This is a genomic window from Halohasta salina, from assembly GCF_024178165.1.
GTDB classification, from domain to species: domain Archaea; phylum Halobacteriota; class Halobacteria; order Halobacteriales; family Haloferacaceae; genus Halohasta; species Halohasta salina.
In genome coordinates this window covers 1-108,243 of record NZ_JAMZIE010000007.1, presented here as the reverse complement: position 1 = coordinate 108,243, position 108,243 = coordinate 1, and the positions used below count along the sequence as shown (strand labels likewise).

Sequence of the window (108,243 nt, the reverse complement as noted above, 5' to 3'; positions counted from 1 at the left end):
ACTCACACCGTACCTCAGAGCGTTTCAGCTCCGACGTGAGGTCTTCAGAAAACCAGGTGAAGAAGCTCTAAAAAGCATCCTCGAAGCTGCACTATGACTCACCAACAATCTCCGCCACAAGAGCGTAAGACGACAGACTGCGCTGCCGTTTTCAGTTCGTTGCCGAGTCGACGACGAGCGTGTCGTCTTCGAGGTAGTGTTCGATGTGATGGGTGTGTTCTTCCAGTGTTTCGAGCTGTTCGCGGAGCATGTGCCCGGTCGCGTAGTCGCCGAGGTTCTCGGCGAGTTCGATATGCTGGCGGGTGTGCTCGATCATGTCGCCCATCATCTCCAGATCGTTCGACAGCGAGGTTCGGATGTCGTAGACGTCCTCGTCTTCGGCCTCGACAGTCGCGTTCTCGGCGAGTGTGGTCATGCTCGCGTGTGGGACGCCACCCAGCGCCTGCAGGCGTTCGGCGATCTCGTCGGCGGCGGCCTCGACGTCCTCGTAGACCTTCTGCAGGAAGACGTGGATGTCGCGGAACTCCGCACCCTCGACGTTCCAGTGGTGTTTGTGGAGCTGGTGGTACAGCACGTAGGCGTCCGCAAGGTCCGTGTTCAGCGCGTCGACGATCTGTTCGGCCTTCTTCTGGTCGAGTCTGAGCGCGTTTGCTTCGACAGTGCCTGCTTCCTGATTGATCCGCTTCTGAGTGTTCATTACATCCATTGCTTCAGTCTACTCTATCTTATAACTTATCAATATTTATATAATTTTTCGTATGACCTAAACCATGAGACCGTCGTCGCTCGTAGGTCCCAGACTCTCGGCTGCCACGGTGTGGTAGCGTGATAATCTGTACCGTTGTCGTCACAGAACCCAGAGGCTGCGGCCAGTCTGTAGCCGACAGGGATACTCGGCGGATGTATTCGAAAAGCGTTATCCCAGCCAAATGTGTCGACTGTATCTGCCGGTTTAGGCCTACCAAAATATCGAAACTGTTTAGATGATTTAGGCTAGCCTAAAAATATGGGTCAGAAACGACGCACGATGCTGAAGGGGAGTGGCGCTGTGCTCGCCGCTCTCGGACTCGCAGGGTGTACAGGCGGTAGCGGAACCGAGACCAGTGGCGACGGAAGCAGCGACGGTGGGACGGAACCGACCGCCCTCGCAGTCGCCTCGGAGTGGAACGCGATCCGGGCTCGACTCTGGGATGCCGCTGCACTCGGCGAGGCTGGGCAGGCCGAAGCCGGCAGCGCGGTCGCACAGCACGTCTTCGAGCGCTTCGAGAGCGCCTCTGGCGAGTACAACGCCCACGAGCTGCTCGAGGAGACCAGCGAATCGAACTACGAGGGCTTCGAGGGCGCACTCGGCGAGCTTCGGTCGGAGGGACTCCAGGAAGGCAACATCGAGCGTGCAAACGAGGAGGCCGGTATCGCCAGCACACAGCTCTACGAGGCCCAACAGGCCCACGCTGGCGACGCTGTCGCCCAGACGCTCGATCTCCAGTTGCTCGGTGCGGCACTCGCCGATGCGTACATGCTCGCGGCCGCCGGTGCCTTCGAGGCCGCCGGCACCGTCGCCGACAACACCTACGAACGGTTCGAGAACGCCGCAGTGTACGAGACCATCGAGAGCACCGACAGCGAACTGTACGAATCCTTCGAGAGTGCCATCGACGCGGTCGACACGGCGGCCGACGAGGAGGACCTCGAAGGGGTCTCGACGGCTGTCGCCGACGGCCTGACTGCTGCCGTCGACGGCGGCTACGCGGTCGCCCCCTCCGAGACGGTTGCCGGTGTCGGCCACCTCGCCACCTATCAGGCCCGCGGCTGGGACGCCGCCGCCCTCGCCGGCCTCGGCGGCCCGTCGACCGAGTTCGCCCACGCGGCCGCACTCACCGTCTACCGGGCCCGGGCCCACGACGCCGCGTGGCTCTACGAGACCGGCCAGCCCGACGCCGCGATATCAGTCGTCGAAAAAACTTTCGCTCACTTCGAGGGCGCTCGCGCCCACGAAGCCCTTGAAGAAGCCAGCGAGGACGCCTACCACACCTTCGAGGACGAGGGCCTGAGCGCCCTCTTGTCGGCCATCGAGAACGACGACGCCGAGGCCGTCTCGGCCGCGGTCGACGTGATCAACAGCGGCCTCGTCACCGGGATCGAGGCACTCGGCTCCGGCAACGAGGCGTCGCTCCTCCAAGCGGGCTACTTCAAGGCGAGAATCGAAGACGCCTACGAGCGCTACCAGCTCGGCGAGTCGGCGGTCGCTGCCGAGACCGCTCGCGGGCTGTTCCAGCTGTTCGAGGCCAACGAGGCCGACTTCCACGAAACGCTGGAGGATACCGACGAGGATCTCTACCACACCTTCGAGGAAGAACACCTCAACGGCCTGATTTCGGCCTTCGAGAACGGCGAGGACGCGGCCGTCGACGAACACGTCACGGGCATCCGCGAGACGCTGCTGGAGTTCGAGACCGCGGCCGGGTCGACCGCACAGGTGAGTGCCGTCGAAGCCGGCTATATGGCTGCCCGCGTGTTCGATGCGGGCGTCCTCGGTTCCCTCGGCGAGTCCAGCCGCGCGAACGCGGTGGTCCAGTCGGCCTTCGAGCAGTTCGAGGCCGGAGCCGGCGGCTTCCACGAGGCCCTCGAAGAAGCCGACCACGACCGCTACGAATCCTTCGAGGCCGCACTGGGCGAAGCCGGTTCGGCCGCGGAGGGCGATGCCTCGGTCAGCGAGGCCGCCCGGACGTTCAATGGCGAGGCCGTCGACGCCATCTACACTGTCGTCGCGTCGGCTGGCGGCTCGTTCGGATCGGCGGCCACGTCGATCATGCAGGATACCTTCGCGAGCTTCGAAGAGGCTCGCGTCCACGAGGCCCTCGAAGAGGCCGATCACGACGCCTACGAAGGGTTCGAGGCCGCACTCGACGACTACATCGCGGCGCTCGAAAGCGGGTCGGGCGTCGACGCGGCCGCCGAGGCGTTCGCCGCCGCGACGCTCAACGCACAGTTCGCGGTCGCCGGCGCTGTCGCCGAGTCCCCAGTCGATGCCAGCGGCAGCGGAGGCGAGGAGAGCGAGGAGACCAGCCTCGAAGGCGGTCCGAACGTCGTTGAGGGCGTCCCCGAGGACGCCGACCACGTGGTCGACATGCAGGCAGTCGCCTTTGAGCCGAAGGAACTCACCGTCAGTCAGGGTGACACCGTCGCGTGGAACCACGCTGGCGGCGAGGCCCACAACGTCGTCGCGTACGACGGAGAGATTCCGGACGGGGCCGCCTACTGGGCATCGGGCGGCTTCGAGAGCGAGGACGCCGCCGTCGAGGGGTGGGAAAACGGTCAGGGCGCAGTCCAATCCGGCCAGTCGTACGTTCACACCTTCGAGACGACCGGCGAGCACAACTACTACTGTGTCCCCCACGAGATGGCCGGCATGGTCGGTACGGTCATCGTTGAGTAGGGCTACGAACTGCGGCTCCGCCCGGTCGGCCTGACGGATCGCCGATCCGTCCCCGAATCGTCAGTCGTCCTTGTACTCTTTCTCGAAGCCGCGGAACTCGGTGCGGTGGGCCTCCTCGTCGGTCAGAATCTCGACCGCGATGCCTTCAGTCACCGGATCGTTGGCCTCGCCGGCGGCCTCGATGAGCGACCGGTAGGTCTCGATGGCAGTGGTTTCGGCGTCGAGGACGCCCCTGATCACCGAGTAGACGTCCGTGGTGTCCTCGGGCGGCTGCAGGGAGTCCTGCCGGGCGTCGAACGCCGCCGAGCCCGGTGGTCGTGACTCCAACTGTTTCAGTCGCCGGCCGAGCTGCTGGGCGTGATCGAGTTCCTCTTGGATGTCCGCCTGAAGGCTCGCTTTGACCTCCTCGGCGTGGACGCCGTCGAGGACGATGGCGTTGGTCTGGTAGTTCATCACGGTCTCGAACTCGTCCTGATAGGCTCGCTGGAGGATCTCGACTACCTCTGTCGATGTCATACGCTACTGTGCCACGGCGGCGCGAAAATGGGTAGTGGCCAGTTGGTGTACGGACAGTTGGGCTCGGTTCGGGGACGGTTCGGATCAGCGGTCCGCAACGAGCCCCTGTGAGTTACGACTCGTCGACCCGGACGACCTGTTTGCCGATGTTGTCGCCCGCAAACAGCCCGAGGAAGGCGTCGGGGGCGTTCTCCAGCCCGTCGACGATCGTCTCCCGATGCTGCAACTCGCCGGCGGCGACCCACTGCCCGAGCTGCTGGCTGGCCTCGCGGAACCGCGTGACGAAGTCGCCGACCAGTAGTCCCTGAACTTTCGCTCGCGGCGCGATGATCTGGGGGAGTTTTCGTGGTCCAGTCGGCATCGTCTCGTCGTTGTAGTGGGCGATCTGCCCGCAGACCGCGACGCGGGCATCGAGGTTCAACTGCGGGAAGACGGCATCCGTAATGGGCCCGCCGACGTTGTCGAAGTAGACGTCGACGCCCTCGGGTGCGGCCTCTGCCAGCGCTGCGCTGTAGTCGTCGGTCGACTTGTAGTTGATCGCGGCGTCGAAGCCGAGGTCGTCGGTGAGCCAGTCGACCTTCTCGTCGGAGCCGGCGAAGCCGACCACGTGACAGCCGTTCAGTTTGGCGATCTGGCCGACGACCGAGCCGACCGCGCCTGCAGCGCCGGAGACGACCACGGTGTCGCCGGGTTTCGGCTCGCCGACCTCCAAGAGGCCGAAGTAGGCCGTCCGGCCCGGCATTCCCAAGGTGCCGAGATAGGCTGGCTGGTCGGCGACCGAGGGGTCGACCGGGGCGACCTCGTCGGCATCCAGCAGGCTGTACTCACCCCAGCGTCCCTCGCCGGTGACCAGATCGCCCTCGCTGTAGGCCTCGCTGGCGCTGTCGATGACCTCGCCGACGACGCCGCCCTTGAGGACATCGCCAACGGCCCACGGTTCGGCGTAGGATTCGCCGGCCGACATGCGGCCCCGCATGTAGGGGTCGACCGAGAGGTAGGTGACGCGAACGAGAAGCTCGCCGGGGTTCGGCTCCGGAACGTCCGTTTCTCGCAGTTCGAAACAGTCGGTGTCCGGTTCGCCCTGCGGCCGCTCGGCGAGATGCCACTCGCGGGTTGTGTCGTGCACAGGTCGGCTACGTGCGTCCGACCCAAGACGCTTGGGACAGAGCAACCGACAGCCGTGAGACACGTCGACGGCGGCTGGCCACAGCGTACTTTTCGCTCGCCGCCGAACTGAGAACCGATGTCCTACACCAAAGTCGACACCGACGAGGTCGAACCGGTCGCCGACGGACTCCACATGCTGCGCGAGCCGCTGGAGAGTGAGCAGCTCGGCGTCTCGCTGCTCTCCTGTGAGCCGGGGTGGGAAGGCAAGCCGCACGACCACGCCGACGAAGGCCAAGAGGAGGTGTACGTCCTCGTCGAGGGGGCGGCCGTCGTCACCGTCGACGACGAGAAAGTCCCGCTAACCGCGGGCGACGCCCTGCGGGTCGACCCCGAGAGCACGCGACAGATCCACAACGGCGACGAGGAGAGCCTGTTCGTCCTCGCCGGCGCGTCTTAACTATCGGTAAAGAATCGCCCGTGGAAGCCGAACGGCTCCGGATGGGGAAGCCACGCCCGCGCCTCGACGGTCAGCGTTTCGGCATCGAACACCACCAGCGCGGTCTGCTCGCGGTCGACGTCCAGCGCCGTCGCCAACACCACCCCGTCGTCTTCTGCCTCGCCACCGGGCCGCTGGACCGGGATCGGCTCTTCGACGTACACTGACGGCTCCCACCACTCTTGAGCCGTCCCGGCTTCGCAGTCGACTTTTACGAGGCCGTTTTGCCCCTTCCGATGGGTCGCCTGCCCGTAGGCGTACCGGTGGCGTCGACCAGTCGACGCCCGCGGTACCCGCGGCAACTCCATGCCGCCGTCGTAGCGCCGCGAGCGGTCGACGCTCCCGCTCGCCGGATCGATCCGGTACCGCATCAGTCGCCCGTCGGGCACCTCGGGGAACCCATCACCGTCGAGTTCGCCCATCGACATCGCGCCGACGATCTCGCTGTTCGGGAACTCGATGAGGTCGAAGACGATCTCGCCGTCACCTCCCCCGTCGACAGCGCCGCTGTCGTCGACGTAGGCGTTGACGTGGTGGAAACAGAACGTCGCCGGGAGCGTCGGCTCGGCGACGAGATCGCCCGTCTCCCGGTCGACGACCAGGATTCGGGTTCCGCGGTCGGGCTGCCAGTCGAGCATGTCGACCGCCCCCTGCGAGAGCGGGTTGAGCGCCCGCAACACCGACAACACCAGCGGCGACTCGACCAACAGCACGTGGTCGGCGGTCACGCTACAGTCGTGGATGTAGGCCGGGCCGCGGGCATCCAGTGAGGCGATCCGCCGGCGGCGTCGACTCCCCGTCGGCAGCCGGTAGATGTGGTACTGCGGCCGCAGGCCGAACTCGGTGGTAAAGCCGACCCACTCCTCGCGGTGGGGATCGTCGACGAGATGGGCTGCGGTGATGTGTTCGGGGATGTCGTCGGTAAACGTGAACTCCTCGCGGGTGGCAAGCGTGTCGGGATCGAAAGCGATCCGGCGCGGGGCCTCGGTGAGCGCGACGAACGCGCCGTCGAGGCGAGCGACGTGGACGTTCGCGTTGTCCGTGGGGTCCGGGAGCCCCAGCGAGGTGAGGGTGTCGACGATGCGCCGCCAGCCGCGGGTGTCGGTGCCGAACTGGCCCGTGAGTTGCCCCGCCTGCGCATCGGCGTACGCCTCGCTCCGGAGAAACCGATTCGAGTAGCGAACTTCGCCGTCGTCGAAGGCGTAGCGGCGGAGCATCGCCAGCCCGTCGAACCAGTGGTTGACGCGCGTCGACCCGGCCTCGAACAGCGCGGGCCCGTTGCGGATCAGGGTTCCAGCGAGCCAGTCGGGGATCGAGCCCTCGATCTGCGGCTGGTGGTCGTCGTACTCCGTCGACAGCGAGCGGAAGCCGGGGCCAACCGAGTCTGTCACAGCCTACCGTTCGGGCGGCGCGGGCATCAATCCTGCGTGGCTCTCTGCGAACCTCACCGCTCCGTGTCCGGTCGCCCCGAACGACGTCCCGCTCTCGTCGCGATCTATCGGGTGTCGAGTCACTCAGGGTCGGCGGACACAGACGACTTTTGCGTGCTCGACGAAGGCTAGCTTATGGCTAGCACAGAACGAGAATCGACACCCTACGGCAACGATCACGCCGGCAGCGAGTTCGGCCTCGAGCCGATCATCCCCCACCTCTACCGCGCCGAGGTCGACCGCGCGGTGTCGTGGCGGCAACGGCTCGATAGCACGACCAACTTCGCGATGACGATTATGGGCGCGATACTGGCCTACGCCTTCGCCGGGCAGGGGGCCGGACACACGACGATCCTCATCGCCATGCTGGTCGGGCTGACCTTCCTCCTCATCGAGGCCAACCGCTACCAGCAGTACGATATCTGGCGCTCGCGGGTGCGGTCGATGCAGGAGAACGTCTTTGCCGACGCGCTCGATCCGAGCGGCGGCACCGAACAGACCGACTGGCGCGAACAGTTGAGCCGGGACTACCGAAACCCGACCCAGAAGATGCCGTTTCGGGACGCGGTCTCTCACCGACTCCGGCGGGTGTATCTGCCAGTGTTGGTCGGCTTGCTCGTCATCTGGGTGTTTCACCTCCTGGTGTACGGCGCTACCGGCTCGCCGGTCGACAACGCCGCCGTCGAGGCCGTTCCGGGAGCCGTCGTCCTCGCGGTCGTTGGGCTGTCGTATCTCGGGATCGTCGCGGCCGCGTTGCTCCCGGATTTGAAAACGGAGTCCGAGGGCGACCAGCTGGCCGAGTTGGATGCCCGACGCTGACCGGCTGGATCCGGAGCCACACACGGGGCGGGGTGACCGCGTGTCGACGGCCTATCGTGCCGTCGACGGCGATGGTTCTCACGACCGATTCAAAGACGCACTACTGGCGCAGCAAGCAATACCGACGCGTTCAGAACGGGGCCTGTGGGCCTTCGTTGCTGCCGTCGTCGTCGCTGGACTCGCCGGGGAAGGAGGGACTCATCCCTTCGGTTTCGCCCATCTCCGGCGCGCCGGTCTGGCCGGTGTTGGCCTGAACCTGTTCGATCTCGGGGATCTCCTTGACCATCCGGGTTTTGATCGCCTGGATCGTCATCGGGGAGATACCGCAGCCCGAACAGGCACCGCCGAGCTGGATGTGGACCTCGCCGCTCTCCTCGTCGAGGTACTCGATGGCGGCGTTGCCGCCGTGCATCTGGATCTGGGGGAAGTTGCGGCGCAGGAAGTTCACCACGCGGTCTTTGAGGTCGCTGTCCGACGCTGCTGAATCCGTACTCATAACTTTTTGTTGGGAAGCGACGGGCTTAGGCCTTTGGTTCAGCCCGCTTTTACTCCGTCAGCCGGAACAGCTGCCGGAGTTCGGTCTCGATCTCGTCGGTGTACTCCTCGAGGATCGCCTCGAAGCGCTCGCGGTCGACGACGACCCCCTCCAGTCGCTCGTATGGGTTGTCCGGAAGCTCGATGTCGAATCCCTCCCGCTCCGGTGCATAGAATGGCTCGCTCTCGTTGAGCACCTGCTGGTCGATGGCGTGGATCAGCGTCGAGTCGTAGGCGTCGTTCATCGTGTTGAACGCGTTCTTGTAGGCCCGCTGGAGCTGCGGGAAGTAGTTCGCGTACTTGTCCTCGAACTGCTCGGGGTCGAAGTCGGCCATGTCGGCCCATCGGTCAGCACGGTAAAAAACTGGGCGATCCGGCCCCCGGTAGACGAGTCGGCGCTCGGCCTCAGAACTGCTGCCACGCCGTCGGCGAGGAACTCCAGTCGCGAGCGCGCATCTCCCAGCCCTCGTCGGTCGTTCGGGTGTCGACGACCGTATCGAAGGGATCCAACAGGGTATGGAGGGTGCGCTCGTCGTGCATCGTGGAGTTGATGACCGCGACGGTCAGCCAGTCCTGATTGCGGGTCCGGCCCAGCAGGACGCGAACGAACTGGTAGATCCGATCGGCATCCCAGTACATCAGCAGTTGGGACAGCGAGTGGACGCCGACGGTCGTCTCGGGGTGGGTCTCCCAGTTCTCGGCGAGTTCGGTGAACTTCACGCCGAGTTCGGTGAGATTCTTCGGCGAGGAGGCGTACTTGATGCGCTCGGTGTCGTCGGCTTCGCCGCCCTGCTCGCGGGAGACGCAGTCGACGACGGCGACGGTGTCGGGGTCCGCACCGGTGGTGTCGGTGTAGTCGGTGCGAACCCGTTCGGCGTCGTGGCCGGTCGAGAGGATGATCGACCGGTGGCCGGCTTCGCCGAGGAGGCGGTGCATGAGGTCGTACTTCCCGCTCATCGGGGGACCGGCGATGACGACGCTCTCGGCGTCGGTGAGCGTCGGTGCCAGCGGGAGTTCCTCTACGGACATGGGTTCTGTGTGGTCACGTCGAATCGATTGGGTCACGGGTTGTCAACGGTACTACCGCTCGTGGCGGCAGCGGTCGGCAGTGGTGGAGGGTGGCTCTACACATTGTCTCGGTCGTCTCTGGATAAAAACGATGGCTTTCGCAGGGTCGACGGCGGTCCTTCGAGGTGGTCGATCCGATCGAGGAGCGCGGTCGGGCCCAGCACGTCGGGCAGCCCGCCCTCGGGTTCGGGCAGGTCGACCGGTGCCGACTCGACGAGCCGGCCCCAGACCTCTTCGGGGGCCGTGTCGGTCGAGGCAGCCTCGAGCTGGAGGGCTTGGCTCCGCCCCTGATCGTGGGCGAGCTCGATGAGGCTGCGGTCGTAACTCGAGCCGGCGGCGGCTTTGATGGCTTCGTACTCCTCGCGGTGGGGGTCGCCGAACGCCGAGGCCACACCCAGCGCGTAGGCGCGCTCGACGGCCTCGTCGCGGTCGAGTTCGCTCCAGTCGGTCGAGAACGTCGATTCGTACATCTATCCCCCCGGCGGTCCGGTGGTTACTTCCAGTCCACCCTCTCCGAACGCGAGGGTGTGGATGTCGGTGTCGACGTCGGTACCACGCATCTTGATCACCTGAATGCCCCGACGCATGCCGTCGTCCTCCAGATAGTTGTGGAAGAAGACGACGCCGTGGGCCAGGAAGTGCTCGTCGGCGTACGCCGAGGGGTCGGTCATCTCCGAGATCAACAGGGTCGTCGCCGAGGTACGCTTGACCGCGGTCAGAAACCGCATCAGCGTCGTGTCGCTCTCGTCGAACAGGTAGCGCAACAGCATCGTCGAGTCGATGACCACTCGGTCGATATCCCGGGAGTTGATGAAGCCGGCCAGCCGGTTGGTGACGTTGGTCCGGTCCATCTTCTCGCCCGGCCCCCCGAAGAAGCGACGCCCCTCCGAGGACAGCGCATCGAGGAACGTGATCGACTCGGAGTCGATTGCCTCCTCGAAGCCGAACTCGTAGCCCGACATGTCGGATACGATACCATCACGCGTCTCGTGCATACTGACGTAGAGGCTGGTCTCGCCGGCGGCCGCGCCGTCGGCCATGAACTGTGCGGAGAACGTCGTCTTCCCGCTCCCCGGTGGGCCACTGAGTACGTAGAGCCGCCCGGTGGGAAAGCCGCCGTCGACGAGCCGGTCGAAGCCATCGACGCCGCTTGAGACGCGCATGGAGAACAGTGGTGTCGTATCGCTAAATAAGGGTTCGTACCCAGTTCTCACGATTGAGAACCGGTTTGAAAGCCGCGGCGAGTCGGGCTACTGGTCGCCGACGATGTCGGGGTCGACCCAGACGACGAACTTGTCGTCGCCCTTGACGATCCCGTGGACGTTTTCGTCGTTGGCGGTCGTCGTCTCGTCTACGTCGTCCGGGGTAATGTTAGAGACTTGATACACTTCGTCGACGATCCAGCCGATGGTGCCCTGATCGCCGATCGCGTCGGGATCGAAGACGATGATCCGGTTGCGTTCGCCGTCCTCCTCGATATCGAACACCGTCTTGGGATTGATGATCGAGGTGGTGCGGCCGCGGAGATCCATCACGCCCTCGACCTGTGGCGGCGAGTTGGGGATCCGCGTCAGCTGGCCGGCGTCGACGATCTCGTCGATCACATCGATGTCCAGACAGTACGTTTCGTCGCCGAGTCCGAACTCGAGGACCTGTGTCGGCCCGCCGCCCGAGCCGCCTTCCTCGTCCTCTGTGGACGTCTCGCTCTGCGCCATACCGATACTGCTTGGTGTCGATAGTTAACTCTGTCCGATAAATTATCAGCCATGATTTTCGGGTCGGTGGCTTTATTCTCGGCGTTTTAGTAGTCGGTCGTAATGTGGACCAAACCAACGCACCCAGCGTGTGCGTCGCCGAGCCCGCGTGGGGTTCGCGTTGCCGACTTCAGTGGTGGTGGTGATGCGTAACCCACGGACGGTCGTCGTGGACGACTCGCGGTTCATGCGTGGGTTGATCACGGACCTCCTCGACGACGGCGGGATTCCGGTCGTCGGCGAGGCAAAAGACGGCCAAGAGGCCCTCGAGGTGATCGCCGACGAGCAGCCCGACGTGGTGACGATGGACCTCGAGATGCCGCGGATGAACGGCATCGAGGCCGTCGAGCGGATCATGGCGGAGAACCCGACGCCCGTGCTCATGTTGAGCGCCTACACCGACGACGACGCCGAGGTGACCTTCGAGGCCTTAGAGAAGGGGGCGGTCGACTTCTTCGCCAAACCCGGCGGCGAGGTGTCGATGGAGGTCTCCCGGCTGGGCGATCAGCTGATCGAGACGATCCGGACGGTCGCCGACGCCGATCTCGAACAGGCCAACCGAGCCGAGCGGTCGGCGACCGCCGCCGGCGCGGCGGCCGCGACCACCGCGACCCCATCCGCGGCGTCGACGCCGAGCGGCGAGGCCTTCGACGACACCCGGACGGTCGTCATCGGGTCGTCGACCGGTGGGCCGAACGCTGTCGAGACGGTGCTGAGCGAGCTACCCGGCGGCGACTGCCGGGTGTTGATCGTCCAGCATATGCCGGAGGCCTTCACCTCGCGGTTCGCCACCCGGCTCGACGAGGCCACTCGGGCCTACGACGTCCAGGAGGCGACCGACGGCGCCCGGATTGGGGCCGGCGAGGCGCTGGTCGCGAAAGGTGGCAAACACATGGAGATCACGGGCTACCGCAGCGGTCGCATCCGGGTGGGCCTCATCGACGACGATCTGGGTCACTCGGTGATGCCCGCGGTCAACGTCACGATGGAATCGGCAGCCGAAACGATCACGGATCCACTGACTGGGGTGATCCTCACCGGTATGGGTGCCGACGGTGCCGACGGCATCTGTGCGATTCAGGACGCCGGTGGGCCGACGATCGCCCAAGACGAAGACAGCTGTGTTATCTATGGAATGCCGAAACGAGCAGTCGAAGCCGGATGTATCGACACCGTCTGTCCGCTCGACGACGTCGCAGCAACGATACGGGAGTTGGTGTAGATGAGTGACGAACACCGTAAGGCCTTCGTGGCCGAAAGCGAGGAGGGAATCACCGACCTCAACAACGCCCTACTGGATCTGGAGGCCGACCCCGAGGACGACGAGGCAATGGACCAGATCTTCCGGACGGCCCACACCCTCAAGGGCAACGGGGCGGCGATGGGGTACGACTCGGTCAGCGATCTCGCCCACGAGATGGAGGATCTCCTCGACGAGATCCGCGCCGGCGAGATCGATATCACCCCCGAGCTGATGGACCTGCTGTTCGACGCCGTCGACTACCTCAGCGCGATGGTCGACGATATCGCCGAACAGGGCGACACCGACCTCGACGCCTCGGGGGTCGAGGCCGACCTCCGGGAACTGATCGAGACCGGCGAGGCCCCCGGTCAGGCCGACAGTGGTAGCAGTGACAGCGGCGGCAGCAGCGACGACGACGCCGACGAATCGACCGAGGATGCCGACGAGCCATCCGACGACGACGGGGGCTCCGATGACGGCGACGCTCCCGACATCGACCTTCCCGATGAGCTGGCCGACCACGAACTCGACACCGGCCACGCCGTCTTCCGGGCGACCGTCGGCCTCGGCGACTCGGCGATGCAGGGCGTCGACGCCATCTTCGTTCTCCAAGCACTGGACGACGCCTACGAGACGTTCACGACCGACCCCGACCGCGAAACCATCGAGAACGGCGAGTTCGAGGAGACGTTCGACCTCTATCTGATCGACTCCTCCGACGAGGCCATCGAGAGCGGCCTCTCGTCGCTGAGCAAGGTCGAGTCCGTCTCGGTCGAACCCGTGACGGCGATCGTCGACGATCCGATGACCGCCAGCGAGGCCGCCGACCTCGATATCACTCACGCGACCGGTGACGACGAGTCGACCGCCGACGACGGCGATTCGAGCGACGACAGCGACTCGACCGACGACGGCGGCGACTCGGGGAGCGACTCCTCGGGTGGCCGGTCGGGGCCGAGCCGCTCGAAGAAGGACGGCACCAACATCGCCTCCGTCCGCGTCGACGTCGACCAACTCGACGAGCTGTACAACCTCGTCGAACAGCTGGTGACGAGCCGGATCAAACTCCGCCGGGAGATGGAGTCGGCGGGGATGGACTCGGACAACCTCGACGAACTCGACAAGATCACCGCCAACCTCCAGAACACGGCGATGGACATGCGGCTGATCCCGCTGTCGAAGATCGTCGACACCTTCCCGCGTCTGGTCCGGGATGTCGCCCGTGAAACGGGCAAGAAGGTCAACTTCAACGTCTCGGGGTCGGATATCGAACTCGACCGCACCATCCTCACCGAGATCCGCGATCCCCTGATCCACATCCTGCGGAACTCGGTCGACCACGGGATCGAGCCGCCGGAGGAACGCGAGGAGAAGGGCAAATCACCGACCGGCTCGGTGTCGTTGACGGCGACCCGCGAGCGGGACCACGTCACCATCGAGGTCGCCGACGACGGCCAGGGCCTCGACAAGGAGATGCTCAAGGAGAAGGCCATCAACGAGGGGGTCAAAACCGAGGACGAACTGGAGCTGATGGACGACTCCGAGATCTACGAGCTGATCTTCCATCCCGGCTTCTCGACCGCCGAGGAGGTCACCGACGTCTCCGGCCGCGGTGTCGGGATGGACGTCGTCCGCAACACCGTCAAACAGCTCGACGGCACCGTCAGCGTCGACAGCGAACTCGGCGAGGGGACGGTCGTCCGGCTCCGACTGCCGGTGACCGTCGCCATCGTCAAGGTGATGTTCGTCGAGGTCGGCGGCACGGAGTACGGCATTCCGGTCAAGAACATCGCCGAGGTCACCCGCGCCACCGAGATCGAGGAGACCAACAACAAGGAGATCATCGAACACGACGACGACATCTACCCGGTGCTCCGACTCGGCGAGGCCCTCGACGAGCCCACCGCGGTCAACGGCAACGGGATGTTGCTGCGAATCAGGGACGAAAAGCGCAAGGTCGCACTCCACTGCGATCAGGTGATCGATCAGGAGGAGGTGGTCGTCAAACCGCTCGAAGGGGTCCTCAGCGGGATCCCCGGCCTCAGCGGGACCGCCGTCCTCGGCGACGGTGACGTCGTCGCAGTGCTCGACGTGGTGACGCTATGAGCAACACCGACACCGAGGGGTTCATGCGGGTCGTCCGACACATCCAAGACGAGGTCGACTTCGAGCCCGAATACTACAACGAGGCGTACCTCAACCGCCGGATCACCGCCCGGATGCGCCGGCAGGACGTCGAGGAGTACGACGCCTATCTCTCGATTCTGAAGGACGATCCCAGCGAGAAGGAGTCGCTGATGGACTCGCTGACAATCAACGTCACCAACTTCTTCCGCAACGGGAAGATGTGGGAGGCGCTCCGGCCGGTGCTCCGGGAACTGACCTCGGAGCACCGCTCGGTGAAAGCCTGGAGCGCCCCCTGTGCGGACGGTCGGGAGCCCTACTCCCTGTACATGCTGGCGCTTGACGACCGACAGATCGACGAGTCGCGGCTCTCGGTGCTGGGCACCGACATCAGCGACGAGGCACTGGAGAACGCCCGCGCGGGCACGTACGAGACCACTCGCACGACCGACATCGGCGAGGAACTGAGCCTGCTGGACGATCCCGAGCAGTACGTCGACGTCGAGGGCAACGAGTTCACGGTCAAACCTGAGGTCCGCCGGCAGGTCGACTTCGAGCGCCACGATCTGGTGCAGGACGGCCCCAAACGGAACTACGACCTGATCTTCTGTCGGAACCTGTTGATCTACATCGACAGCGAGTACAAGATCCCGGTGTTCGACACGCTGACTTCCTCGCTGAAGCCGGGCGGCTACCTCGTCGTCGGGATGACCGAGACGGTCCCCCAAGAGCTTCGGGACGACTTCGAGGCGGTCAGCAAGCGGTGCCGGATCTACAAGTACACGCCGGAGGATCGCTAACCCATGTCCCTGTATCACCTCGCGCGCGATGGCGACGCCGAGGGATTGCGTGATCTTCTCCTCGAAAGTGACAGTCCGGCCGTCCGGGCCCGGGCAGCCAAACTGCTGGGCGATCTCGCTGGCGACTCCGACTCGGAGTCCGTCGAGACCCTCGTTTCGGTCGCAGTCACCGACGACAACGAGGAGGTGCGGTCGGCCGCCGTCGAGGGGCTCGACGCCATCGGCTCGGGGGCGGTCGAGCAGCTGCTGATCAAGATCACCGGCTCGAAGATCGACTCGGGGGCCGACTGGGCGACCGCTCAGAAGTTCGCCAAGGCGCTGTCCTCGGAGGTCCCAGAGCTTCGGATGGCCGCCGCCAGCGCGCTCGGCCAGCTCGGCGATGCCTCGGCGCTCCCGAAGCTGGTCGACCGACTGGAAGACGACAACCCCCACGTCCGGGTCCGGTGTGCGGCGGCGCTGGCCCAACTCGACCACCCGCAGGCGGTGCCCGCACTCATCAACCGGCTTTCGGATCCTCACGGCGAGGTCCGCCGGGAGGCCGCAGTCGCCTTGGCCTCGATCGGCACTGATCAGGCGTTGGCGGCGCTGCTGGAGATGCTCGACGACGACAACACCTCGATCCGGCGGATCGCCGCCTCCTCGCTCGGCGAGGCCGGTGCGGTCCAAGCAGTCCAGCCGTTGGCCGACGCGCTGACCGACCCCAGTTCGGCCGTCCGGAGCGCCGCCGTCTTCTCGATCATCGAGTTGCTGTCGAACGCGCCGACCCAGCAGAGCCACCAGATCCGCGATACCGTCGTCTCCGAACTGGAGAACTCCGATCGGGCGACCGTCGAGCCGCTGGTCGAGATCCTCGGGGAGAGCACCCAGACCCGCCAACAGCGCAACGCCGCGTGGTTCCTCGGCCGGGTCGTCGACGAACCCGACGACCGAACGGTCGAGGTGCTGGTCGACGCCCTCGAAAGCAGCGACAACTCCACCGCCCAGTTCGCCGCCACCAGCCTCGCCGAGATCGGCGGCGAGGGGGTCGAAGACGAACTGCTGGAGTTCGTCGACGACGAGTCGAACGACGAGGAAGCCCGCGCGAAAGCCGTCTACGTCCTCGGCCAGATCGGCGGCGAGCGGTCGGCCGACATGATACAGAAGCTGACCGAAGACGACAGCAAACAGGTCCGCAAGCGTGCCTTCGCGGCGGTCTCGAAGTTCCGGGGTCGACAGTGAATACTAAGACACCCCCACCCCAATGGATTGTCACGATTAACTCTCAGGGGGGCTGACCAATCATGAGTGAAGGCGAGTACAAGATACTTGATACGAAAGGTCGGTTCGCACGCGCCGTCAAGGATGGTCGGACCATCAACGACGTCTCGTGGACACAGGGCCGGATCCTACTGTCGAACCGCCGGATCATCATCGCGACCGGTGATGGCAAACGTACCATCCCCCTGTCGGATATCGAGGGGCTCGGCGGTCGACACGACCCGAACCAGAACATCGCCGCCGTCTCGAGCTACCTGAGCCTCAAGATCGACAACGACGTGATGTTGATCTCGGCGTCGGACCACGAGGAGTTCCAGCACTCGGTGTACAAGGCCGTCCTCGACCAGAAGGTGATTCAGGCCAAACACCCCGCCGTCGCCGGCGGTGTCGTTCAGGACACGAGTTGGGAGAAAGCCCGCCTGAAGGTCGAAAAGGAGGCGATCGCGGCAGCGCTCAAAAGCGGCGCGTTCGTCCGGATGGATCTCAACGACATCAGCGAGGTCGAGACCGACCAGCGGACGGTCGACGGCGAGAAGAAGGTCGTCATCCAAGTCTCCCACGTCGAAGGCGACAATGACACCAGCGTCCAGACCCACCTCACCGGCCCCAAGCGCATCTCGATGTTCCTCCAGGCGTTCCTCTCGGAGGGCGAACGCCGCAGCCAGACCAACGTCGACCTCTCGGAGGCCGACAAGGAGGTGTTGATGGCGCTGTACTCGGGGGTTTCGCCGTTCGAGATCCCCGCGTTCATCGGCAAGGACGTAGACGAAGTCGAGGAGATCTTCGAGCGACTCGTCGACCTCGACATCGTCGAGGAGGTCCGGGTCCGCCGGGAGGTCACCCTCAACTCCCGGGGCCGCAACATCGCCAGCGAGGCGATGAACGACCAATAGTTCTCGGCACTCGCCGTCCCCCGACACCCCCGTTTTCGAGTCGCCTCTTGTTCCCGTCTACGTCACTGACCTGTCGCCGTGAGCCGCCGGCGAAGCGCTCTCAGGCGGTGGCGAACCGCCGCCACTCCCGGATAGCCGTCGCGTCGCCAGACCCCGACTGCGAGGGCCGCAAGCCCGAACTCCACGAGCAGGTAGGGGTTCCCGAGGGAGTCGACCAGCAAGCCGCCGACCGTGGGCGGACCGCTCTCGTAGGGCTCGACCACCAGCAGCGGCCACAGCAGGAACGCCACCCCCTCGTCGGTCCACAGCGACGGCAGGCTGTCGGCGAAGATGTGGAGCACCGCCCCGACGCCGGCCGCAACGCCGTACTCGGTGCGGTTCCACCGGACGGCCAGCAGGACGCCGGCCGCCACCAGCGGCAGCAACACGACCAGCGAATGCGCGAAGCTTCGGCCCGTCGGGAGCACCCCCAGCCCCCACGACAGCGGTTTGTCGACCAGATCCGGTAGCTGGCTGCCGACCAGCAGGGCGACGACGACCCCGAACTCCGGGGCGGCGGTGCCGCGGGCGTGTCGTAGGCCGGCGTAGCCGAGATAGGCGACGGCGGCGTGTCCGAGCGGCCACATTAGATGTTTCCTACGCGCGGGCGCGGATAACCCCACCGGCCAGCCCGCCGCGGTCCGACCGCCGCCACAGCACTGCGATCAGTGTGCCTACGGCGACCGCATACCAGACGCCGAGGTGGGCCGCAACCGGGTCGACGGCGGCCAGTGTCCGGACCAGCGGGACGGCGACCAGCGCGGCGGCCGCGTAGCCGGCGAGGGTCGGCATCGCCGCCCCGGCAACGACACACAGCCCGCCGAGGGCGACCAGCCCACCCACCGACCCGCCGCCGAGCCACAACACCCCCGACAGCAGTCGCGTCGACAGCCCGACGCTTTCTGCGGCCGCCACGGCCGCGCCGACGACCGCCAGCGCCACCACCACCCGGGCCAGCAGTCCCACGCCCTCGACCGCCCCGTCGACGACAGTCCGGCCGCCGATCGGCGGGCGGCCCGGTCGACTGCCTACCGAATCCTTGCGCTCGCCCGCGAGTGTCCGGGCCACCCCCGCGAGGAGACACAGCCCGACGGCGAGCAGACAGCCGGCGACCAACACCGTCCCGACCGGGGGCCGGGGGCCGGCCACCAGCCATCGCATCAGTGCCACCGGCCCGGCCGCGATGACTAATCGCCACCCGCCGTCGACCTCGCTCTCACCGTCGGTGTCGCTCGATACGGCCGGTCGACCGCGGACCACAACCAGTCGCTCGCGGAGACCCATCGCCGCCGGCAGCAGCGCCGCCGGCAGCAGCGCCGCCCCCCAGACGAGGCCGGCCGCCGACCGCCCGGTCGCGGTCCGCCACGCGATCAGCACGCCGACGAGCGCCGTCACACCGAGCAGTCGCCGGCTCTCCGCAGGGAGTTCGGACGCTCCGTCGTCGACCGGCCACAGCGCCCGGAGTTGGCGGCCGAGGCCGGCGGCTCGCCAGACGCCGGCCAGGAGACAGACTGGTCCCAGCCACGTGATCGCCCGCGTCGGCGTGCCGTAGACCCCCACCGGACCGGCCACGACCGCCGTGACGAGTGCGGGGCCCGGATCGGCTGCCGCGGCCGCCGCGAATGCGAGCGCCGCGACCCCGGCCAGCCGGCCGTCGACCAGTCGCCACGCGAGGCCGATCAGTGCAGCCACCAGCACGACACCCCAAACCGCGTCGGGTCGACCGTCTCCGGCCACTACCGCCCGCCCGACGCCGACGGTCCCGGCGGCGACACCGACGAGACAGCCGACCAGCAGCCACCGGTCGACTCCCGAGCGGGCCGCCGGGAGCCACCGGCGGTCGAAGACCTGCCCTGCGGCCAGCGCCACCCCGACCACGCCGCCGACTGCCGCCACCGTGTAGGGGGCCGGCAGCGCCCCCCGGAGCCACGCGTAGCCACAGATCCCGGCCCATACGAGCAGCGCCGCCACCCGGCAGACCTGCCGGCCGGTCCATCGCAGCCATCGCCCGACCCCGCTCGGCTCCGGTTCGGTCGACGCCATCACGCACCCTCCACGGCGTCGGCCACACCCTCGTGGACCGGCAGCGACGGCATGACCGCCCCGGCTACGGCGGCCTCGGCGGCGGCCGGCGCGTCGACGAGGTCGGCATGTTCGCGGGCCAGCGCGCGGAGTTCGGCGACGGCCGCCCCGTCGACGGCCGGATCAAACAGCCACTGGCTCGCTACCCGCCAGCCGTCGACCTGCTCGGGGAGGGACGCCCCGCTCCAGCCGGTCGGTGCGACGGCGGTTGCCATCGCGTTTGACGCGGCGTCGATCACCCCGGCGAACGCCTCACCGATCGGGACGGCCGCGAGTCGGTCGCCGGCGGTCTCGTCGAGCCGTCGACACCAATCGGCCAGCCGCCCGTCGGTTTCGACCACGGCTACCGCCCCGATCTCCCCGCGGTCGACCGCCGCGGCCACCACCTCGCGCGGGCGGTTGTCGACCGGAAGGGTCTCCCAGCGCCCCGCCGCCCGGAGGAGTTGTTCGGTTACCAGTCGGCCGGGGCGCCCCGGCTGGCCCGGATACACCGCGCTGGCGTCGCCTGCGCTCGTCTCATTCACGCTCGCATTGCTCACGCCCGCGTCGCCCGCGCCGGCGTCGTCTACGTTGACGAGGGCGGCCGTCGACTCGATATCGCTCGTGGCCAGCCAGTAGTGGTCGCGCCAGCCGTAGCCGAACCCTTGGTGGGGGAGAGACTCGACCGGTTCGGCCGCAAAGGCCCCGACGCCCTCGGCGGCACGGTAGAGGGTCGTGTTGTCGAGGCCGGCGGCGTCGACGGTCCCTCGGTCGAGCGCGTAGAGCCGTTCGGTCCGGCCGTCGATCTCGGTCGTGGTCAGCCGCAGCGTCTCGCTGTGGCGGTCGGCGGCGACCGCCAGCGCCCGACCGGCCCGGTGGCTCCGGCTGTCGACCGGCCCGACGCCGAGCGTCAGCCGCTGTCCGGCGTCGCCCAGACACCCCCCGACCGACAGCCCGGCGACCGCCGACAGCCCGGCGATCATCGCCCGCCGCGAGGTCGTGTCGACAGCTGTCATTACACCCTCGGTTCACCGCGTCGTACAAGGGTATAGACACCATACTCCGAGTTACATGCCGGCTGGTTGCGGTAAGCCGACCATAGGTTTCCGAAACTGCCAGTGTGGGCCGACAGTGTCGCCCGACAGTCGACCGGGCCGACAGTCGACCGGCCAGCCACTCGTCTACCACAACAGCCAACCGAGAGGCGGCTCACAGGCGGCGGGGCTTTTAGGCCTCGTCCACAACGACCCGCTATGGGATTGATGGATACGGTGCGGTCGATCCTCGGTGTCAGCGCCGAGGCCGACGCCACCCGCGATGCCGACCCCGAGGACCTCTTCGGAATGTCGACCGCCTACGTGACGATGGAGGCTGATCTCGGCTACGACAACGCCGGCAAGGCGGCGCTCTGTTTCTCGTCGGTCGACAGCACCGACTTCAGCGAGATGGTCGCGGAGGTCGAGGCGATCCTCGAAGCCGGAGCCGAGGACACGGGAACGACGTTCAGCCAGCACGCCGACGACCACGGCTACAACTGGGTGGTCCTCGACGACAGCGATCCCGAGGACCTGCTGACGACGATCCACTTCGCTGCCGATACGTTCATCGAACAGGGGTACGGCTCGCGGCTGCTGGCTGCCGTGTTCGCTTTCGACAAAAGTGACACCGACCACGCCTACTGGATCTACTCGTTCCGCCGGGGGGGCTACTACCCGTTCGTCCCCGCAGGCGACCACGAACGCGACAACAAAACCGAATTCAAACTCCAGTCGGTCCTCGACGGCGAGTTGGGGATTGAAGACGACGAGAGCTACTGGTATCCCTTGTGGCCCGACCGTCCCGGCGGCCATCCGTGGGAGTAGCCCGCTTTCGATTCTGTTGCTGATTGCATCGATCCCGACGACCGCCGTCGACGCTCGCCTTTTTCACTTTCACTCCGCAGTTAACGAGGGTTTATGTACGGAACCGAGTAAGGTCGGTGTACAATGGCAGACGACGATCTCGAAACCCTTCCCGGAGTCGGACCGGCCACGGCGGACAAACTGATCGAGGCCGGCTACGAGACGTATCAGTCGATCGCGGTCGCCTCCCCCGGCGAGCTCTCGAACACGGCCGACATCGGCTCTAGCACGGCTGCTGACATCATCAACGCCGCCCGCGAGGCCGCCGACGTCGGCGGCTTCGAGACCGGCGCGACCGTCCTCGAACGGCGCAACGAGATCGGCAAGCTCTCCTGGCAGATCGACGAGGTCGACGACCTGCTGGGCGGCGGGCTCGAAACCCAGTCCATCACGGAAGTCTACGGCGAGTTCGGCGCTGGCAAGTCCCAGGTCACCCACCAGATGGCGGTCAACGTCCAACTGCCGCCCGAACACGGCGGACTCCGGGGCTCCTGTATCTTCGTCGACACCGAAGACACGTTCCGCCCCGAGCGGATCGACGACATGGTCCGGGGCCTCGACGACGAACTCCTCGAAGCCACCCTCGAAGACCGCGGCATGGAGGGATCGATCGACGACGAGGAGACGATGGAGGCACTCGTCGGGGACTTCCTCGACCGGATCCACGTCGCCAAGGCGTTCAACTCCAACCACCAGATCCTCCTGGCGGAGAAAGCCAAGGAACTCGCCGGCGAACACGAGGACACCGAGTGGCCCGTCCGGATGGTCTGTGTCGACTCCCTGACCGCCCACTTCCGCGCCGAGTACGTCGGCCGCGGCGAACTCGCCGAGCGCCAGCAGAAACTGAACAAACACCTGCACGATCTGATGCGAATCGGCGATCTGTACAATACCTCGATCCTCGTCACCAATCAGGTCGCGGCCAACCCCGATTCGTACTTCGGCGACCCGACCCAGCCGATCGGTGGCAACATTCTGGGCCACACCTCGACGTTCCGGATCTACCTCCGGAAGTCGAAAGGCGACAAACGAATCGTTCGACTGGTCGACGCCCCCAACCTCGCGGACGGCGAGAGCGTGATGCGCGTGCAAAACGAGGGGCTGAAGCCCGAATAACTAGTTCTCGCTGTATAGAGCTTCTTCTCTCCGATTTCAGCCGATTCAGCCGATTTGGTAACGCGCGTGCCGATCAGGCCGCCAGCATCGCTCTCCATCAAATATATTTAATCTGACAAAACAGACGTCAACTTGTTCGGCAAGAATTGTCGTTCAGGTGGCTGCTATACAACCTTATACACATATTATTAGATCGTATTTTTAACAGCCGTCTATTAATATAGCCGAAATACGGTATTTGTCAACGATTAACCTTATACCCGTCTGTTCCATGAGTCTCAATCGTGATTCCGAAAACAACCATGCCCGTGGAGCACAACACGGTGTCCGATTGTAAACGTACAGCGTTGGTAATCCAACTGGAGGACAGCCTATGACTGATGTCGCCACAGCGGTCGAAGCGATCAACCAGACGTGGATCCTGACTGTATCGTTCCTGATCTTCTTCATGCACGCCGGCTTCGCCATGCTGGAGGCGGGGCAGGTACGCTCGAAGAACGTCGCCAACCAGCTCACGAAGAACATGCTGACGTGGGGAATCGGCGTCACCGTGTTCTTCCTGATCGGAACCGGCTTCGAGAGCCTGATGACCGGTGCTGGGTTCGCACCCGCCGCCGGTGCCGGCGGCTACGTCGGCTGGTTCTACGGTGCTGTCTTCGCAATGACCGCCGCGACGATCGTTTCGGGTGCCGTCGCCGGCCGCGCGAAACTCCGCGCCTACGTCACCTACACGTTCCTGCTGGCCGCAGTGATCTACCCGATGGTCACGGCGATGACGTGGGCCGCTCCCGGTCCGGACCTCGTCGAGCAGATTACCGGCACCGCCTTCGCCGACTTCGCCGGTGGGATGATCGTCCACGGAATGGGCGGCATCGCCGGTCTCACGGCCGCAGCGATTCTCGGCCCACGGATGGACCGCTACAACGAGGACGGCTCGGTAAACGTCATCCCTGGCCACTCGATGACCTTCGCCGTGCTCGGCACGCTCATGCTGTGTTTCGGCTGGTACGGCTTCAACGTCGGCACCGCCGGTGCCTTCGACCTCGGTGACGGCGCGAACACGCTGAGTCTCGTCGTCATGACGACGACGATGGCGATGGCGACCGGCGCGATCGGTTCGGCCGCCGTTGCCTACCTCAAAACCGGCAAGGTCGACACGCTGTACACGGCCAACGGGATGCTTGCCGGACTGGCCGGTATCACCGCCATTACGAACACGACCAGCTGGTGGGGTGCCATCATCGTCGGCCTGCTGGCTGGCGCGCAGCTCCCCATCGTCTTCGAATTCGTCTCGGAGCGGCTCAAGATCGACGATGTCTGTGCCGTGTTCCCCGTCCACGGTAGTGCGGGTGTCCTCGGCGCGCTGCTGATGCCGTTCGTCGCCGTGCCGGGTGCCGTCGAGTCGGTCGCCGACCAGTTCATCGCCCAAGTCGTCGGTGTTGTCATCATCGGCGGCTGGACGCTCACTGCAACTGCAATCATCTGGTACGTGTTCAAGATGACCGGCGAAGCACGCGTCACGCCCGAACACGAACAGGACGGCCTCGACATCTCCGAACACGGCGTCGACACCTACCCCGAGTTCGGCAGCGACCGGATCGCCACCGACGGCGGCGACGGCATGAGCGCCGACGAGTTCGAGATCAAAACCGACGGCGGCAGCAGTGCTGACGACCACGAGTTCCGCACCGACGGCGGCGAGGCCGGCGGTGAGATTAAGATGATCACCTCGGTGATCCGTCCCGAAAAGCTCGGTGCGGTCAAGCAGGCCCTCGCAGAGGTCGGCGCGCCGTCGCTGACGGTTACTAACGTCTCCGGTCGTGGCAGCCAGCCCGCCAAAAAGGGCAGCTGGCGCGGCGAGGAGTACACGGTCGACCTCCACCAGAAGGCAAAAATCGAGTGTGTCGTCGCCGACGTGCCCGCCAGCGAGGTTGTCGCGGCGATCCGCGAGGCGGCCAACACCGGCGAGCCGGGCGACGGCAAGATCTTCGTGATGGACGTCGAGAACGCGGTGCAGGTCCGCACTGGCAAAGAGGGTACGGAGGCGGTCTAACAGGATCGGCACCCCACGACCGACCCCTCTGACACTCCGTCCCACTCCGGGACACCACACTCCTTTTCCGTTCGTCCGTTGCGGCCGCGACTCCCGACATGCACAAGTTCCGGGAGTCGAAACGCGTGGTATGAACCACGAACGCTCCCGTGAGCTCTACGATCGGGCGCTGTCAGTGCTGCCCGGCGGGGTCAACTCCTCGGTGCGAGCGACCCAACCGTACCCCTTCTTCATCGAACGCGGCGACGGTGCCCACGTCATCGATGCCGATGGCAACCGATACGTCGACTACGTGATGGGGTACGGCCCACTGCTGTTCGGCCACGACCTCCCCGAGTCGGTCCAGTCGGCGATCCAATCCCACGCCTCGGCGGGGCCGATGTACGGCGCGCCGACCGAGATCGAAGTCGAACTCGCGGAGTTCGTCGCCCGTCACGTCCCCAGTGTCGAGATGATCCGCTTTGTCAACTCCGGCACCGAGGCGACGGTCTCGGCGGTCCGCCTCGCTCGGGCCTACACCGGCCGCGACAAGATCGTCGTCATGCAGGGCGGCTACCACGGCGCACAGGAGTCGACGCTCGTCGAGGGCGACCCCCACAACCCCTCGCCGTCGACGGCCGGCATCCCCCAGTCGTTCGCCGACCATACCATTCCGGTCCCGTTCAATGACCCCGAGGCGATCCGGTCGGTGTTCGAGGCCCACGGCGAGGAAATCGCCGCGGTCCTCACCGAGCCGATCCTCGGCAACAACGGGATCGTCTGCCCGGTCGAGGGCTACCACGAGACCCTGCGGGAACTCTGTGACGACTACGGCTCGCTGTTGATTTTCGACGAAGTGATCACCGGCTTCCGGGTTGGCGGCCTCCAGTGCGCACAGGGTAAGTTCGGCGTGACGCCGGATCTCACGACGTTCGGGAAAATCGTCGGCGGGGGGTTCCCTGTCGGCGCGATCGGCGGCAAATCGAACATCATCGAGCACTTCACCCCCTCGGGCGACGTGTTCCAGTCGGGGACCTTCTCGGGGCATCCCGTCACGATGGCCGCCGGACTCGCCACGCTGGAGTACGCGGCCGAACACGACGTCTACGACCACATCAACGGGCTGGCCGACCAGCTCCGCAGCGGGCTGACCGACCTGCTCGAAGAACGGGCTCCCCAGTACACCGTCGTCGGCACCGACAGCATGTTCAAAGTGATTTTCACCCGCGACGGCGCGACCGAGCGGGGCGATGCCTGTGGCGCGGGGTGTCGACAGGACCCCAACTGTCCGAACTTCGATTCCTGTCCGAAGACGGGCGCGGACGTCGCCAACGCCGAGACTGACCGCTGGGAGCGGTTGTTCTGGCAGGAGATGAAAGATCGCGGTGTCTTCCTGACGGCCAACCAGTTCGAATCGCAGTTCGTCTCGTATGCCCACTCCGAGGAAGACATCGAGTCGACGCTGGAGGCCTACGCCGAAGCGCTCTGAGTTCGGAATCGGGAACTGATGGGCTTTTGGGGCCCCGCCCTGAGGTGTAGGTATGACCACAGACGCCGACATCCGGCTTGCCACCCGCGGTTCGGACCTCGCGCTCCGGCAGGCCACCGCCGTCAAATCCCAGCTCGATTCGCGCCGCCGCGAGGTGACGCTCACCGAAGTCGACACCACCGGCGACCAGCTTCGGGACGAACTCATCCACCGCCTCGGCAAAACCGGGGCGTTCGTCCGCTCGCTCGACGAGAAGGTCCTCGCCGGAGAACTCGACGCGGCGGTCCACTCGATGAAGGACATGCCGACCGAGATGCCAGATGACCTCGTGGTCGCCGGAGTCCCCGAACGCGCCCCCTCCGGCGACGTGCTCGTGACGCCCGACGGTACCGAACTCGACCAACTTTCTCCCGAGGCAGTCGTCGGCACGAGTTCGCTCCGCCGAAGCGCCCAACTGCTCGCGGCCCGTCCCGACCTCGAAATCGTCCCGCTACGGGGCAACGTCGACACCCGCCTCGAAAAGCTGCTTGCGCCCTCGCTGCAGCGCGAACACCAGCGCCTCGTCGACGCCGAAGAGGACGGAGAAGACGCCCAAGACCCCGACGAGTGGTTCACCGAACGCACCCAGATCGAACGCGACGCGATGGAACGCCGCGTCGAGACCGAGATGGACGCCATCGTCCTCGCGGAGGCCGGACTTCGCCGGAGCGGCCTCTACGACGACGTCCCGACCACCCAACTCCCGACGAACTCCTTCGTCCCGTCGCCGGGACAGGGCGCGATCGCAGTCACGGCCAGCGACAGCGAGACGGTCGAGACGATCCGTGAGGCCGTCGACCACCCCCGGAGCCGGATCGAGACCACCGTCGAGCGCACCGTCCTCGCCGAAGTCGGCGGCGGCTGTATCGCCCCCATCGGCGTAAGCGCGATCCTGCAAGGCGAGTACGTCCAGACCCGTGCCCAGATCCTCAGCCACGACGGCAGCGAGGTCATCGAGGCGACGCGGGACCTGCCGGTGGCCAACCACGCCAGCGCGGCCGCCGACTTCGCCGCGGACCTCCGGGAGCGCGGGGCCGCCGAACTGATCGAGGAGGCCCGCCGGATCGCCGACGAGGACGCCGACGCGGCCGACGGCGGCGCGGACACCGTGATGGGTGGTGAGGATGCCTGACGACGTGGGCACCGTCTATCTGGTCGGCAGCGGGCCCGGCGATCCGGAACTGATGACGGTCAAGGCCCGCCGCCTGCTTGAGGAGGCCGATGTCGTGCTCCACGACAAGCTCCCCGGGCCGGAAATCCTCGGCGAAATCCCCGACGACAAACGCGAGGACGTCGGCAAACGCGCCGACGGCGAGTGGACGCCACAGGAGTACACCAACCGACGGCTGGTCGACCTCGCCGAGGCGGGTAACACCGTCGTCCGGCTGAAGGGCGGCGACCCGTTCGTCTTCGGCCGCGGCGGCGAGGAGATGGAACACCTCGCGGCCAACGGCATCCCCTTCGAGGTCGTCCCCGGAATCACCTCGCCGATCGCGGGTGCGGGCGTCGCCGGGATTCCGGTCACACATCGGGATCACGTCTCAAGTGTTTCCTTCGTCACCGGCCACGAGGATCCGACCAAAGACGAGTCGGCCGTCGACTGGGCGGCGCTGGCGGCGACCGGCGGGACGCTGATCGTCCTGATGGGCGTCGGCAAGCTGCCGCTCTATATCGAGGCGCTGCTCGATGCGGGAATGGATCCCGATACCCCAGTGGCGCTGGTCGAGCGGGCGACGTGGCCGAACATGCGTGTGGCCACCGGGACGATGGAAACCATCGTCGACGTCCGCGACCAGCGGGGGATCGAACCCCCTGCCATCACGATCATCGGCGGGGTCGCCGCGACCCGCGAGGCCGTCGTCGACTTCCTCCGGAACCGGTCGGACACGCCCGACATCGCCCCGACGGAGGTCGACGAATGAGCCAGCAGGTCCGCGTGGCGGTGTTCCGACCGGACGACGAGCGGATCACGGCGGCCGTCGAACTGCTCGACTCGCTGGGGGCGACACCGGTCGCCGACCCGATGCTCGCCGTCGAGCCGACCGACGCGACCCCCGCAACCGACGCCGACTACACGATCTTCACGAGCAAGACGGGCGTCGAACTCGCCGCCGAAGCCGGCTGGGAGCCGGGCGAGACGACGCTCGTCAGCATCGGCCCCGGCACCACCGCGACCGCCGAGGCTGTCGGCTGGACGGTCGACCGCGAGCCCGAAACCTACAGCTCGACCGGACTGGTCGAGTTGCTCGCCGACGAGGTCGCCGGCAAACGGGTCGAAGTCGCCCGGAGCGACCACGGCAGCCAAGAACTGCTCGACGGGCTCGAGGCCGCCGACGCCGACTGGGCCGAGACCGTCCTGTACAGACTGATCCGGCCGCCGGAGTCGGGTCGCTCGGCGGAACTGGCCGCCGCCGGCGAACTCGAAGCTGTCGCGTTCACCTCGTCGCTGACAGTCGACCACTTCCTCGCGGCGGCCGACGAACGGGGGGTCCGCGAGGCCGCCATCGAGGGCCTCGCCGAGGCGGTCGTCGGCACCATCGGCGAGCCGACACGCGAGACGGCCGAAGATCGGGGGATCGACGTCGACATCGTCCCAAGCGAGGCGACTTTCGAGGCGCTGGCGACCGAGGTCGTCGAAGCCGCCGCCCCCAGTTACACCGAGTAGCGACCGAAGCGGAGCCTTATATCGGAAGCCGCCCAACGCCCGGCAAATGGCTTCGGTTCACCCTGTTACTGCGCTCGCCGACTCCGCGACGGCCTGCGCCGAGCGGCTTCGGGCGGCTGACTCGGTGCTGTTGGCCTCCCACATCGACGCCGACGGACTGACCAGCGCCGCCATCGCCGCGACTGCGCTCGAACGCGCTTCGATCCCGTTCGAGACCGTCTTTTCCAAGCAGCTCGACGCGGCCGAACTCGAATCGATCGCCGCCAGCGACCACGACACGGTTCTGTTCACCGACTTCGGCAGCGGCCAACTCGATCTCATCGCCGGCCACGAGGCGGCGGGCGACTTTACGCCCGTCATCGCCGACCACCACCAGCCCGCCGACGCGTCGACCGAGTACCACCTCAACCCGCTTTTGGTCGGCATCGACGGCGCATCGGAACTCTCCGGAGCCGGAGCTAGTTACGTCCTCGCGCGTGCGCTCGCGTCATCGACCCAACAGGACTCCGACAACCGCGATCTGGCGGCGCTGGCGATCGTCGGCGCGGTTGGCGACATGCAGGCCGGCGTCGACGGCCTCTCGGGAGCCAACACACAGATCGTTTCCGAGGGGGTCGAGGCGGGCGTCATCGAGGAGTCGACCGACCTCACGCTGTACGGCAAACAGACCCGCCCGCTGCCGAAACTGTTGGAGTACGCCAGCGACGCCCGCATTCCCGGCATCTCCAACGACGCGGCGGGGGCGATCGAGTTTCTCTCCGATCTCGACCTCGACCTCAAATCAGACGGCGAGTGGCGCTGTTGGGTCGACCTCGCGGACGACGAACGACAAGTGCTGGTCAGCGCGCTGGTCCAGCGCGCGGTCAAAAGCGGCGTCCCGGCGAGTCGGGTCGACGATCTCGTGGGGACGAGCTACCAGCTCACCCGCGAGGAGCCCGGCACCGAACTCCGGGACGTCAGCGAGTTTTCGACCCTGCTCAACGCGACTGCCCGCTACGAGCGGGCCGACGTCGGACTGGCGGTCTGTCTCGGCGACCGCGAGGCGGCGTTGGATCGCGCTCGCCAACTCCTCCGCAATCATCGTCGGAACCTCTCGGAGGGGTTGGAGTGGGTCAAAACCGAGGGCGTTACCGTCGAAGACAACCTCCAGTGGTTCGACGCCGGCAACCGGATCCGGGAGACCATCGTCGGTATCGTTGCCGGGATGGCCGTCGGCGCGCCCGGTGTCCGCCGGGATCTGCCGATCATCGCCTTCGCCGAGAAATCCGACAGCGAGATCAAGGTCTCCGCGCGCGGGAGCCACCAGTTGATCCGCGAGGGGCTGGATCTCTCGGCCGTCATGCGCGAGGCCTCGCGCGCGGTCGACGGCGACGGCGGCGGCCACGACGTCGCGGCGGGGGCGACGATCCCTGCGGGTCGACAGGCGGCGTTCGTCGACCACGCGAACGAACTGGTCGGGGAACAGTTGGATGAGAAGTCGAACTAGCTGCCGTGTCGACGCTCGATCAGGCGTTGCCGAGATCGCGGAACATCACGCGGTAGTCGTCGGAAGATAGCGAGCCCGCCAGATCCAGCAGTTCGTCGTCGAGTTCGCTCATCCGATCCAACAGGGTGGTGTACTCGTCGCTGGCTTCGAGTTCGGCGTCGGACTTCTCCGATTCAAGCAAGGCGCGCTTCGAGGCCAGCGAGGCGGCCTCTCGGAGCAGCCCGCCGTACTCCGAGCGGACGAACAGCGTCTCGACGGCTTCGAGGAGTTCCGAGCGGGTGACCGGCTTGACGATGTAGAGATCGAACCCCATGTCGACGATATCGAAGTCGGGTTCGACGCCGGTGACCATCGCCACGCGACAGTCGAAGCCCTGCTCTTCGATGAAATCGAGGACCTCCTCGCCGGGCGCATCGGGCAGCCGTCGATCCAGCAGGACGGCGTCGACGGCGGTCGTCGACGGGTCGTCGTCGCTGTCGTGCTCGCCGAGGAGCGTATCGATCCCCGCTTGGGCTGTTTCGGCAGTCAGCACCGTGTACTCCGGTTCGAGAAACTGGACGTAGAGCTTCGTTACCGACGTGTCGTCTTCGACGACGAGGATCGTCCCTGCTGTCATGGTGGTGTCACTCGGCGGGGTTGAGGCCCCGAATGTCGCGGTCGGTCAGCGCTGTGCCACACACCCATCCGTACAGAGACATCCACAACCCCGAGGGTATAAATGTATCTACTAATCGTTTGTCAAAGATACGGTAACAACCCGATCGAGCCGGTGGGCTCTTTTAGTGGGCGGTCATATTACGTTGCAAACAGGTATGACAGACGTAGTTCCAACCGGGGTCGACGGACTCGATGCGATCCTCAACGGCGGCATCGTCGAAAACGCGACCGTCCTCGTCAGCGGGAATCCGGGGACCGGCAAGAGCATCTTCGGCATGCAGTTCCTCTATACGGGGGTCACCGAGTTCGACGAGCCCGGCATCTACATCTCCTTCGAGGAGAACGCCGACGACATCCTCGCGTCGGCCGAGTCGGTCGGTTTCGACCGGTTCGCCGAACTGGTTGAGGCCGGCGAGATCAAGATCTACGACAAACGCGACATGCTGAGCGACGGCGACTTCACCGCGACGATGGACAAACTGCTGGAGGACTTCTCGGCGGCGGCCTACGACCGACTCGTCCTCGACTCGCTGACGATGTTCCAGCTGTTTTTCGACGACGAACGCGAGAAACGCACCTATCTCCTCAAATTCTCGGATATCCTCAAGGAGTACGGCCTGACCTCGCTGTTGGTCAACGAGCAGGCGGCGGTGTTCCCCGACACCGAGATCGGCCTCGAAAACTTCCTCACCGACGGCAACATCTACGTCATCCAGACGCCGACCGACTCCGGGGTCAACCGCTACGTCTGGGTCGCCAAAATGCGGAAACAGGACATCAACACCGACATCTTCCCGATGGAGATCGGCGACGGCGGCATCACCGTCCACGACAAGGCCAGCGGCTTTTCAATGATGGGCGGCGACGGCGGCACCGGTGCGGGCGGCGGCCCCTCGTTTTAGCTGTTCGACATCGTCCGCCAGACATCGTCGAGTTTGTTTTTGACCACCGACCGCTCGGAGAGTTCGACGTCGACCCCGTCGTCGAAGCTGATCTCGATCTCGTCGACGTTACGGCGGTAGACCTTGATCCGGCGGTGTTCGTCCGACAGCGGCCGGTCGTGGAGCTCTAGGAGGTTGGTCTCGGTGAGTTCGTTGATCCGCCGGTAGCAGGTGGCGATGGGGACGTCTAGCTCGTCGCTCAGATCCTGGGCGGATTTGGGATCGGTTGTCGCCGAGAGGATCTCGGTATTGTATTTGTTACCGAGTACCTCGATGAGATCCTCCGATGTCATTGATTGATAACTGGGAGAGTCAGGATAAAAAGGGTATCGGTGGGCCTGTCGGCCCGAATCGCCACCCGAGTATCACGTTCGGTATTCGCATCTCGCTCGGAGGCCGGTAGCGAGTCGGCCCGTCTCGGCTCGGATGGGCGGTACCACGCTGCCAGATTCACGCTACTAGTTACCATTCCAAACTTCATGTTTTGTCGACGTGTTCCGGTTTTCGGCCGTTTCAGGCCGTTTACACGCCATCTACGCAATTATCAAAGACAATACTTTCGGACATACCTTTATTATTCGGATCCTGTTTGTTGAGCGTAACGTCGGGTGCCACAGCGAACGGTACACCGACGCGGAAACGACCCACTATGTTAAACGACACAGACCGCGGCCAGGTCGGCATTGGGACACTCATCGTGTTCATTGCCATGGTCTTGGTCGCCGCGATCGCAGCAGGGGTACTGATCAACACGGCCGGGTTGCTCCAGACGCAGGCCGAAGCAACCGGTCAAGAGACACAACAGCAAGTCAGCGACCGACTACAGATCCAGAGTACGACCGGCGTGGTCGACGAGACTACGGGGAACGTCACCAGAGTGAACCTCACGGTCACGAAGGCACCGGGGGCTGACAATATCCAACTGGAGAACGTGACCTACGAGTTCGTCACGGAAGACGCAGTTAGCACGGACGTAATTGATCCGAGCTCCAACATCAAATACATCGAGAACGAGACGAACGATAACGTGATCACCGACCGGTCTGACCGATACAGACTCACATTCCCTACCAGTGATATCGGTGAAAGTAATACGGAACTCGAAGGCGGCGACACTGTGACAGTGACACTAACGACCGCACAGGGTGCGTCGACGGTCGAAGAACTTCGCGTGCCGGACTCACTCGTTGATCGGAAGGCGGTGAAGCTGTAACAATGTTTGAAACTTTGTTTAACACTGATGACCGCGGTCAGGTTGGTATCGGGACGCTTATCGTGTTCATCGCGATGGTGCTGGTTGCGGCGATCGCCGCCGGTGTGCTGATCAACACGGCTGGGTTACTCCAGACGCAAGCCGAAGCCACCGGCCAGGAGACACAACAGCAGGTCTCCGACCGAATCCAGATTCAGAGCGCGTCGGGACAGGTCAGCGAAGCCCGTGGGAACGTCACCGCAGTGAACCTCACGGTTTCCAAAGCACCCGGTGCGGGTAACATCCAACTGAACAACGTGACCTACGAGTTCGTCACGAGCGAGGAGGTGAGCACGGACGTAGTCAACAAGTCCGGAAGTGGTAGTAGTATCGGTGTCATCGATGCCGATACGAACGACGACGTCATCACGGACCGATCCGATCGCTACCTGCTCAACTTCAGTGCCAATACTTCAATCGGCCGTGAGCTCGAAGGCGGCGACAGTGTCACGCTGACGCTAACGACCGCACAGGGTGCCTCGACGGTCGAGGAACTCCGCGTCCCCGATTCGCTCGTGGATCGTAGCGCAGTCGCACTGTAATTCGACCACAAACACATCCAATAGAACCATGTTCAAAGAACTCTACAACACGGACTCCCGTGGTCAGGTCGGGATCGGCACGCTCATCGTGTTCATCGCGATGGTGCTGGTGGCAGCGATCGCCGCCGGCGTGCTGATCAACACGGCCGGCCTCCTCCAGACGCAGGCCGAGGCGACCGGTCAGGAGACTCGACAGCAGGTCGCCGACCGGCTGCAGGTCCAGAGCGCGACTGGTCAGATCAAAGGGGAACAGGGCAACGCCACGCTTGAGAATATAACTCTCATCGTGACGAAATCCCCTGGTGCCGGTGATATCCAACTGGAGAACGTAACCTTCCAACTCGTCACTGACGACAAAGTCACCACCGACGTAATCAACAAAGATAACGTTGAAAATATAACGTCGGATACCAACGACAACGTTATTACCGACCGAGCTGACCGGTACGAAATAATCCTGGAAAACGGCACCGACTACAACGAAACGATCGAAGGCGGCGACAGTGCCACGATCACGTTAACGACCTCCTCCGGCGCGTCGACGATCGAGGAGCTCCGTGTGCCCGACTCACTGGTCGGACGCACTGCCGTGCGGCTCTGATCACGGCCGAACCGACTTTCAACCACCACGTCCGGACCGCAGCGGTCCCGTTCGTGATTTCGATTTTTCGACCCGCTCGCCGAACAGCGACGGCGTCGACGCGGAACCGGTCCGGCGAGCCAAACGCTTATACGTGTGACAACTAACCACACAGTCATGGGCTCGGACGATTCGGAGATGGAGAACCGCGACCGCGTGCTCGCGCCCGACGACCTCGATATCACCGATCAACCCGAGGTCGCGGAGATCGACGACGGGCGGTACGTGGTTTCGGCCGACGGGCCGGCGACGGAACCCGACAAGGAGATCCTCGAAAACCCCGACTGGCTCTCCGACGAGGACGAAGATGAGGGGTCCGGCGCGCCGACCGGACAGGAGCCGTCTCCCCGGTCCGAGCAGTCGACCCCGGCCGACCAACCGAATCGAACCACGCAGCCGACCGCTCGAGGCGGCCAGCCGTCGACCGATCGGCAACCGGATCCAACCCAGCCGAATCAAGGCCAGCCTACCGGACAGCAGCCGAATCAGGGTCAGCCTACCCAACAGCACCCAAATCAGGGCCAGCCTACCCAACAACAGCCGAACCAGCAACAACCCGCACAACAGCCGCCCGCCGCCGAGCAAGAGGGTCGACGACACCAGCAGTCGACCGGCGGCCAGCCGGCCGGCAGTCAGCCGGCGGCTGGGGGTCGACAGCAGTCTGCCGAGGGGCAGACGGGGTCATCGCCCCATCCCAACTCCTCGGAGCTCGCGGCCCACGACCAGCCGCCGGCCGAGCCGCCGGTGGCCGAGATCTCCAACGAGACTGTCAGCAAGTTCCTCGCCAAGGAACTCGCCCAAGGTGATGGTGACTACGGGTTCGACGCCACGCTCAACGTCGAGGGACAGGTCAACCGCGGGCGGATGACCTCCGACGACATCGGCGAGACGCTCGAAACCCTCTTGCGATGGTACGCTCGCCAGACGACCGAGGAAGTCGACCCCGAGGTGGTACTCGGGATCATTCTCGCCGGAACCGATCTGGCCGTCGAGTACCCCGTCCAGAGCGCCTATGCGACGATCAAACAGTACGACCTCAAGCCCGACGACTCGATCGGCGACCTGCTGACGGCGATCCGGAAGGAAGGCTCGTTTACCGTGCCGCCATCGAAAGACTGAGTTGCATCCCGCGGTTCTGTTCTCATCGCTGATAACTGTAGGGGAGTGTTTATGATAATGCGGGCGCGCCAACAGCATATATGGCAAAGCGTGTGCTGATCGCCGACGACTCGGAGTTCATGCGGAACCTGCTCCGCGAGATCCTGGAGGCAGATTTCGAGATCGTCGGAGAGGCCGAAAACGGCGTCGAAGCCGTCGATTTGTATAAGGAACACGATCCGGACATCGTCATGATGGATATCGTCATGCCGATCAGAAGCGGCATCGAGGCCACCGACGAGATCACCGACGAGAACCCCGACGCGAAGATCATCATGTGTACCAGTGTCGGTCAGGAAGAGAAGATGAAGGAAGCGATCAAAGCGGGTGCCTCAGGATACATCACCAAACCGTTCCAGAAACCCAACGTGCTCGAGGCGATCAACGACGTCATCCCGGCCTAGTATGAAAGTCGACATCCGCGAGCTCGGGCAGTTCAACCACCTCGCTTCTCAGGGTGCCGAACGCGCCGCCCGGTCGCTGTCACAGCTGACGGGCGTCGCGATGGACGTCGAAGTCACCGACGTGAGCCTCGTCACCGAGAACGTGCTCGCGGAGACGTTCACCGGCAAGTCGTTCGTCGGCGTCGAACTCGGGCTCGAAGGGGGATTGGAGGGCGAGACGGTCCTCGCCTTCGAGCGGGAACGGGCGCTGATGCTGCAGGACCTCCTGTTGAAGGCGACAGGATCGAGCGACGAACTCGCCCAGAGCAGCGTCACCGAGCTGGGCAACATCATGATCGGCGGCTTCATCGACGGCTGGGCCAACCACCTCGGGGAGGCGATCAACATGACTCCGCCGAAGTACACCGAGGCCGTCGGCCCGCGGATCCTGCCCGATCAGGCCATCGAGGCCGCCAAAAACCACGGGGTGTTCCTCTTCGAGAGCAAGCTCAAGGCGATGGATGTCGACCTCGATTTCTCGATCTACATGCTGCCGGAGTACCGACAGTTCGTCGAGTTGCTCTCGGGCAACGAGGGCAACCAGATCCCGGTCAACCGGCTGAGTGCCTTCGAGGACCTCGCCAAGGAGGGCGCGGGCAACGCCGCCGGCCAGATCGGGATGATGACCGGCCTCGACACCGACGTCGACGTGAGCCGGCTCCGCTTTGTCCCGTTGAAGGGGGTGCCGCGGCAGGTCGGCGACGACCGGTATGTCGGCGTCGTCTTCGAGCTGAAGGGGTTGCCAAGCGGCTATCTCGTCGTGTTGTTCGATGAGGAATCCGCCAAGACGGTCGCCAGCTCGATGATGCCCGGCGACACATCCGAGGAGGAGATCGGGACGATGACCGAAGGCGCGATCAAGGAGCTGGGCAACATCATGACCAGCGGTTTCATCGACGGCTGGGCCAACGTTCTGGGAACGAGCATCGAACACACGCCGCCGAACTTCGTCCACGACATGGGGTCGGCGATCATGAGTCCGGTCGTCGGCAAGCTCGGCACACAACAGGAGTACGCCTTCGTGATCGACTCGACGATCGAAATCGACGGCCGGCAGGGCCGGTGTGATATCTATGCGCTACCAAACGAACGCGAACTCGCCCGGGCACTGTCGGCACTGCCGGCGCGAGGCTGAGCCGCCGACCGGGGACCACAACCAGTCGTGAAACGCTTTGATACGGACGACCAGCCCGTCGACCGACGCAAGATCGGCATCGCCGAATACGCCGTCGTGACTGACGAGACCGTACTGATCACAAGCGGGCTGGGGTCGTGTCTCGGGATCGTGCTGTACGACCCGCGAAACACGGTCTCGGGGCTGATTCACGTCATGCTACCGACCGTCGATCAGGCGCGGGACTCGACGCCCGCGAAGTTCGTCGACACCGGGATCCCGCTGTTGGTCGACGAGATGGAGGCCGCGGGGGCCGACCGCGACGCGATGGAGGCACGGATCGTCGGTGGCAGCGAGATGATCCAGTTTACTTCCGGCGGCGACAGCATCGGCAGCCGGAACATCGCGCTGGCCGAACAGCTGCTCGACGAGTACGGGATCGAGATCGTCGGCTCCGACATCGGCGGCGGCCACGGCCGATCGATCCGGTTCGACCCGGCCGCCGGCGCGCTTACGATTCGGACGGCCGACGAGGAAACGCGGACCATCTGACAGCTCCCGTTTCAAAATCTCATCCCTGAAATTCAGAGGGGTGGTTTGAAGTATACTGGTTGATTCGATTTCACGTAATGGGTCTCGGTATATCGCTCCTCATCACACTCCCCGCACTCGATGGGGTCACGGTGTTCGGCACCGACCTGTCGGTGCTTGGCCCCGCAGCCGCAGGAACAGCCGGACTGGTCGGTGCCAGTATCATCGACCGCATCCTCGATTCCGACGACGACGAGGCCGACGACGATGACGCCCTGATGGGTGACGACGATCTCGGCGGGATGGGTGACGATCTCGGCGGGATGGACGGCGGGATGGACGACGACTTCGGCGGGATGGACGACGACTTCGGCGGGATGGACGACGACTTCGGTGGGATGGACGACGGCGGGATGGACGGCGACTTCGGCGGGGGTGGCGGTGGCGGCAACATCGACGAGCTCGAACACCAGCTCGACGAACTCGAAAACGAGGTCGCCAGCCTCTCCTCGACGGTCAACACCGTCCAAAACGAAAACACCGAGATCAGCAACCGCGTCGAGGACGTCGAGGAGGACATCAGGAACCTGCTGGACATCTACGAGATGGTGACCCGCGGGATCAATCCCTTCGTCGACGAGCAGGACGCCAGTGACTTCGATGTCGGCGGCGACGACGGACTGGGGCTGTTCGACACCGAGGACGACAGCGGCGGCGATGAGGACGTCGACGACTCGGTGATGAGCGAGGACGCCGACGGCTTCTTCGACGATGACTTCGACGAGGACGACGACGAAGACGAGTTCGACGACGACTTCGAGGAACTGGGTGACGAAGACGACGAAGACGAGTTCGGCGACGACTTCGAGGAACTGGACGACGGCGCCGACGAGTTCGGCGACGAAACCGAATCCGAAGATATGGTGAGCGATCAAGATTCAACCGGCGGTAAATCGTTTAGTGAACTGAAAGACGAGTACGACTCCGGCGAGGCCTCCTGGGCCGACGAGGACGAGGACGACGACGAGTTCGGCGGGATGGACGACGAGTTCGACGACGCCGACGACGGCCTCGGGATGGACGATGGCGACGACGAGTTCGGCGGGATGGACGACGAGTTCGACGACGCTGACGACGGCCTCGACATGGACGACGACGACGGGTTCGGGATGGACGACGAGCCCGACGACGCCCTCGGCAACGGCTCGGACGACGAGATGGCGGTCACCGACGACTCGCCGACCGTCGACGCCGAACCCGAACCGGAGCCCGAACCCACGGCCGAGCCGCAGGCGCAGGGTGACTTCGAGTACGTCACCTCCGACCAGCTCTCCTCGAGCGGCGACAAGCCCTATCTCACCGCGATCCCCGGCGACTACGTCGGCGATCTCGTCGTGATGGAGTGGTTGGAGTTCCTCGTCGAGGAATCATCCGTCACCGACGCGGCGCGGGCGGTCAACTACTACGAGCGGATCGACTGGATCGACGAGGCGGCGGCCGACCACCTCCGGTCGTTCCTCTCGGGATTCGGCAACATCGACCGCAACAAGGTCGACCAGCCCGGCACCGACCAGCTGAATCGGGCTCACCACGTCCACAGCCTGAAATACATCATGAAGCTCAACAACGGCACGACTGCGACGTCGGTGATCCTCGATCGGTGGGATTCCTTCGCGCAGGGCGACAATGGGCTTTAGCGTCAGCGCGTCGACGGCAATCATCTTCGCGGGGCTGTTCCTCGCGGCCGGGACGCTGTATCCCGCCGTGTCGAACGCCCACGAACGCGTGACGGATGCGGAAATCGACCGAACCGACGCCAGACTCGATATGCGAAACACCGAGATCAACATCACCGCGGTCGATACGGGTACTCCTTCCATCGGCGTCAGAAACGAGGGGTCGACGTCGCTGGACGCCGACGAGATCGATCTCGTCGTCGACGGGGAGTACCAACCTCGGAGTGACTACGACGTAAGCGACGGCGGGGTCTGGTTCCCCGGCGAAACGATCACCATCGACAACTTCCCGACGCCGACCGACAGCGTGAAGATCGTCACCGACCACGGCATCAGCGAGTCGGAGGTCGTCTAACGATGGCCAGCGTCTCGGCGTCTCACCTGATCATCTTTATTGCGAGTCTCGTCATCGCCGCCGGCGTCGTCGGCACGCTCACCACCGGCGTCGACCGAGTTAGTAGTGCGATCGACGATCGGAGTCTCGATGTCACCCAGCAGGTGCGGATGGATATGGCGATCATCAGCGACCCCAGCGACACCCCCTACGACACCGGCACGAACAACCTGACCATCCACGTCCGCAACACCGGCTCACAGGGGGTACCGATAGAGGCTTCAGCGTTCGATGTCGTTCTCAACGGCCAGTTCGTCGGCAACGACAATATCGCCGTCGACGACGCCAATGGCGACTCGAACGTCTGGCGTCCCGGCGATGTCGTGGCGATCACGATCACCGACGACTCGGTCGACACGACCGGCGACAACCGGCTGATACTGACCGTCAACGAGGATCAAGAGACCTTCGAGTTCACCACATAACCATGAGTACACGACGCACACACCGAAACCTGATTTCGCTCGGCATGGAGGACCACGACCGCCTGAACAAGGAGCTGGGTGGCGGCATCCCACGCGGCAGTATCGTCCTGTTGGAGGGCGACTACGGGGCCGGCAAAAGCGCCATCAGCCAGCGGTTCACCTACGGGTTTACCGAGGAAGACACCTCGGTCACCTTCCTGTCGACCGAGCTGACGGTCTCGGGCTTTATCGACCAGATGCACTCGCTGTCCTACGACATCGTCAGCCCGCTGTTGAACGAACAGCTCCTGTTCCTGCAGGGCGATTTCGACAGCGCGGGTGCACTCAGCGGCAAGGAGGACAAAGAGCGCAAGGAGCTACTCCGGCGGCTGATGGAAGCCGAGACAATGTGGGAACCCGAGGTCATCATCATCGACACCTTCGATTCGATCCTCCGGAACGACCCCACCTTCGAGTCGCTGGTCCGTCAAAACGAGGAGCGACAGGCCGCCCTCGAGATCATCTCATACTTCCGTGATATGATCTCCGACGGCAAGGTGATCATCCTCACCGTCGACCCCTCGACGGTCGACGAGGAGGCCATCGGTCCGTTCCGGTCGATCGCCGACGTCTACATCGAGATCCAGATGGTCGAGGTCGGCAACGACATCCGCCGCCAACTGCAGGTCAAGCGGTTTGCCGGGATGGGCGAACAGGTCGGTGATACGATCGGTTTCTCTGTTCGGTCCGGAACTGGTATTGTCATCGAGAGCCGTAGTGTAGCGTAAGGAGCTCACACACGATGACCGAACACGGAACTCCCACCCCATCCGACGAACTCAAGCAGATGGCGATGCGGAAGCCGCATCTCCGCGAGCATCTGATGAAGTTCAAGCAGATCACGGGGGAGTTCCCGCTGTTCGTCGAGGGGCCCGACGACTACGAGGCCGACCGGCCGAACGTCCTGTATCCGATCGGCGGGCCGCTGTTCGTCCACGTCCACGGCGACGTCGGACAGAAACTCAAATACTACGCCGTCGAGCCGACGCTGTCGGACTCGGAGGCGGTGGTCCTCGAGAAGGTCAAACGGAAGCTGCTGTCGATGAGCGGCCACCGCAACGCGCCGGGCGACGAGTCCGAGTACGACGACCTCATCGAGGAGTTACTCGAGGACGCGACCTACGTCGCCGACGGCGAGACCACCTTCTACGACCGGGTCAAGCAGTTCTGGAACTTCGGCAAGATCGAGATCAACCAGCAGACCTACGACGCGATCCGCTACCGGCTCAACCGGGATATCGTCGGGTTCGGACCGCTGGAGCCGGTGATGCGTGACCCACAGAACGAGGATATTCACGTGATCGGCCCCCACGAGTGTCACGTCGACCACGGCACCTTCGGGATGATGCCGACCACGGTCGACTTCGGGACGCCCGACGAGTTCGATAGCTGGCTGCGAAACATGGGCGAGCGGATCGGCGACCCGGTGTCGGATTCGGACCCGATCGTCGACTCGACGCTGCCCGACGGCTCGCGTATCAACATCATCTACTCCGACGACGTCTCGATTCAGGGGCCCTCGCTGACGATCCGCCAAAGCGAGGACGTCCCGCTGTCGATCAATCAGATCACCCACTGGGGAACACTCTCGCCGGAGCTGGCGGCCTATCTGTGGCTCTGTCTGGAAAACGAGCGGACCGTCTTCGTTGTCGGCGAAACCGCATCGGGGAAGACGACGACGCTCAACTCGGTGCTGTCGTTCATCCCGCGGGACGCCAAGATCTACACCGCCGAGGATACCGCCGAAGTGCTGCCCCCCCACGACACGTGGCAGCAGCTGATGACCCGTGAGGGTGGCGACGAGGGCAACGAGGTCGACATGTTCGATCTGGTGACCGCGGCCCTGCGATCCCGTCCCGACTACATCATCGTGGGGGAGGTCCGTGGCGAGGAGGGCCGCATGGCGTTCCAGGCGGCCCAGACGGGCCACCCCGTCATGCTGACGTTCCACGCCTCCGACATCGTCTCGATGATCCAGCGGTTTACGGGTGACCCGATCAACATCCCCGAGACGTTCATGGACAACGCCGACGTGGCGCTGTTCCAGAACCGCGTCAAACAGGGCGACAAGGTGCTGCGTCGGGTCACCTCCGTCCAGGAGATCGAGGGGTACTCCAAGGAGATGGACGGGGTCGTGACGCGTGAGGTCTTCAGCTGGGATCCCGTCGAGGACAACATCGTCTTCCAGGGGATGAACAACTCCTACGTGCTCGAAGAGCAGATCGCGACGCTGCTGGGGTACGCCGACACCCGCGATATCTACGACCAGCTACAGTACCGCGCGGAGGTCATCGAGCGGATGATCCAAGAGGGCGTGTTGGGCTACCACGAAGTCAACGAAACGATCGACGCCTTCCAGCGTGACGGTGTCGAAGGGTTGCCGTTCTCGATGCGACCCTCACCGATCGACCAATAACGCCCATGGCGACACAGACCGACCAGTCGACCAACCGACTCGATACGTTCCTGACGTTCGTCTCGGAGCTGCTGGCGTCCTACGACAAGCTGGAAATGTCGCGCAAGCGGTATTTCCTTACCATTCTGTTGCCGGCGCTGGTCGTGTTCGTGGCGACGATCGCCGCGGCGGTCCTCCTGACGGTCCCGCTGGTCGTTCGACTGCCGCTGCCGCTGCTCGGGCTGTTGATCATCACTGCTGCGGTCGTCTATCCCAAGATCTACGTCAGCCAGCGTCGCATCGCCATCGAAAACCAGTTTCACCTGGTGATGACCCACATGACGGTGTTGTCGCTGACCAACATCGACCGGATGGAGGTCTTCCGGACGCTGGCCACCGAAGAGGAGTACGGCGCGCTCGCCGAAGAACTCGGTCACGTCGTCCATCTGGTCGACACCTGGAACCAGAGCCTCGACGACGCCTGTCGACGGCGGGCCAAGGAGGTCCCCAGCGACGCGCTGGCGGACTTCTTCGAGCGGCTCGGCTACATTATGGGCGCGGGTCAGGAGATGAAGGACTTCCTCGTCAACGAACAGGACATCATGATGGACCAGTACAGCACCGTCTACGAGGGCTCGCTGGACAACATCGAGGTGATGAAGGACCTCTACATGTCGATGATCCTCTCGATGACCTTCGCGCTGGTGTTCGCGGTCGTACTCCCCATTCTGTCGGGTGTCAACCCTACGCTGACGGTCGTCGGCGTGATCGTGATGTTCTTTTTCGTCCAGCTGGGCTTCTTCTTCATTATCCGGACGATGGCCCCGTACGATCCGGTCTGGTACTTCCCGGAGGCCCGGTTCGTCGAGAACCGGAAGATCTGGGGGTCGCTGGCGTTTGGCGGGATCGGCTCGATGGTGCTGGTCGTCTTCATGGGGCTGGGTTTTCTCGGCATCGGGCCGGGCGTCGACGGGCTGTTGTTCTTCATCGAGGAAGTGCCGCTGCCGACCTACATCGCCTTCCCGGTCGCGCCGCTGTTGGTGACCGGGATCGTCCTCCGAAACGAGGAACAGAAGATCCACGGCCGTGACGACCAGTTCCCGAACTTCATCCGCTCGCTGGGGTCGGCCGAGAACGCCAAGCAGGCGACGACGTCGGTCGTCCTCGAAACGCTCAAAGAGAAGGACTTCGGGGCACTGTCGCCCGACATCAACCGGCTCTACCGCCGACTCATGATGCGGCTCGACCCCGATCAGGCGTGGGGCGAGTTCTCTATCGAGTGTCGGTCCTACCTCATCCAGAAGTTCAGCGAGATGTTCTTGGTCGGTCGACAGATGGGTGGCAACACCAAGCTGCTGGGGGAGATCATCAGCACCAACATGAACCAGATCAACCAGCTCCGCACCAAGCGGAAGCAGGCGGCGACCACGCTGATCGGCCTGCTGTACGGGATCACCGCGGCGGCGACGTTCGCCTTCTTCATCGGGCTGGAGGTCGTCAACATCCTCGCGGAGTTCTCGACACAGCTCGAAATCTCGCAGTTCAACCTCGGCCAGATCATCTACCCTAGTGCGTACAACATCCCGCTGATCGAGTACCTGCTGCTGTTGGTGATCCTGTTCAACGCCGCACTGTCGTCGGTCATGATCCGCACCATCGACGGCGGGAACAAGGCGACCGCCTACATCCACTTCGTCATGATGACGTGGCTCGGCTGTTTGACCGCGGTCTTCACCCGTGAAGTCGTCAGCATCATCCTCTCGATCTGAGCGCCGCCGACCGTCGACTTTTATCAGCCGGCCGTCGAACCAGCGTCCATGAGCGACCCCTTTCCGACCTTCGAGGTGATCCCCGCAGTCGACGTCCAAGACGGCGAGGTCGTCCAACTCGTCGCGGGTGAACGCGGTACCGAAAAACGGTACGGCGAGCCGCGCGCCGCGGCCGACCAGTGGGTCGACCAGGGGGCCGAGACGCTGCATCTCGTCGATCTCGACGGAGCCTTCGAGGGCGAACGCGTCAACAGCGCGGCCTTCGAGGCGATCATCGACACCGCGGACGTCGACCTCCAACTCGGCGGCGGGATTCGCACGGCCGACGACGCTGTCGAACTGCTCGATCTGGGCGTCGACCGCGTCATCCTCGGGACCGCAGCGGTCGAGACCCCGGAGATCGTCGGCGAGATCTCCGAGCAGTACCCCGGTACGGTGATGGTGAGCCTCGACGCCAAGGACGGCGAAGTCGTCGTCTCGGGATGGACCGAGTCGACCGGCCTCGACCCTGCGGAGGCCGCTGGGCGCTACGAGGAGCTGGGTGCGGGCGCGATCCTCTTTACGAACGTCGACGTCGAGGGACAGTTGGAGGGCGTCAATACGGAACTCGTGGGTCGAGTGTGTGAAGCCGTCGACATCCCGGTGGTCGCCAGCGGCGGGGTGGCGTCGGTCGACGACGTTCTCGAACTCCGGGACGCCGGCGCGGCGGCAGTCGTCGTCGGCACCGCCCTCTACGAGGGGGCGTTCACGCTGGCGGCGGCGATCGAGGTTGCCTCCACGTAGGTCGCTCCTCCACATTCGGATAGCAACTACCGCGCGGGACGGTTCAGGAGGACAGATCCGATCGGGACTGTTAAGCATTCGTTCGGAATACGATGTATCAATGAAACGGCTCTTGTTGGTCGGACTCGTGGTCGCTGCCGCCGTCGCAGGGGGTGGTCTGATCGCCGTTTGGGGCGACGCGACCCCTGACCGAACCAGTACGGCGTTTCTGTATGTAGAGCAGATCGATGAGCCGGGGGATGCCGAGGGAGCAGTGATCGAGTACGAGGCCCTCACAGCCGCCCAGCAGACGGTCTTCGAGCGGGCAGTCGCCGACGAGTTCACAGAGATCCCCGACGACACCAACTCCCCGGTGTGGTACGACAGTGATGCCGTGCGATACCAGAATGGAACGTATCAACTCACTGTGGCCGAAACCTAGCGCTCCCGACGACAGAGGGGGGTACGGAGGAACAGCCCTCGACTGGGTCCCCAGTGCGCGATGTCGACGATCGAACCGAACGGACAACAGCGCAACCACCATATTCCCCGCGTGTTTCAGTACCCCTATGAGCGACTCACGCGCCGCCGCCGTCAGCCGCGAAACCGGCGAGACGACCATCGAGGTCACACTGGCTCTCGACGGCGACGGCGAGTCGACCGTCGACACCGGCATCGGCTTCTTCGACCACATGCTGACCGCGCTGGCCACACACGGCCTGTTCGATCTCACCGTCCGGTGTGACGGCGATCTCGACATTGACGACCACCACACCGTCGAGGACGTGGGGATCACTCTCGGGGAGGCCTTCGACGAGGCGCTGGGCGACAAACGCGGCATCGTCCGCTACGCCGACCGCCGGGTACCGCTCGATGAAGCACTGGCCTCCGTGGTCGTCGACGTCAGCGGTCGACCCTACTTCGTCTTCGACGGCGACTTTTCACAGGACCAGATTGGCGACTTCACGAGCGACATGGCCCGACACTTCGCCGAATCGCTCGCCCTCAACGCCGGGCTGACGCTCCACGCCGAGATCATCGCGGGCGACAACGCCCACCATGAGGTCGAGGCCCTGTTCAAGTCGCTGGCGCGGGCGCTCGACGACGCGACGCGAGTCGACGAGCGGCGGAGCGACACGCCGAGCACGAAGGGCGAACTGTAGCGGATGGACCGGCATCACACTTCGTTAGGAGGCTACTAACGATGTTCGACGAGATCATGGAGAAGTTCGAGGGGTCTCCGAGCCAGCAGGCGGTCATTCGCCTGCTGCTGGAACGCGGCTTCTCGGTCAACGAGGAGGGCCGGGTGGTTTCGGGCGGCATCGAGATCCCCTACACCGGGATCGCCCGCGAGATCGACGTCGACCGCCGGGTGGTCGATTCCACCACGGATGCCATTCGCTCCGATCCCGAACTCCAGCGGATCTTCGCGAACATTTCGGCGATTCCGAGCCTCCGGGATCTCGCGCCCGTCCTCGATCTCACCGTGATGACCGTCGAAGTAGAGGCCGCCGACGCCTCGGGGATCGTCGCCGAGGTCACCGGCCTCATCGCCGACCACGAGATATCGATCCGCCAGATCATCAGCGAGGACCCCGAGTTCACCGACGAGCCACAGCTCCACATCATCACCGACGAGGCCGTCCCCGGCGACCTCCTCCTGTCGATCCGCGAGCTACCGTTCGTCCGGCGCGTCGAGTTCTGACCATGCCGGCCACGATCGAGCGCCTGTGTCGACTGGCCGCGATTCAGGCCGCCCTCGTCGTCGCCGCGATCCACCTCCTCTGGGCGATTCCCCGGCTTTCGGTCTCGCTCCTCCGGAACCCGGTCGCCGACAGCCGCCCGTTCCTCTTCGTTCCCGCTGCCTTCCTGTTGGTCGCGGTCGCGGCGGCGCTGTTCCGCGGCTACCGCTATCGCCGGCTCAGCGCCCTCGGCGGCGGGACGCTGGCGGCGTTGCTGGTCGGCTACTGGCTCTGGACCGACGGCCCGCTCGCCGCGGCGCTGGCCGCCGAGCCGCTGGCGGCGGTGTCGAAAGCCGTCGAACTCGTCGGTATCGTCGCCTTCGGGCTGCTGTACTACCTCCACCACCCCGACCGGTTCGGCTCGCCCATCCCATCCGCAGAGGAGTAGCCCACCCCGCCGTCGACGGGGCTTTTTACGTTCGTCGCCAACCCGCGGCCGTGAGCGATCCGTTCCGAACCGTCGACGGCCGCGGCGAAGCGACACTCGACCGACAGGGCTCGGAGTTCATCGGCGTCGTCGAGCCGGTCGACACCGTCGACGAGGCCGAGGCCGTCATCGCCGAGGAACGCGAGACCTACCCCGATGCAACTCACCACGTCCCGGCCTACCGCGTTCCCGCGGGCGAGGCCTCGGCCGATCAGTTGGGCGAGACCATGCTCAGGGAGTGGTGTAGCGACGACGGCGAGCCCAGCGGCTCGTCGGGAAAGCCGGCGCTCAACGTGCTCGTCCAACAGGATCTCCAGCACCTCGTGGCGGTCGTCACCCGGTATTATGGCGGGACTAACCTCGGTGTCGGCGGGTTAGCCCGTGCCTACTCCGCGGCAGTCAAGCGGGCCGTCGACGATGCGGGGATCGTCGAGACGGTGCCACACGAGCGATTCACCGCGACCGTCGCGTACGACGACTCCGGTACCGTTCGGGGGATCTTGGAGTCGGTCGACGTCGAGTTCGAGGCCAGCTACGACGAACGGGCCTCGTTTGCGGTTCGGGTGCCCGTCGACGACGCCCCGGGCCTCAGAGAGCGTCTGTTGAACGCGACGAGCGGGCGGGTCGAACTCGACTAGTCGGTCGTTCGGAACGCCCGGTCGCCGGCGTCGCCGAGTCCGGGGACGATGTAGCCGTTCTCGTCGAGCCGGTCGTCGATCGCGACCGTCAGGAGGTCGACCTCGGGGAACGCCTCGTCGACGCGGATCAGGCCGGCCGGAGCCGAGACCGCCGAGAGCACGAAGAGGTTCTCGTAGCTGTCGGTCACATCGCGGACGTGATCGAGGACCTTGCACATCGTCGAGCCCGTCGCCAGCATGGGATCGGCGACGATGACGGTGTCGTCGGGGCTGATATCCGGGAGCTTCACGTAGTCGATGGTGATCGGGAACTCGCCGTCGTCGTCCATCCCCGCCGACTCGTCGCGGCCGGCGGAGATGACACCCTGTTTGGCCCGTGGGAAGGCCTTGAGCAGCCCCTCGACGAAGGGGGTTGCGGCCCGGAGCACGTTGATGATGACGACGTTGTCGAGGCCTTTGACGCGCTCGCCGGTCGTCTCGGCCAGCGGCGTCTCGATCGGGACGAACTCGGTGTCCATCGCACCGTCGATGATCTCGTAGCCGCAGATCCGGCCCAGCCGGACGAGGCCTTTCCTGAAGGCGACCTGTTCGGTCTCGGTCGATCGGAGCGTCGACAGCGTGTCCTGGGCCAGCGCGTGCGTAATGAGATGGGCGTGATCCCGCGTTTCAATCGCCATACGGCGTACAGTGGGGTGGACATAAATAAAAGAGTCGACCATCCCGTAGCGCTACAAGCCCGCGGGCCGTGGTCCCGGTATGCACACTGCCGAGCAGGCTACGTTAGCCCGACTCCCGTCGGGTGTGGCCGTCGAGACGACCGTCCACCGCTACGGCACCGGCGCGGGGCCCACACTGTACGTCCAGGCCGCCCAGCACGGCCGGGAGCTCAACGGCACCGAACTCCTCCGTCGGCTCCACGGCCGACTCACCAGCAACGATTCGCCAGGCCCCCACCATACCGACCTCGACGGCACGCTGATCGCCGTGCCGGTCGCCGACCCGCTGACCTTCGATCGGGTCTCCTACACCACGCCCGAACCCATCGACTCGGCGGCACCCAACATGAACCGGTGTTGGCCGGGGGACGCCGACGGCTCGATCCACGAGCGGATGGCCGCCCGGCTCTGGGCCGACATCGAGGGAGCCGACGCCATCGTCGACCTCCACACCGGGAGCCCCGAGATGCTGACCCACACGGTCTACCTCCGGGGTGACGCTGAGTCCCGGCGACTCGCCGAGGCCTTCGGCACCAACCTCCTGTTGGCCGAAGCCGCCGGCGCCGAGGCCGACGCCGAGTGGGACACCCGCGATTTCGACGGCAAACTCCGCGTGGCGGCGACCCGCGAGGGGATCCCCTCGATCACGCCCGAACTCGGCTCGAACAAGCAACTCGATCCGGCGGCGGTCGAAACCGGCCTCGACGGGCTCTTTGGCGTGTGTCGACACCTCGGGCTGCTCGATGGCGCGCCCGAGCCGTGGGACGGCACCCGCGCCAGAAACCACCTCGGTCGGGTCCGGGCCGCGGAGTCGGGGTTGTTCGTGGTCGACGACGGTGTTGAACTCGGAGCCGAGGTCGCGACTGGCGATACGTTCGGGACGGTGTACGCGCCGACGACGTACGAACCGCTCCAGACCGTGACCGCCGACCGCGAGGGGATCGTCTACTCGGTCGCCCGGGAGTCGACCGTGACGGCGGGCCAGACGCTCGTGGGGATCGCCGAGCGGCTGTGAGGCCGCGTCAGTGCGTCGTCCAGCCGCCGTCGATCGGGAGGTTCACCCCGGTGATGTAGGAGGCGCTGTCCGAAGCCAGGAACGCCGCCGGCTCGGCGACCTCCTCGGGTTCGGCGACGCGGCTGATTGGGGTCTGGTTGAGGACGAACTCGTAGAAGGAGTCCTTCTCGAGTTCCGACTCGGTCATCGCCGTCCGGACGAACCCCGGACAGATGCTGTTGACGCGGACGCCCGCCTCGGCGTAGTCGACGGCCGTCGTCCGGGTGAAGTTGACGACCGCCCCCTTGGCGGTCGCGTAGGCGGCGGTCTGTGGTCCGCCGACGAGCCCGAAGACCGACGCCACGTTGAGGACACAGCCCGACGACTCCTTGAGGTATGGCATCGCCGCCCGCGTTCCGTATATCACGCCGTTGAGGTTGACCTCCAGCAGTTGCTGCCAGTCGTCGAGCGAGGTGGTCTCGACGGTGCCGGTCAGCCCGATCCCGGCGTTGTTGACCATGATATCCAGCCCGCCGTGTTCCTCGACCGTCCGGTCGACGAGGTCGGTCACCGCGTCGTAGGAGGAGACATCACACTGGATGAACGAACAGCCGAGTTCCTCGGCCGTCTGTCGGCCGTTCTCTTCGGAGCGGTTCGCGATGACGACCGACGCACCCTGATTGAGGAACTCCTCGGCGATCGCCTTCCCGATTCCTGCCGATCCACCGGTAACGATTGCAGTCTTTCCTGAAAGCATACATGCAGTTGAGACCCACGTGAGTTATTGTATTTTTCGGAGAATAAAATTACATAATTTACATAGCTGTCCGGCCGCACCCGATAGGCGGTGGTCCGCCGGGTCGGCCGAGGCCGAGTCAAACGGTTCATTATCGGTCGCTGATTTCTCGGCGTATGGATCTTGCCGACCACCACGTTCTGGTCACCGGCGGCGCGGGCTTCGTCGGGGCACACCTCGTTTCCCGACTGCTCGCCGACGGCTCGGCCGTAACGGTCGTCGACGACTGTTCGAACGGCTCCCGCGAGCGGGTCGCCGACGACGCAGAGTTCGTCGAAGCCGACCTCACCGACCCCGCATCCCTCGACGGCGTCCTCGACGACGTCGACCTCGTGTTCCACCTCGCGGCCTCGAAACTCGTCGACACCGACCGGCCACACGGCCAGTTCGAGGACAACACGAAGATGACCCGCAATCTGCTCGAAGCCATGGCCGACGCAGGCGTCACGAAGATCGCCTACACCTCCTCGTCGACAGTCTATGGGGAGGCCCCCCGTCCGACCCCCGAGGACTACGCCCCGCTCGAACCGATCAGCGCCTACGGCGCGAGCAAACTCGCCGACGAAGGGCTGCTGTCGGCACGGGCCCACAGCCACGACCTGACCGTCTGGAACTTCCGCTTTGCGAACGTCGTCGGATCGGGCCTCCGCGGCGCGGTGATCCCCGACTTCATCGAGAAGTTGGTCGACGATCCCGAGACGCTGACGATCCTCGGCGACGGCCGCCAAGAGAAATCCTACCTCCACATCGACGACTGCGTCGACGCCATGCTGCACATCGTCACCACCGCCGACGACGCGGTGAATACCTACAACCTCGGCACCCGGACGACGACCTCGGTCGACCGGATCGCCGCCATCGTCGCCGACGAGATGGATCTCGACCCCGACTACGAGTACACCGGCGGCGACCGCGGCTGGACCGGTGATGTCCCGAAGATGCGTCTGTCCATCGAGAAGCTCTCGGCGCTGGGCTGGGAGCCCGAACTCAGCAGCGACGAAGCTGTCCGCCGTTCGACCCGCGCACTGATCGACGAACTCCGTTGATCGTTCGTTCCGGATACCGCGGCCAGGCGTCTCGAACCCGGCCCCTGATCAAGTTTTAGGCAGGCTTAAAAACCTCTGGGCGAACCGGGAGTGTATGCATCGCGCCGGCACCGGACTGGCAGGCCGCCTTCGAGCCGCGGCGACGCGCCGTCGACTGGCCATTCTGGGGACGGTGGCCGTCTTCGCCGGGCTCGTCGTCGCCTTTCGGGACGTCGACGTCGCCTCGGTCATCGCGGCGATGGCCCGCGCCGACTCACGACTGCTCGCGGCGGCGGTCGGCCTCTACGCGCTGTCGTGGCCGCTCCGGGGCCGCCGCTACGGCGACGTGCTGGCGGCGACCGGCCACCCCCTCGGCACGCGGTTTCTCACCTTGGCCGTGTTTCTGAGCCAGACGGCCAACCTCGTGTTGCCGGCCCGGGCGGGCGACGGGGTGCGGGCCTACGTGCTCCAAGCCCGCCGTCAGGTGCCCTACCCCGCCGGCTTCGCCTCTCTGGCGGTCGAACGCGTCTTCGACCTCGCCGCGATCGCAGTCCTCGGTGGCCTCGCCACGCTGTGGCTCGCAGTCGGTGGCGACGTCGGCCCGCTGACCCTGCTCGCCGAGGCCGAACGGGGCCGTACCGCACTGCTGGCTGCGGGGGGTGTGACCGCGGTGACGCTGGCGGTTGGCGTCTCGACGGTCGCCGCTGCCCGCTCTCGGTTCCGACCGGGAGCGGTCGCCACCGCCGTCGTCGACCGGTTTCCACGGCTCGACCCGCTGGTCGCGGCGGTCGTCAGTTTCGCCAGTGACGTGGCCGTCGTCGCGCGGAACCCACGCGCGATGGTCGTCGTCGGGGCCGAGAGTCTGGTGGTGTGGGCCCTGGACGTCGCCACGGCGATCCTCGTCCTCGCGGCCCTCGACGGCAGTCTCGCGGTCGGCCACCTGCTCGTCGTCGGCACCCTTGCGGTCAGCGTCGGCAACCTCGCCAAAGTGCTGCCGCTCTCCCAGGGCGGGATCGGCCTCTACGAGGCCGCCTTCACCGCGCTCGTGGTCGCGCTGACGCCGCTGGGTGCGAGTACCGCTCTCGCCGCTGCCGTCGTGGACCACGCGTTGAAAAACGCCGTCACGCTCGTCGGTGGCGCCGTAGCCATCGCTCGGCTGGGGGTCTCACCCACCGAGGCCGCCGAGCAGGGGACCGCTGCCGAAACCGCTCAGTAGAGGCTACCGACGGAGATCGACAATTCTTTAGGAGTGCCTAAAAAGATTCAGCTACCGAAATGAGTCAGGATATCTGCGTCGTTGTGCCGACGATCCGGGAGTACGAGTGTATGCGGTCCTACTTCGAGAACGCCCGCGAGCACGGGTTCGACCTCTCGCGGCTCCACGTCGTGCTGGTCACCGAGGACTTCTGTGAGACCGACCAGATGGAAGCGATGCTCGAGGAAGAGGACGTCGACGGCGAGGTCTTCGACGGCAGTCGCCGCGAGGAGTGGTTTGAGGCCCACGGCGTCGCCGACTACAGCCACATCATCCCCGCCGCCAGCCACGCCGAGACCAGCTTCGGCCTCCTCTACATGTGGGCCGGCGACTACGAGTACGGCTTCTTCATCGACGACGATACGCTGCCCCACGACGATCAGGACTTCTTCGGCACCCACATGGCGAACCTCGCCTTCGAGGGCGAGATCGAGTCGGTTGCCTCCGACGAGCAGTGGGTCAACGTGCTCTACCAGAACGCCGACGAGCACGAGTTGTACCCGCGCGGCTATCCCTACTCGGCGATGCACGAGAGCGTCGACACCGGGACGACGGAGATCGACGGCGGCGAGATCGTCGCTTCTCAAGGCCTGTGGACCAACGTGCCGGACCTCGATGCCGTCCGCATCCTGATGGACGGTGACCTGCAGGGACAGGCCCAGACCCGAACCACCGCCGACGACTTCGGTGACGACTTCGTCGCTGCGGAGGGCCAGTACCTCACCGTTTGCTCCATGAATCTCGCGTTCCGCCGCGAAGTGATTCCGGCGTTCTACCAGCTGCCGATGGACGAAAACGAGTGGGACGTCGGCCGGTTCGACGACATCTGGTCGGGGGTCTTCCTCAAACGCGCCTGCGACATTCTCGGCAAACAGATCTACAACGGTGCGCCGCTCTGTGAGCACAACAAGGCTCCCCGCAGCACCTTCGACGACCTCAACAACGAGGTCCCCGGCCTCGAACTCAACGAACACCTCTGGGAGATCGTCGACGACGTCGGCGGCGACGTCTCGCCCGACGACGACGAGCCCTACGCGGCGATCTTCGCGGCGATGGCCGACGAACTCGCCGACGGCGACTTCTCGGAGTACAACAACGGCGCGTTCTTCAATTACATCGGCGAGTTCATGAACGACTACCTCGACTGCCTCGAGGCCATCGAGTCGACCGCCTGACGCCGGGCGAACCGACGAGTATAAGTTGTTTTAGGTTAGCCTAAAAATATGACACGACAGAACGATCCGCAGCGCTCGAACCGTCGACGCTTCCTCGCGGGATCGGCGGCGATCGGCGCAGTGACGCTCGCAGGGTGTACGAATCTGGTCGGCGACGGCGGCGGCAGCGAGGAGACCGCCGGCTCGACGGTCGGCCAGATCGGATCTGGCCGCGAGGGCCGGGATGCTCCCGGCGGGACGCCGGTCGCGGAGATGCCCGATCTGGAGGGTGAACTCACGATCTACTCGGGCCGCGGGGAGTTCCTCGTCGGCCAGCTGATCTCGTTCCTCGACGACACCTATCCGGACTTCGAACCCATCGTCCGCTACGGCGACGGCAGCGACCTCGTCAACCAGATCATCAGCGAGGGTGCTGGGACGCCGGCCGACGTCTTCTATACCGTCGACTCCGGCGGTCTCGGCGCGCTCGCCGATGAAGGCCGAACCCAGGACCTCTCGTCGACGATCACCGATCTGGTTCGCGACGAGTTCCACACCGACTCCTGGACCGGGACCTCCGGCCGCGCCCGATCGATTCCGTTCAACACCGACGCCTACAGCGACTCGGAGCTCCCCGCGAGCATCATGGAGTTCCCGGAGTTCGAGGGCGACCTCGGCTGGGCTCCCTCCTATCCGTCCTGTCAGGGCTTCGTGACTGCAATGCGGCAGCTAGAGGGCGAAGAGGCCACTCGCGAGTGGCTGGAGGGCGTCGTTGAGGCCGGCATTCAGGCCTACGACGACGAGCTTCGGGTCTCACAGGCGGTCGCCGACGGCGAACTCGACGCCGGCTTCGCCAACCACTACTACATCCAGCGCGTGCTGGCCGGCTCGCCCGACGCGCCGATCGAGACCGCCTTCACCGAGGGTGATGCGGGCTCGATCTTCGATGTCGCCGGCGCGGCCGTGATCGACGAGGCCGACGACCCCGACCTCGCGGAGAACTTCATCCGCCACCTGCTGTCGGCCGAAGCCCAGGAGTACTTCGCCGTCGAGACCTACGAGTACCCCCTGATCCCCGACGTCGACCCCGTCGGTGAGCTGCCGACGATCGACGAACTCGACGTGCCGGACCTCCGGCTCGCCGAACTGTCGGACGTCCAGGCGACCATCGACCTCATGCGTGAGGTCGGCATCGAAACGTAGCGTGTCACTCCCCGCCCGACTCCGGCGTCGGCTCGCCGCCGTCGACCGCCAGCAGTGGCTCGCCGCGGCCGTTGCCGCGCTGTCGGGTGCCGTCGTCTTCCTCATCGCGCTCGTCGTCTTCCCCTACCACTCGACGAACCACGACGAGGGCGTCTATCTCATGCAGGCCGCCATGCTACTGGAGGGCCGCCTCGAACTGCAGGCCGGGGAACTGGCCGAGGCGTTCCGGCCGTGGTTCTTCATCGAGGACGGCGGGCGGCTCTACTCGAAGTACAGCCCGGTGCCGGCGGCGATGTACGCCGTCTCGATGGCCCTGTTCGGCGAGCCGCGGGTGACGCTGGCGCTGATCGCCGCGGGCTCGACCGCGCTGGTCTACCGGCTCGGATCGACCGTCGCCGACCGGTCGACCGGCCTCGTCGCGGCGGCCGTCTTCGCGGCCGCACCGATGACGCTGTTTACCTCGGCCGTGTTTCTGCCGTACGCGCCGACGACACTGCTGAATCTCGCGTTTGCGGTCGCCTACCTCCACGGCGTCCGTACAGGGTCGACGCGGGCGGCGGCCGCGGCGGGGATCGCTATCGGACTGGCCTTCTTCGCGCGGCCCTACACCGCCGTGCTGTTCGCCGCGCCGTTTATCGCCCACGCGCTGTGGACGATCTGGCGGGCACTCCGTCGACGCGAGGTGTTGATCGCCCGCACCGACCTGCGGTTCGGTTCGCTGCCGGATCCGGTTCGGCGCAACGGCCTGACCGCGCTGGGCGGACTCGCCTTCGTCGGCCTCACGCTGGCCTACAACCGCCGACTGACGGGCTCGCCGCTGGTGTTCCCCTATCAGGTGTTCGCCCCCCGCGACGGGCCGGGGTTCGGCACCCGAGAGATCCTCGATCACTCGGTCGACTACACCCTTCCGCTCGCGATCGAGGCCAACAGCTACGCGCTGCAGTATCTCGGCACCCGGTGGTTCACCGGCGGCCTCCTCGGTATCGCGGCCGCAGTCGTCGGCCTCGGGGTTGTTCTCGGTCGCTGGCGCGGGATCGGAGAGGGCGTCGACCCCACCGCGGGCCTGCTGCTGGCGGGGCTGTTCGTCTCGGTGCCGCTGGGGAACCTCGCCTTCTGGGGCAATTACAACATGTTGGCGACGCTGAGCGACCCCACCGACGGGCTGGTGGCCCACTTCGGCCCCTTCTACTACTTCGATCTGCTGGTGCCGCTGTCGATCTTTGCGGCAGTCGGCGTCGTCGCCGGCTGGCGGCAGCTCCGCGGGAGCCGGCTGGTCGACCGGCTGGCTCCCCTGTTTGGTGCCGCCACGCGGCGTCGGCTCGCCGTTGCTGCCCTCGTGGTTGGCCTCCTCGCGGTCGGCGGGGCGAACGCGGCGCTGCTGGCCGACCCCCTTGAGGAGAACGTCGAACCCACCCAGACGTTCGAAGTCGCCTACGAGCCGATCGAGGCCGCCGAGTTCGACAACGCGCTCGTCTTCATCCCCGACCCCTACGGCCCGTGGCAGAACCACCCCTTCCAGCCGCTCCGGAACGAGCCCGGCTTCGACGGCGAGGTAGTGTATGCGCTGGACCGCGATCCGGCCGGCGATTTCGCCGTCCTCGATGCCTACCCCAACCGAACCTACTACCGCTACGCCTACCGTGGCGAGTGGACGCCGAACCCCGACGACTACGTCCAGCCGAAACTCGAACCGCTGGCGATCCGGTCGGGGCCGTCGCTGGCCGGCGCGTCGACCGTCGGCGTCCCCAACCGGATCAGCCGGGCGACCGTCCGACTCGAAACCGACTCCGACACTGCGAGCTACGATCTCGACTCGCCGACCCGGAACGTCACCGTCGACTGGACGCTCACGCCCGACGCGGCCCGGCTCGACACCGTTGGCACGGCCGACCGGTCGGTGGCAGTCAACAACACAGCGATTCCGGTCGACGACACCGACGAGGTCCGGCTCCTGATCACGCTGGTCGATCCCGAGGGGTCGACCTTTACCTATCGGCAGGAGGCCGCTGTTCGGTCGGCTGGCGGCAGCGTCGAGGCGGTCTGGCCGCCCGAGCGGACGGTCTGTCCGCTGGTGACGCGGTGTGGCAGCGAGGGGACGTATCTCCCCGACGAGCCGGGGGCTCACCCCTCGTGGGTCGAGTTCGAGACGCGGCTCCAGCTGGTCGACACGACTGATCCGGCAGCCGGTCTGTAGCTTCCGGGTCTCGTTCTCTTCGAGCATCTCGACGGAACGTTGGCGTACCGATTGCAGTGGTCCGAACGGCACCGTTTTGGCCAGTCGACACCACTGTTCGGGTATGCATACGGTTCGCCCAGCCGCGGTCGACGAACGGCTGCAGTCCGGCGACGACCCCTTTGTCCTCGACATCCGACCGACCGCCTCCTACCAACGTGCGGCAATCGACGGCAGCCACAACATCCCGGTGTACAGCGATCTCCAGCGTGGCAACGACGATGTGTTCCGGGACCAACTCGGAGAGATTCCACAGGACCGAGACGTGGTCGTCGTCTGCAAGATGGGGGTCGTTGCCAAACGGGCGACGCGTATTCTCCGCGAGGAAGGGTACGAGGCCGCCACCCTGCTAGGTGGGATGAGCGGCTGGTCGGGCTACCGGAACGGTTCGATCAGCTACAAACTCCGATCGCTGCTGTGGACACTGCGTTGAGCGGGCTGGGAACTGCTGTCGACGCCGACCGGTTCGGCCCTCGGCGACTGTTCGGCTGGCGGGGCGCGAACCGAGGTCGCGACCGAGTCGTCCAGTCGACGCACCATCCGCATGTCGTGGCCGCCGTCGACGACCTCGAAGCCGAGCCGTCGGTAGACGGCGATCGCCGCGCGGTTGCGCCGCTCGACGTAGAGTTCCAGCGCCTCACGGCCGGCGTCGGCGGCGGCCGCAACGATCCGGTTGCAGAGTTCGGTGCCGATCCCGCGGTTGTGGAACTCGGGGTGGACGAAGACGGCCACCTCCGGTTGATCGGCTTCGACCGGCGTGTAGGCGACGTGGCCGACCAGCTGGTCCGGTCCCTCGGCGACGATGTTGTGGCCCTCTTCGAGTAGCGTCTCGACCCACTCCTGCCGCCGGTGGGCGTCGACCGGCGGGAGCCCCTGTGCGCGGTCGGCCGTACTGATGTCGGCGTACATGTCCGCCAGCCGGTCGGCGTCCGCCTCACGTGCTGATCGGAGCCTCCAGCTCGCGCCCTCCTTGTCGACGAACCGTGGACAGCGGGCTTGGCAGTACTCCGTCCCCCGGCACTGTGAGCTGTTCCACCCGTTGTAGCCTGTGGACGACTCGGTCATGAGATACCTGTTATCGGGGGATTTGGCTCCCGCATCGGGGTTTCTGTCCGTGAGCTTCGGGTGGTCCGCCCGACCGAACGGACGATGGCTGATGGCTCAGCCGACGTTTGCAGTGGCGGCACGGCCACCAGCGACTGGTTCGATGCTGCCGTAACCGTATCCGGAACGGCTCCGTTCACCAGTTCGCTTCCGTCGTGTGGCCGACTATGACTGCGTGCCATATACATCATGATTGTTAATGAACAATGTATTAATTCTTTCCCTTCCAGCACGGGTTACAGTTGGCTCTGTCCCCTCGGGGTTTCCTGTTCGGCGCGGATGGAACCGACATCGATCGAACACAGACGCCCAACGTTGTCGCGTTCGTGGTTTGCGATCCACAGGAGCTGTTCGTCTTCGATTTGGGGCGTTGACCGGTGGGTTCTCGGTCGCAGTCGGTCGTGACGATCGTCCGGTCGGCTTCGAGACACGGTTGGAGCCGGTCGAGTACCCGACTTCGCCGGCTCCAACACGGCTTTGTAGCCAACCCACGAAGCTGACGTATGAAGATCGAGTTCGATCGCGACACCTGTATCGGGATGTTCCAGTGCGTCGAGGAGTGGGACGCCTTCGAGAAGAACATGGACGCCGGCAAGGCCGATCTCGCCGACAGCGAGGAAATCGAGGCGGACCTCTTCGTCGCCGAGGTCCCCGAAGACGCCGAGTTCGACGCCGAGTTCGCCGCCCGATCGTGTCCGGTCGACGCCATCGAACTCTACGACGACGACGGTGAACAGGTCGTCTGAAGTCACTCACCACGCCTCGTATATACTCGTGTACTTCTCACCAATCAGTTGTTTCTACGACAAAAGAATAATGTGCTGACTGGTTAAATATAAATTATGCCATTGGATGACACACAGGACAGTACCCCCGGACACTCAAGCCGGTCGACGCGTCATCCGGAGGCGGGCAGGGGCCGACCGCCAGCACGGGCTTCCGGCGGATCGACGCCCCAGTCGGCTCCCCAAGAGACGGCTGTCGACTCTGCCGACCGACTCACCGGCCGGGTCGACGCCGCGTTCGGTCAGCCGACGACCGTCTCGACCGACGCGCTCTCGGCGACGCTCCTCGGCGTCCCACGGATCGCCGTCGACGCCTTCGTCTACCGGCACCAACTGGACTCCCAGACTGACGGCGAGATCAGACCGAGTGCCCTGTTCGACGTCGAAAACACCAGTAGTCGACCGATCCGGTGGGATCCAAACCGAACCTCGTTTATCGGGAGCGACGGCTACACGTACCGCGGAGCCCACATCACCCTCGACCCCTCGCGGCTCGGTCCCGGCTGTCACACCCGGTCGGTCGAGATCCAACCCGGCTGCCGGGCGCGGGTGATGACGCTCGTCGAACGACTGCCAGAGGGTGTCGAAGTCGCCCGGATCGTCCACTCGGTCTCGTCCAGACGTCACGCCGACCAGCGTCTGACGTTCGAACTCCAGTAGCCGCCGACCGGGCTACCAGTGTCGCTGCCGTTCAGGTCGACTGTTCGATCGCCTGATCGAGGTCGTCGATGATGTCCTGTGGGTCCTCGATCCCAACAGAGAGGCGCACCAGATCGTTCGTGACGCCGGCCGAGAGCTTCTCCTCCTCGCTGAGTTGCTGGTGGGTCGTCGACGCCGGGTGAATAATCAGCGTCTTGGCGTCGCCCACGTTGGCCAGCATCGAGGCGAGTTCGGTCGACTCGACGGTGCCCTGGGCGGCGTCGTACCCCGCTTCCAGTCCGAAGGAGATCATTCCGCCGTAGCCGCCGTCGAGATACTTGCTGGCTTCCTCGTGGGTTTCGTGGCTCTCCAGTCCGGGGTAGTTGACCCACGAGACCTCGTCGTGAGCCTCCAAGAATTCGGCGACGACCTGTGCGTTCTCGCAGTGGCGGTCCATCCGCATCGGCAGCGTTTCGAGTTTCTGCATGGTGACCCACGCGTCGAACGGCGACTGCTGATTGCCGAGGTCGCGCAGCCCGCGGGCGATTCCGGCGTAGGTGAACGCTGCATCCCCGAAGGTCTCGGCGAAGTTGACGCCGTGGTAGGCCGGATTGGCCGCGCCGATCTCGGGGTATTTGTCGGCGTGTTCGGCCCAGTCGAACGAACCGCCGTCGACCACGACGCCGCCGACCGTCGAACCCGCGCCGTGGATCCATTTGGTCGTCGACTCCCAGACCAGATCCGCGCCGTGTTCCAGCGGCCGACAGAGGTACGGCGAGGCGAAGGTGTTGTCGACGAACAGCGGCGTGTCGTGTTCGTGAGCGATGTCGGCAATCCGCTCGATGTCGGGGGTGACGAGCGCGGGGTTGCCGATGGTTTCGAGGTGGACGTAGGCCGTATCCTCGTCGATGGCCTCCTCGTAGGCGTCGTAGTCGAGGGTGTCGACGAACCGCGTCTCGATGCCGCGGCGCTCGACGGTGTGGGTAAGGTAGGTGTAGGTGCCGCCGTAGAGCGCCGACGAGGAGACGATGTTGTCGCCGGCCGACGCCAAGAGGAACGTCGTCAGATCGAAGGCGGCCATTCCGGAGGCGGTGGCGACCGCGCCGACGCCGCCCTCTAAGGAGGCCAACCGTTCTTGAAGGCTCCCCACGGTGGGGTTCATCAGCCGCGAGTAGATGTGGCCCGGCTTTTCGAGGGCGAACTGGGCGGCGGCGTCCTCGGCGTCGTCGAAGACGTAGGAGGTCGTCTGATAGATCGGCGGGGCCCGCGATCCCGTCGTGGGATCGGGGTCGGTTCCGGCATGCAAACTTCGGGTCTCGAATCCGTGATCGTCGGACATATCGCTCCCAAGGATTGCCGGGAACCTAAACACCACTGCCTCTCGAAACCCTGCCGGTATCTCGGATTCAGCCCGAAAAGAGGCTGGTGTGGACCGGTGCGAAATCCGAATCGCCGTCGTCGGCCTCGCGGTCGTCGTCTCCAGCCGTGTCGGTGATCGCCCGCCCCGCGACGCCGGCTTCGAGGAAGTCGGCGACCGGCGGGGCGACGTTTTCGGGTTCGACGAGGAAGGCGTCGTGGCCGTGGTCGGAGTCGACCACGTGGTGGGCGACCGGAACGTCGACCGCCCGGAACGCCTCGGCCAGCAGTTCGCTCTGCTCGACGGTGAAATGCCAGTCACCTGTAAAGGAGACGAGCAGCACCTCGCCCTCGAACGCCGAGATGGCGCGGTCGGGGGTGCCGTACCCCTCGGCGAGGTCGTAGTCGTCCATCGCCCGCGTGAGATAGAGGTAACTGTTGGCGTCGAACCGGTCGACGAATTTCTCGGCGTTGTAGTCGAGATAGGATTCGACCTCTCGATAGGGGAAGAAGGCGGCGGCCTTGTCCGGCGGGAACAGCGCGTCGCTGCCCTCGATGCCGCTGTCCCGACCGGCGGATCGACGGCCGAACTTGCGGTCCATCGAGGCCTTCGAGAGGTACATCAGGTGGCCGATCTGGCGGGCGATGGCCAATCCTTGGCGGGGTGGGCTGGCGTCGTCGTCGCCGGTTCCGTAGTAGTCGCCGCCGTTCCAGTCGGGGTCGCTCCGAATGGCTCGGCGGGCGACCGCGTCCATGCCGAGACACTGGGGGTCGAGTTTGTCCGCGGCGGCGATGGGGGCGATCAACTCGGCGTCGTCGGGGAACTGTTTGGCCCACTCCAGGACGTTCATCCCGCCGACGCTGCCGCCGACGATCAGCCGCAGTCGACCGACGCCGAGGTGATCGAGCAAGCGACGCTGGGCGCGGGTCCAGTCGCCGATGGTGACCGGTGGGAAGTCGGTGCCCCACGGCTCGCCCGTCTCGGGGTTGGTCGACGAGGGCCCCGACGAACCGTAACAGGAGCCGGGGACGTTGGCGCAGACGACGTAGTACTCGGTGGTGTCGATGGCTTTGCCCGGTCCCACAATATCGCCCCACCACGCTCGGGCCTGCCCGGCGGTGCCGGGGGTGTTGTAGCTGGCGACGTTCTGGCTGCCGGTCAGCGCGTGGCAGACCAACACGGCGTTGTCGCCGGTGAACTCGCCGTAGGCCTCGTAGGCGATCTCCAGCTCCGGGATGGTCTCGCCGCACTCGAAGCGGAACTCCCCGAGTTCGACGGTCCCCCGGTCGACGTCGGTCGCGCTCATTGTCTCCCCTCGGTAGTGCTGTGGTTTGTCATTGCTGGTTTGCCGCCGTCAGTCCGGCGTCGATATCCGCGATGATGTCGTCGCTGTTCTCGATCCCGACCGACAGCCGGAGCATGTCGGGGGCGACGCCCGCCGCGCGCTGTTCGTCCGCACTGAGCTGGGCGTGCGTCGTCGACGCCGGATGGATGACGAGGGTCTTCGCATCGCCGATGTTGGCGAGGAAGCTGATGCGGTCGACGCTCTCGCAGAACGTCTTGGCCGGCTCGAAGCCGCCCTCGACGCCGAAGGTGACCATCCCGCCGTAGTCGTCGAGATACTCGGTGGCGTTGTCGTGGGTCGGATGGTCCTCGAAGCCGGGGTAGGTGACCCACGAGACACGCGGATCGTCCCGGAGGAACTCGGCGACGCTGCGTGCGTTCTCGCAGTGGCGCTCCATCCGCAGCGGCAAGGTTTCGAGCCCCTGCATCGTCTGCCACGCGTCGAACGGGCCCTGCTGGTTCCCGAGCGCCCGGATCGCGCGGTGGCGCGCCGCCAGCGTGAACGCGCGCTCGCCGAACCGCTCGGAGAAGTCGAACCCCCAGCCGGGATTCTCGCCGGAGAGTTCGGGGTAGTCGGCGTCGGGGTGGTCCCACGGGAAGGTGCCGCCGTCGACCAAGACCCCGCCGACTGTGGTCCCCGAGCCGTGGATCCACTTCGTCGTCGACTCCCAGACGATATCCGCGCCGTGTTCGAGCGGTCGACACAGATAGGGCGTCCCGAATGTGTTGTCGACGACCAGCGGCACCGCGTGGTCGTGGGCGATGTCGGCGAGGCGCTCGAAATCCGGGGTGAGCAGCGAGGGGTTCGACAGCGTCTCGACGTGGACGTAGGCGGTGTCGTCGTCGATGGCGTCGGCATAGGCGTCGTAGTCGAGGGTCTCGACCGTTCGGGTTTCGATCCCACGGCGGGGCGCGAGCTTCGAGAGGTAGGTGCCGGTGCCGCCGTACATGTCGCTGCTGGCGACGACGGTGTCGCCGCTCTGGGCGAGGATCGTCGTCGCGGAATCGAGGGCCGCCATCCCCGCCGCCGTGGCCACCGCGTCGACGCCGCCCTCCAGGGAGGCCAGTCTGGCCTCCAGTTGGCGAACGGTCGGGTTCGAGACCCGCGAGTAGACGTCGCCCTCCTCGCGGAGCGCGTAGAGATCCGCGGCCGTCTCGGCGTCCTCGAAGACGTAGGAGGTAGTCTGGTAGATCGGGGGGGCCCGCGCGCCCGTGGCGGGGTCCGGCTCGGTCCCGGCGTGGAGGCTCCGCGTGTTGAAACCCTCGGTCATGTATGCTATGCATATATCTATTCGCCTTTATGCACGTCAGTTACGGCAAAAGTCGCCGCTGGCTGGGGGGTCGGGCTTTCGGTCGCCGTGTGGGCTACGGCTGGCTGATCTCGAAGCGCGCGCCGCCGGCGTCGCTTTCGCCCACGTCGACCACCCAGCCGTGAGCGTCGACGATGCGTTTGACGACGGCGAGTCCGATCCCGGTGCCGTCGTCGTCGGTGCTGTAGCCGAACTCGAACAGCGACTCCCGGTCGGCCGCCGAGATCCCCTCGCCGTCGTCTTCGACGACGAACCCCTCCGGCGTGTCGCTGACCGTGACCGTGGTCGCCGTTCCGTGCTCGTTGGCGTTCCGAAAGAGGTTCTCGAAGACCTGCCGCAGCCGTGTGGGGTCGGCCGACACCGTGCGGTCGGCCTCGACGACGAGTTCCATCTCGCCGGTGTCGGCGGTCTCCCACGCCTCGGTGGCGGTCGTCCCCACCGGCACCGGCTCGGGGTCGTCGACCGTCTGGCCCTCCCGAGCCAGCGACAGCAGCATCTCGATGAGTTCGTCCATCCGTTCGTGGGAGCGCTCGACCCGAGCGAGCCCGGCTCTGGCGGCTTCGATATCGGATTCCTCGGCGGCCAACTGTCCGTCGACGGCCTCGGTCCAGCCGGCCGCCGCCGACAGGGGGTTCCGCAGGTCGTGGGAGACGACGTCGGCGAACTCCTCCAACCGCTCGTTCTGTTCGCGGAGCCGGCGCTCACGTCGCTTCCGCTCGGTGATCTCCCGGAGCGCGACCACGTACCCCTGAGCGATGCCGAACTGGTCGTCGATCGGCGTCACCCGGATGTCGTAGCTCCGCGAGGGTCCCTCTCCCGTCAGGGTGTGTTCGGTTCGTTCGTCCCGGGCGTCGATCGCCTCCTCGATGGCCCCGTTGAGTCCCTCGGGGCCGAGCGCGTCGACCGGCCTCTGAGGGTCGAGCCCGTCGACGATCGTCTCGGCGGCGGTGTTGTAGTCGATGAGCCGTCGGTTCCCGTCGAGGATCACCACCGGGTCGGCCATCTCCCGGAAGAACCGGTCGGCGGCGACCGGCGCGATCTTCAGGAAGTCGTACCGGTAGAGCGCCACCCCGACGATCAGCGCCTGAAAGACGAACAACACGGGTGTCGGGTCGAGTTGCGGGTGGAGCCGGAACCGGGTCACGAACAGCAGCGTCGACACCATGACCGCGACGGCGGTCAGCAGGATCGCTACCGCCTGATATCGGTAGAGGCTCCGGGTGGTCCGGATGAACCGGCCCAACAGCAGAAACGAGACGACGAGCAGCAGGTAGACGAACCCGACCTGCGCGTAGACGATCGGCCCGTACACCTCCGCCGGCAGCAGGAACGGGCCGAACTCGCCGTAAACGACTTCGCTGGCGACCAGCCCGCCGGGGTTGACGATCCGCAACAGCCCATAGATCACCGCCTCGGCGTACAGCAGTCGACCGATACCGGCCGGGATCCACTCGCTGTCGCCGGTGTACTCGATGACGAACAGGAACCACGTGACCCCCGCCAGCGCCGCGGCGAACCCTTGGCCGACGATCGCCGCCCGCGTGAACAGGCCGCCGTCGCCGAGGATCATGCCCAGATAGCAGGCCGCCCACAGGCTGTCGGCCGCCAGCAGCCGCGCATACGAGTTCGAAATCGGATGCTCGATCGAGCGCCACGAGTAGCCCGCCAACACCAAACTTACGACAGTCGCCACGACGACCAATGAGACGACGAACAGACTCAGCAACACGTCATCTCCCATTGAAATCGCTTGCTGTCGGGCGAGTATATACCCTATCGCCCGAATATCGCATTCAATAATAGTGACTGGTCGACTCGGCAGTCTCACCCTCGGTCGACCCGGTCGTCCCGACCTAACTATCCAGACATCCGCCTGTGGCCACCCACTCGGTTTTTGACGGATCGACCAGTATCCCATCCCAATGAGCCACTGCGAGGAGTCGAACCCCTATCTCCGGGATCCGCCCCTGGAATTCGAACCGGTCGAGGCGCTGTCGGCTACCGAGGCCGAACGACAGGTCGAGTTGCTTCGCGCGGCGATCCGCGAACACGACCACCGCTACTACATCGAGGCCGATCCCCTGATCGCCGACCGGGTCTACGACCTGCTGTTCGAGCGGCTCCGCGAGCTCGAAGCCGCCTTTGATCTGGTCGACCCCGATAGCCCGACCCAGCGTGTCGGCGGCGAACCGGTCGACGAACTCGAAACGGTCCAACACACCGCGCCGATGCTGTCGATCGACCAGAGCGGCGACGTCGAAGCCGTCAGAGAGTTCGACGAACGCGTCCGGCGGGAACTCCGCGTCGAGGGGTTCGACCCCGACACGGGTTACGTCTGTGAACCCAAGTTTGACGGGATTTCGCTAGAGGCCGTCTACGAGGACGGCCGGCTGGTTCGGGCGGCCACCCGTGGCGACGGCCGCGAGGGCGACGACGTGACCGCCCAAGCCCGGCGGATCCGGTCGCTCCCCCAGCGGCTCCGCGGCGAGCCGCCCGCCCGGCTGGCCGTCCGCGGCGAGGTGTTCATGCCCAAAGACGGCTTCCGGGACCTCAACCGCCGTCGGCTCAAACGCGGCGACGAGCCCTTTGCCAACCCCCGGAATGCCACGGCGGGCACGATCCGCCAACTCGACCCCTCGGTGGTCGCCGACCGCCCGCTCGATTGTTTCGTCTACGGGCTGTTGGCCCACGACGACCCCGATCGCGAGCGCCCCCCGACCCAGTGGGCCGAACTGGAAGCCTTCGAGGAGTGGGGGTTCAACGTCGACGCCCGCGCCGAGCGCGTCGACGATATCGAGGCCGCGATCGACTACCGCGAGGCCCTCATGGCCGACCGCGAGGACTTGAACTACGAGATCGACGGCGTCGTGATCAAGGTCGACGACATTGCGGCCTGCGAGGCGCTGGGCAACACCGCCCGCTCGACCCGGTCGGCCTTTGCCTACAAGTTCCCGGCCCGCACCGAGGTGACGACGATTACGGATATCGTTGTCCAAGTGGGTCGGACCGGCCGCCTCACGCCGGTCGCACTCCTCGAACCGGTGCAGGTCGGCGGCGTCACCGTCTCGCGGGCGACGCTCCACAACCCCGGCGAGATCGAATCGCTGGGCGTCGACGTCGGCGATACGGTCCGCGTGCTGCGGGCGGGCGACGTGATCCCCTACATCGAGGAGGTCGTCGAGGATGAAAGCGGGTCGACGTTCGACTTCCCGGACTCGTGTCCGGTCTGTGGGAGCCCGGTCGAACGCGACGGCCCGCTGGCCTTCTGTCCCGGCGGGCTGGCCTGTGAGTCCCAACTCGAACGCGCGATCGAACACTACGTCAGCCGCGAGGGCCTCGATATCGAGGGGCTGGGCCCCGAGCGCATCAGCCAACTCCGTGAGGCCGGCCTGCTGGATTCGCTGGCCGATCTCTACCGACTGGATGTCGACGACCTCGTCGAACTGGAAGGGTGGGGCGAGAAAAGCGCCCAAAACCTCGTCGACGAGATCGACGCGACCCGCGAGCCGCCGCTGGACGACTTCCTGAGCGCGCTGTCGATCCCCGAGGTCGGTGCCGCAACTGCCGGCGAACTCGCCGCCGAATTTGGCTCGCTGGCGGCGTTCATCGACGCCGACCCCGACGAACTGGAAGCGGTCGACGACGTGGGGCCGATCGTCGCCGCGAAGATCCGGGACTTCTTCGATACGCCGGAGAACCGCGCGGCGCTCGACGAACTGCTGGCTGCGGGCGTCGACCCACAGTCGGTCGACGCCGCTGCGGCCGAGAACGCCGCCCTCGACGGGCAGACGTTCGTCTTCACGGGCTCGCTGTCCGTGTCCCGGAGCGACGCGCAGGACCTTGTCGAGGCCCATGGCGCGAACGCGACCGGCAGCGTCTCGGGGAACACCGACTACCTGGTCGTCGGGGAGAACCCCGGCCAGCGCAAGCGCGAGGACGCCGACGCGAACGACGTCGAGGTGGTCGACGAGGCGGGGTTCGCCGACCTGTTGGTCGACCACGGCATCGACTGGCCGCCGGAGGCCTGATCGTCATAGGTCCCGCCGCTGGAAGACGTAGAGCCCGGCCAGCGGCGCGGCCAGCAGCCAGAACAGCAGCATCGACAGCGCCGACACCTGCAGGGCCGCCGTCTCGCCGGCGAACAACTGCCCCCGAAGCAGCGCGCCTGTCAGCCCCCGAAACGCCGAGGCGGGGTTGATGAGGAACAGCGCGTTGCTCACCGCCGTCGCGCTGACGGGCACCCACTCCGGCAGCGACTGGAGAGCGAACTGCAGCGGGAACCGGACGGCGTCCCAGAAGGGGACGAAGAGGAAATACAGGCCGATCGCGCCGGCGAGGGCGGTCCGCTGGGAGGGCGCGGCGGCCGACCAGCCGACCGCGATGGCGACGAACACCGACACCAGCAGCGCGACCAGCAGCGTGTAGCCGATGTAGGTCAGCACGTCGAGTTCGAGCGGGCCGAACGCGAGGATGACCGCCGGCACCACGAAGCCGACGATGATGGCCGTCGACAGCGCCGCCGCCCGGCCGGCGACCTTCCCGAAGACGACGTCGGCCCGCGAGTGGGGCAGCGACAGCAGCAGTTTGAGCGATCCCGACTCGCGTTCGCCACTCACTGCGCTGTAGGCGACCACGAGCGCGATCAGGGGGGCGAGGGTCCCCGACAGCAGCCCGACGAAGCTCCCACCCAACACGGCGTTCGTACTGACCGTCTGGCCCTCCGGCGGGAGACTGATCGCCGCGATCAGCGCGACGAGGCCGACGAACAGCGCGGTCAACCCCTGCAGCCACCGCGAGCGGATCGCGTCCTCGAAATCTTTCCGGGCGACGACGACCCAGCTCATCGACCCCCCTCCGGAGTCGGGGCCGGTCGGTCGGTCGACGCCGGTTCGTCCCGCTCGACGACACCCTCGCCGTCGGTGTAGGAGAGGAACAGCTCTTCGAGGGAGGTCGACTCGGTTTCGATATCGCGGACCTCGACGCCGGCCTCGCCCAGCGTGGCGATCGCGTCGCTTTTGACCGCCGCCTCGCAGGCAACGGTGACCATCGTCCCGTCGATCGCCGCCCCCGAGACGCCGTCGATCGCCCGTACCGGATCCAGATCGTCGTCGGTCGCGTCGTCGACGGTCAAAATGAGCGTTTCCTCGGCCTCGCTGGCGTCCCGGAGCCCGTCGATGCTGTCTTCGGCCTTGAGTTCGCCCTCGTGGAGGATCCCCACCCGGTCGCAGACGGCCTCGACCTGCCCGAGGACGTGGCTCGAAAAGAAGACCGTCGCCCCGCGAGCGGCCTCCTCGCGGACGATCGCCCGCATCTCCTTGGCCCCGGCGGGATCGAGACCGGTTCCGGGCTCGTCGAGGATCAACAGCTCGGGCTCGCCGACCAGCGCCATGCCCAGCGCGAGTCGCTGGCGCATTCCCTTCGAGTAGCCGCCCGCGGGGCGGTCGGCCGCCTCGCCCAGCCCGACCCGGTCGAGGATTTCGTTGGGGTCGTCGTCCGCATCCTTCGACTCGATGGCGAAGGCGACGTGCTTGCGGCCCGACAGGCGGCTGTAGACGTCGAACCCCTCGGGGAGGACGCCGATCCGCTCGCGGAGGGCCGCGCCGGCGGTGTCGACCGGCTCGTCGAGCACTGTGATCGTCCCCTCGGTCGGCCGGACGAGATCGAGGACCATGTTGATCGTCGTCGACTTGCCCGCGCCGTTGGGGCCGAGAAAGCCGTAGATCTCCCCCGTTTCGACGGTGAGATCGAGATCACGAACGGCGTCGACGTCGCCGAACCGCTTCGTGACACTGGAGAGCTGAATAGCTGACATCTAATTGGCTGTTACTCGGGTTGGCGATAAAGCGTTGTGGCTCGAACTTTTTCCGCCTCGGGTTCGCCAGCGGCGAACCGCTCGGCGCAAAAACTTCAATGAAAAAGAGCGGATGGCTCGGCCGTCGGCCTCGCCGTCCGGGAACCGCGCTCGCTCCGCTCGCGCGGATGCTGCTGCCCCGTCGCGCCGACCGGAAGGAAACGCCTTTGATCGCCCGGACCCGCCTACGGACCAATGAGGCTCAGTGCCGGTGAGTCGACGTGAAGGTCGCCGAGGCGGTCCCCGATTTCGCCGACGCCTTCGGTTTCGAGGAGTTCAACCGGATGCAGCGGGAGGCCCTGCCGGTCATCCTCGAGGGCGACGACAACGTCGTCGCCAGCGCGCCGACCGCCTCCGGCAAGACCGCCCTCGCCGAACTCGCGATCTGCCGCACCCTGCGGGACGACGGCACCGCGCTGTTCATCGCGCCCATGCGTGCGCTGACCAACGAAAAAGAGGCCGAGTGGGATCGGTTCGAAGAGTTGGGCTACTCGGTGTACGTCGTCACCGGCGAGCGCGATCTCAACCCCCGGCGGGCTGAACGCGCCGACATTCTGGTGATGACACCCGAAAAGACCGACTCGGCGACCCGCAAACACGACTCGCCGCGCTATTCGTTTATTACGGGCGTCGACTCGGTCATCGTCGACGAGGTCCACCTGCTCGACTCGGACGGCCGCGGCGGCGTCCTCGAAGCCACCATCTCGCGGCTCCGTCGACTCTGTGATCCCCGGATCGTCGCGCTCTCTGCCACCATGCCAAACATCGAGGACGTGGCGGGCTGGCTCGACGCGCCGCCCGAAGCGACCTTCGAGTTCGGCGACGACTACCGGCCGGTCGACCTCCATTCGGACGTCCGAACCTACAGCCACGGCGACAACGCCTTCGCCGACAAATATCGGCGGCTGTATGCGGCCCTCGACATCGCCGAACCTCACATCCGCGAGGACGGCCAAGCGCTCGTCTTCGTCTCTTCGCGGCAGGATGCGGTCCGGGCGGCCGCCAAGGCCCGCGACGAGATCGCCGAGCGCGACATCCCGATGGGGGCCCGCGGCGACTACGACTTCCACAACGACGCCAAAGAACTGAGCAACGACAAACTCCGCAAGGGCGTTCCCGACGGCGTGGCCTTTCACCACGCTGGCCTCGCCAAGGAGGACCGCAACCGGGTCGAGCAGTGGTTCAAAGAGGGGAAGATCCAACTGCTGTTTTCGACCTCGACGCTCGCGTGGGGCGTCAACCTCCCCGCCCGCTGTGTCGTCATTCGGGATACGAAATACCACGACCCCCTCGAAGGCGAGATCGACATCAGCCCGCTGGACATCCTCCAGATGCTCGGCCGGGCCGGGCGGCCGGGGTACGACGACGTGGGCTACGGCTGGGTGGTCTGCGATCACGCCGACGCCGACAAATACCGGCGGCTGCTCCGGGAGGGCAAGGAGATCGAATCCCGACTCGCTGAGGATCTGGATGCCCATCTCAACGCCGAGATCGCCATGGGGACGATCCAGGACCTCGACGACGTGATGGCGTGGCTCGAAACCACCTTCTACTACCAGCGGGCCCAGTCGAAGCCGACCGAGTACGGCCTCGACGGGCTCCGCGAGCGCGTCCGGTCGACCCTCGAAACGCTGGTCGATCGCGGCTTCGTCGAGACCGACGACGACCTCGGCGTCGAGGCCACCGCCATCGGCACGCTGACCTCGAAATACTACCTCCGCTTGGGGACTGCCACCCGATTCGCCACGCTCGCCGACCGCGAGCGGATCAGCGTCGACGACGTGCTCGAAACCGTCGCCAGCGCCGACGAGTTCGACAGCGTCTCGGCCCGCCAGGCCGAAACCGACGCGGTCGACGAGGTACTCCGCGGCACGTCGACCGACCTTGAAGACGGCCACCGGAAGGTCTTGGCGATTCTCCACGCCGGGATGGAGGGCCAGACGCCCGCCGAACTCCGAAGCGACGCGTGGGTCATCCGACAGAACGCCCTCCGACTGCTGGCGGCGCTCCACGAGTTCCTCGGCCGGTTTGCCGGCCCACGGGCGGCGAATCTGGTCAAGCGGATCGAGGCCCGCCTTGAGAACGGCGTCTCACGGGAGGCGGTCGCCCTGACGGCCATCGACGGCGTCGGGGCGGGCCGGGCCGAAACGCTCGCTCAGGCCGGACTCACGACCCCCGGCGAGGTCGTCGACGCTGGCGTCGGCGAACTCACCCGCGCGGGGATCACGGCGGGCGTCGCCGAGCGGATCGTCGAGTCGGCCCGCGAGTTGCCGCGGATCACCGTCGACTGGGGGGCGTTCCCGGAGTCGATCGCTCGCGGCGACAACGAGATGCGGGAGATCACCGTCAACACGACCGCCGGGAGCGCGACCGTTGGGGTTCGGGTGACGGTCAACGGCGTCGAGATGAACGAAAAAAGGTGTTATTTATCAGACACCACGACGGTCCCGGTCGGCGTCTTCGGCGCGGCCGAAGATCTGGAGTTCACCGTCGAGGTGACGTTCCCCGATCTGCCGCTGCCGCCGGTCCGCGCGAGCCGGTCGGTAGTCGTCGACTAACAGGTACAGCGGCCAGTAATCGGTGACTACTGCGCGTCTCAGTTCCCACTACGACCCTTGCGGGCGACCCGCCGGTCGACGACGTCCGAGGTCTTTTTGAACACGATGGCGACCATCACGGTAAAAACGACCGTCCCGAGAGCGAACGGGCTGGCGATCGACTGGAGGGCCCCGAGGCCGACGGTGTACCCCACCACCGCGAGACCGACGACCGCCGAGAGGGCGACGAGGCCGATGCCGATCGCCACGAACAGGGTGTCGCTGCTCGAGTCAGCCGGTTGTGTGTCGGACTGCTGTGTCATATCTGTCTCGTCGACTGTCGATCACATAATACCGAACGCGCGTTCCCACTGGATAGGAATCCTCACAGCGGCTGGTAGAACGGGATCGGCGGGTGGGGGAGGTCGACACCCATCAACATCAGGGCGTGCTGCAGCGGGATGTAGCCCAGCAGAATGAACGCGACGCCGAGCACCCGGTGGAGTCGTACCCGCGTCTGAGTCGACAGCGACTGGAACAGCGTGCCGTATATAAACAGCGCCGGGATCGTTCCGAGGCCGAGGACGGCCAGCGAGACCGCCCCGCCGGCCGGTGATGCTTGGACGAACGCATACAGAAAGGCCGGGTACAACAGCGGACACGGCAGCAGGCCGTGGAGCGCGCCGAGGCCGAGGATGCCCGGCCCGTCGACCGAGGCGTCGATCCGGGCGGTCAGCCGCCGCTGGACGGCCCGAGTGATCGGACCGAACAGCGACTCGCCGGGCAGCGACAGTACCTGTCCCCGCAGCAGGTAGTTCACCCCGGCGGCGATGATCAGCAGGCCGATGGTGAAGCCGACGACGATGTTGAGTTCGCGCAAGAGAGTCGTCACCTCGCCGACCGAGACGGCCACCAGCGAGCCCGCCAGCCCGAAGAGTCCGCCGATGAGCGTGTAGCTCAACGCCCGGCCCAGATTGAACAGGCCGTGTTGCCGGACCATCCGCAGCGACAGCCGGTTCGATCGCTCGCCGCCCCGAGCCGACCGGCCGCCCGTCGACCCGCCGTCCATCCGGTCGGCGTAGGTCGTCACCAGCGGGCCACACATCCCGAGACAGTGGGCCCCGCCGAACAGCCCGATCAGGAAGAAGACGCCGAGATTGACCGTCGCCCCATCGAGGGCCCCACTGGTCCCCGAAGGCGTACACGTCTGGAGGAGTACGAATACGAGGTCGACCATCACTCGAACGGTTACGCGTAGGCGTCGATGACGGTTTCGATATCGTCGACGACCCGCTCGACGTCGAGGTTCTCCCCGCGGTAGGCGCGCTCGACGACGCCGTCGGGGTTGACGAGGAACGTGACCGTGATGTGGGCGAACTCGTAGGCATTGCCACCCTCGTCGGTCTTCTCGAAGCCGATGCCCAACTCGTCGTTGACGACCGTTTTGGCGCGCTCGTCGCTCTCGGGCCGGAGGTAGTGCCAGCGCTCGTGCTCGCGGCGGATCCCCATCTGCTCGGCGTGCTCCTCGAGTTTCTCCGGCGTATCACGGGTCGGATCGAACGTGATCGCCACGAGGTCGACCGCGTCGATCATTTCGCGGTCGGCCAGCGACGCCTGCACGTTGGCCATCCCGCCCATCAGCAGCAGACACTCGGCCGGACAGAACGCGTAAAAGGCGGTGTACACGGCGGGGCGGTCACGGTCGGTCGACGAGAACGCCTCGTCGGCGAAGACCTCCGGAAGAGTGAACTCGGGGAACGCCTGCCCGTAGGCGGGGTAGCCCAGATCCTCGCTGTCGGCCAGTTGGTCCTCCGGCTCTCCGAGGACGACGTTCGTCGGTTCCGGATCGAACAGTCCGGTGAGACAGCCCGCGGTCGCACCAACTGCGCCCGCGGCCCCGACTGCGGCCGCCCGCCGAAGCACGCTGCGTCGTTGCATTTGTCGTACCACAGCGTTCGATCCCGAAGTACGCTCTGGTCGACCTCTCGAATCGCCCTTGCGGGCTTCGATGGCCGTACCAGATGCGTTAAGCCGCTCTCGACCGTCGATCGGTACCATGACAGGACCCACCGACGAGGCGGGTATCGACAGGCGAACCATGTTGACGACTGCCGCCGGCGGACTGGCGGTCGGGCTCGCCGGCTGCATGGGTGGCAACGGTGCCGACCGGCCGGCGGCCGTCGCCCTCGACGAGGGACAGACCTGCGACCAGTGCGGCATGGTGATCGAGGAACACCCCGGCCCGACCGGCCAAGTGTTCTTCGAGGACCACCTGTCGGACCGCGACGGCCCGGCGTGGTTCTGTAGCGGCACCTGTACCTATACCTACCGCTCGGATCAGGAGGCCGAGGGCGCGACCCCGATCGTCACCTATCTCACCGACTACAGCGCCGTCGACTACTCGATCGAGGGCGATCAGCCGGCGATCACGGCCCACCTCGCCGCCGAGGATTACGTGGTCGAATCGGCGCTCTCGGTGGTCGCCGGCAGCGAGGTCATCGGCGCGATGGGACCGGATCTGATCCCCTTTAGCGACACCGCAGACGCCGACGCCTTCGCCGAGGAGTACGGCGGCGAGGTGCTGCCGGCCACAGACGTCGACCGTGAACTGGTCGATAGCATCAAATCCTGATCCTCGATCGCGTGAGCTTCTGAGTGTCACACCGTCAGCGCTAGTTGGATCGCGCCGGCGACCACCAGCAGGCCGCCGCCGAGTCGCTGGCCGACGACCGACAGCCGCGCCAGTTTGAGTTCGGCCAGCTCATAGCCCATCCCGATGGCGAACGTCGACCCCAACAGGAGCGCCGCGATCGTGCCGCCGTAGACCCCCACGACGAGCAGGGTCTCGGTGATGCCCGCCCGAAGGGCGTTGAGCACGAGGCCGAAGAACAACGGCGCGACACAGCCGACGGCGGCGATCGCGTACACCCCACCGAAGATCCCGAAGCCGACGACGCCGGGCCGCTGTTCGGGCAGCGGGAGGTGCCAGCCGACCGCAGAGCCCCGCAACAACAGCAGGCCGAACACCGCCAGCGCCACCCCAACGAGCGGCTCGACCCACGTGACGAGCCGCCGAATCGGCTCGCCGACGGCGGCGATCGCGGCGATCGTGACCCCGACGACGACCAGCACGCCGACCGCTGCCGCCAGCCCGTGGATCGCATCGCTGGCCAGCGAGCCGTCGTCGCCGCTCCCGAGATAGACGCCGACGTAGCCCGGCAACAGGGCGTAGGCACACGGCGAAAAGAACGTCGCTACCCCCGTCCCGACTGCGAGCCCGATGTCGTTGAGTAGGGTGCCGTCCATGGAAACCGGTGCTCTCGGAGCCCCCCGCTCCTCCTCCCAGCGGCCGTGCTCCGAGAACAGGAGTATTGTATGGAATCTACAATTATAAGCGTGCTGTTTCGACGATTTTCTGCCCAGCCGACGTATTCGACGGCCGAACCAGAGACGGTAAAACCGCGAGTCGGCTAGGGGCTGTATGCCATTCCCCGGCCGTCGACTGGTCGCCGACCACACGCTCGCGGTGCTCGCGGTCGGCCTCGTGGGCTGTGGGCTCCTCGCCGGGGGGCTGTTCGTCGTCGACGCCGGCGCGGCCGCCCCGGACCCCGTCGCGTTCGAGGACACCCGGTCGGTCGGCTTCGCCTCCGAGGTGTCTCAGGAGATCGACGACGACCGCCAGATCCCGCGGGCGCAGGTGTTCTACTCGCAGTACCAGTACGTCATCGGCTACTACGGGATCGAGACCGCCATCGCCGCCATCGATGACCCCACCCGCCAACAGCAGTTCGGCTACCCCGTGGCCACCTACGTCACCGCCTACGACGATACGGGGATCGAACTCGACGACGGGACGATCCGGACCGACGGCTACCCCCAGTGGGTCGACGCCGACGAGGCAGTCTTCGTCGCCGGCAGCGGCGCGTCGACGCCCGCCGGCCCGGCCGTGGTCCCCTTCGCCGATCGGGCGGCCGCCGACGCCTTCGCCGCCGACTACGGCGGCACAGTGGTCGGGTGGGACGCGCTGGCCGACCGGCCGGTCGAAACCGACGACGCCGCGGTCGTCCGCGAGGGGGTCGACGACAAGCGAGCGGCCGCCGACGCCCGCGTCGACGCCGACCGGCCCCTCCTCGACCGCCCGGTGCAGGCCGAACTCTCGCCGGGCGACTCGGTGGACGCTGCTATTGCGGCCGCACCGAACGGCTCGGCGATCCGTCTCGCCCCGGGCCGCTACGAGGGGCCGATCGACGTCGACCACTCGATCACCCTCCGTGGGCCGGGGGCGACGATCGAGGGCAACGGCACCGGGTCGGTGGTCGAAGTGTCGGCCGCCGACGTGGGGATCGTCGGACTCACGGTCACGGGCGTCGGCAACCAGACCCGCGACGAGGACGCGGTCACCGGCGACGAGTGGGACGCCAACATCGAACTCGGCTACGGCCACGGCGACGCGGCGATCGCGGCGGTCGGCGCGCCCGGCATCCACGTCGCCGACGTGACGGTGCCGTCGACGCCAGCCAACGGCGTGCTGCTGCGCGACAGTCCCGAGGCGGTCGTGAGGAACCTCTCGGTCACCGGGACCCCCGTCTGGAACGACGGCTTCATGGGCGTGATGGCGATGCGCTCGTCGGTCGTCGTCGAGGACTCGACGTTTCAGGCGGGCCGCGACGGGATCTACCTCCACCGCTCGCCGGAGACCGTGATCCGGAACAACACGTTCCGCGACAACCGCTACGGCGTCCACCTGATGCACACCTCCGACGCGGTGATCGCCGACAGCCGCTTCGCCAATCAGGAGTTCGGCGGCATCACCATCATGACCGACCCCGCCCGGAACGCCATCGTCGGCAACGTCGTCACCAACACCTCCAACGGGATCGCCACCAGCGGCTCGTACTCCTACATCGCCGACAACATCGCCGTCGACAGCCGGGTGGGGATCACGACCACCGCGGTCGGCTCGCTGTACGAGCACAACGTCGTCCGGAACAACACCTACGGGATGCGAACCGGCTCGGTGCTGGCGACCAGCCGGGTCTGGAAGAACGACTACGTCGACAACGAGTACCACGCCGGAGCCAGCGCCGGCCCGCTCCGGGTCTGGGCCCACGACGGCCACGGCAACTACTGGCAGGGGGCCTACGGGAGTGCCACCGACGGCCACTACGACCGCGCCTACGTTCCGACCGACTCGGTCGACGGCCAACTCCATCGCTCGGCGGCCCGCCGGACGGTCGCCGAATCCCCCGTTAAACAGGGGCTCCGGGCCCTCCGCGGGGCGGCCCCCGGTCTCCGATCCGGCAGCGTCATCGACCCCTACCCGCAGACCGAGCCACAGAACCCCGACCGGCTCCGGCTTTCGGAGCGGGTCGTCGACGACGGGCTCGATGCCCTCCCGACCAACACCACCATGACACCCACAGCAGACCCACCAGCCAGTCGTAGTGAGGGCCAGCCATGACCACCGATCCGATCCTCGTCGGCGAAGCGATCAGCCACGAGTACGGTGACCTCTCAGTGCTGGAGGGCGTCGACATCGCGGTCGACCCGGGCGCGGTCACCGCCATCGTCGGCCCGAACGGCACCGGGAAGACGACCCTGCTGCGGATCCTGCTGGGTCATCTCTCGCCGACCGACGGCGAGGTCCGGTACACGGGCCCCGAGGTCGACCGGCCGATCGGCTACCTCCCCCAGCAGCCGTCCTTTCGGCCGCAGTTCACCGCCGCCGAAACCATCGCCTTCTACGCCGGACTGCTCGACGAGCCCGCCGAGACCGAGGCGGCCCTCCGGCGGGTCGGCCTCGCGGATGCCGCCGACCGCCGCGTCGAGGCGCTTTCGGGTGGAATGCGCCGGCTGCTGGGGATCGCCCAGTCGCTGGTCGGCGAGCCGCCGGTGGTCGTCTTCGACGAGCCGGCCAGCGGGCTCGACCCCAGTATGGCCGCCAACGCCTTCGAGATCCTCGCTGAGCAGGCCAGCGAAGGAACCGCGGTGCTGGTCAGCTCTCACGACCTCTCGCTGGTCGACCGCTTCGCCGACCGGGTGGTCTTTCTCAACCGCGGGTCGGTGATCGTCAGTGGTTCGCCCGCCGAACTCGCCGAATCGACCAACTCGGAGACACTGTGGGAGGTTTATCAGTCCGTCATCCGCGAACCCGCCGCCCGCCGGGAGGTCGAGGCATGACCGGCGCGCTCGCACAGTTCAAAGCGCTGGTGGGCCGAGAACTCCGCACCGTCGCCCGAACGCGGGTGTACGCCCTGCTGGCGGTCGGCCTCGCGGGGCTGGTGGTCGCGCTGGTCGCCGGGGGTGGCGGCGGACAGACCGGCTACCTCCCGGCGGTCGTCGACCTGCTGTTGCCCCTTGAGTTGGTGGTGCCGCTGGCGGCGGTCGCCGTCGGCTACCGGAGCGTCGTCGACGACCTCGAACGCGGCGAACTCGCGGTTTTAGAGACCTACGACGTCTCGCCGTGGGTGTACGTCCTCGCCGTCTACGTCGGCCGGGCGGCGCTGCTGGCGGCGGTGCTCACCGCGAGCCTGCTGGTTTCGGGACTCGTGATCGCCCTCGCGTCGGCCCCCGATACCACCGTGTACGCCACCCACTCCGGCGTCGACTCGCCGATCCTCTGGGGCCGATTCCTCGTTCTGACGGTGCTGTTCGGCCTCGTGATGGAGGCACTCGTCGTGTTGCTGTCGGTCGCCGCCCGGTCGGTGCGGGCGGCGGTCGTGTTGGCGACCGGCGGCGTGTTGTTGGCCGCCGCGGGCGGCGATGCGCTGATCGTCGTCGGACTGGCCGACGGCTGGCTGGCCGAGTCGAACCTGCTGTCGGCGCTGGCGGCTACCCCCAACAGCGCCTACCGGGGCGTGGTCTTCGAGACCGTCATCGGGGTCGCTGCGGCCGGCGAGAGCGGCTACGCTGCGCCGTTACCAAGCGTCCTCGGGTTGTTCGGCTGGCTCGTCGGCTCGTTGGCGGCGGCGACGCTTCTCCTTTCGCGTCGGCACCTGTGAAAAGGGGTCCGTTGTTAGCCGTCGGTCGGCCGCGGGTCGACCGCGAACATCCCGTCGAACAGCCGCGAAAAGCGGGTGACTAGTTGTGTGTACAGCGATGGCTCGACCGTTCGGATCAGCCCCGGCGTCGACTCGGGGTCCGCGAGGACGAGCGTGATCCGGTTGCGCTCGTCCCGCCGTTTGTCGACCAGTCCCTGTTCGACGAGGTGATCGAGATGCCACTCGAGGGTACTGCGGGCGACGTCGACCTCCTCGGCGACCGCGTTCGGCGTGTTCGGCCCGTGTATCAGGAGCGTGACGAGGACGTCGCGGGCTGTCTCCCGGCGGGCGACGGCGAGCGCACCGCGTTCGCGCTCGTCGTACTCCGGCGTGAAGTAGTGGGTCCGGCCGTACAGCGGCTCCTCGACGACCGCGTCGTTCGTTTTGAGTTTTCGGATGTGGTACTGGACCTGTCCCGGCGCGAGGTCGAGAGATCGAGTAAGTTCGTTGAAATGGATCCCCGGATTGGCTGTGACGTGCTCGCGGATGCGCTCGCGGGTCATGCGTCCCGGCCACCCCACCGCTTCCCTGCTGTCGCATCGGCTCCCATATCTCACCTGTGTCGACGGTCGCCTATAAGTCACTGTTCGATTCCCAACAGGTGAAAACGGTCGACAGCCCGGGGTCGCGCTCGCTGTCTCCGGCCGGAGCTATCCGACCGGTTCGACCAGCGATTCGAGTTCGTCGACCGATTTTCGACCGCTGGTGCGGCCACGGATTCGGCCCTCGGCGTCGATCACCACGGCCGTCGGCACGCTGGTCACGTCGAGGTCGTTGGCGACCGACAGTTGGTCGTCGACGCCCAACGCCCACGCTCCGTCGTGGTCGGCCCACCACTCCCGAAGGCTCGATTCCTCGACCGAAAACCCGACCGGGTCGGTCGACAGCGAGAGGAACCGGAGGCGGTCGCCGTACTCGGCGTGAAACGCGGTGAGGGCGGGCATCGAGTCGCTACAGACCTCACAGCCGACCGAGACGAAGTCGACGAGCGTCGGCCGGTCGGCCGGCACCGACAGCGTCCCGGCGCTGCTGCCCGGCGCGTCGATAGTGTCGACGGTGAACGCGGCGGTCGTCGCGTCTTCGTCGGCCGTCTCGCCGCCCGACGGGCCATCCGGCCAGCCGCCGGTGGCAGCCCAGCCGCCGCCGACGACGCCGAGGCCGGCGAGGCCGGCCAGCAGCCGCCGGCGGTTCACGGCCCGCCTCCCGCCGTCTCGGCGTCCTGTGGGCGACAGGTCGACGGCGTGGTTCGACTCGCCGCCCGGACCAGCAGTCCGAAGGTGACGACCAGCACCACGGTGGCGATATCGTACCCCAGCGAGGCCACCGCCGTGGTCGCCTGCGTCCCCCCGAGGAGTCCCCCGATCGCCAGCAGCAGTGGGGCCGCACAGCTCACACAGGAGGCCATCCCGAGGACCGCTGCCCGGGCCGAGCCGCCGGTGGCGGCGACCAGCACCGCGACGATGTGGCCGAGCGCGAGGTAGGCGACCAGTTTGAACGGGACGACCGACACGTGGACGAGCCCGTTGTCGTAGAGGCCGATCGGCCCCCAGCCCGGCAGCGTCGACACCAGCCGGAGGGTTTCGCTGCCGGCGCTGGGGCCGACCAGCCCGCTCAGCCACGCGAGACCGAGCACGTAGCCGATCCCGACGGTCCGGCCGAGCCACCGCCGGGGGCGGTGGCGGACGGTTCGGTCGACCCAGACGGCGGCGGCGACGCTCGCGGCGAGCCAGACGGCCGGATAGACGAACACCCGGAGGTCGGTCAGCCGCGGGGCCACGGCTGCGAGATAGGCGCTCGTGGCCACCGCGTAGCTCCCGACGGCGATGGCGGCCCCCCAGATGGCCAGCGCCGTCGGCGAGCGGTCGGCGAACGCCCGGCGGACGACCGCGGCGGTCGAGGTGGGGTTGCTCACTGGGCGTCTTCGTCGGCCGGCGGCTCCGGTCGGAGGCCGATCAGCCCGATGGCGAGGGCGACCGCCGTGAGACCGACGACCGCGAGGGTCAGCAGCATGTACAGCTGTGGGTTGGTGTCGACGCCCGCCAGCAGCCCGAGTGCGCTGCGGATCTCCCAGACGATGACGAACAGCACACCGCAGCCGACCAGAATCCCGCCTTGGGTAGTGCGTCTCATGGTACCACGCTCCCGACTGCGGCGGCGAGCCGACCCAGCGTCGGCTCGATCGTCGCCGCGACCGGCTCGACGATCATCGGCACGGGGTCGACGCCGGGCCCGAGGAGGCCGCCGCGGTCGATGATGCTCGCCAGCGGCAGCGCGTAGGCCAACACCACGAGCACGAGCGCGATCCCGAACCAGAGTTTCAGGTTATCGAGGATCTCCGGGGAGTCGTCGACCGTCGACAGCGGCTCCGACAGCGGCTGACCGATTCCGCTGAGCTTCGGCGTCCCCGCGCTGAGGGCGATGTTGGTGACGAACAGCATCGTCGAGATGAACAGCAGCGTGCCGCCGATCGCCAGCTGGAGGTTGAGTTCGCTGACCGAACCGAAGGAGGCGACGAAGTCGAACCCTTCGTACTGCGGTTCGGCGGTCCGTCGCGGAATACCGAACAGCCCCTGGACGTGCATCGCGTTCGACATCAGCCCCATCCCGACGAACCAGATAACGACCTGCGCCAGCCCGATCGGCCGGCTGTAGAGCCGTCGGTTCGTCAGCTGGGGCCACAGCCAGTAGGTCGCCGCCATCAGCGTCAGCGCCACGGCGGTGCCGACGGTGAGGTGGAAGTGCCCCGGCACCCAGATGGTGTTGTGGACGAGGTAGTTGATGTTCATCCCGGCGTTGATCATCCCGCTGAAGCCGCCCGCCGCGAACATGAGTCCCGCGAGCATCATCCCGGTAAAGGCCGGGTTGCGCCACGGCAGCGCTCGGAGCCAGCCCAGCAGGCCGGTGCCGCCGCGCTGGCGTGCGCCGTGTTCGACGCTCGCCACCACGGTAAAGGCCGTCAGCAGGCTCGGCAGCAGCAGGAACATCGTGTTGGTCATCGCGATCGTCTTGAACCCTTCCGCGATGCCGGGGTCGACGTACTGGTGGTGGATGCCGACCGGGGTCGACAGCAGCAAGAACAGCACGAAGACGACCCGGCCCAGCGGATCGCTGAACAGCCGGCCGCCGGCGATCGTCGGCAGCACGGTGTACCACAGCAGGTAGGCCGGCATGAGCCAGAAGTAGACGACCGGGTGGCCCCAGAACCAGAACAGCGTCCGCGTCAACAGGGGGTTAATCTGGTCGAACAGCCCCAGCGACCACGGCAGGAGGAAGGCGACGACTGCGATGGCGATCCCGATGGTGGCGACGTACCACATCAGCATCGTCGTCAGTACCATGAATCCTTGCAGCGGGATGCGCTCGTCGGGGTTCTCGGCCGCCCACGCGCGCCACGTCCAGATGTAGTCGGCACCCGCGAGCCACGTCCCGATGACGAAGATCGCCAGCCCGCCGTAGAACAGCGGGTGAGCCTGCATCGGCGCGTAGAACGTGAACAGCACGTCAGCACTGATGTCGGTCTGGGGGACGAAGCCGCCGAGGATCGCCACGACCGCCATCAGCGTCCCCGCAACCATCAGTCCGTACCACGTCCACGTGTAGCGGATGGACTCGACGCCCCGGTCGAAGCTCCGGACGGTCGCCCACGTGAACAGCCCGACAAGGAAGAAGATGGTGAACGAGACCACCATCAGCACGCCGTGGGCGGTCAACACGGTGTAGTAGTCCGTCGAGTCGATCAGTCGCAAGACGTCGGTTCGGTGGAGCGCCTGAATCAGCCCGAAGACCGCGCCCAGCGCCAGTGCGATAAACGAACTCCACAGCGCCGCCCGGACGACCGCCGCCTCGTCGGGGAACTTATCGAGGAACGTCGGTGCGCCCGATTCGAGCTGTTCACTCATCGTTACTGTCCCCCAGTTCGAACTCGTCTTCCGGAACCACGATCAGTTTGCCTTCCATGGTGTGGTGGCCGCCACCGCAGTACTCGTTGCAGAGGATGCCGTACTCCTTGGGTTCGTTGACTTCGACGGTCAGTTCGGTGATCTCTCCCGGCACGACCATCGCGTTGGCGTTGGTGCCGACGACCTCGAAGCCGTGCAGCACGTCCGGCGACGTCACGTAGAACGTGACGGTGCTGTTGGCCGGCACCTCGATCGGATTCGGTTCGAAGATGAACTGCCGGGCGACCACGTAGGCTTCGTACTCGTCCTCACCGACCTTCTCGACCCGCGGTTCGCTGAACCGGTCGTCCTCGTCGAGGGCCGTCGAGTCGATCGTCCCGCCCTCGTCGTTGACCATCTCGATGCCGACTGCCGTCGCGCCGTAGACGACGGTACTGATAAAGCCGATGATCAGCAGCATCGACAGCACGAGCCATATTTTTTCGTAGTTGTGAATGTTCATATTATACGAGGACCGTCAGGTCGTTTCCAAGGAATTCGACGAAGTACATGAAGACCCACATGACGCTGAGGACCCCGAAATACACGAGTATCAACACCAGCGTCCCTTTCGGGTCGAACTCGTCGTGCCCGATCTCTCTGACCGTGTTCTCTCCGGACATCGTTGGTACCATTATGAAAACCTCTCCTAAATATGGATTCTGGATTCTCGCCGACTGGGAACGCGAGCAAAGAGTTATGAATATCGGGTCGACACTCTCGACAAATGGTATCACCACGTACCGCCAGTCTCGTGAGTTTGGGCGCCCTACCGGCGATGGTCTCCTATGCGCTGCTGAAAGACCCGATCGTCGGCATCTCAGTCCTCAACGTCGGTATCATTGCCACCGCGCTGTACCTCATCTTCACGCCGGTCGAGGGCGGCGGCCATGATCACTCGACCCACGCCTGAGGCTGCTGTCTACTGGTCGTCCCTTCACAGCACCCGTCGGAGCCACCACTGCGGCTTCCTATGACCGACTGCACGCTCTGTGACCTCCCCACACCGTCGCCGCCAGTCACCGACGCCGACGTCGACGGCGTCTACTGCTGTCGGGGCTGTCTGGAGGTCGCCCGCACGGTCGACGACGTGGCTGCGGCCGACGCCGAGACGGCCAGCGATCAGCTCCGCGAGGAGGTCGACGACGCCGACGACCTAGAGGGGTACGACGCCCAATACCTCAGCGTCTCGGGGATGCACTGTGCGACCTGCGAGGCCTTCTTGGAGTCGACGACCACATCCCACGAGGGCGTCGGCGCAGTTAGCGCGAGCTACGCGACCGACACGCTGAAAGTCCACTACGACCCCGACGAACTGGCGGCCGACGACCTCCCTGAGATCGTCTCGGGCTACGGTTACGAAGCCAGCGAGCGCTCGGTCGACGCCGACCGCGAGCTTGCGGGCGACATCGAGGTCGTGAAGTTCCTCATCGGCGGCGGGCTGTTCGGCATGATGACGATGCTGTGGTACGTGCTGTTCATCTATCCCAAATACTTCGGCCTCCAGTCGCTGGTCGACCTCGGCGGCTTCGACGGCCTCTACCTCTTCACCCAGATCTGGCTGTTGGCTTCCCTCGTCCTGTTTTATACGGGGTATCCGATCCTTCGGGGGGCGTTCGTCAGTCTCCGGGCGGGCGAACCCAACATGGACCTGCTGGTTTCGGTCGCCGCCCTCGGCTCCTACAGCTACAGCACGCTGGCGATGTTCATGGGTCGGACCGACCTCTACTTCGATGTCACGGTGGCGATCATCCTCGTGGTCACGGTCGGCAACTACTACGAGTCGACGATCAAAAGCCGCGCCTCCGATCTCCTCACGGACCTGACGGCGATCCAAGTCGAGGAGGCCCGCCGCCCCGACGGATCGACGGTTCCCGTTGCGGCAGTCGAGCCGGGCGAGGAACTGCTGGTCCGGCCGGGCGACCGGATCCCGGTCGACGGGGTCGTCGAGTCGGGCGTTGCTGCGGTCGACGAAGCCCTCGTCACTGGGGAGTCGGTGCCGCGGACCAAGCGACCGGGCGACGACGTTCGGGGCGGGACGGTTGTCACCGACCAGCCGCTGACGATCCGGGCCGGCGAGGCGGCCGAAAGCACCCTCGACCGGATCGTCGAACTGCTGTGGGAGATCCAGAGCGGCTCGCCGGGCGTCCAGCGGTTCGCCGACAAGCTGGCGACGATCTTCGTCCCTCTCGTCCTGACGGTGGGCGTCCTCGCGGCCGGCTGGACGCTCGTTACCGGCAGCACCCCGACTGCCGCGCTGCTGGTCGGCTTGACGGTCGTCATCGCTTCCTGTCCCTGCGCGCTGGGACTGGCGACGCCGCTGGCGGTCGCACAGGGAATCCAGACCGCCGCCCAACACGGGATGGTTGTCGCCTCCTCGGCGATCTTCGAGACCGCCGCCGACGTCGACGTGATCGCCCTCGACAAGACGGGGACGCTCACCAGCGGCGAGATGCGGGTCACCGAGGTGGCAGGCGACGACCCCGACGACCTGCTGTCGACTGCGGCAGCCGTCGAACGCGCTTCAGCCCACCCGATCGCCGACGCCATCGTCGCCGCCGCGTCGACGACCGACGACACACCATCGACGGGCGATCACGCCACCGATGGCGGCGAACTACTCGCGGACGACGACAGCGCAGCCATCGACACCGCAGCCGGCGTCGACGCGGTCGAGACCTTCGACAAGGGGGTCCGCGGCCGGGTTGAGGGCCGCGAGGTGACCGTCGGTCACCCTGCGTTGTTCGAGGACTGGGCCGACCCTGACGACTACCGCACCGAGGCCGAGCGGCTGGCCGAACAGGGGGATGTCGCGGTCGTCGTCGGCTGGGACGAAACGATCCAGGGTGTGATCGGCGTCGGCGACGAGCCGAAGGCCGACTGGGAGGCCGTCGTCGACTCGCTGGCCGACGGCGATCGGGAGATCGTCGTCCTCACCGGCGACGACACCGCTGCCACCCGGACCTTCGAGGCTCACCCCGCGGTCGACCACGTCTTCGCGGGCGTGCCACCCGAAGCGAAAGCCGAGACGGTCCGCCGGCTCCAGTCCGACGGCCGCGTCGCCATGATCGGCGACGGCAGCAACGACGCCCCCGCGCTGGCGGCGGCGGATCTCGGCATCGCGCTGGCGACGGGGACCAAACTCGCTACCGACGCGGGCGACGTGATAGTCGTCGACGGCGACCTGTCGGCCGTCCCGACGATGTTCACGATCGCCGCTAAAACCCGGAGCCGCATCCGCCAGAACCTCGGCTGGGCGTTCCTCTACAACGGCGTGGCCATCCCACTGGCCGCGACCGGCCTCCTCAATCCGCTGTTCGCGGCGGTCGCCATGGGGGCCAGCAGCCTGCTGGTCGTGCTCAACTCGACGCTTCGGCCGCTCGACTGAGCGACGCTGCGATTTCGACTACGCGGTCAGGCCTCTGCCCACGACCGGATCTCTGTTCGGAGTTCGGTGGCGCTCTCGACGATTACATCGGCCGCCGAGAGATCGGTGTCGTCGTTCGGCCCGCTCCGGTAGGCGATGACGGTCATCCCCGCGTTCTTCCCCGCCTCGACGCCGTTTTTCGAGTCCTCGATCACGAGACACTCCTCCGGCTCGCGGTCGACCTCCTCGGAAGCGTACTGATAAATGTCGGGCGCGGGTTTCCCGTCGCCGTCGATATCCTCGGCGCTGATCGTCTCATCGACGTCGATGTCGAACCGCTCGGTAACGATCCCGTGCCACGCCGGCGGCGCGGAGGTGACGATGGCGACCGGGACGCCCGCTGTTTGGAGATCGTCGACGAGAGCCTGAAACCCATCGAGGAGACTCACCCGCTCGCTGTAGATCTCTCGGGCGACCGCATCGAAGATCTCGATATACTCTTCTTTGCTGATTTTCGTCTCGTACTGTTCGTCGAGGTGGTCGTAGATCTCCCGGTAGTTCATCCCGGTCGTCTCGTCGAGATCCGGATGCTCGCCGGCGAGCGTCGCCGGAAAGATCCGTTCGGGCTGTTCGGTTCGCCAGTAGCGCTCGGAGTCGACGATGACGCCGTCCATGTCAAAGAAGACTGCCCGGTTGGAGTCGGCACTGTCTGCCATACTGTCCCGTCGACTGCCGTAAGTGAACTACCTTGGGATCGGGCGCTATTCAGCCCGCGAGAGGATCGCCTCGCGTAGCTCCTCGGGGTTCTCGGCGACGACATCGGCCTCAGAGAGATCGGTATCGGCGTTGTGTTCGGCCCGGTAGCCGACGACGACGGCTCCGGCCCGTTCGGCCGACTCGATCCCGTTTTCCGAGTCTTCGATCACGAGACAGTTCTCCGGCGGGTGGCCGACGATTTCGGCGGCTTTCTCGTAAATATCCGGTGCGGGTTTCCCGTCGGCATCGAGGTTTTCGGCGGTGATGATCTCGTCGACGTCGATCTCGAAGCGTTCGATCACGATGTCGTGCCACGACGACGGCGAGGAAGTCACGATGGCCACCGGAATCTCGCGCTCGGCCAGCTCATCGCGGAGTTCGTGGAAGCCCTCAAGCAGGTCGACGCGGTTGTGGTAGATGTCCATCGCCACCTCGTCGAAGAGGTCGACGAACTCCTCTTTGCTAATCGTCGTTTCGTACTCCTCGTCGAGGTAGTCGTAGATCTCCTTGTAGTACATCCCGGTCGTCTCGTCGAGATCCGGCTGTTCACCGTCGAGGGTCTGGGGAAAGATGTGCTCGGGCTGTTCGTCGTGCCAGTAGCGCTCGGAGTCGACCATCACGCCGTCCATATCGAACAGTACGGCCGTAACCTGGGTTTCAGTATCGGCCATACAGCCCGGTCGGCGGCTTCGGGTAAAGAGTCTCGCACGTACATTTAGACCTGAAAAGATTCCACACGGCGTATGCCTCCGCAAACCCGGATTCTTGCCGGTGACTGCACCGTTCGCTTCGAAGGGACCCGCGACCGCATCCAGCGCGGCCACGTGGTCGTCCTCGTCAAGCCCGACCGCACCGTGTTGGTCCACGACGCCGACGGCTACCAGCCGGTCGCCTGGCTCACTCGGCCCGACGACGTGACGATCGAACACGACGGCACGGCCTTCAGCCTGCGGGCCCACGCCGATAGCCAGGAGCTACTGGTGACCTCGAACGCCGCCTGCGGCTTCGAGTCGTTCGACGTCTCCGATGCCGGGGTCCCGGTCGGGACCTGCCCCGACTGCGATGGCCCCCTCATCCGGGTCCGCGGTGAGATCGCGTGTCTCGACTGCGAGGAGCGCTATGGTCTGCCGGCCGGGGCGACCGTGCTCGACGACCACTGCGAGGAGTGCGGCCTCCCCCGGATGCGTGTCGACCGCGGCGACGCCTTCGAGTTGTGTGTCGACTACGCCTGCGAGTCGCTGTCGGCGGCGGTCCGCGAGCGGTTCGACGAGGAATGGACCTGTCCGGACTGTGGCGCGCCGCTCCGCGTCCGGAGCCCCGACGGGCGGATCTTCCTCGGCTGTGAGGCCTACCCCGACTGTGAGACCTCGTTTTCGTTCCCCGCCGGCACCGTCGTCGACGACTGCGAGTGTGGGCTGCCGCGGTTCCGGACGGCCTCCGGCGAGCGCTGTCTCGATGGCGGTTGTGAGGTCGACCAACCACGGACCGAGTCGGCCCAGTAGCCCGGTTAGGGTTTGACTAACACTTTGATCGCCTCGCGGTCGTCCATCGCCGCATACCCCTCCGGGACGCCGTCGAGGTCGACCGTCTTGGTGAAGATCGGCGAGGGATCGAGCGTCCCCTGCAGCACGTCGGCCAGCAACTCCTCGGCGTAGGCCCGGACCGGCGCGACGCCCCCGTTGAGCGTGATGTTGCCGCGGAAGAACGGTTCGAGATCAAGCCCCTCGCCCATCCCGTGGGGAACGCCGACGTAGCCGACGGTGCCGCCGGGTCGACAGACCTCGTGGGCGGTCTCCATCGAGGAGGTCGCACCAACGCATTCGAGGACGTGGTTGACGCCGCCGTTGGTGATCTCTCGGACCCTGTCTACGGCTGCCTCGCCGCGCTCGCTCACGCGGTCGGTCGCGCCGAACTCCTCGGCGATGTCGAGCCGATCCTCGTGGTGGCCGATGGCGATGATTCGTTCCGCGCCGAGTCGCTTGGCGGCCAGCACGCCACAGAGCCCGACCGCCCCGTCGCCGACGACCGCGCAACTCGACCCCGCCTCGACGCCCGCGCTTACTGCGGCGTGGTGGCCGGTCGCCATCACGTCCGTCAGCGGGAGGATCGACCGCAGGGTCTCCTCGTCGTCGGCGTGGCGGTCCGGCACCCGGATGAGGGTCCCGTCGGCCTCCGGGCAGTGGACGTACTCGCCCTGTGCGCCGCCGTTGGCCCCGCTCCAGCTGCCGCTGTTCACACAGGAGGTATGGAGTCCCTTCCGACAGAACTCACACCGCCCGCAGCTAATGAAGAAGGGCGCAAAGACGCGGTCGCCCGGCTCGACAGAGACGACATCGTCGCTGACGTCCTCGACGATCCCCATCGGCTCGTGGCCGACGCGGGAGGGGACGTCCCGGTCGCTCTCGCCGCGGTAGAACCAGAGATCGGAGCCGCAGATTGCGGTGTGGGTCACCCGAACGATCGCACCCTTCGGGGAGTCGAGTGTGGGCTCGTCGACCGATTCGATACGGATGTCGCCCGGACCGTGGTATCTCGCTGCGCGCATACCGGATGAGGGTACCGCCGATCCAAAAAGCCACTCGTCGCTCGGTCACAGCCACTCGGCGGACCACGCGCTGATCTCGTCGAACACCGGACACAGCGACTCGCCTTTCTCGGTCAGCGAGTAGTAGGTCGCGATGGGGCTGGCCTCCTCGAATCGCCGGGCGACGTACCCGGTCTCCTGGAGATCGTCCAATACCCGCGAGAGCGTCCGGGAGTTCGCGCCGGTCGACCGCTTGAGTTCGTTGAACCGCTTTTCGCCCTCCTGGAGGTCGTACAGCACCGCCAGCCGCCACTGGGAGCCGATCTCTTCGAGCGATTCGATCACCGGACACGGGGAGTCGTCCGCAACTGCTTCGGCCTGCTGCTGGTCTGCCATACTCCAGCATACACTTCACGAAATATAGGAGTTCGTATCGTAACGTGGTTGCACAATGTAACCAACGAGCTCGAAGCACGGTTTCAGTACCTGACACACGAGTCGACTCCTTATCCGTCTGCCCGCGTATCGTTCACCTATGTTGGACAGTCTGTTGGTCCCCGTTGAGATACTGCTGCAAGCAGGCGTCGACCTCCCGCAGGCAGGTGGCCGAAGCCTGCTCACCGGTGGGCTTTCGTCGTTTGTCACGACGCTCGTCGTGGGGGCGTTGCTCGTCGCTATCGTGCCCGACTACACCGAGCGCATGGTGGCCGCGGCCTTCGACGACCCGCTGTCGTCGTTCTTCTACGGCTTCGGTGCGCTGGTCGGCCTGATCGTCCTCTCGGTCCTGCTCGTGTTGACGCTCGTCGGAATACTGGTCGCTGTGCCGCTCATCATCGCCGCCTATGTGGTCTGGGCGGTCGGGGCGACGATCGCCTTTCTCGCCGTCAGCGACCGACTGGTCAGCCGGGACGGCGGCTGGCTCAAACCGCTGTTGGTCGCGGCGGCACTCAACGGTGGCCTCGCGCTGACCGGGATCGGCGGGCTCGTCTCCTTCGTCGTCGGTGCCGTCGGGGTCGGCTGCGTACTCCGAGACTACCTCGCCTAACGCCCGTCGGAACCGATCCTAGCTGCGAACCGCAGTGCCTTTGGCCAAGCCAGCCGCCCACCGGGTATGAACGGACAGCTACGGGACGGCGTCGTCGCAGTCGCTGGCAACGCCCGCCAGCAGTTCCACGACGCCCGCGGCTACGGCAGCCCCGACGGCGGCAACGCGATCTCCCTCTCGCGGGTCGAGGCCGCCCACTTGCTCCTTCGGGGTGATCTCGACCACGTCGTCGACGGCAACGGCACCCACCTCGGTTTCGAGGCCTTCTTCGCCGACTCCGCGGCGGCCGTCGACCGATTCGCCCTTCGGTTCCTCGTCTACGCCGAACTCCGCGACCGGGGATTCTATCTCTCGCCCGCCCGCGAGGGATGGCCCGGCGACGACGACACTGAGTGGACCGATCTGACGGTCTACCCCCGCGGCACCAAACCCGGCGACGGTGACCCCGCTCACCGGATCGTCGTGGTCGGCGAGCGTGCGGCGGTGCCCGCGGCCGAACTGGGTGGCGTGACGCTGGCGGTCGTCGACGAGGAAAGCGAGATCTCGTATTTCGAGACCGACACCCCCGACTTCGATGGTGGCACGACCTACCAGCCGCCCGACGCCCTCTCGGGGTCGCTGCTCGACGATCGGGTCGTCGTCTGGGACGCTCCCGAGGGCTTCTTCGACCACGGGTTCTACGGCCAGCCGCTGACCGCCCGTGAGGCTATCGTCGACAGCGCGGTCCAACTCTCGCTCGTCGAGGCTGCCGGTCTCGCCGCTGAGGGGGTTCTCGATCTACAGGGGGTCGACGGCCCGGCAGTCGACGCGATCCGCGAGCGTGGCCGCGCCGTTGAGGGCGAACGGTTCGACCGCCGGCTGGCGGTCTACCGCACCCTGCGGGATCGGCAGGTCGTTCCCAAAACGGGGTTCAAGTTCGGTGCCGACTTCCGGACCTACAACACCGTCGAATCGGTCGACGATCTGCCGCACTCGGAGTGTCTCGTGCGGGTCCTCGAAGCCGACCACGCGTTCGATCCCCGCGAGCTATCGCTGGACGTGCGACTCGCCGGCGGGGTCCGGAAACGAATGGTTTTTGCGCTGACCACAGCGAAGGGAGAAGTAGAGTGGCTCACCGTGAGCCGAGTTACGCCATGACCGACGACGAGACACCACGGACGGCAGATGGTGGCACTGGACGCGAAGCCACGCCGCTGACCGACGGCGGCGTCGACGAGACCACCATCGACCCTTGGGGCTCGTCGACGATTGCCGACTACCGCAAACTGTTCGAGGAGTTCGGCATCGAGGAGTTCGAGGAGATCCTCCCCGAGGTGCCCAACCCCCACTACCTGATGCGCCGGGGAGTCATCTTCGGCCACCGCGACTACAGCCCGGTTGCCGACGCCCTCGCAAACGGCGACGATGCGGCCGTCCTCTCGGGCTTCATGCCGACTGGCGACCCGCATATCGGCCACAAACTCGTCTTCGACGAGATCATCTGGCACCAACAGCAGGGCGCGGACGCCTACGGCCTCATTGCCGACTTGGAGGCTCACTCGGCCCGCGGAATGGACTGGGACGAGATCGACGAACACGCCGAGAGCTACCTGTTGAGCCTGCTCGCGCTCGGCTTCGACGCCGAGGAGGGGACGCTCTATCGCCAATCACAGAACCGCGAGCTACAGGATCTGGCCTTCGAACTCGGCTCCAAAGCCAGATTCGCCGAGTTCGGCTCGATCTACGGTTTCGACGGCGAGACCAACGTCTCCCATATGCAGAGCGTCGTCACCCAGATGGCCGACATGCTCTATCCGCAGCTGGTCGACGGCCCCAAACCCACCGTCATTCCGGTCGGCCCGGATCAGGACCCCCACGTCCGGCTCGCGCGGGATCTCTCGGTCCGGATGCGGTTTTTCAAGGTAACGGAAGCGTATGCCAGCTTCGAGACCGACGCCGCCGAAGGTGAGTTGATCCGGGAAGCCTACGACGCGCTCGCGGCCGACCTCGACGATGACGAGATGGTCCGCTGTAAGGACGCCGCCGACTGGTTGGAGGGCCACGAAGTCGACGCCGAACTCACGGCGGCCCGTGCCTCGGCAGTCGACAAACTCTCGGAGGCCGGGATGGAGCCGGTTCGCCCTCGCGTCCGCTTTTTCCACCGTCACGGGCCTGACGAGGCCTTCGAGTCGATGATCGAGGCCATCGAGGGTGAAAAGCGGGTCTACGAGGGTCACATCGACGCCTTCGAGATGGATCTCGACGAGGCCGAGGAGTTGGCCCGCGAGGTGGAGGTCGACAACGGCGGCTACGGCTTCATCCAGCCCTCGTCCATTTATCACCGCTTTATGACCGGCCTGACGGGCGGCAAGATGTCGTCGTCGATTCCGGCCAGTCACATCAGCCTGCTGGACGACCCGTCTGAGGGCTACGACAAGGTCAAATCCGCAACGACGGGTGGCCGTGAGACCGCCGAACTCCAGCGGGAACTCGGCGGCGAGGCCGACGACTGCCCCGTCTACGAACTCTATGCGTACTTGCTGGCGAACGACGACGACGATCTCGCCACCGAGGTCTACGAGGAGTGTGTCGGCGGCGAGCGGCTCTGTGGTGACTGCAAGGAACAGGCCGCTGTGCTGATGAAGGAGTTCCTGAAAAAGCATCAGGAGAAACGCGAAGAAGCGAAAGAACTGCTCGACGACCTTGATATCGACCTCGATTCGGGTCGACGGGGACCGGGCGGCTCGGAGTAATCGGGTCGGGCGTTACCGCGCCTACCAGATCAGCCAGACGTCGCCTTTGACCGTTTCGCGGCGTTCGATCAGCCCGACTTTCGCCATCTTTTGGAGCCGGTTTCGGATGGTCGACATACTCGCTTCGATCTCCGACGCGATCCTGTCGGTCGGCAGCGCTTTGTGTTCTTCGAGCAGGTGGAGAATCGTCTCGTCAGGAAGATTCTCTGTCGGATTTCCCCCCTTCTCACAGTCGACAGTCACGACTGTAATGGGTGAATCATGATTGTTAATACTATCGATTATTCATCCTACGGACGGGCCGACTATCGGGTCGACGACCGCCATCACAACCGCTACCGGCCCGACAGTCATCCAGCCACCCGTCTACTATGACTGCTGAAAAAGACAAGATGCTGAACGGCGAGCTGTACGACGCGTCGGATCCCGAACTCGTCGACGACCGCAGACGCGCCCGTGACCTCACGCGACAGTACAACCGCACGGCTCCCGCCGAGACCGACCGCCGCTGGGACTGTCTCGACGAGCTGCTGGGCTCACACGGCGACCGTGTTCCATCGAGCCACCGTTCCGGTGTGATTACGGCTTCAACATCCACGTCGGCGACGGGCTGGAGGTCAACTTCGACTGTGTGATCCTTGACGTCTGTCGTGTCGACATCGGCGACGGCTGTCTGGTCGGACCCGGTGTCCATATCTACACTGCGACGCATCCGGTCGACCCCACTGAGCGCGCCGACGGCTTGGAGTACGGCAAACCCGTCGAGATCGGCGACAACGTCTGGATCGGCGGCCACGCCACGATCAACCCCGGTGTGACCGTCGGCGACGACGCGGTGATCGCCTCGGGTGCGGTCGTCACCGAGGACGTGCCAGAGGGCGTCGTCGTCGGAGGCAATCCAGCAACGATTATCAAAGAGGTCGACGAGAACGAGTAGCGCCGCACGTGTCGCCCTCCGTCTTCGCAAACGCTAACTGTCGACCCCACAGAATCCTTTCCAACAACCGTATGCGACTCCCGGAATCACAGCTCGCGGTGGTAGAAGCCGCGAGCGCGACAGACCCGACCGCCGTCGACCGGCTGGCCGACGAGACCGACCTCGACCCCGCCGCCGTCACTCGCGCGGCCTTCGACCTCCGCGAGGAGGACCTCGTGACGGTCGACGAACGAATCGAAACCGACGCCGAACTCACCGACGAAGCCCGCGACTACCTCGACGATGGGCTTCCCGAGGTCCGGCTCTACCGTGCCGCCATCGAGGCTGGGGCCGACGACGAGCCGGTATCGATGGGCCAACTCATCGGTGCCTCGGATCTCGGCGGCCCACAGGTCGACATCGCCCTTTCCAATTTCGCGCGCAAGGGGTACGGCTCGATCGACTCCGGCGAAGTCGCTGCCGACCCGGATGCCGACCCCGACAGCGATCCCGAAGCCGCCGCGATTGAAGCCCTCTCGGCGGGCGAGTCGGTCGACGACACCGATCTCTTGGACCAACTCGAACGCCGTGAGTTGGTCGAACAGAGCGAGCGTACCGTTCGTGAGGTCACGCTGACCGACAAAGCCGTCACCGCGCTGATGGAGGGGATCGAGGCCGCCGAGACGGTCGACCGCCTCACCCCCGAGATGCTCACGAGCGGCGAGTGGGCCGAGGTGGAGTTCGCTGAGTACAACGTTGAGGCCGACGCGCCCGCCGTCGAGGGCGGCCGCAAACACATTCTCCGACAGACCGCCGACCGCGTCAAGGACGTGCTGGTCGGCATGGGCTTTCAGGAGATGGAAGGGCCCCACGCCGACGCCGACTTCTGGATCAACGATTGCCTGTTCATGCCGCAGGACCACCCCGCCCGGACCCACTGGGACCGGTTCGCTCTCGACGTGCCGGGGATTCAGGAGTTGCCCGACCAACTGGTCGACCGCGTCGAGTCGGCCCACCGCGAGGGCGTCGGCGAGGACGGCGAGGGGTATCACTCGCCGTGGAGCCGTGACTTCGCGGAGGCTGTTGCCCTCCGGGGTCACACGACCTCGTTGTCGATGCGGTATCTCTCCGGCTTTGCGGGTGCGAACGTCGAGCCGCCGCAGCGCTACTTTTCAGTTGAAAAGGTCTACCGCAACGACACGCTTGATCCGACCCACCTGCTGGAGTTCTTCCAGATCGAGGGCTGGGTGCTCGCCGAGGATCTCTCGGTGCGGGATTTGATGGGCACCTTCGAGGAGTTCTACAAGCAGTTCGGGATCGAAGACATCCAGTTCAAACCCCACTACAACCCCTACACGGAGCCCTCCTTCGAGCTGTTCGGTACCCATCCCACGACGGGCGAACTCGTCGAGATCGGGAATTCGGGAATGTTCCGTCCCGAGGTGCTCGAACCACTGGGTATCGAGGCCGACGTGATGGCGTGGGGCCTCGCCCTCGAACGCCTCCTGATGCTGATGTACGGCTTCGAGGACATTCGGGACGTCCACGGGACGCTGTGTGATCTCGAACTCCTCCGCGAGACGGAGGTGGTCTACTGATGCCAGTCGTCGACGTCGATCCTGACGAACTCCGAGACCTCACGGGCCACGACGAGAAATCCGACGAGGAACTGAAAGAGGACCTGTTCAACCTCGGCCTCGAATACGAGGGCGAGACCGACGACGGCGAACTGCAACTGGAGTTCGCCCCCGACCGGCTCGACCGCCTCTCGGTGGAGGGTGTCGCCCGATCCCTTCGCTACCAGTACGGCGACGACCGTGGCATCTACGTCCCCGACACGAACGACGCCGACTGGACGTTCCACGTCGACGAGACGGTCCCCGAGGGTCGACCCTACGTCACCGGCGCGATCGTCCGGGATGTGAACCTCTCGGAAGACGCTCTCGACTCGCTCATCCAACTACAGGAAAAACTCCACGCGACGATGGGTCGCAAGCGAGCCAAGGCCGCCATCGGCATCCACGATCTGACGATGCTGAAGGGCCAGCCCTACGACGAGGAGACCGACGGGCCGTCGATCACCTACCGGGGCGTCGACCCCGAGGGCGTGAGCTTCGTCCCCCTCGACGCCGACGCGGAGATGACGCCCGCCGAGGTGCTGGAGCAGCACGCCACCGGGGAGAAGTACGCCGACCTCGTGGCCGACTTCGACCGCTACCCGGCGATCTACGACGAACTCGGGCTGTTCTCGTTCCCGCCGGTGATCAACGGCCGCCGAACGGAGGTCGAAGCCGAGTCCCGCGATCTGCTGATCGAACTCACTGGCACCGACCAGTGGACCATCGACCACATCTGCAACATCATCTGCTACGCCCTCTCGGCGCGCGGTGGCACCATCGAGGACGTCGACATCGAGTACGCCGACGCCGCGGCGGCCGACGACGAGTACGGCGCGAACCTCGTCCGCCCGGACTTCTCGGTTCGGACGAAATCCCTCGGCCACGACCGCATCGAGACCGTGCTGGGCGTCGACCTCGACCAGAACACCGTCATCGACCTCTTCGAGCGGTCCGGCCTCTCGGCATCGGTCGGCGATGACGAGGCGGGAGACAACGACGGCGTGGTCTACGAGGTCGAAATTCCGCCCTACCGGGTCGACGTGCTCCATCCGATGGACCTCGTCGACGACCTCGGGCGGGCCTACGGCTTCAACGAACTCGAACCGCGGTACCCCGATGTGGGGACGGTGGGCGGTCGACACGAGCGGACCCGCCTCGAAGACGCCGCCCGCGCGAGTCTCGTCGGGCTGGGCTTCGAGGACCTGCTGAACTTCCACATGATCTCCGCCGAGGCCAACTACGACCGCCTCGGCATCGAACCCGGCAGCGGCGTCGTCGGCGCGGGTGAGCCAGTCGAGATCACCGGCCCCTACAGCGAGGACTACACCCAGCTTCGGAGCTGGGTCCTGCCGTCGCTGCTGATGGTGCTGGAGAACAACACCCACCGGGCCTATCCGCAGGAATTGGCCGAGATCGGGCTGGCCGCCGCGGTCGACGAGATCGAGAACACGAACGTCGCCGAATGGCGGTCGATCGGTGCGGTCATCGCGCGCCACGACGCGACCTACGAGGACGCCAAGGCGCGGCTGGCCGCGCTGTGCGACGACTTCGACGCTACCCTCGAAACGCCGCCGACTGAGCATCCGTCGTTCATTTCGGGGCGGGTGGCCGACGTGGTGGTCGACGGCGAGACGGTGGGTGTGATCGGCGAAGTGCATCCGCAGGTCTTGGTCGACCACGATCTGGAACTGCCGGTGGCAGCGTTTGAGCTCCGGCTCGACGCACTCAGATAGGCCATAGGCTGTCGACACATCCAAACCGGTCGCCTTCTTGTATCGGTTAAATGCCGTCGACGGGAAAGATATCACGCGAGTTCTTCCGCTCACAGATCGCCCCCTACCTCGGTGTCGACCGCTCGGACGTTCGGATCGGCCCGAAACACGGCGTCGACTTCGGCGTGATCGACGTCGACGGCACTGCCCTCGCCCTCGCCACCGACCCCGTCTCGATCCTCCCCGATCTCGGCTTCGAGCGCGCCGGCCGGTTTGCGGTCCGGATCGTCCTCGCGGACGTCGCGGTCTCGGGGCTCAACCCCTCACATCTCGCGATTAGTTTCTCGCTGCCGCCCGAGATGGCCGACGACGACTTCGCCACCGTCTGGGGCGCAATCGACGACGAGTGTGCCGACCTCGGCGTCGACATCGTCACCGGCCACACTGCCCGATATGCGGGCTGTTCGTTCCCGTGGGTCGGCGGAGCGACCGCGATGGCGGTCGGCGATCACGACGACATCATCCGCCCCGACGGCGCGCGGCCGGGCGACGACCTCGTGTTGACGACCGGACCCGCAGTCGAATCGGCCGCACTGTTCGCCTCGCTGTTTCCCGACCAGATCGACTGCGAGCAGCGTGTCGTCGACCGCGTTGCCAGTCGACTCGACGATCTCGATGCGGTCCGTGATGCTCGCACGGCGGTCGACGCTGGCGGGGTCACAGCCATGCACGACGTAACCGAGGGCGGCCTCTTGGGCGCGCTCCACGAGATGGCCGCTGGAGCCGGGGTCGAGTTCGCCGTCGACCGCGCCTCGGTACCCGCCGACCCGGATGTCGAGACGCTGTGTGAGGCCCTCGGCATGAACCGCTGGAGCGCGACGAGTTCCGGCTCGCTCCTGATCGCGGTCGATCCCGACTCCACAGTCAGCGTGGTCGAGGCCCTGCGAGCCCGCGGGACGACCGCCGCCGTGATCGGTCGGGCCGACGTTGGATCGGGAGTCGTTGTCGATGGTGAGTCGACGCAGCCACCCGAGGGCGACGCCTCGTGGCCGGTCTACGAGGCGCTGCTGGAGACGGGTCAGTAACTGATCAGAACCGCCTTACCCGACCGGGACCTACGTACTTCGACCAGCAACTCCTGCTGGAGGTCCCCGATGTCTACCGAATCCATTCGTACACAGCTCCAGTCGTACCGCCAGCGAGCCGACGAAGTCGACGACACGATCACTACCCAGATGGATCGCTGGGGCGTTCCCGTCCTCCGGATCGCAATTGCGGTCGTCTTCGTCTGGTTCGGCGCGCTCAAGATCTTCGGCATCAGTCCCGCGGGCGAACTCGTCGCCGCGACCGTCTACGTCGTCGATCCCGCGCTGTTCGTCCCCGTCCTCGGCGTCTGGGAGGTGCTGATCGGGCTCTGTCTGCTCTATCGCCCGTTGACCCGCTTCGGGATCTTCCTGCTGTTCCTCCAGCTTCCGGGCACGTTCCTCCCGATCGTCCTGCTTCCGGAGGTCGTCTTCACGGCGTTTCCCCACGGGCTCACCGTCGAGGGACAGTACATCATCAAGAACCTCGTCATCATCGGCGCGGCGCTGGTCATCGGTGGCACACTCCGCGAGGAGTGACGGTCGACCCATCAGTACTGTTTTCCGACCGCCGACTGATACCACTGGTGAATGTCGACGATCGACCTCGCGCTCGACTGGACACCGAACACGAACCATACCGGCTTCTACGTCGCCCAAGCGGAGGGCTATTACGCCGACCGAGGGGTCGACGTGGCGATCCACTCGCCGGCGGACGACGACTACGAGACGACGCCCGCAAAGCGGGTCGCCACCTGTGAGTCGACGCTGGCGATCGCGCCGAGCGAGAGCGTGATCAGCTACCAGACCCATCCCGACTACCCCTCGCTGACCGCCATCGCCGCGGTCTGTCAGGAGGACAGAAGCGCGATCGTCACCCTCGAAGACAGCGGGATCGATCGGCCCGCAAAACTCGATGGCCAGCGGTATGCCTCCTACGACGCCCGCTTCGAGGACCACATCGTCCGCCAACTGGTCAGAAACGACGGCGGCGACGGCGATATCGAGATCACGACGCCGCCGAAACTCGGCATCTGGAACACCTTGCTGGAGGGTGAGGCCGACTCGACGTGGGTGTTCATGCCGTGGGAGGGCGTCATGGCCGCCCGCGACGGGATCGGGCTCAACGCCTTCTATCTCGACGACTACGCCGTCCCATACGGCTACACCCCGCTGCTGCTCGCCCGACCCGACACCATCGAGACCGACGCCGACCTGTTGGCCGATTTCCTCGCGGCCACCGCCGAGGGGTATCGGTTCGCCGTCGACAACCCCGACGAAGCCGCTGCCGTCCTCCGCGAGGAAGCCACCGGGATGGATAACGACGATCCCGACTTCCTTCGGGAGAGCCAGCAGGAAATCGCCGAGGCCTATCTCACCGACGACGGCGAGTGGGGCCTCATGGATCACGAGCGGTGGGACGGGTTCGTCGACTGGCTCGCCGAAAAGGAGATCCTCACCACGATCGAGGGCGAGCCCATCCCGGCCAGCGACCTCGATACGGCAGCGCTCTACACGAACGACGTCCTCGAAGCCGGCCAGTAATCGGCCGGCTACGCCGACCGGCTCTCGGCGGTCGACGTCCCGTCGGCTGCCGTCGACCCGACCACACCCGGTAGCTGCACCGTGACAGTCGTGCCGTCGGGGCCGGTCTCGAAGTCGACCTCGCCGCCGAGGGCCGCACTCGCCCACGTGACGATCCAGAGACCGATCCCACTGCCGTGTTCGAGATCGGTCTCCTCGCCTTCCTTGAGCACTTCGAGTTCGTGCGACGGGATCCCCGGGCCGTCGTCGTGGACCTCGAACTGCGCCGTCTCCCCGTCTTCCACGCCGTCGACGGTGACTGCTGGTCCGTCTTCTCCGCCGTGTTCGAGGCCGTTCTCGATGAGGTTCGCAAACAGGCTTTCGAGTAGTTGTGGGTTCGTCTCGATCATGAGGTCCGCCGGCACCCGGTTTTCGACTGTTCCCCCGTATTCTTCGGTCAGTTTCGGGGTGAGTTCGTCGATAACGGCCGCCATTTCGATCGGTTGGGTTCCCAACTCGTCCGATTCGAGGGTCCGTTCAACCGTTCGGGCCTTCTCGCCGAGTTCGAGTACGCCCTCGATATTCCTCGATGCGACCGACAGCATCTCTCCGATTTCCTCGTCGGCATCCTCGGCGGCGATATCGAGATAGCCGGTGGCGACGTTGAGGTCGTTCCGCAGATTGTGTCTGAGCACGCGATTGAGCACGGCCAGCCGCTGTTCTCGTTGCCGCTCGACCGTGATATCTTGGAGTGTCACCGTGTGGCCGATCGGGGTCCCACTGGAGTCGGTGATCTCGGAGACCGAGACGGCGTACTCCCGCTTCCGGCGCTCGCTGCGCCGCTGAATTCGCTGGTCGGTCGCCGCGAGGTCGACCTCGGGGCAGATGTTTTCCAGCGGCGTGCCGAGGAGCGCTCGCTTCTCGCGGTCGAATATCTCGGCGGCCGTCTCGTTGAGATTGATGATCTGGGTGTCGTCGTCGACGATCACTACGCCGAGTCCGAGGTCGTCGATGGCAGTCTGGTTGCCCGCTCGCCGGGCCGCCGGCGTGAGTTCGAACATGTTGCGTCGGAAGAAGGCGTACATGTCGAGGCCGAGATGGACCGGAAACAGCAGGGGCGCGAGGTTGAGCTGTGGGACCGGTCCGACCTGAAAGGCCCACAGGAGGATCCCGGCGAAGACGGGGAGCGGCGAGACCGCGACCGCAAGCGTCTGATACCGGTAGAGCGGGCCGTAGCTCGCAAACGCGTCGGCCAACAGGACGATTCCCGCGGTCGTGATCATCCCCGTGATCAGGAGCATCGCAAACAGCAGCGGCTCGTTGGTCACTGCGACGCCGGCGACACCCGCGACCGGCTCGATGTCGTACTCGCTCCAGACGAGCCCGTGGATCGGATTCGTCGCCACGAGTGCCGTCATCAGCAACTGGAACCCGACGAGCCCACGCATCAACGTCGACTTGACGGCCCCCGTGCGACCCGTGTACTCGAAGGCAAACGCCAGAAAGAAGACGGCACTGCCGTTGATTGCAAGCCAGATCGGGATCTCGAAGGCGAACCGGAGCGTCGGCTCGAACGCCAGTAACGCGAGGCCGTAGGAGACTGTCCAGAGGGTGACACAGCCGATCACCCCGATAAAGTAGTTCGCCCCTTTCTCGCCCCGATAGGGCCAGAGATACCGCAGAAAGAACAGCGAAATCACTCCGGCGACGAACGAACCGATTGCGGGCCACGGAACTGTCACTGCCACTGTCTCCTTTCTTTCGGCTCTATTTAATAAAGGGCGTGGGGCGTAGTATCACCCCTGATAGCGTCGTTCGGTTGGTTCCCCGGATTCCTGAGCCGATTAACATTAGTCCCCCCGGCGTCTTTCGCCGACTAATGCCCGACGGAGAGTACGATCCAGACGCTGTCGAGCCGAAATGGCAACAGCAGTGGGTCGACGACGAAACGTACGCCTATCCCACCGAGTCGACCGATCCGAACACCACCTTTTCGATCGACACGCCGCCGCCGACCGTCTCAGGCAACCTCCACTGGGGCCACGTCTACGGCACGATCCTCCAGGACATCGTCGCTCGCTTCGAGCGCATGCAGGGCAACGATGTCTTCTACCCCTTCGGCTACGACGACAACGGGATCGCCTCCGAGCGCCTGACGGAGTCCGAACTCGACATCCGTCATCAGGACTTCGAGCGCTACGAGTTCCAACAGAAGTGCCGCGAGGTCTGTGCGGAGTACGAGGCAGGATTTACGGAAAAGATGCAGGCGATGGGGATCTCCATCGACTGGAACAACACCTACCAGACGATCTCGCCGGAGGTCCAGCGCGTCTCCCAGCTCTCCTTTATCGATCTCTACGAGCAGGACCGCGAGTACCGACAGAAGGCCCCCGCGATCTGGTGTCCCGAGTGCGAAACCGCCATCTCGCAGGTCGAAACCGAGGACCTCGAAGAGGATTCGTACTTCAACGACATCGCCTTCGAACTCGTCGAATCGGGTGGCGAGCCTACAGACGAAGCGGTCGACGACGACTACGAGTACGAGACGGCGACCGAGCCGGGCGACGATATCATCATCTCCACCACGCGACCGGAACTCATCCCCGCGTGTGTCTCGATGTTCGTCCACCCAGAGGACGACCGCAACGCCCATCTCGTCGGCGGCACCGCGAAAGTGCCCGTCTTCGGCCACGAGGTTCCGATCTACGAGGACGACCGCGTCGACATGGAGAAGGGAACCGGCGTCGTGATGTGCTGTACGTTCGGCGACCAGACCGATATCGAGTGGTACCAGGCCCACGATCTGGACCTCCGAGTCGCCATCGACGAGTCGGGCACCATGACCGATCTCGCGGGCGACTACGAGGGACTCTCCACCCACGAGGCACGGGAGGCCATCGTCGAGGATATCGACGCCGCCGGCCAGCTCCGGGACCGCCGGGCCATCGAACACGTCGTCCAGGTCCACGAGCGCGACGACGTCCCCGTCGAGTACCGCGTCACCGAGCAGTGGTACGTCGACGTTCTTGACAAGCGCGACGAGTACCTCGAAGCGGGGAAGGAAATGGAGTGGTTCCCCGAGAAGATGTTCACCCGCTACCAGCACTGGATCGACGGGCTGGAGTGGGACTGGTGTATCTCCCGCCAGCGATCCTCGGGTATTCCGTTCCCGGTCTGGTACTGTACCGACTGCGACCACGAGATCATCGCCGAGAAAGCCGACCTGCCGGTCGACCCACTTTCCGACGACCCGCCGGTCGAGGCCTGCCCCGAGTGCGGTCACGACGAGTTCGCCCCCGAACAGGATGTCTTCGACACGTGGGCGACTTCCTCGCTCACCCCACTGATTAATGTGGGCTGGGATTGGGACGAGGAGGCAGAAGAGTTCACGATGGACCGACCGGAGATCTACCCGATGGATCTCCGGCCACAGGGCCACGACATCATTTCGTTCTGGTTGTTCCACACCATCATCAAGTGCTACGAACACACCGGCGAGGTGCCGTTCGATTCGACGATGATCAACGGGATGGTCCTCGACGAGAACCGCGAAAAGATGTCCAAATCGAAGGGCAACGTCGTCGATCCCGACGCAGTCCTCGACGAATACCCGGTCGACGCCGCCCGCTTCTGGGCCGCTGGCAGCGCCATCGGCGACGACCTGCCGTACCAGGAAAAGGGCCTCCGCGCGGGCGAGAAGCTGATCCGCAAGCTGTGGAACGCCTCGAAGCTCGTCGAATCGCTGGCCCCAGAAGTGGTCGACCGGCCCGACGAACTCGCAGGTATCGACCGCTGGCTGCTGGCTGAACTCGACGCCACCATCGAGCAGACGGCTGACTACCTGACGAACCGTGAGTTCTCGAAAGCCCGCGACGACCTGCGGACGTTCTTCTGGGGGACGTTCTGTGACGATTACCTCGAAATCGCCAAACAGCGACGCGACGAGGGTGACGATCAGTCGGCCGCGTACACGCTCCGGACCGCCCACGAGCGGTTCCTCAAGCTGTTTGCCCCGCAGTTGGCCCACGTCACCGAGGAACTGTACCGGGATATGTACGACAGCGAGACGAGCGTCCATCACACCGACTGGCCCGAGCCGCTCGGAATCGAGGCCGACCGCGAGGGTGGCACTGCCGCCATGGCAGTCGTCTCGGCGCTTCGCAAATACAAAAGCGACCGCCAGCTCCCGCTTAATGCCGAACTGAGTGATGTCGACGTCTACGGCCCCATCGAGGGCTTCGAGGACGACATCCGTGGCGTGATGCACGTCGACGAGCTCACGGTCCTCGATTCGGAGCCGGAGATCGAGTCGGTGATTACGGAGATCAAACTCGACTATGCGAAAGTCGGCCCGGAGTACGGCTCGCAGGTGCCCGATCTCGAAGCCGGCATCGAGTCCGGGGAGTACGAACTGGTCGACGACGAACTCCACGTCGCTGGCGAGGAACTCGGTGCTGACCTCTTCGAGGTCCACCGCGAGCGCCAGTACGTCGGCGAGGGCGAGATGCTCGAAGCCGACGACGCGATCATCATTATCTCCGAAGCCTAACGCTTCGGCTCCCATATTATAACTAGTCGACCGCTACTACAGGTCGACGCCCACTTTTTCGTCGACGACGGCCTTCACCGCGTCTCCGGTTCGAACGTGGTGGTCGTTGCCGCACGGTAGGTCGTGGAACCGTCTGACGCGTTGAGTTCCAGTTCGAGGTCGACGTCGATCCGCTCTGCCGGGTCAGCCTGCGGGTCGACGATCGTGTTGATAAACACCGTTTCGTCGGTGACATCCGGGGCGTCCGACAGGGCGATCCGCGTCGACCCATCGCCTTCGACCCGGCCGTACGTCAGTGCCGGCCACACCCCGCCCGCGGGCGAGGCGAGGTAGATGTCGGCCGGTGCCCCGGTCGGTGGGGTACGGAGGTCGAACCGGAAGGATTCGAGCGTCGTCGACTCGGCGTACTCGATGAACATCCCGAACCCGAACCGCTCGTCCAGCGACTGGGGGAACGATCCCTGATTGAACCCGACGACGCGGACGTCCTCCCCGTCGTGCCGGTAGACCAGATACGTCTCGTTTTGCCGGTCGTCGTCCCGTCGTTCGGTTTCGGCTTCGAGATCCACTGCCTGGCCGGTGTTGGCCGAACACCCGGCGGTCGTGATCCCGATCGGTATCGCGGTCGACGCGAGGAACCGGCGTCTGTTCATACGAGCACACTCGGTCGTTCCGAAAAATGGGTTGCGGTGGCTCAAATGCGACCACGTTTGACGTCGACCGAACCGTGACGCCGTGGCTGCGGTCCTACAGGTCGACGCCGACCGCATCCTCGATAGAGTCGAACCCATCGCGGTCTAGTAGCTCCAGTAGCCCCCGATTAATCGCCCGTGTGATCGCTGGTCCCTCGAAGACGAGGCCGGTGTAGAGTTGGACGATACTCGCACCAGCGCGGATCTTCTCGTAGGCCCCTTCGGCGTCGCTGATCCCACCCACGCCGACGATCGGGGTATCGGTTCGCTCGGCGATAAACCGGATCAGGTCGGTCGCCTCGCCCTCGATCGGTTTTCCCGAGAGCCCCCCGGTTTCGGCCTTGTTCGGGTTCTCCAGCGAATCCGGTCGGCTCGTCGTCGTGTTCGTCGCGATCACGCCGTCGAGGTCGAGGTCCTCGACGACCGCCAGCGCGTCTTCGATCGCCGGTCGGGGCAGGTCCGGCGAGAGTTTGACGAGCAGCGGCCGTGCACCCGCCTCTTTCAGCGTCCCGAGGATCTCCTCGAGGGCCTCCCGGTTCTGGAGCGAGCGGAGGCCGGGGGTGTTTGGGCTGGAGACGTTGACCGCGAAGTAGTCGCCCGCGTCGGCGACGCGCTCGTAGGTATAGAGATAGTCGTCCGCAGCGTCTTCGAGCGGCGTCGACTTCGATTTGCCGATGTTGACCCCGAGCGGGACGTCGGGCTGTGGCTCGCTATCGAGCCGTCGGCCGATCCGGTCGGCGCCTTCGTTGTTGAATCCCATGCGGTTGATGAGTGCCTCGTCCTCGGGGAGCCGGAACATTCGGGGCCGTGGGTTGCCCGGCTGGCGCTCGGCGGTGACGCCGCCGATCTCGACGTGGCCGAAGCCCAGTGCTTCGAGCGTCCGGGGGATCTCGGCGTTCTTGTCGAACCCCGCAGCGACACCGACCGGGTTCGGGAACTCGAGTCCGAAGACGGTCGTCTCTAATCGTGGGTTCGTGACCGCATACCGTCGACGCAAGAGGTCGGCGACCGGCGTATCCTGAACCGCTCGGAGTCCGGTGTGAACCGTTCGGTGGGCCGTCTCCGGTGGCAGGGAGAACAAAATCGGCTTCGTCAGGCTGTAGGGTCCCATTAGTTGCTGTGAGTGTTTCCACTCCAATCAACTTCCCGAAGCCGCCGTCCGACTGGATGGACTCAGAAATCGTGTTCGACCGTTTCCGGATCCGCCTTCTGGATGATTATCTTGCCGTCACGCACGCGGACGAACACCTCGTCGCCGATATCCATCCCGGCGACCGCGAGCTCGTCTTCGTGCAGGTTGACGTGGACGTTGTGGTACTCGCCGTCGTCGTCTTTCGCACCACTCGGGCTGAGCTTTTTTTTGCGAACCATCGCGGGTGTCTGTCTGCACTTCGCCACACCGAATACATAAGTGTTGTTTACCGCCCTGTGGGCACGATCACCGCGCGGTATCCGTTTCGACCGGTAGACAGTGGCTTTCGGCCTCCGATCTCCACCAAAATCGACCGGCGGCACCGAGGCAGCATTTAAACGTTCGCCCGAAAAGTGCTCATTTACCCGATATATTTATATTAGACCATGTACTCGATTGCCATGGTGAGTAAAACCATGGTACGTGAAGATGGTAAGCGCAATTTCGCACTCCGTGAATCGGACGGCTCCGAAGAGAGCGTGTTTTCCGGTAACACGCCCCGGCAGGCTGCCCTGAAAGCCGCCCGCCGGCTTGATCCGGCCCCGTCCGAAGACGCCGCCGAGCGCGTCGACCTCGAACTCCGCGAGAAGGGCACCGACAAGGTCCACATCTACGAGGGGTGGGCCTGGCACGAAGACGCCCCGGACAACAAGCCCGACTGGATGCCCGACGAGATCACCGAGGCCAACGTCTCCAAACAGGGCATCGAGCATCTCGAGGAGTGACTGCGGGTCGACAGGGCTGACTATTTTGGCGGCATCTCGTGGCTCCGATACTGTTTAGTCTCCGCTGCCGTGAGTCTCACGTGCGCGGCTATTCACCCGACGGGACCGCCTGTGAAAGCAAGGGATGACCGTTCGATCTCCTGCCGCGTCACATTCCGCGCACGTAGGCGCGTGTCTGAACTACCCAGTCGCTTCTCCGTGTATCACGTTTCAGTGTCGGCTTTCCACGTTCTTTTGTTGGTTGTGTACAGTATGTATCAGTCCTCACACGGCATGAAACCGCATGCCGAAGCGGCCTTCCTTCGACGGGGTTAAATGTGTACCTCCCATCCGAAGAAATGCGAAGGTCGCACGGGTCACTCCCGGACGACACCCGCCGTCGGAATCGCCCGACGGCGGCCATCCCACAACGATGCCCTTAAGTGTATAAGGGCATTCGGATGGAATGCAACAGACAACACACGGGATTGCAAGACCGTTCAACTCGGTCGGCACTCGTGGAGCAGATCAAACACGTCTCGCTCACACCGAGCGAGGTTCGACGGGTTTATACCCCTCAACCGTGTTCGATCTAATCCGAAGAAATGGGGATCCCGCCCCTGCGGTACGCCGTACAG

The 108,243-nt window shown here is 65.6% G+C and carries 108 protein-coding genes and 2 pseudogenes; 66 read left to right on the top strand and 44 right to left on the bottom strand.

What is annotated here, in order from left to right; translation table 11 throughout:
* Nucleotides 1-97 (top strand): annotated as a pseudogene (locus tag NKJ34_RS13530) (IS1595 family transposase); the annotation flags it as partial.
* 54 nt (nt 98-151) lie between these two features.
* Here NKJ34_RS13530 and dpsA read toward each other — a convergent pair.
* On the bottom strand, nt 152-697 hold the full coding sequence (dpsA, locus tag NKJ34_RS13525) for a DNA starvation/stationary phase protection protein DpsA (protein WP_253738847.1): 546 nt from the start codon (nt 695-697) through the stop codon (nt 152-154).
* A gap of 309 nt (nt 698-1,006) precedes the next feature.
* Here dpsA and NKJ34_RS13520 point away from each other — a divergent pair, with 309 nt between their 5' ends.
* A complete protein-coding gene (locus NKJ34_RS13520) occupies nt 1,007-3,436 on the top strand; it encodes a DUF5059 domain-containing protein (RefSeq protein WP_253738846.1) in 2,430 nt (809 codons plus the stop codon).
* A 60-nt stretch (nt 3,437-3,496) separates the two neighbouring features.
* Here the strand turns inward: NKJ34_RS13520 and NKJ34_RS13515 are convergent, their stop codons facing one another.
* Nucleotides 3,497-3,952 carry a ferritin-like domain-containing protein gene (locus NKJ34_RS13515; RefSeq protein WP_253738845.1) on the bottom strand — a complete coding sequence of 152 codons (456 nt, stop codon included), beginning with the start codon at nt 3,950-3,952 and terminating at the stop codon, nt 3,497-3,499.
* A gap of 112 nt (nt 3,953-4,064) precedes the next feature.
* Nucleotides 4,065-5,078: an NADP-dependent oxidoreductase gene (locus NKJ34_RS13510; RefSeq protein ID WP_253738844.1), complete on the bottom strand. Its 1,014-nt coding sequence runs from the start codon at nt 5,076-5,078 to the stop codon at nt 4,065-4,067.
* Nucleotides 5,079-5,195: 117 nt separating this feature from the next.
* On the opposite strand from NKJ34_RS13510, the gene NKJ34_RS13505 reads away from it, so the two are divergent.
* Nucleotides 5,196-5,516 carry a cupin domain-containing protein gene (locus NKJ34_RS13505; RefSeq protein WP_253738843.1) on the top strand — a complete coding sequence of 107 codons (321 nt, stop codon included), beginning with the start codon at nt 5,196-5,198 and terminating at the stop codon, nt 5,514-5,516.
* Here the strand turns inward: NKJ34_RS13505 and NKJ34_RS13500 are convergent.
* A complete protein-coding gene (locus NKJ34_RS13500) occupies nt 5,513-6,946 on the bottom strand; it encodes a carotenoid oxygenase family protein (RefSeq protein ID WP_253738842.1) in 1,434 nt (477 codons plus the stop codon). The genes NKJ34_RS13505 and NKJ34_RS13500 overlap by 4 nt on opposite strands.
* A gap of 174 nt (nt 6,947-7,120) precedes the next feature.
* Between NKJ34_RS13500 and NKJ34_RS13495 the strand changes: the two genes are divergently transcribed.
* Nucleotides 7,121-7,804 (top strand): DUF2270 domain-containing protein, encoded by a 684-nt coding sequence (locus tag NKJ34_RS13495; RefSeq protein ID WP_253738841.1) that lies wholly within the window; start codon nt 7,121-7,123, stop codon nt 7,802-7,804.
* Between the two features lie 130 nt (nt 7,805-7,934).
* On the opposite strand, the gene NKJ34_RS13490 is transcribed toward NKJ34_RS13495, so the two are convergent.
* The 6 genes from NKJ34_RS13490 to NKJ34_RS13465 form a co-directional block, all read right to left on the bottom strand.
* Complete coding sequence (locus NKJ34_RS13490; protein WP_253738840.1) at nt 7,935-8,300, bottom strand: NifU family protein; 366 nt, start codon at nt 8,298-8,300, stop codon at nt 7,935-7,937.
* 49 nt (nt 8,301-8,349) lie between these two features.
* Nucleotides 8,350-8,673, bottom strand: a complete 324-nt coding sequence (locus NKJ34_RS13485) for a DUF5783 family protein (protein WP_253738839.1) — start codon at nt 8,671-8,673, stop codon at nt 8,350-8,352.
* A 70-nt stretch (nt 8,674-8,743) separates the two neighbouring features.
* The gene (locus NKJ34_RS13480) at nt 8,744-9,367 is read right to left on the bottom strand and encodes a DUF7504 family protein (protein ID WP_253738838.1); all 624 of its coding nucleotides are present in this window, start codon (nt 9,365-9,367) and stop codon (nt 8,744-8,746) included.
* Between the two features lie 95 nt (nt 9,368-9,462).
* Nucleotides 9,463-9,876 (bottom strand): DUF8057 family protein, encoded by a 414-nt coding sequence (locus NKJ34_RS13475; protein ID WP_253738837.1) that lies wholly within the window; start codon nt 9,874-9,876, stop codon nt 9,463-9,465.
* A complete protein-coding gene (locus NKJ34_RS13470) occupies nt 9,877-10,569 on the bottom strand; it encodes an RAD55 family ATPase (RefSeq protein ID WP_253738836.1) in 693 nt (230 codons plus the stop codon).
* An 87-nt stretch (nt 10,570-10,656) separates the two neighbouring features.
* Nucleotides 10,657-11,121: a chemotaxis protein CheW gene (locus tag NKJ34_RS13465; protein WP_253738835.1), complete on the bottom strand. Its 465-nt coding sequence runs from the start codon at nt 11,119-11,121 to the stop codon at nt 10,657-10,659.
* A gap of 184 nt (nt 11,122-11,305) precedes the next feature.
* Here NKJ34_RS13465 and cheB point away from each other — a divergent pair, with 184 nt between their 5' ends.
* From cheB to NKJ34_RS13440, 5 genes are all read left to right on the top strand, one after another.
* Nucleotides 11,306-12,382, top strand: coding sequence for a chemotaxis-specific protein-glutamate methyltransferase CheB (gene cheB, locus NKJ34_RS13460; RefSeq protein WP_253738834.1), 1,077 nt, complete (start codon nt 11,306-11,308; stop codon nt 12,380-12,382).
* Nucleotides 12,383-14,509: a chemotaxis protein CheA gene (locus NKJ34_RS13455; RefSeq protein ID WP_253738833.1), complete on the top strand. Its 2,127-nt coding sequence runs from the start codon at nt 12,383-12,385 to the stop codon at nt 14,507-14,509. It abuts the gene before it with no gap.
* Nucleotides 14,506-15,327 carry a CheR family methyltransferase gene (locus NKJ34_RS13450; protein WP_303647408.1) on the top strand — a complete coding sequence of 274 codons (822 nt, stop codon included), beginning with the start codon at nt 14,506-14,508 and terminating at the stop codon, nt 15,325-15,327. Before NKJ34_RS13455 ends, NKJ34_RS13450 begins: the two co-directional genes overlap by 4 nt.
* A gap of 3 nt (nt 15,328-15,330) precedes the next feature.
* Nucleotides 15,331-16,545: a HEAT repeat domain-containing protein gene (locus NKJ34_RS13445; RefSeq protein WP_253738832.1), complete on the top strand. Its 1,215-nt coding sequence runs from the start codon at nt 15,331-15,333 to the stop codon at nt 16,543-16,545.
* Nucleotides 16,546-16,607: 62 nt separating this feature from the next.
* A complete protein-coding gene (locus tag NKJ34_RS13440) occupies nt 16,608-17,477 on the top strand; it encodes a CheF family chemotaxis protein (RefSeq protein ID WP_253738831.1) in 870 nt (289 codons plus the stop codon).
* Nucleotides 17,478-17,539: 62 nt separating this feature from the next.
* Here the strand turns inward: NKJ34_RS13440 and NKJ34_RS13435 are convergent, their stop codons facing one another.
* Genes NKJ34_RS13435 through NKJ34_RS13425 form a run of 3 tightly spaced genes read right to left on the bottom strand, consistent with a single transcriptional unit; the run spans nt 17,540 to nt 20,593 of the window.
* Nucleotides 17,540-18,103, bottom strand: a complete 564-nt coding sequence (locus tag NKJ34_RS13435; protein ID WP_253738830.1) for a metal-dependent hydrolase — start codon at nt 18,101-18,103, stop codon at nt 17,540-17,542.
* 10 nt (nt 18,104-18,113) lie between these two features.
* Nucleotides 18,114-19,559, bottom strand: a complete 1,446-nt coding sequence (locus NKJ34_RS13430) for a hypothetical protein (protein ID WP_253738829.1) — start codon at nt 19,557-19,559, stop codon at nt 18,114-18,116.
* Complete coding sequence (locus NKJ34_RS13425) at nt 19,559-20,593, bottom strand: TAXI family TRAP transporter solute-binding subunit (protein WP_253738828.1); 1,035 nt, start codon at nt 20,591-20,593, stop codon at nt 19,559-19,561. Before NKJ34_RS13425 ends, NKJ34_RS13430 begins: the two co-directional genes overlap by 1 nt.
* Before the next feature lie 237 nt (nt 20,594-20,830).
* Here NKJ34_RS13425 and pspAB point away from each other — a divergent pair, with 237 nt between their 5' ends.
* From pspAB to recJ, 8 genes are all read left to right on the top strand, one after another.
* Entirely contained in the window at nt 20,831-21,439 is a 609-nt protein-coding gene (pspAB, locus tag NKJ34_RS13420) for a PspA-associated protein PspAB (RefSeq protein WP_253738827.1), read from the top strand.
* A 123-nt stretch (nt 21,440-21,562) separates the two neighbouring features.
* Nucleotides 21,563-22,594, top strand: a complete 1,032-nt coding sequence (radA, locus tag NKJ34_RS13415) for a DNA repair and recombination protein RadA (RefSeq protein WP_253738826.1) — start codon at nt 21,563-21,565, stop codon at nt 22,592-22,594.
* Between the two features lie 373 nt (nt 22,595-22,967).
* Nucleotides 22,968-24,647: an ammonium transporter gene (locus NKJ34_RS13410; RefSeq protein ID WP_253738825.1), complete on the top strand. Its 1,680-nt coding sequence runs from the start codon at nt 22,968-22,970 to the stop codon at nt 24,645-24,647.
* A gap of 130 nt (nt 24,648-24,777) precedes the next feature.
* A complete protein-coding gene (hemL, locus tag NKJ34_RS13405) occupies nt 24,778-26,115 on the top strand; it encodes a glutamate-1-semialdehyde 2,1-aminomutase (protein WP_253738824.1) in 1,338 nt (445 codons plus the stop codon).
* A 52-nt stretch (nt 26,116-26,167) separates the two neighbouring features.
* On the top strand, nt 26,168-27,286 hold the full coding sequence (gene hemC, locus NKJ34_RS13400) for a hydroxymethylbilane synthase (protein WP_253738823.1): 1,119 nt from the start codon (nt 26,168-26,170) through the stop codon (nt 27,284-27,286).
* Nucleotides 27,279-28,076 (top strand): uroporphyrinogen-III C-methyltransferase, encoded by a 798-nt coding sequence (gene cobA / locus NKJ34_RS13395; protein WP_253738822.1) that lies wholly within the window; start codon nt 27,279-27,281, stop codon nt 28,074-28,076. Before hemC ends, cobA begins: the two co-directional genes overlap by 8 nt.
* On the top strand, nt 28,073-28,819 hold the full coding sequence (locus NKJ34_RS13390; RefSeq protein WP_253738821.1) for a uroporphyrinogen-III synthase: 747 nt from the start codon (nt 28,073-28,075) through the stop codon (nt 28,817-28,819). The genes cobA and NKJ34_RS13390 overlap by 4 nt, the downstream gene beginning before the upstream one ends.
* 46 nt (nt 28,820-28,865) lie before the next feature.
* Nucleotides 28,866-30,305 (top strand): RecJ family nuclease, encoded by a 1,440-nt coding sequence (gene recJ / locus NKJ34_RS13385; RefSeq protein ID WP_253738820.1) that lies wholly within the window; start codon nt 28,866-28,868, stop codon nt 30,303-30,305.
* Between the two features lie 19 nt (nt 30,306-30,324).
* On the opposite strand, the gene NKJ34_RS13380 is transcribed toward recJ, so the two are convergent.
* The gene (locus NKJ34_RS13380; protein WP_253738819.1) at nt 30,325-30,921 is read right to left on the bottom strand and encodes a HalX domain-containing protein; all 597 of its coding nucleotides are present in this window, start codon (nt 30,919-30,921) and stop codon (nt 30,325-30,327) included.
* Nucleotides 30,922-31,117: 196 nt separating this feature from the next.
* Here NKJ34_RS13380 and NKJ34_RS13375 point away from each other — a divergent pair, with 196 nt between their 5' ends.
* Nucleotides 31,118-31,864 (top strand): RAD55 family ATPase, encoded by a 747-nt coding sequence (locus NKJ34_RS13375; RefSeq protein WP_253738818.1) that lies wholly within the window; start codon nt 31,118-31,120, stop codon nt 31,862-31,864.
* Here the strand turns inward: NKJ34_RS13375 and NKJ34_RS13370 are convergent.
* Nucleotides 31,861-32,196: a winged helix-turn-helix domain-containing protein gene (locus tag NKJ34_RS13370; RefSeq protein ID WP_253738817.1), complete on the bottom strand. Its 336-nt coding sequence runs from the start codon at nt 32,194-32,196 to the stop codon at nt 31,861-31,863. The genes NKJ34_RS13375 and NKJ34_RS13370 overlap by 4 nt on opposite strands.
* A 356-nt stretch (nt 32,197-32,552) precedes the next feature.
* Here NKJ34_RS13370 and NKJ34_RS13365 point away from each other — a divergent pair, with 356 nt between their 5' ends.
* The 19 genes from NKJ34_RS13365 (at nt 32,553) to NKJ34_RS13275 (ending at nt 47,910) form a co-directional block, all read left to right on the top strand.
* Nucleotides 32,553-33,116: an archaellin/type IV pilin N-terminal domain-containing protein gene (locus NKJ34_RS13365; RefSeq protein ID WP_253738816.1), complete on the top strand. Its 564-nt coding sequence runs from the start codon at nt 32,553-32,555 to the stop codon at nt 33,114-33,116.
* Nucleotides 33,117-33,118: 2 nt separating this feature from the next.
* The gene (locus NKJ34_RS13360) at nt 33,119-33,697 is read left to right on the top strand and encodes an archaellin/type IV pilin N-terminal domain-containing protein (RefSeq protein WP_253738815.1); all 579 of its coding nucleotides are present in this window, start codon (nt 33,119-33,121) and stop codon (nt 33,695-33,697) included.
* A 28-nt stretch (nt 33,698-33,725) separates the two neighbouring features.
* Complete coding sequence (locus tag NKJ34_RS13355; protein WP_253738814.1) at nt 33,726-34,298, top strand: archaellin/type IV pilin N-terminal domain-containing protein; 573 nt, start codon at nt 33,726-33,728, stop codon at nt 34,296-34,298.
* A 156-nt stretch (nt 34,299-34,454) separates the two neighbouring features.
* Nucleotides 34,455-35,456 (top strand): DUF7500 family protein, encoded by a 1,002-nt coding sequence (locus NKJ34_RS13350; RefSeq protein ID WP_253738813.1) that lies wholly within the window; start codon nt 34,455-34,457, stop codon nt 35,454-35,456.
* An 80-nt stretch (nt 35,457-35,536) separates the two neighbouring features.
* The gene (gene cheY, locus NKJ34_RS13345) at nt 35,537-35,899 is read left to right on the top strand and encodes a chemotaxis protein CheY (RefSeq protein WP_253738812.1); all 363 of its coding nucleotides are present in this window, start codon (nt 35,537-35,539) and stop codon (nt 35,897-35,899) included.
* Between the two features lies 1 nt (nt 35,900).
* Nucleotides 35,901-37,073 carry a chemotaxis protein CheC gene (locus NKJ34_RS13340; protein WP_253738811.1) on the top strand — a complete coding sequence of 391 codons (1,173 nt, stop codon included), beginning with the start codon at nt 35,901-35,903 and terminating at the stop codon, nt 37,071-37,073.
* A 27-nt stretch (nt 37,074-37,100) separates the two neighbouring features.
* Nucleotides 37,101-37,604 carry a chemotaxis protein CheD gene (locus tag NKJ34_RS13335; RefSeq protein WP_253738810.1) on the top strand — a complete coding sequence of 168 codons (504 nt, stop codon included), beginning with the start codon at nt 37,101-37,103 and terminating at the stop codon, nt 37,602-37,604.
* Nucleotides 37,605-37,681: 77 nt separating this feature from the next.
* Complete coding sequence (locus tag NKJ34_RS13330; protein ID WP_253738809.1) at nt 37,682-39,280, top strand: FlaD/FlaE family flagellar protein; 1,599 nt, start codon at nt 37,682-37,684, stop codon at nt 39,278-39,280.
* Nucleotides 39,270-39,674 carry an archaellum stator protein ArlF gene (arlF, locus tag NKJ34_RS13325; RefSeq protein WP_253738808.1) on the top strand — a complete coding sequence of 135 codons (405 nt, stop codon included), beginning with the start codon at nt 39,270-39,272 and terminating at the stop codon, nt 39,672-39,674. Before NKJ34_RS13330 ends, arlF begins: the two co-directional genes overlap by 11 nt.
* A 2-nt stretch (nt 39,675-39,676) precedes the next feature.
* Nucleotides 39,677-40,138 carry an archaellum stator protein ArlG gene (gene arlG / locus NKJ34_RS13320; protein WP_253738807.1) on the top strand — a complete coding sequence of 154 codons (462 nt, stop codon included), beginning with the start codon at nt 39,677-39,679 and terminating at the stop codon, nt 40,136-40,138.
* 2 nt (nt 40,139-40,140) lie between these two features.
* Nucleotides 40,141-40,905, top strand: coding sequence for an archaellum protein ArlH (gene arlH, locus NKJ34_RS13315; RefSeq protein WP_253738806.1), 765 nt, complete (start codon nt 40,141-40,143; stop codon nt 40,903-40,905).
* A 14-nt stretch (nt 40,906-40,919) separates the two neighbouring features.
* Nucleotides 40,920-42,593: a type II/IV secretion system ATPase subunit gene (locus NKJ34_RS13310; protein ID WP_253738805.1), complete on the top strand. Its 1,674-nt coding sequence runs from the start codon at nt 40,920-40,922 to the stop codon at nt 42,591-42,593.
* Nucleotides 42,594-42,598: 5 nt separating this feature from the next.
* On the top strand, nt 42,599-44,341 hold the full coding sequence (gene flaJ / locus NKJ34_RS13305; RefSeq protein ID WP_253738804.1) for an archaellar assembly protein FlaJ: 1,743 nt from the start codon (nt 42,599-42,601) through the stop codon (nt 44,339-44,341).
* A gap of 48 nt (nt 44,342-44,389) precedes the next feature.
* On the top strand, nt 44,390-45,124 hold the full coding sequence (gene hisA / locus NKJ34_RS13300; RefSeq protein ID WP_253738803.1) for a 1-(5-phosphoribosyl)-5-[(5-phosphoribosylamino)methylideneamino]imidazole-4-carboxamide isomerase: 735 nt from the start codon (nt 44,390-44,392) through the stop codon (nt 45,122-45,124).
* A 100-nt stretch (nt 45,125-45,224) separates the two neighbouring features.
* Nucleotides 45,225-45,545: a DUF7979 domain-containing protein gene (locus tag NKJ34_RS13295; protein ID WP_253738802.1), complete on the top strand. Its 321-nt coding sequence runs from the start codon at nt 45,225-45,227 to the stop codon at nt 45,543-45,545.
* A 127-nt stretch (nt 45,546-45,672) separates the two neighbouring features.
* A complete protein-coding gene (gene hisB / locus NKJ34_RS13290) occupies nt 45,673-46,266 on the top strand; it encodes an imidazoleglycerol-phosphate dehydratase HisB (protein WP_253738800.1) in 594 nt (197 codons plus the stop codon).
* A gap of 41 nt (nt 46,267-46,307) precedes the next feature.
* Nucleotides 46,308-46,808 carry a TrpY family transcription regulator gene (gene trpY / locus NKJ34_RS13285; RefSeq protein WP_253738798.1) on the top strand — a complete coding sequence of 167 codons (501 nt, stop codon included), beginning with the start codon at nt 46,308-46,310 and terminating at the stop codon, nt 46,806-46,808.
* Nucleotides 46,809-46,810: 2 nt separating this feature from the next.
* Nucleotides 46,811-47,233, top strand: a complete 423-nt coding sequence (locus NKJ34_RS13280) for a hypothetical protein (RefSeq protein WP_253738797.1) — start codon at nt 46,811-46,813, stop codon at nt 47,231-47,233.
* 50 nt (nt 47,234-47,283) lie between these two features.
* The gene (locus tag NKJ34_RS13275; protein ID WP_253738796.1) at nt 47,284-47,910 is read left to right on the top strand and encodes an IMPACT family protein; all 627 of its coding nucleotides are present in this window, start codon (nt 47,284-47,286) and stop codon (nt 47,908-47,910) included.
* Here NKJ34_RS13275 and upp read toward each other — a convergent pair.
* A complete protein-coding gene (upp, locus tag NKJ34_RS13270) occupies nt 47,907-48,587 on the bottom strand; it encodes a uracil phosphoribosyltransferase (RefSeq protein ID WP_253738795.1) in 681 nt (226 codons plus the stop codon). The two genes, NKJ34_RS13275 and upp, sit on opposite strands and share 4 nt — an antisense overlap.
* Before the next feature lie 79 nt (nt 48,588-48,666).
* Here upp and NKJ34_RS13265 point away from each other — a divergent pair, with 79 nt between their 5' ends.
* On the top strand, nt 48,667-49,641 hold the full coding sequence (locus NKJ34_RS13265) for a succinylglutamate desuccinylase/aspartoacylase family protein (RefSeq protein WP_253738794.1): 975 nt from the start codon (nt 48,667-48,669) through the stop codon (nt 49,639-49,641).
* A gap of 7 nt (nt 49,642-49,648) precedes the next feature.
* On the opposite strand, the gene budC is transcribed toward NKJ34_RS13265, so the two are convergent.
* The gene (gene budC, locus NKJ34_RS13260; protein WP_253738793.1) at nt 49,649-50,377 is read right to left on the bottom strand and encodes a meso-2,3-butanediol dehydrogenase; all 729 of its coding nucleotides are present in this window, start codon (nt 50,375-50,377) and stop codon (nt 49,649-49,651) included.
* A 155-nt stretch (nt 50,378-50,532) separates the two neighbouring features.
* On the opposite strand from budC, the gene NKJ34_RS13255 reads away from it, so the two are divergent.
* The 6 genes from NKJ34_RS13255 (at nt 50,533) to NKJ34_RS13230 (ending at nt 57,719) form a co-directional block, all read left to right on the top strand.
* On the top strand, nt 50,533-51,462 hold the full coding sequence (locus NKJ34_RS13255; protein ID WP_253738792.1) for an NAD-dependent epimerase/dehydratase family protein: 930 nt from the start codon (nt 50,533-50,535) through the stop codon (nt 51,460-51,462).
* 94 nt (nt 51,463-51,556) lie between these two features.
* The gene (locus tag NKJ34_RS13250) at nt 51,557-52,657 is read left to right on the top strand and encodes a lysylphosphatidylglycerol synthase transmembrane domain-containing protein (RefSeq protein WP_253738791.1); all 1,101 of its coding nucleotides are present in this window, start codon (nt 51,557-51,559) and stop codon (nt 52,655-52,657) included.
* 59 nt (nt 52,658-52,716) lie between these two features.
* Nucleotides 52,717-53,871: an alpha-1 4-glucan-protein synthase gene (locus tag NKJ34_RS13245; protein WP_253738790.1), complete on the top strand. Its 1,155-nt coding sequence runs from the start codon at nt 52,717-52,719 to the stop codon at nt 53,869-53,871.
* Between the two features lie 48 nt (nt 53,872-53,919).
* Complete coding sequence (locus NKJ34_RS13240; RefSeq protein WP_253738789.1) at nt 53,920-55,053, top strand: extracellular solute-binding protein; 1,134 nt, start codon at nt 53,920-53,922, stop codon at nt 55,051-55,053.
* 1 nt (nt 55,054) lies between these two features.
* Nucleotides 55,055-57,247: a DUF7846 domain-containing protein gene (locus NKJ34_RS13235; RefSeq protein WP_253738788.1), complete on the top strand. Its 2,193-nt coding sequence runs from the start codon at nt 55,055-55,057 to the stop codon at nt 57,245-57,247.
* A 103-nt stretch (nt 57,248-57,350) separates the two neighbouring features.
* Entirely contained in the window at nt 57,351-57,719 is a 369-nt protein-coding gene (locus NKJ34_RS13230; RefSeq protein ID WP_253738787.1) for a rhodanese-like domain-containing protein, read from the top strand.
* On the opposite strand, the gene NKJ34_RS13225 is transcribed toward NKJ34_RS13230, so the two are convergent.
* Nucleotides 57,683-58,351 carry a GNAT family N-acetyltransferase gene (locus NKJ34_RS13225; RefSeq protein WP_253738786.1) on the bottom strand — a complete coding sequence of 223 codons (669 nt, stop codon included), beginning with the start codon at nt 58,349-58,351 and terminating at the stop codon, nt 57,683-57,685. The two genes, NKJ34_RS13230 and NKJ34_RS13225, sit on opposite strands and share 37 nt — an antisense overlap.
* 542 nt (nt 58,352-58,893) lie before the next feature.
* Between NKJ34_RS13225 and NKJ34_RS13220 the strand changes: the two genes are divergently transcribed.
* Together NKJ34_RS13220 and NKJ34_RS13215 are read left to right on the top strand one after the other, a co-directional pair.
* Nucleotides 58,894-59,136 (top strand): ferredoxin, encoded by a 243-nt coding sequence (locus tag NKJ34_RS13220; RefSeq protein ID WP_253738785.1) that lies wholly within the window; start codon nt 58,894-58,896, stop codon nt 59,134-59,136.
* A 96-nt stretch (nt 59,137-59,232) separates the two neighbouring features.
* Nucleotides 59,233-59,835, top strand: a complete 603-nt coding sequence (locus NKJ34_RS13215) for a hypothetical protein (protein WP_253738784.1) — start codon at nt 59,233-59,235, stop codon at nt 59,833-59,835.
* A gap of 31 nt (nt 59,836-59,866) precedes the next feature.
* Here the strand turns inward: NKJ34_RS13215 and NKJ34_RS13210 are convergent, their stop codons facing one another.
* From NKJ34_RS13210 to NKJ34_RS13195, 4 genes are all read right to left on the bottom strand, one after another.
* Complete coding sequence (locus NKJ34_RS13210; protein WP_253738783.1) at nt 59,867-61,153, bottom strand: O-acetylhomoserine aminocarboxypropyltransferase/cysteine synthase family protein; 1,287 nt, start codon at nt 61,151-61,153, stop codon at nt 59,867-59,869.
* A gap of 67 nt (nt 61,154-61,220) precedes the next feature.
* Complete coding sequence (metX, locus tag NKJ34_RS13205) at nt 61,221-62,477, bottom strand: homoserine O-acetyltransferase MetX (protein WP_253738782.1); 1,257 nt, start codon at nt 62,475-62,477, stop codon at nt 61,221-61,223.
* Between the two features lie 28 nt (nt 62,478-62,505).
* Nucleotides 62,506-63,786, bottom strand: a complete 1,281-nt coding sequence (locus tag NKJ34_RS13200; protein ID WP_253738781.1) for an O-acetylhomoserine aminocarboxypropyltransferase/cysteine synthase family protein — start codon at nt 63,784-63,786, stop codon at nt 62,506-62,508.
* Between the two features lie 94 nt (nt 63,787-63,880).
* Nucleotides 63,881-65,566: a sensor histidine kinase gene (locus tag NKJ34_RS13195; RefSeq protein ID WP_253738780.1), complete on the bottom strand. Its 1,686-nt coding sequence runs from the start codon at nt 65,564-65,566 to the stop codon at nt 63,881-63,883.
* Nucleotides 65,567-65,747: 181 nt separating this feature from the next.
* On the opposite strand from NKJ34_RS13195, the gene ligA reads away from it, so the two are divergent.
* Complete coding sequence (gene ligA, locus NKJ34_RS13190; protein ID WP_253738779.1) at nt 65,748-67,853, top strand: NAD-dependent DNA ligase LigA; 2,106 nt, start codon at nt 65,748-65,750, stop codon at nt 67,851-67,853.
* A gap of 3 nt (nt 67,854-67,856) precedes the next feature.
* Here ligA and NKJ34_RS13185 read toward each other — a convergent pair whose 3' ends face one another.
* Complete coding sequence (locus NKJ34_RS13185; RefSeq protein ID WP_253738778.1) at nt 67,857-68,669, bottom strand: ABC transporter permease subunit; 813 nt, start codon at nt 68,667-68,669, stop codon at nt 67,857-67,859.
* Entirely contained in the window at nt 68,666-69,637 is a 972-nt protein-coding gene (locus tag NKJ34_RS13180; protein ID WP_253738777.1) for an ABC transporter ATP-binding protein, read from the bottom strand. Before NKJ34_RS13180 ends, NKJ34_RS13185 begins: the two co-directional genes overlap by 4 nt.
* Before the next feature lie 260 nt (nt 69,638-69,897).
* Here NKJ34_RS13180 and NKJ34_RS13175 point away from each other — a divergent pair, with 260 nt between their 5' ends.
* Nucleotides 69,898-72,234, top strand: a complete 2,337-nt coding sequence (locus tag NKJ34_RS13175; RefSeq protein ID WP_253738776.1) for a DEAD/DEAH box helicase — start codon at nt 69,898-69,900, stop codon at nt 72,232-72,234.
* A gap of 38 nt (nt 72,235-72,272) precedes the next feature.
* On the opposite strand, the gene NKJ34_RS13170 is transcribed toward NKJ34_RS13175, so the two are convergent.
* The 3 genes from NKJ34_RS13170 to NKJ34_RS13160 form a co-directional block, all read right to left on the bottom strand.
* Nucleotides 72,273-72,536, bottom strand: coding sequence for a hypothetical protein (locus NKJ34_RS13170; protein WP_253738775.1), 264 nt, complete (start codon nt 72,534-72,536; stop codon nt 72,273-72,275).
* Between the two features lie 62 nt (nt 72,537-72,598).
* A complete protein-coding gene (locus NKJ34_RS13165) occupies nt 72,599-73,450 on the bottom strand; it encodes a sulfite exporter TauE/SafE family protein (RefSeq protein WP_253738774.1) in 852 nt (283 codons plus the stop codon).
* A gap of 11 nt (nt 73,451-73,461) precedes the next feature.
* Entirely contained in the window at nt 73,462-74,151 is a 690-nt protein-coding gene (locus NKJ34_RS13160) for an SCO family protein (RefSeq protein WP_253738773.1), read from the bottom strand.
* Nucleotides 74,152-74,269: 118 nt separating this feature from the next.
* On the opposite strand from NKJ34_RS13160, the gene NKJ34_RS13155 reads away from it, so the two are divergent.
* On the top strand, nt 74,270-74,845 hold the full coding sequence (locus NKJ34_RS13155) for a nitrous oxide reductase accessory protein NosL (protein WP_253738772.1): 576 nt from the start codon (nt 74,270-74,272) through the stop codon (nt 74,843-74,845).
* Between the two features lie 26 nt (nt 74,846-74,871).
* Here the strand turns inward: NKJ34_RS13155 and NKJ34_RS13150 are convergent, their stop codons facing one another.
* On the bottom strand, nt 74,872-75,519 hold the full coding sequence (locus tag NKJ34_RS13150) for a cell envelope integrity protein CreD (protein WP_253738771.1): 648 nt from the start codon (nt 75,517-75,519) through the stop codon (nt 74,872-74,874).
* 175 nt (nt 75,520-75,694) lie between these two features.
* On the opposite strand from NKJ34_RS13150, the gene NKJ34_RS13145 reads away from it, so the two are divergent.
* Genes NKJ34_RS13145 through NKJ34_RS13135 form a run of 3 tightly spaced genes read left to right on the top strand, consistent with a single transcriptional unit; the run spans nt 75,695 to nt 79,214 of the window.
* Nucleotides 75,695-77,674 (top strand): right-handed parallel beta-helix repeat-containing protein, encoded by a 1,980-nt coding sequence (locus NKJ34_RS13145; protein WP_253738770.1) that lies wholly within the window; start codon nt 75,695-75,697, stop codon nt 77,672-77,674.
* The gene (locus tag NKJ34_RS13140) at nt 77,671-78,393 is read left to right on the top strand and encodes an ABC transporter ATP-binding protein (protein ID WP_253738769.1); all 723 of its coding nucleotides are present in this window, start codon (nt 77,671-77,673) and stop codon (nt 78,391-78,393) included. Before NKJ34_RS13145 ends, NKJ34_RS13140 begins: the two co-directional genes overlap by 4 nt.
* On the top strand, nt 78,390-79,214 hold the full coding sequence (locus NKJ34_RS13135; protein WP_253738768.1) for an ABC transporter permease: 825 nt from the start codon (nt 78,390-78,392) through the stop codon (nt 79,212-79,214). The genes NKJ34_RS13140 and NKJ34_RS13135 overlap by 4 nt, the downstream gene beginning before the upstream one ends.
* Before the next feature lie 14 nt (nt 79,215-79,228).
* On the opposite strand, the gene NKJ34_RS13130 is transcribed toward NKJ34_RS13135, so the two are convergent.
* The 7 genes from NKJ34_RS13130 to NKJ34_RS13100 all read right to left on the bottom strand — a co-directional run bounded on the left by NKJ34_RS13130 (nt 79,229) and on the right by NKJ34_RS13100 (nt 83,826).
* Nucleotides 79,229-79,756, bottom strand: coding sequence for a winged helix-turn-helix transcriptional regulator (locus NKJ34_RS13130; RefSeq protein WP_253738767.1), 528 nt, complete (start codon nt 79,754-79,756; stop codon nt 79,229-79,231).
* A gap of 147 nt (nt 79,757-79,903) precedes the next feature.
* A complete protein-coding gene (locus tag NKJ34_RS13125) occupies nt 79,904-80,446 on the bottom strand; it encodes a TlpA family protein disulfide reductase (protein ID WP_253738766.1) in 543 nt (180 codons plus the stop codon).
* Nucleotides 80,443-81,165 carry a DUF7546 family protein gene (locus NKJ34_RS13120; protein ID WP_253738765.1) on the bottom strand — a complete coding sequence of 241 codons (723 nt, stop codon included), beginning with the start codon at nt 81,163-81,165 and terminating at the stop codon, nt 80,443-80,445. Before NKJ34_RS13120 ends, NKJ34_RS13125 begins: the two co-directional genes overlap by 4 nt.
* On the bottom strand, nt 81,162-81,383 hold the full coding sequence (locus tag NKJ34_RS13115; protein WP_253738764.1) for a hypothetical protein: 222 nt from the start codon (nt 81,381-81,383) through the stop codon (nt 81,162-81,164). The genes NKJ34_RS13120 and NKJ34_RS13115 overlap by 4 nt, the downstream gene beginning before the upstream one ends.
* On the bottom strand, nt 81,380-83,152 hold the full coding sequence (locus NKJ34_RS13110) for a b(o/a)3-type cytochrome-c oxidase subunit 1 (RefSeq protein ID WP_253738763.1): 1,773 nt from the start codon (nt 83,150-83,152) through the stop codon (nt 81,380-81,382). Before NKJ34_RS13110 ends, NKJ34_RS13115 begins: the two co-directional genes overlap by 4 nt.
* Nucleotides 83,145-83,654, bottom strand: coding sequence for a cytochrome c oxidase subunit II (locus NKJ34_RS13105; protein ID WP_253738762.1), 510 nt, complete (start codon nt 83,652-83,654; stop codon nt 83,145-83,147). The genes NKJ34_RS13110 and NKJ34_RS13105 overlap by 8 nt, the downstream gene beginning before the upstream one ends.
* Before the next feature lies 1 nt (nt 83,655).
* Nucleotides 83,656-83,826 carry a cytochrome oxidase gene (locus NKJ34_RS13100; protein ID WP_425491832.1) on the bottom strand — a complete coding sequence of 57 codons (171 nt, stop codon included), beginning with the start codon at nt 83,824-83,826 and terminating at the stop codon, nt 83,656-83,658.
* A gap of 92 nt (nt 83,827-83,918) precedes the next feature.
* Between NKJ34_RS13100 and NKJ34_RS13095 the strand changes: the two genes are divergently transcribed.
* Together NKJ34_RS13095 and NKJ34_RS13090 are read left to right on the top strand one after the other, a co-directional pair.
* On the top strand, nt 83,919-84,104 hold the full coding sequence (locus NKJ34_RS13095) for a DUF8131 family protein (protein ID WP_253738760.1): 186 nt from the start codon (nt 83,919-83,921) through the stop codon (nt 84,102-84,104).
* A 60-nt stretch (nt 84,105-84,164) separates the two neighbouring features.
* Nucleotides 84,165-86,579: a heavy metal translocating P-type ATPase gene (locus NKJ34_RS13090; RefSeq protein WP_253738759.1), complete on the top strand. Its 2,415-nt coding sequence runs from the start codon at nt 84,165-84,167 to the stop codon at nt 86,577-86,579.
* 26 nt (nt 86,580-86,605) lie between these two features.
* On the opposite strand, the gene NKJ34_RS13085 is transcribed toward NKJ34_RS13090, so the two are convergent.
* Both NKJ34_RS13085 and NKJ34_RS13080 read right to left on the bottom strand, forming a co-directional pair.
* A complete protein-coding gene (locus NKJ34_RS13085) occupies nt 86,606-87,274 on the bottom strand; it encodes an HAD family hydrolase (protein ID WP_253738758.1) in 669 nt (222 codons plus the stop codon).
* Between the two features lie 45 nt (nt 87,275-87,319).
* Nucleotides 87,320-87,985 (bottom strand): HAD family hydrolase, encoded by a 666-nt coding sequence (locus NKJ34_RS13080; RefSeq protein ID WP_253738757.1) that lies wholly within the window; start codon nt 87,983-87,985, stop codon nt 87,320-87,322.
* A gap of 72 nt (nt 87,986-88,057) precedes the next feature.
* On the opposite strand from NKJ34_RS13080, the gene NKJ34_RS13075 reads away from it, so the two are divergent.
* Nucleotides 88,058-88,816: an Sjogren's syndrome/scleroderma autoantigen 1 family protein gene (locus NKJ34_RS13075; RefSeq protein ID WP_253738756.1), complete on the top strand. Its 759-nt coding sequence runs from the start codon at nt 88,058-88,060 to the stop codon at nt 88,814-88,816.
* A gap of 5 nt (nt 88,817-88,821) precedes the next feature.
* Here the strand turns inward: NKJ34_RS13075 and NKJ34_RS13070 are convergent, their stop codons facing one another.
* Together NKJ34_RS13070 and NKJ34_RS13065 are read right to left on the bottom strand one after the other, a co-directional pair.
* Complete coding sequence (locus NKJ34_RS13070; RefSeq protein WP_253738755.1) at nt 88,822-89,859, bottom strand: zinc-dependent alcohol dehydrogenase family protein; 1,038 nt, start codon at nt 89,857-89,859, stop codon at nt 88,822-88,824.
* 45 nt (nt 89,860-89,904) lie between these two features.
* On the bottom strand, nt 89,905-90,234 hold the full coding sequence (locus NKJ34_RS13065) for a winged helix-turn-helix transcriptional regulator (RefSeq protein ID WP_253738754.1): 330 nt from the start codon (nt 90,232-90,234) through the stop codon (nt 89,905-89,907).
* Between the two features lie 139 nt (nt 90,235-90,373).
* Between NKJ34_RS13065 and NKJ34_RS13060 the strand changes: the two genes are divergently transcribed.
* From NKJ34_RS13060 to NKJ34_RS13050, 3 genes are all read left to right on the top strand, one after another.
* Nucleotides 90,374-90,883, top strand: coding sequence for a DUF8173 domain-containing protein (locus NKJ34_RS13060; RefSeq protein WP_253738753.1), 510 nt, complete (start codon nt 90,374-90,376; stop codon nt 90,881-90,883).
* 66 nt (nt 90,884-90,949) lie between these two features.
* A complete protein-coding gene (endA, locus tag NKJ34_RS13055; RefSeq protein ID WP_253738752.1) occupies nt 90,950-92,020 on the top strand; it encodes a tRNA-intron lyase in 1,071 nt (356 codons plus the stop codon).
* The gene (locus NKJ34_RS13050) at nt 92,017-93,615 is read left to right on the top strand and encodes a tryptophan--tRNA ligase (RefSeq protein WP_253738751.1); all 1,599 of its coding nucleotides are present in this window, start codon (nt 92,017-92,019) and stop codon (nt 93,613-93,615) included. Before endA ends, NKJ34_RS13050 begins: the two co-directional genes overlap by 4 nt.
* Before the next feature lie 21 nt (nt 93,616-93,636).
* On the opposite strand, the gene NKJ34_RS13045 is transcribed toward NKJ34_RS13050, so the two are convergent.
* Nucleotides 93,637-93,858: a DeoR family transcriptional regulator gene (locus NKJ34_RS13045; RefSeq protein ID WP_253738750.1), complete on the bottom strand. Its 222-nt coding sequence runs from the start codon at nt 93,856-93,858 to the stop codon at nt 93,637-93,639.
* A gap of 128 nt (nt 93,859-93,986) precedes the next feature.
* Between NKJ34_RS13045 and NKJ34_RS13040 the strand changes: the two are divergent.
* From NKJ34_RS13040 to NKJ34_RS13015, 6 genes and pseudogenes are all read left to right on the top strand, one after another.
* A pseudogene (locus NKJ34_RS13040) lies at nt 93,987-94,552 on the top strand (sugar O-acetyltransferase).
* A gap of 71 nt (nt 94,553-94,623) precedes the next feature.
* Nucleotides 94,624-96,129, top strand: a complete 1,506-nt coding sequence (gene pheS / locus NKJ34_RS13035; RefSeq protein ID WP_253738749.1) for a phenylalanine--tRNA ligase subunit alpha — start codon at nt 94,624-94,626, stop codon at nt 96,127-96,129.
* Nucleotides 96,129-97,883 (top strand): phenylalanine--tRNA ligase subunit beta, encoded by a 1,755-nt coding sequence (gene pheT, locus NKJ34_RS13030; protein WP_253738748.1) that lies wholly within the window; start codon nt 96,129-96,131, stop codon nt 97,881-97,883. The genes pheS and pheT overlap by 1 nt, the downstream gene beginning before the upstream one ends.
* A 50-nt stretch (nt 97,884-97,933) precedes the next feature.
* Entirely contained in the window at nt 97,934-98,947 is a 1,014-nt protein-coding gene (locus NKJ34_RS13025; protein ID WP_253738747.1) for an AIR synthase family protein, read from the top strand.
* A 69-nt stretch (nt 98,948-99,016) separates the two neighbouring features.
* Nucleotides 99,017-99,484: a DoxX family protein gene (locus NKJ34_RS13020; RefSeq protein WP_253738746.1), complete on the top strand. Its 468-nt coding sequence runs from the start codon at nt 99,017-99,019 to the stop codon at nt 99,482-99,484.
* Nucleotides 99,485-99,535: 51 nt separating this feature from the next.
* The gene (locus NKJ34_RS13015) at nt 99,536-100,489 is read left to right on the top strand and encodes an ABC transporter substrate-binding protein (RefSeq protein ID WP_253738745.1); all 954 of its coding nucleotides are present in this window, start codon (nt 99,536-99,538) and stop codon (nt 100,487-100,489) included.
* 8 nt (nt 100,490-100,497) lie between these two features.
* Here the strand turns inward: NKJ34_RS13015 and NKJ34_RS15890 are convergent, their stop codons facing one another.
* On the bottom strand, nt 100,498-102,216 hold the full coding sequence (locus NKJ34_RS15890; RefSeq protein WP_253738744.1) for a histidine kinase N-terminal 7TM domain-containing protein: 1,719 nt from the start codon (nt 102,214-102,216) through the stop codon (nt 100,498-100,500).
* A 131-nt stretch (nt 102,217-102,347) separates the two neighbouring features.
* Between NKJ34_RS15890 and NKJ34_RS13005 the strand changes: the two genes are divergently transcribed.
* Nucleotides 102,348-105,017, top strand: coding sequence for a valine--tRNA ligase (locus tag NKJ34_RS13005; RefSeq protein WP_253738743.1), 2,670 nt, complete (start codon nt 102,348-102,350; stop codon nt 105,015-105,017).
* 74 nt (nt 105,018-105,091) lie between these two features.
* On the opposite strand, the gene NKJ34_RS13000 is transcribed toward NKJ34_RS13005, so the two are convergent.
* The 3 genes from NKJ34_RS13000 to NKJ34_RS12990 form a co-directional block, all read right to left on the bottom strand.
* The gene (locus NKJ34_RS13000; protein WP_253738742.1) at nt 105,092-105,670 is read right to left on the bottom strand and encodes a DUF8121 family protein; all 579 of its coding nucleotides are present in this window, start codon (nt 105,668-105,670) and stop codon (nt 105,092-105,094) included.
* A gap of 94 nt (nt 105,671-105,764) precedes the next feature.
* Nucleotides 105,765-106,820: a quinone-dependent dihydroorotate dehydrogenase gene (locus tag NKJ34_RS12995; protein ID WP_253738741.1), complete on the bottom strand. Its 1,056-nt coding sequence runs from the start codon at nt 106,818-106,820 to the stop codon at nt 105,765-105,767.
* 62 nt (nt 106,821-106,882) lie between these two features.
* A complete protein-coding gene (locus NKJ34_RS12990) occupies nt 106,883-107,080 on the bottom strand; it encodes a hypothetical protein (RefSeq protein WP_253738740.1) in 198 nt (65 codons plus the stop codon).
* A gap of 237 nt (nt 107,081-107,317) precedes the next feature.
* On the opposite strand from NKJ34_RS12990, the gene NKJ34_RS12985 reads away from it, so the two are divergent.
* The gene (locus tag NKJ34_RS12985) at nt 107,318-107,626 is read left to right on the top strand and encodes a non-histone chromosomal MC1 family protein (RefSeq protein WP_253738739.1); all 309 of its coding nucleotides are present in this window, start codon (nt 107,318-107,320) and stop codon (nt 107,624-107,626) included.
* Nucleotides 107,627-108,243 lie beyond the last annotated feature (617 nt).

Excerpts from the sequence above, each read along its gene's own strand:
- cheY (WP_253738812.1), top strand. The coding sequence starts at position 35,537 with ATGGCAAAGCGTGTGCTGATCGCCGACGACTCGGAGTTCATGCGGAAC.
- pheS (WP_253738749.1), top strand. The coding sequence starts at position 94,624 with ATGCGACTCCCGGAATCACAGCTCGCGGTGGTAGAAGCCGCGAGCGCG.
- NKJ34_RS13230 (WP_253738787.1), top strand. The coding sequence starts at position 57,351 with ATGCATACGGTTCGCCCAGCCGCGGTCGACGAACGGCTGCAGTCCGGC.
- NKJ34_RS13465 (WP_253738835.1), bottom strand. The coding sequence starts at position 11,121 with ATGGCGCAGAGCGAGACGTCCACAGAGGACGAGGAAGGCGGCTCGGGC.
- NKJ34_RS13520 (WP_253738846.1), top strand. The coding sequence starts at position 1,007 with ATGGGTCAGAAACGACGCACGATGCTGAAGGGGAGTGGCGCTGTGCTC.
- NKJ34_RS13240 (WP_253738789.1), top strand. The coding sequence starts at position 53,920 with ATGACACGACAGAACGATCCGCAGCGCTCGAACCGTCGACGCTTCCTC.
- NKJ34_RS13000 (WP_253738742.1), bottom strand. The coding sequence starts at position 105,670 with ATGAACAGACGCCGGTTCCTCGCGTCGACCGCGATACCGATCGGGATC.
- NKJ34_RS13475 (WP_253738837.1), bottom strand. The coding sequence starts at position 9,876 with ATGTACGAATCGACGTTCTCGACCGACTGGAGCGAACTCGACCGCGAC.
- NKJ34_RS13095 (WP_253738760.1), top strand. The coding sequence starts at position 83,919 with ATGGTATCACCACGTACCGCCAGTCTCGTGAGTTTGGGCGCCCTACCG.
- NKJ34_RS13070 (WP_253738755.1), bottom strand. The coding sequence starts at position 89,859 with ATGCGCGCAGCGAGATACCACGGTCCGGGCGACATCCGTATCGAATCG.
- hemC (WP_253738823.1), top strand. The coding sequence starts at position 26,168 with ATGACCACAGACGCCGACATCCGGCTTGCCACCCGCGGTTCGGACCTC.
- ligA (WP_253738779.1), top strand. The coding sequence starts at position 65,748 with ATGAGCCACTGCGAGGAGTCGAACCCCTATCTCCGGGATCCGCCCCTG.
- hisA (WP_253738803.1), top strand. The coding sequence starts at position 44,390 with ATGAGCGACCCCTTTCCGACCTTCGAGGTGATCCCCGCAGTCGACGTC.
- recJ (WP_253738820.1), top strand. The coding sequence starts at position 28,866 with ATGGCTTCGGTTCACCCTGTTACTGCGCTCGCCGACTCCGCGACGGCC.
- budC (WP_253738793.1), bottom strand. The coding sequence starts at position 50,377 with ATGCTTTCAGGAAAGACTGCAATCGTTACCGGTGGATCGGCAGGAATC.
- NKJ34_RS13185 (WP_253738778.1), bottom strand. The coding sequence starts at position 68,669 with ATGAGCTGGGTCGTCGTCGCCCGGAAAGATTTCGAGGACGCGATCCGC.
- NKJ34_RS13485 (WP_253738839.1), bottom strand. The coding sequence starts at position 8,673 with ATGGCCGACTTCGACCCCGAGCAGTTCGAGGACAAGTACGCGAACTAC.
- NKJ34_RS13015 (WP_253738745.1), top strand. The coding sequence starts at position 99,536 with ATGTCGACGATCGACCTCGCGCTCGACTGGACACCGAACACGAACCAT.
- NKJ34_RS13245 (WP_253738790.1), top strand. The coding sequence starts at position 52,717 with ATGAGTCAGGATATCTGCGTCGTTGTGCCGACGATCCGGGAGTACGAG.
- NKJ34_RS13375 (WP_253738818.1), top strand. The coding sequence starts at position 31,118 with ATGACAGACGTAGTTCCAACCGGGGTCGACGGACTCGATGCGATCCTC.
- NKJ34_RS12985 (WP_253738739.1), top strand. The coding sequence starts at position 107,318 with ATGGTACGTGAAGATGGTAAGCGCAATTTCGCACTCCGTGAATCGGAC.
- NKJ34_RS13390 (WP_253738821.1), top strand. The coding sequence starts at position 28,073 with ATGAGCCAGCAGGTCCGCGTGGCGGTGTTCCGACCGGACGACGAGCGG.
- arlF (WP_253738808.1), top strand. The coding sequence starts at position 39,270 with ATGGGCTTTAGCGTCAGCGCGTCGACGGCAATCATCTTCGCGGGGCTG.
- NKJ34_RS13180 (WP_253738777.1), bottom strand. The coding sequence starts at position 69,637 with ATGTCAGCTATTCAGCTCTCCAGTGTCACGAAGCGGTTCGGCGACGTC.
- NKJ34_RS13450 (WP_303647408.1), top strand. The coding sequence starts at position 14,506 with ATGAGCAACACCGACACCGAGGGGTTCATGCGGGTCGTCCGACACATC.
- NKJ34_RS13250 (WP_253738791.1), top strand. The coding sequence starts at position 51,557 with ATGCATCGCGCCGGCACCGGACTGGCAGGCCGCCTTCGAGCCGCGGCG.
- NKJ34_RS13075 (WP_253738756.1), top strand. The coding sequence starts at position 88,058 with ATGCCTCCGCAAACCCGGATTCTTGCCGGTGACTGCACCGTTCGCTTC.
- NKJ34_RS13135 (WP_253738768.1), top strand. The coding sequence starts at position 78,390 with ATGACCGGCGCGCTCGCACAGTTCAAAGCGCTGGTGGGCCGAGAACTC.
- arlG (WP_253738807.1), top strand. The coding sequence starts at position 39,677 with ATGGCCAGCGTCTCGGCGTCTCACCTGATCATCTTTATTGCGAGTCTC.
- NKJ34_RS13060 (WP_253738753.1), top strand. The coding sequence starts at position 90,374 with ATGTTGGACAGTCTGTTGGTCCCCGTTGAGATACTGCTGCAAGCAGGC.
- trpY (WP_253738798.1), top strand. The coding sequence starts at position 46,308 with ATGTTCGACGAGATCATGGAGAAGTTCGAGGGGTCTCCGAGCCAGCAG.
- NKJ34_RS13220 (WP_253738785.1), top strand. The coding sequence starts at position 58,894 with ATGAAGATCGAGTTCGATCGCGACACCTGTATCGGGATGTTCCAGTGC.
- NKJ34_RS13225 (WP_253738786.1), bottom strand. The coding sequence starts at position 58,351 with ATGACCGAGTCGTCCACAGGCTACAACGGGTGGAACAGCTCACAGTGC.
- flaJ (WP_253738804.1), top strand. The coding sequence starts at position 42,599 with ATGGCGACACAGACCGACCAGTCGACCAACCGACTCGATACGTTCCTG.
- NKJ34_RS13090 (WP_253738759.1), top strand. The coding sequence starts at position 84,165 with ATGACCGACTGCACGCTCTGTGACCTCCCCACACCGTCGCCGCCAGTC.
- NKJ34_RS13145 (WP_253738770.1), top strand. The coding sequence starts at position 75,695 with ATGCCATTCCCCGGCCGTCGACTGGTCGCCGACCACACGCTCGCGGTG.
- NKJ34_RS13350 (WP_253738813.1), top strand. The coding sequence starts at position 34,455 with ATGGGCTCGGACGATTCGGAGATGGAGAACCGCGACCGCGTGCTCGCG.
- NKJ34_RS13295 (WP_253738802.1), top strand. The coding sequence starts at position 45,225 with ATGAAACGGCTCTTGTTGGTCGGACTCGTGGTCGCTGCCGCCGTCGCA.
- NKJ34_RS13310 (WP_253738805.1), top strand. The coding sequence starts at position 40,920 with ATGACCGAACACGGAACTCCCACCCCATCCGACGAACTCAAGCAGATG.
- hisB (WP_253738800.1), top strand. The coding sequence starts at position 45,673 with ATGAGCGACTCACGCGCCGCCGCCGTCAGCCGCGAAACCGGCGAGACG.
- dpsA (WP_253738847.1), bottom strand. The coding sequence starts at position 697 with ATGAACACTCAGAAGCGGATCAATCAGGAAGCAGGCACTGTCGAAGCA.
- NKJ34_RS13355 (WP_253738814.1), top strand. The coding sequence starts at position 33,726 with ATGTTCAAAGAACTCTACAACACGGACTCCCGTGGTCAGGTCGGGATC.
- NKJ34_RS13170 (WP_253738775.1), bottom strand. The coding sequence starts at position 72,536 with ATGACACAGCAGTCCGACACACAACCGGCTGACTCGAGCAGCGACACC.
- arlH (WP_253738806.1), top strand. The coding sequence starts at position 40,141 with ATGAGTACACGACGCACACACCGAAACCTGATTTCGCTCGGCATGGAG.
- hemL (WP_253738824.1), top strand. The coding sequence starts at position 24,778 with ATGAACCACGAACGCTCCCGTGAGCTCTACGATCGGGCGCTGTCAGTG.
- NKJ34_RS13210 (WP_253738783.1), bottom strand. The coding sequence starts at position 61,153 with ATGTCCGACGATCACGGATTCGAGACCCGAAGTTTGCATGCCGGAACC.
- NKJ34_RS12990 (WP_253738740.1), bottom strand. The coding sequence starts at position 107,080 with ATGGTTCGCAAAAAAAAGCTCAGCCCGAGTGGTGCGAAAGACGACGAC.
- NKJ34_RS13115 (WP_253738764.1), bottom strand. The coding sequence starts at position 81,383 with ATGAGACGCACTACCCAAGGCGGGATTCTGGTCGGCTGCGGTGTGCTG.
- NKJ34_RS13255 (WP_253738792.1), top strand. The coding sequence starts at position 50,533 with ATGGATCTTGCCGACCACCACGTTCTGGTCACCGGCGGCGCGGGCTTC.
- NKJ34_RS13515 (WP_253738845.1), bottom strand. The coding sequence starts at position 3,952 with ATGACATCGACAGAGGTAGTCGAGATCCTCCAGCGAGCCTATCAGGAC.
- radA (WP_253738826.1), top strand. The coding sequence starts at position 21,563 with ATGGCAGACGACGATCTCGAAACCCTTCCCGGAGTCGGACCGGCCACG.
- metX (WP_253738782.1), bottom strand. The coding sequence starts at position 62,477 with ATGAGCGCGACCGACGTCGACCGGGGGACCGTCGAACTCGGGGAGTTC.
- pheT (WP_253738748.1), top strand. The coding sequence starts at position 96,129 with ATGCCAGTCGTCGACGTCGATCCTGACGAACTCCGAGACCTCACGGGC.
- NKJ34_RS13430 (WP_253738829.1), bottom strand. The coding sequence starts at position 19,559 with ATGGCGTCGACCGAACCGGAGCCGAGCGGGGTCGGGCGATGGCTGCGA.
- NKJ34_RS13360 (WP_253738815.1), top strand. The coding sequence starts at position 33,119 with ATGTTTGAAACTTTGTTTAACACTGATGACCGCGGTCAGGTTGGTATC.
- cobA (WP_253738822.1), top strand. The coding sequence starts at position 27,279 with ATGCCTGACGACGTGGGCACCGTCTATCTGGTCGGCAGCGGGCCCGGC.
- NKJ34_RS13455 (WP_253738833.1), top strand. The coding sequence starts at position 12,383 with ATGAGTGACGAACACCGTAAGGCCTTCGTGGCCGAAAGCGAGGAGGGA.
- NKJ34_RS13505 (WP_253738843.1), top strand. The coding sequence starts at position 5,196 with ATGTCCTACACCAAAGTCGACACCGACGAGGTCGAACCGGTCGCCGAC.
- NKJ34_RS13085 (WP_253738758.1), bottom strand. The coding sequence starts at position 87,274 with ATGGCAGACAGTGCCGACTCCAACCGGGCAGTCTTCTTTGACATGGAC.
- NKJ34_RS13155 (WP_253738772.1), top strand. The coding sequence starts at position 74,270 with ATGACAGGACCCACCGACGAGGCGGGTATCGACAGGCGAACCATGTTG.
- NKJ34_RS13105 (WP_253738762.1), bottom strand. The coding sequence starts at position 83,654 with ATGAACATTCACAACTACGAAAAAATATGGCTCGTGCTGTCGATGCTG.
- endA (WP_253738752.1), top strand. The coding sequence starts at position 90,950 with ATGAACGGACAGCTACGGGACGGCGTCGTCGCAGTCGCTGGCAACGCC.
- NKJ34_RS13165 (WP_253738774.1), bottom strand. The coding sequence starts at position 73,450 with ATGGTCGACCTCGTATTCGTACTCCTCCAGACGTGTACGCCTTCGGGG.
- NKJ34_RS13480 (WP_253738838.1), bottom strand. The coding sequence starts at position 9,367 with ATGTCCGTAGAGGAACTCCCGCTGGCACCGACGCTCACCGACGCCGAG.
- NKJ34_RS13495 (WP_253738841.1), top strand. The coding sequence starts at position 7,121 with ATGGCTAGCACAGAACGAGAATCGACACCCTACGGCAACGATCACGCC.
- NKJ34_RS13445 (WP_253738832.1), top strand. The coding sequence starts at position 15,331 with ATGTCCCTGTATCACCTCGCGCGCGATGGCGACGCCGAGGGATTGCGT.
- NKJ34_RS13490 (WP_253738840.1), bottom strand. The coding sequence starts at position 8,300 with ATGAGTACGGATTCAGCAGCGTCGGACAGCGACCTCAAAGACCGCGTG.
- NKJ34_RS13050 (WP_253738751.1), top strand. The coding sequence starts at position 92,017 with ATGACCGACGACGAGACACCACGGACGGCAGATGGTGGCACTGGACGC.
- NKJ34_RS13365 (WP_253738816.1), top strand. The coding sequence starts at position 32,553 with ATGTTAAACGACACAGACCGCGGCCAGGTCGGCATTGGGACACTCATC.
- NKJ34_RS13265 (WP_253738794.1), top strand. The coding sequence starts at position 48,667 with ATGCACACTGCCGAGCAGGCTACGTTAGCCCGACTCCCGTCGGGTGTG.
- NKJ34_RS13160 (WP_253738773.1), bottom strand. The coding sequence starts at position 74,151 with ATGCAACGACGCAGCGTGCTTCGGCGGGCGGCCGCAGTCGGGGCCGCG.
- NKJ34_RS13370 (WP_253738817.1), bottom strand. The coding sequence starts at position 32,196 with ATGACATCGGAGGATCTCATCGAGGTACTCGGTAACAAATACAATACC.
- NKJ34_RS13340 (WP_253738811.1), top strand. The coding sequence starts at position 35,901 with ATGAAAGTCGACATCCGCGAGCTCGGGCAGTTCAACCACCTCGCTTCT.
- NKJ34_RS13005 (WP_253738743.1), top strand. The coding sequence starts at position 102,348 with ATGCCCGACGGAGAGTACGATCCAGACGCTGTCGAGCCGAAATGGCAA.
- NKJ34_RS13080 (WP_253738757.1), bottom strand. The coding sequence starts at position 87,985 with ATGGCCGATACTGAAACCCAGGTTACGGCCGTACTGTTCGATATGGAC.
- NKJ34_RS13065 (WP_253738754.1), bottom strand. The coding sequence starts at position 90,234 with ATGGCAGACCAGCAGCAGGCCGAAGCAGTTGCGGACGACTCCCCGTGT.
- NKJ34_RS13150 (WP_253738771.1), bottom strand. The coding sequence starts at position 75,519 with ATGGACGGCACCCTACTCAACGACATCGGGCTCGCAGTCGGGACGGGG.
- pspAB (WP_253738827.1), top strand. The coding sequence starts at position 20,831 with ATGGGATTGATGGATACGGTGCGGTCGATCCTCGGTGTCAGCGCCGAG.
- NKJ34_RS13435 (WP_253738830.1), bottom strand. The coding sequence starts at position 18,103 with ATGTGGCCGCTCGGACACGCCGCCGTCGCCTATCTCGGCTACGCCGGC.
- NKJ34_RS13100 (WP_425491832.1), bottom strand. The coding sequence starts at position 83,826 with ATGGTACCAACGATGTCCGGAGAGAACACGGTCAGAGAGATCGGGCAC.
- upp (WP_253738795.1), bottom strand. The coding sequence starts at position 48,587 with ATGGCGATTGAAACGCGGGATCACGCCCATCTCATTACGCACGCGCTG.
- cheB (WP_253738834.1), top strand. The coding sequence starts at position 11,306 with ATGCGTAACCCACGGACGGTCGTCGTGGACGACTCGCGGTTCATGCGT.
- NKJ34_RS13020 (WP_253738746.1), top strand. The coding sequence starts at position 99,017 with ATGTCTACCGAATCCATTCGTACACAGCTCCAGTCGTACCGCCAGCGA.
- NKJ34_RS13330 (WP_253738809.1), top strand. The coding sequence starts at position 37,682 with ATGGGTCTCGGTATATCGCTCCTCATCACACTCCCCGCACTCGATGGG.
- NKJ34_RS13440 (WP_253738831.1), top strand. The coding sequence starts at position 16,608 with ATGAGTGAAGGCGAGTACAAGATACTTGATACGAAAGGTCGGTTCGCA.
- NKJ34_RS13130 (WP_253738767.1), bottom strand. The coding sequence starts at position 79,756 with ATGACCCGCGAGCGCATCCGCGAGCACGTCACAGCCAATCCGGGGATC.
- NKJ34_RS13200 (WP_253738781.1), bottom strand. The coding sequence starts at position 63,786 with ATGACCGAGGGTTTCAACACGCGGAGCCTCCACGCCGGGACCGAGCCG.
- NKJ34_RS13215 (WP_253738784.1), top strand. The coding sequence starts at position 59,233 with ATGCCATTGGATGACACACAGGACAGTACCCCCGGACACTCAAGCCGG.
- NKJ34_RS13380 (WP_253738819.1), bottom strand. The coding sequence starts at position 30,921 with ATGACAGCAGGGACGATCCTCGTCGTCGAAGACGACACGTCGGTAACG.
- NKJ34_RS13425 (WP_253738828.1), bottom strand. The coding sequence starts at position 20,593 with ATGACAGCTGTCGACACGACCTCGCGGCGGGCGATGATCGCCGGGCTG.
- NKJ34_RS13410 (WP_253738825.1), top strand. The coding sequence starts at position 22,968 with ATGACTGATGTCGCCACAGCGGTCGAAGCGATCAACCAGACGTGGATC.
- NKJ34_RS13110 (WP_253738763.1), bottom strand. The coding sequence starts at position 83,152 with ATGAGTGAACAGCTCGAATCGGGCGCACCGACGTTCCTCGATAAGTTC.
- NKJ34_RS13280 (WP_253738797.1), top strand. The coding sequence starts at position 46,811 with ATGCCGGCCACGATCGAGCGCCTGTGTCGACTGGCCGCGATTCAGGCC.
- NKJ34_RS13025 (WP_253738747.1), top strand. The coding sequence starts at position 97,934 with ATGCCGTCGACGGGAAAGATATCACGCGAGTTCTTCCGCTCACAGATC.
- NKJ34_RS13195 (WP_253738780.1), bottom strand. The coding sequence starts at position 65,566 with ATGGGAGATGACGTGTTGCTGAGTCTGTTCGTCGTCTCATTGGTCGTC.
- NKJ34_RS13140 (WP_253738769.1), top strand. The coding sequence starts at position 77,671 with ATGACCACCGATCCGATCCTCGTCGGCGAAGCGATCAGCCACGAGTAC.
- NKJ34_RS13470 (WP_253738836.1), bottom strand. The coding sequence starts at position 10,569 with ATGCGCGTCTCAAGCGGCGTCGATGGCTTCGACCGGCTCGTCGACGGC.
- NKJ34_RS12995 (WP_253738741.1), bottom strand. The coding sequence starts at position 106,820 with ATGGGACCCTACAGCCTGACGAAGCCGATTTTGTTCTCCCTGCCACCG.